This window comes from Parafrankia colletiae (genome assembly GCF_001854655.1).
Lineage (GTDB): Bacteria > Actinomycetota > Actinomycetes > Frankiales > Frankiaceae > Parafrankia > Parafrankia colletiae.
Map to the genome: position 1 here is coordinate 57672 of NZ_MBLM01000108.1, position 115343 is coordinate 173014.

Annotated in this window: 98 protein-coding genes, 3 tRNA genes and 4 pseudogenes (2 of these 105 cut by a window edge); 61 read left to right on the top strand and 44 right to left on the bottom strand. The window is 70.3% G+C overall.

The window, feature by feature from the left end; genetic code table 11:
• The 5 genes from CC117_RS11320 to CC117_RS11340 form a co-directional block, all read left to right on the top strand.
• Window positions 1-976 carry the 3' portion of an ABC transporter substrate-binding protein gene (locus tag CC117_RS11320; protein ID WP_071083694.1) on the top strand. It extends 596 nt beyond the left edge of the window, so 976 of the gene's 1572 nt are visible here — the last part of the coding sequence; the start codon falls outside the window, past its left edge; the stop codon is at window positions 974-976.
• A 235-nt stretch (window positions 977-1211) separates the two neighbouring features.
• Window positions 1212-3581 carry an MMPL family transporter gene (locus tag CC117_RS11325; protein WP_071083695.1) on the top strand — a complete coding sequence of 790 codons (2370 nt, stop codon included), beginning with the start codon at window positions 1212-1214 and terminating at the stop codon, window positions 3579-3581.
• Between the two features lie 179 nt (window positions 3582-3760).
• Window positions 3761-4507, top strand: a complete 747-nt coding sequence (locus CC117_RS11330; protein WP_131803058.1) for a hypothetical protein — start codon at window positions 3761-3763, stop codon at window positions 4505-4507.
• Between the two features lie 748 nt (window positions 4508-5255).
• Complete coding sequence (locus tag CC117_RS11335) at window positions 5256-6128, top strand: hypothetical protein (protein WP_071083969.1); 873 nt, start codon at window positions 5256-5258, stop codon at window positions 6126-6128.
• 1063 nt (window positions 6129-7191) lie between these two features.
• Entirely contained in the window at window positions 7192-7863 is a 672-nt protein-coding gene (locus CC117_RS11340; RefSeq protein WP_071083696.1) for a TetR/AcrR family transcriptional regulator, read from the top strand.
• Between the two features lie 75 nt (window positions 7864-7938).
• Here the strand turns inward: CC117_RS11340 and CC117_RS11345 are convergent, their stop codons facing one another.
• A complete protein-coding gene (locus CC117_RS11345; RefSeq protein WP_071083697.1) occupies window positions 7939-9198 on the bottom strand; it encodes an MFS transporter in 1260 nt (419 codons plus the stop codon).
• A gap of 109 nt (window positions 9199-9307) precedes the next feature.
• Between CC117_RS11345 and CC117_RS11350 the strand changes: the two genes are divergently transcribed.
• Window positions 9308-10216: an NADP-dependent oxidoreductase gene (locus CC117_RS11350; RefSeq protein ID WP_071083698.1), complete on the top strand. Its 909-nt coding sequence runs from the start codon at window positions 9308-9310 to the stop codon at window positions 10214-10216.
• Between the two features lie 187 nt (window positions 10217-10403).
• Window positions 10404-10904 (top strand): tyrosine-type recombinase/integrase, encoded by a 501-nt coding sequence (locus tag CC117_RS11355; protein ID WP_241830022.1) that lies wholly within the window; start codon window positions 10404-10406, stop codon window positions 10902-10904.
• A gap of 415 nt (window positions 10905-11319) precedes the next feature.
• Here the strand turns inward: CC117_RS11355 and CC117_RS34570 are convergent, their stop codons facing one another.
• The 3 genes from CC117_RS34570 to CC117_RS11365 all read right to left on the bottom strand — a co-directional run bounded on the left by CC117_RS34570 (window position 11320) and on the right by CC117_RS11365 (window position 15779).
• Window positions 11320-13482, bottom strand: coding sequence for a restriction endonuclease (locus tag CC117_RS34570; RefSeq protein WP_157905398.1), 2163 nt, complete (start codon window positions 13480-13482; stop codon window positions 11320-11322).
• Window positions 13483-13715: 233 nt separating this feature from the next.
• The gene (locus tag CC117_RS11360; RefSeq protein WP_241830023.1) at window positions 13716-14414 is read right to left on the bottom strand and encodes a 2'-5' RNA ligase family protein; all 699 of its coding nucleotides are present in this window, start codon (window positions 14412-14414) and stop codon (window positions 13716-13718) included.
• Between the two features lie 33 nt (window positions 14415-14447).
• Window positions 14448-15779, bottom strand: a complete 1332-nt coding sequence (locus CC117_RS11365; protein ID WP_071083700.1) for a helix-turn-helix domain-containing protein — start codon at window positions 15777-15779, stop codon at window positions 14448-14450.
• Window positions 15780-15978: 199 nt separating this feature from the next.
• Here CC117_RS11365 and CC117_RS11370 point away from each other — a divergent pair, with 199 nt between their 5' ends.
• Window positions 15979-16263 carry a hypothetical protein gene (locus tag CC117_RS11370; protein ID WP_071083701.1) on the top strand — a complete coding sequence of 95 codons (285 nt, stop codon included), beginning with the start codon at window positions 15979-15981 and terminating at the stop codon, window positions 16261-16263.
• Window positions 16260-16715, top strand: a complete 456-nt coding sequence (locus CC117_RS11375) for a hypothetical protein (protein WP_071083702.1) — start codon at window positions 16260-16262, stop codon at window positions 16713-16715. The genes CC117_RS11370 and CC117_RS11375 overlap by 4 nt, the downstream gene beginning before the upstream one ends.
• 33 nt (window positions 16716-16748) lie before the next feature.
• Here CC117_RS11375 and CC117_RS11380 read toward each other — a convergent pair whose 3' ends face one another.
• On the bottom strand, window positions 16749-17162 hold the full coding sequence (locus CC117_RS11380) for a helix-turn-helix domain-containing protein (RefSeq protein WP_071083703.1): 414 nt from the start codon (window positions 17160-17162) through the stop codon (window positions 16749-16751).
• 223 nt (window positions 17163-17385) lie between these two features.
• On the opposite strand from CC117_RS11380, the gene CC117_RS11385 reads away from it, so the two are divergent.
• The 8 genes from CC117_RS11385 to CC117_RS11420 all read left to right on the top strand — a co-directional run bounded on the left by CC117_RS11385 (window position 17386) and on the right by CC117_RS11420 (window position 23874).
• Window positions 17386-17790 (top strand): plasmid replication, integration and excision activator, encoded by a 405-nt coding sequence (locus CC117_RS11385; protein WP_071083704.1) that lies wholly within the window; start codon window positions 17386-17388, stop codon window positions 17788-17790.
• Window positions 17787-18074, top strand: a complete 288-nt coding sequence (locus CC117_RS11390; RefSeq protein WP_071083705.1) for a hypothetical protein — start codon at window positions 17787-17789, stop codon at window positions 18072-18074. The genes CC117_RS11385 and CC117_RS11390 overlap by 4 nt, the downstream gene beginning before the upstream one ends.
• Window positions 18075-18164: 90 nt before the next feature.
• The gene (locus CC117_RS11395; protein ID WP_071083706.1) at window positions 18165-19712 is read left to right on the top strand and encodes an FtsK/SpoIIIE domain-containing protein; all 1548 of its coding nucleotides are present in this window, start codon (window positions 18165-18167) and stop codon (window positions 19710-19712) included.
• Window positions 19709-19924 carry a hypothetical protein gene (locus CC117_RS11400; RefSeq protein WP_071083707.1) on the top strand — a complete coding sequence of 72 codons (216 nt, stop codon included), beginning with the start codon at window positions 19709-19711 and terminating at the stop codon, window positions 19922-19924. The genes CC117_RS11395 and CC117_RS11400 overlap by 4 nt, the downstream gene beginning before the upstream one ends.
• Window positions 19921-21639, top strand: a complete 1719-nt coding sequence (locus tag CC117_RS11405) for a replication initiator (RefSeq protein ID WP_071083708.1) — start codon at window positions 19921-19923, stop codon at window positions 21637-21639. Before CC117_RS11400 ends, CC117_RS11405 begins: the two co-directional genes overlap by 4 nt.
• Before the next feature lie 30 nt (window positions 21640-21669).
• A complete protein-coding gene (locus CC117_RS11410) occupies window positions 21670-21864 on the top strand; it encodes a helix-turn-helix domain-containing protein (protein ID WP_071083709.1) in 195 nt (64 codons plus the stop codon).
• A 125-nt stretch (window positions 21865-21989) separates the two neighbouring features.
• Window positions 21990-22289 carry a hypothetical protein gene (locus tag CC117_RS11415; protein WP_071083710.1) on the top strand — a complete coding sequence of 100 codons (300 nt, stop codon included), beginning with the start codon at window positions 21990-21992 and terminating at the stop codon, window positions 22287-22289.
• Window positions 22290-22539: 250 nt separating this feature from the next.
• Window positions 22540-23874 (top strand): tyrosine-type recombinase/integrase, encoded by a 1335-nt coding sequence (locus CC117_RS11420; protein ID WP_241830025.1) that lies wholly within the window; start codon window positions 22540-22542, stop codon window positions 23872-23874.
• Window positions 23875-23963: 89 nt separating this feature from the next.
• On the opposite strand, the gene CC117_RS11425 is transcribed toward CC117_RS11420, so the two are convergent.
• The 3 genes from CC117_RS11425 to CC117_RS11435 form a co-directional block, all read right to left on the bottom strand.
• A tRNA-Arg gene (locus tag CC117_RS11425) sits at window positions 23964-24036 on the bottom strand.
• 259 nt (window positions 24037-24295) lie between these two features.
• A complete protein-coding gene (locus tag CC117_RS11430) occupies window positions 24296-24829 on the bottom strand; it encodes a metallophosphoesterase family protein (protein WP_071083711.1) in 534 nt (177 codons plus the stop codon).
• Between the two features lie 74 nt (window positions 24830-24903).
• Complete coding sequence (locus CC117_RS11435) at window positions 24904-29820, bottom strand: BTAD domain-containing putative transcriptional regulator (protein ID WP_071083712.1); 4917 nt, start codon at window positions 29818-29820, stop codon at window positions 24904-24906.
• A gap of 356 nt (window positions 29821-30176) precedes the next feature.
• Between CC117_RS11435 and CC117_RS37415 the strand changes: the two genes are divergently transcribed.
• Window positions 30177-30914 (top strand): hypothetical protein, encoded by a 738-nt coding sequence (locus CC117_RS37415; protein ID WP_071083713.1) that lies wholly within the window; start codon window positions 30177-30179, stop codon window positions 30912-30914.
• Between the two features lie 60 nt (window positions 30915-30974).
• Here CC117_RS37415 and rpsD read toward each other — a convergent pair whose 3' ends face one another.
• Window positions 30975-31580 (bottom strand): 30S ribosomal protein S4, encoded by a 606-nt coding sequence (gene rpsD, locus CC117_RS11445; protein WP_071083714.1) that lies wholly within the window; start codon window positions 31578-31580, stop codon window positions 30975-30977.
• Between the two features lie 62 nt (window positions 31581-31642).
• On the opposite strand from rpsD, the gene CC117_RS11450 reads away from it, so the two are divergent.
• Complete coding sequence (locus tag CC117_RS11450; protein WP_071083715.1) at window positions 31643-32440, top strand: hypothetical protein; 798 nt, start codon at window positions 31643-31645, stop codon at window positions 32438-32440.
• Between the two features lie 25 nt (window positions 32441-32465).
• On the opposite strand, the gene CC117_RS11455 is transcribed toward CC117_RS11450, so the two are convergent.
• The 4 genes from CC117_RS11455 to CC117_RS11470 form a co-directional block, all read right to left on the bottom strand.
• The gene (locus CC117_RS11455; RefSeq protein WP_071083716.1) at window positions 32466-32753 is read right to left on the bottom strand and encodes a hypothetical protein; all 288 of its coding nucleotides are present in this window, start codon (window positions 32751-32753) and stop codon (window positions 32466-32468) included.
• Window positions 32754-32857: 104 nt separating this feature from the next.
• A complete protein-coding gene (locus tag CC117_RS11460) occupies window positions 32858-33127 on the bottom strand; it encodes a pyrophosphorylase (protein WP_071083717.1) in 270 nt (89 codons plus the stop codon).
• Between the two features lie 160 nt (window positions 33128-33287).
• Window positions 33288-38147, bottom strand: a complete 4860-nt coding sequence (locus CC117_RS11465) for an FtsK/SpoIIIE domain-containing protein (protein ID WP_241830026.1) — start codon at window positions 38145-38147, stop codon at window positions 33288-33290.
• Window positions 38148-38213: 66 nt separating this feature from the next.
• On the bottom strand, window positions 38214-39218 hold the full coding sequence (locus tag CC117_RS11470; RefSeq protein ID WP_071083719.1) for a sensor domain-containing diguanylate cyclase: 1005 nt from the start codon (window positions 39216-39218) through the stop codon (window positions 38214-38216).
• Window positions 39219-39738: 520 nt separating this feature from the next.
• Here CC117_RS11470 and CC117_RS11475 point away from each other — a divergent pair.
• Window positions 39739-41307 (top strand): ABC transporter substrate-binding protein, encoded by a 1569-nt coding sequence (locus tag CC117_RS11475; RefSeq protein WP_198541815.1) that lies wholly within the window; start codon window positions 39739-39741, stop codon window positions 41305-41307.
• A 102-nt stretch (window positions 41308-41409) separates the two neighbouring features.
• On the opposite strand, the gene CC117_RS11480 is transcribed toward CC117_RS11475, so the two are convergent.
• On the bottom strand, window positions 41410-42636 hold the full coding sequence (locus CC117_RS11480) for an ABC transporter substrate-binding protein (RefSeq protein WP_071083721.1): 1227 nt from the start codon (window positions 42634-42636) through the stop codon (window positions 41410-41412).
• A 264-nt stretch (window positions 42637-42900) separates the two neighbouring features.
• On the opposite strand from CC117_RS11480, the gene CC117_RS11485 reads away from it, so the two are divergent.
• Window positions 42901-43311 carry a hypothetical protein gene (locus tag CC117_RS11485; protein WP_071083722.1) on the top strand — a complete coding sequence of 137 codons (411 nt, stop codon included), beginning with the start codon at window positions 42901-42903 and terminating at the stop codon, window positions 43309-43311.
• Window positions 43312-44466: 1155 nt separating this feature from the next.
• On the opposite strand, the gene CC117_RS11490 is transcribed toward CC117_RS11485, so the two are convergent.
• The 4 genes from CC117_RS11490 to CC117_RS11500 all read right to left on the bottom strand — a co-directional run bounded on the left by CC117_RS11490 (window position 44467) and on the right by CC117_RS11500 (window position 46321).
• Window positions 44467-44904: a VOC family protein gene (locus CC117_RS11490; RefSeq protein ID WP_071083723.1), complete on the bottom strand. Its 438-nt coding sequence runs from the start codon at window positions 44902-44904 to the stop codon at window positions 44467-44469.
• 2 nt (window positions 44905-44906) lie between these two features.
• Window positions 44907-45503, bottom strand: coding sequence for a DinB family protein (locus tag CC117_RS11495; RefSeq protein ID WP_071083724.1), 597 nt, complete (start codon window positions 45501-45503; stop codon window positions 44907-44909).
• A gap of 66 nt (window positions 45504-45569) precedes the next feature.
• On the bottom strand, window positions 45570-45728 hold the full coding sequence (locus CC117_RS37420; RefSeq protein ID WP_157905400.1) for a hypothetical protein: 159 nt from the start codon (window positions 45726-45728) through the stop codon (window positions 45570-45572).
• A 32-nt stretch (window positions 45729-45760) separates the two neighbouring features.
• Entirely contained in the window at window positions 45761-46321 is a 561-nt protein-coding gene (locus CC117_RS11500) for a TetR/AcrR family transcriptional regulator (protein WP_084131949.1), read from the bottom strand.
• A gap of 623 nt (window positions 46322-46944) precedes the next feature.
• Here CC117_RS11500 and CC117_RS11505 point away from each other — a divergent pair.
• Complete coding sequence (locus CC117_RS11505; protein WP_071083725.1) at window positions 46945-48183, top strand: S1 family peptidase; 1239 nt, start codon at window positions 46945-46947, stop codon at window positions 48181-48183.
• Between the two features lie 153 nt (window positions 48184-48336).
• Window positions 48337-48918, top strand: coding sequence for a hypothetical protein (locus CC117_RS11510; RefSeq protein WP_131803059.1), 582 nt, complete (start codon window positions 48337-48339; stop codon window positions 48916-48918).
• A gap of 68 nt (window positions 48919-48986) precedes the next feature.
• Here CC117_RS11510 and CC117_RS11515 read toward each other — a convergent pair whose 3' ends face one another.
• The gene (locus CC117_RS11515) at window positions 48987-50447 is read right to left on the bottom strand and encodes a DUF2252 domain-containing protein (protein WP_071083727.1); all 1461 of its coding nucleotides are present in this window, start codon (window positions 50445-50447) and stop codon (window positions 48987-48989) included.
• A gap of 25 nt (window positions 50448-50472) precedes the next feature.
• A complete protein-coding gene (locus tag CC117_RS11520) occupies window positions 50473-51849 on the bottom strand; it encodes a diacylglycerol/lipid kinase family protein (protein WP_084131953.1) in 1377 nt (458 codons plus the stop codon).
• A 292-nt stretch (window positions 51850-52141) separates the two neighbouring features.
• Here CC117_RS11520 and CC117_RS34580 point away from each other — a divergent pair.
• The 6 genes and pseudogenes from CC117_RS34580 to CC117_RS11540 all read left to right on the top strand — a co-directional run bounded on the left by CC117_RS34580 (window position 52142) and on the right by CC117_RS11540 (window position 58383).
• Window positions 52142-52530: pseudogene (locus tag CC117_RS34580) on the top strand (DUF1990 family protein).
• Window positions 52531-52774: 244 nt separating this feature from the next.
• Window positions 52775-53680 (top strand): HalD/BesD family halogenase, encoded by a 906-nt coding sequence (locus tag CC117_RS11525; RefSeq protein ID WP_407673512.1) that lies wholly within the window; start codon window positions 52775-52777, stop codon window positions 53678-53680.
• 28 nt (window positions 53681-53708) lie between these two features.
• On the top strand, window positions 53709-54689 hold the full coding sequence (locus CC117_RS11530) for a methyltransferase type 12 (protein WP_084131957.1): 981 nt from the start codon (window positions 53709-53711) through the stop codon (window positions 54687-54689).
• A 46-nt stretch (window positions 54690-54735) separates the two neighbouring features.
• Window positions 54736-56652 carry a choline/carnitine O-acyltransferase gene (locus CC117_RS11535; protein ID WP_198541816.1) on the top strand — a complete coding sequence of 639 codons (1917 nt, stop codon included), beginning with the start codon at window positions 54736-54738 and terminating at the stop codon, window positions 56650-56652.
• Between the two features lie 70 nt (window positions 56653-56722).
• Window positions 56723-57150 (top strand): annotated as a pseudogene (locus CC117_RS40495) (Fic family protein); the annotation flags it as partial.
• 159 nt (window positions 57151-57309) lie between these two features.
• Complete coding sequence (locus tag CC117_RS11540; RefSeq protein WP_071083976.1) at window positions 57310-58383, top strand: class I SAM-dependent methyltransferase; 1074 nt, start codon at window positions 57310-57312, stop codon at window positions 58381-58383.
• Here CC117_RS11540 and CC117_RS11545 read toward each other — a convergent pair.
• Window positions 58352-59341 (bottom strand): SDR family oxidoreductase, encoded by a 990-nt coding sequence (locus tag CC117_RS11545; protein WP_071083728.1) that lies wholly within the window; start codon window positions 59339-59341, stop codon window positions 58352-58354. The genes CC117_RS11540 and CC117_RS11545 overlap by 32 nt on opposite strands.
• A 272-nt stretch (window positions 59342-59613) precedes the next feature.
• Between CC117_RS11545 and CC117_RS11550 the strand changes: the two genes are divergently transcribed.
• The gene (locus CC117_RS11550) at window positions 59614-60453 is read left to right on the top strand and encodes a helix-turn-helix transcriptional regulator (RefSeq protein ID WP_071083729.1); all 840 of its coding nucleotides are present in this window, start codon (window positions 59614-59616) and stop codon (window positions 60451-60453) included.
• 241 nt (window positions 60454-60694) lie between these two features.
• Here CC117_RS11550 and CC117_RS11555 read toward each other — a convergent pair whose 3' ends face one another.
• The 5 genes from CC117_RS11555 to CC117_RS11580 form a co-directional block, all read right to left on the bottom strand.
• Window positions 60695-62350, bottom strand: a complete 1656-nt coding sequence (locus CC117_RS11555) for a GMC oxidoreductase (protein WP_071083730.1) — start codon at window positions 62348-62350, stop codon at window positions 60695-60697.
• A gap of 69 nt (window positions 62351-62419) precedes the next feature.
• The gene (locus CC117_RS11560; RefSeq protein WP_071083731.1) at window positions 62420-63616 is read right to left on the bottom strand and encodes a glycosyltransferase; all 1197 of its coding nucleotides are present in this window, start codon (window positions 63614-63616) and stop codon (window positions 62420-62422) included.
• A complete protein-coding gene (locus CC117_RS11565; protein WP_071083732.1) occupies window positions 63604-64557 on the bottom strand; it encodes an alpha/beta fold hydrolase in 954 nt (317 codons plus the stop codon). Before CC117_RS11565 ends, CC117_RS11560 begins: the two co-directional genes overlap by 13 nt.
• A 207-nt stretch (window positions 64558-64764) precedes the next feature.
• The gene (locus CC117_RS11575) at window positions 64765-66183 is read right to left on the bottom strand and encodes a sensor histidine kinase (protein WP_071083734.1); all 1419 of its coding nucleotides are present in this window, start codon (window positions 66181-66183) and stop codon (window positions 64765-64767) included.
• 6 nt (window positions 66184-66189) lie between these two features.
• A complete protein-coding gene (locus tag CC117_RS11580; protein ID WP_071083735.1) occupies window positions 66190-66873 on the bottom strand; it encodes a response regulator transcription factor in 684 nt (227 codons plus the stop codon).
• A gap of 414 nt (window positions 66874-67287) precedes the next feature.
• Here CC117_RS11580 and CC117_RS11585 point away from each other — a divergent pair, with 414 nt between their 5' ends.
• The 4 genes and pseudogenes from CC117_RS11585 to CC117_RS11600 all read left to right on the top strand — a co-directional run bounded on the left by CC117_RS11585 (window position 67288) and on the right by CC117_RS11600 (window position 72125).
• Window positions 67288-67689: a hypothetical protein gene (locus CC117_RS11585; RefSeq protein ID WP_071083736.1), complete on the top strand. Its 402-nt coding sequence runs from the start codon at window positions 67288-67290 to the stop codon at window positions 67687-67689.
• Window positions 67690-67981: 292 nt separating this feature from the next.
• Window positions 67982-70174, top strand: coding sequence for an MMPL family transporter (locus CC117_RS11590; protein ID WP_256385375.1), 2193 nt, complete (start codon window positions 67982-67984; stop codon window positions 70172-70174).
• Window positions 70175-70756: 582 nt separating this feature from the next.
• Window positions 70757-71353, top strand: a pseudogene (locus CC117_RS11595) (Fic family protein); the annotation flags it as partial.
• A 406-nt stretch (window positions 71354-71759) separates the two neighbouring features.
• On the top strand, window positions 71760-72125 hold the full coding sequence (locus CC117_RS11600) for a hypothetical protein (RefSeq protein ID WP_071083738.1): 366 nt from the start codon (window positions 71760-71762) through the stop codon (window positions 72123-72125).
• Between the two features lie 739 nt (window positions 72126-72864).
• Here the strand turns inward: CC117_RS11600 and CC117_RS11605 are convergent.
• Together CC117_RS11605 and CC117_RS11610 are read right to left on the bottom strand one after the other, a co-directional pair.
• Complete coding sequence (locus CC117_RS11605) at window positions 72865-73206, bottom strand: hypothetical protein (protein ID WP_071083739.1); 342 nt, start codon at window positions 73204-73206, stop codon at window positions 72865-72867.
• Between the two features lie 51 nt (window positions 73207-73257).
• On the bottom strand, window positions 73258-73878 hold the full coding sequence (locus CC117_RS11610; protein WP_321572599.1) for an ATP-dependent Clp protease proteolytic subunit: 621 nt from the start codon (window positions 73876-73878) through the stop codon (window positions 73258-73260).
• Between the two features lie 293 nt (window positions 73879-74171).
• On the opposite strand from CC117_RS11610, the gene CC117_RS11615 reads away from it, so the two are divergent.
• From CC117_RS11615 to CC117_RS11640, 6 genes are all read left to right on the top strand, one after another.
• Window positions 74172-74495 (top strand): type II toxin-antitoxin system Phd/YefM family antitoxin, encoded by a 324-nt coding sequence (locus CC117_RS11615; protein WP_071083741.1) that lies wholly within the window; start codon window positions 74172-74174, stop codon window positions 74493-74495.
• 463 nt (window positions 74496-74958) lie between these two features.
• Entirely contained in the window at window positions 74959-75156 is a 198-nt protein-coding gene (locus CC117_RS11620) for a ribbon-helix-helix protein, CopG family (protein WP_071083977.1), read from the top strand.
• Complete coding sequence (locus CC117_RS11625; protein WP_071083742.1) at window positions 75153-75533, top strand: type II toxin-antitoxin system death-on-curing family toxin; 381 nt, start codon at window positions 75153-75155, stop codon at window positions 75531-75533. The genes CC117_RS11620 and CC117_RS11625 overlap by 4 nt, the downstream gene beginning before the upstream one ends.
• A 534-nt stretch (window positions 75534-76067) precedes the next feature.
• On the top strand, window positions 76068-76385 hold the full coding sequence (locus tag CC117_RS11630) for a type II toxin-antitoxin system Phd/YefM family antitoxin (RefSeq protein ID WP_071083978.1): 318 nt from the start codon (window positions 76068-76070) through the stop codon (window positions 76383-76385).
• Window positions 76375-76848 (top strand): type II toxin-antitoxin system VapC family toxin, encoded by a 474-nt coding sequence (locus CC117_RS11635; RefSeq protein ID WP_071083743.1) that lies wholly within the window; start codon window positions 76375-76377, stop codon window positions 76846-76848. The genes CC117_RS11630 and CC117_RS11635 overlap by 11 nt, the downstream gene beginning before the upstream one ends.
• 347 nt (window positions 76849-77195) lie before the next feature.
• Window positions 77196-78332, top strand: a complete 1137-nt coding sequence (locus tag CC117_RS11640; RefSeq protein ID WP_071083744.1) for a Fic family protein — start codon at window positions 77196-77198, stop codon at window positions 78330-78332.
• Between the two features lie 162 nt (window positions 78333-78494).
• Here CC117_RS11640 and CC117_RS11645 read toward each other — a convergent pair.
• Together CC117_RS11645 and CC117_RS11650 are read right to left on the bottom strand one after the other, a co-directional pair.
• Window positions 78495-78567: transfer RNA gene (locus CC117_RS11645), tRNA-Arg, on the bottom strand.
• 266 nt (window positions 78568-78833) lie between these two features.
• Window positions 78834-79058: a DUF3039 domain-containing protein gene (locus CC117_RS11650; RefSeq protein WP_071083745.1), complete on the bottom strand. Its 225-nt coding sequence runs from the start codon at window positions 79056-79058 to the stop codon at window positions 78834-78836.
• A gap of 430 nt (window positions 79059-79488) precedes the next feature.
• Between CC117_RS11650 and CC117_RS11655 the strand changes: the two genes are divergently transcribed.
• Entirely contained in the window at window positions 79489-80172 is a 684-nt protein-coding gene (locus CC117_RS11655) for a metal-dependent transcriptional regulator (RefSeq protein WP_071083746.1), read from the top strand.
• A 351-nt stretch (window positions 80173-80523) separates the two neighbouring features.
• On the opposite strand, the gene CC117_RS11660 is transcribed toward CC117_RS11655, so the two are convergent.
• Complete coding sequence (locus CC117_RS11660) at window positions 80524-81765, bottom strand: C40 family peptidase (protein ID WP_071083747.1); 1242 nt, start codon at window positions 81763-81765, stop codon at window positions 80524-80526.
• Between the two features lie 471 nt (window positions 81766-82236).
• On the opposite strand from CC117_RS11660, the gene CC117_RS11665 reads away from it, so the two are divergent.
• The 6 genes from CC117_RS11665 to CC117_RS11690 all read left to right on the top strand — a co-directional run bounded on the left by CC117_RS11665 (window position 82237) and on the right by CC117_RS11690 (window position 87820).
• A complete protein-coding gene (locus CC117_RS11665; protein ID WP_071083748.1) occupies window positions 82237-83523 on the top strand; it encodes an ammonium transporter in 1287 nt (428 codons plus the stop codon).
• Entirely contained in the window at window positions 83520-83858 is a 339-nt protein-coding gene (locus CC117_RS11670; protein ID WP_071083749.1) for a P-II family nitrogen regulator, read from the top strand. Before CC117_RS11665 ends, CC117_RS11670 begins: the two co-directional genes overlap by 4 nt.
• A gap of 248 nt (window positions 83859-84106) precedes the next feature.
• Window positions 84107-86500 (top strand): [protein-PII] uridylyltransferase, encoded by a 2394-nt coding sequence (locus CC117_RS11675; protein ID WP_071083750.1) that lies wholly within the window; start codon window positions 84107-84109, stop codon window positions 86498-86500.
• 204 nt (window positions 86501-86704) lie between these two features.
• Window positions 86705-86794: transfer RNA gene (locus CC117_RS11680), tRNA-Ser, on the top strand.
• 152 nt (window positions 86795-86946) lie between these two features.
• On the top strand, window positions 86947-87150 hold the full coding sequence (locus tag CC117_RS11685) for an ImmA/IrrE family metallo-endopeptidase (RefSeq protein ID WP_071083751.1): 204 nt from the start codon (window positions 86947-86949) through the stop codon (window positions 87148-87150).
• 121 nt (window positions 87151-87271) lie between these two features.
• Complete coding sequence (locus CC117_RS11690) at window positions 87272-87820, top strand: NUDIX hydrolase (RefSeq protein WP_071083752.1); 549 nt, start codon at window positions 87272-87274, stop codon at window positions 87818-87820.
• Window positions 87821-87848: 28 nt separating this feature from the next.
• On the opposite strand, the gene CC117_RS11695 is transcribed toward CC117_RS11690, so the two are convergent.
• Window positions 87849-88964 carry an NADH:flavin oxidoreductase gene (locus CC117_RS11695; protein ID WP_071083979.1) on the bottom strand — a complete coding sequence of 372 codons (1116 nt, stop codon included), beginning with the start codon at window positions 88962-88964 and terminating at the stop codon, window positions 87849-87851.
• Window positions 88965-89147: 183 nt separating this feature from the next.
• The gene (locus tag CC117_RS11700; protein WP_071083753.1) at window positions 89148-89825 is read right to left on the bottom strand and encodes a nucleotidyltransferase family protein; all 678 of its coding nucleotides are present in this window, start codon (window positions 89823-89825) and stop codon (window positions 89148-89150) included.
• Between the two features lie 129 nt (window positions 89826-89954).
• Between CC117_RS11700 and CC117_RS11705 the strand changes: the two genes are divergently transcribed.
• Window positions 89955-91064 carry an XdhC family protein gene (locus tag CC117_RS11705; protein WP_071083754.1) on the top strand — a complete coding sequence of 370 codons (1110 nt, stop codon included), beginning with the start codon at window positions 89955-89957 and terminating at the stop codon, window positions 91062-91064.
• A gap of 61 nt (window positions 91065-91125) precedes the next feature.
• A complete protein-coding gene (locus CC117_RS11710) occupies window positions 91126-92097 on the top strand; it encodes an LLM class flavin-dependent oxidoreductase (protein WP_071083755.1) in 972 nt (323 codons plus the stop codon).
• A gap of 188 nt (window positions 92098-92285) precedes the next feature.
• Here the strand turns inward: CC117_RS11710 and CC117_RS11715 are convergent, their stop codons facing one another.
• Together CC117_RS11715 and CC117_RS37030 are read right to left on the bottom strand one after the other, a co-directional pair.
• A complete protein-coding gene (locus CC117_RS11715; RefSeq protein ID WP_071083756.1) occupies window positions 92286-92504 on the bottom strand; it encodes a hypothetical protein in 219 nt (72 codons plus the stop codon).
• Window positions 92505-92623: 119 nt separating this feature from the next.
• Entirely contained in the window at window positions 92624-92863 is a 240-nt protein-coding gene (locus tag CC117_RS37030) for a hypothetical protein (protein ID WP_071083757.1), read from the bottom strand.
• A 431-nt stretch (window positions 92864-93294) separates the two neighbouring features.
• Here CC117_RS37030 and CC117_RS11725 point away from each other — a divergent pair, with 431 nt between their 5' ends.
• Entirely contained in the window at window positions 93295-94125 is an 831-nt protein-coding gene (locus CC117_RS11725) for a helix-turn-helix domain-containing protein (RefSeq protein WP_071083758.1), read from the top strand.
• Between the two features lie 137 nt (window positions 94126-94262).
• On the opposite strand, the gene hpnH is transcribed toward CC117_RS11725, so the two are convergent.
• The 4 genes and pseudogenes from hpnH to CC117_RS11745 form a co-directional block, all read right to left on the bottom strand.
• Complete coding sequence (gene hpnH / locus CC117_RS11730) at window positions 94263-95261, bottom strand: adenosyl-hopene transferase HpnH (protein WP_071083759.1); 999 nt, start codon at window positions 95259-95261, stop codon at window positions 94263-94265.
• A gap of 744 nt (window positions 95262-96005) precedes the next feature.
• Entirely contained in the window at window positions 96006-96377 is a 372-nt protein-coding gene (locus tag CC117_RS11735) for a hypothetical protein (RefSeq protein WP_071083760.1), read from the bottom strand.
• Between the two features lie 537 nt (window positions 96378-96914).
• Window positions 96915-97385 (bottom strand): annotated as a pseudogene (locus tag CC117_RS11740) (peroxiredoxin family protein).
• A 795-nt stretch (window positions 97386-98180) separates the two neighbouring features.
• On the bottom strand, window positions 98181-99830 hold the full coding sequence (locus tag CC117_RS11745; RefSeq protein WP_071083761.1) for an NAD(P)/FAD-dependent oxidoreductase: 1650 nt from the start codon (window positions 99828-99830) through the stop codon (window positions 98181-98183).
• Window positions 99831-100165: 335 nt separating this feature from the next.
• Between CC117_RS11745 and CC117_RS11750 the strand changes: the two genes are divergently transcribed.
• Both CC117_RS11750 and CC117_RS11755 read left to right on the top strand, forming a co-directional pair.
• A complete protein-coding gene (locus CC117_RS11750; protein WP_071083762.1) occupies window positions 100166-101893 on the top strand; it encodes a hydantoinase B/oxoprolinase family protein in 1728 nt (575 codons plus the stop codon).
• A gap of 109 nt (window positions 101894-102002) precedes the next feature.
• The gene (locus CC117_RS11755) at window positions 102003-102701 is read left to right on the top strand and encodes an HD domain-containing protein (protein WP_071083763.1); all 699 of its coding nucleotides are present in this window, start codon (window positions 102003-102005) and stop codon (window positions 102699-102701) included.
• On the opposite strand, the gene CC117_RS11760 is transcribed toward CC117_RS11755, so the two are convergent.
• Both CC117_RS11760 and selA read right to left on the bottom strand, forming a co-directional pair.
• Window positions 102667-103323, bottom strand: coding sequence for a hypothetical protein (locus CC117_RS11760; protein ID WP_071083764.1), 657 nt, complete (start codon window positions 103321-103323; stop codon window positions 102667-102669). The genes CC117_RS11755 and CC117_RS11760 overlap by 35 nt on opposite strands.
• A 34-nt stretch (window positions 103324-103357) precedes the next feature.
• Window positions 103358-105019 carry an L-seryl-tRNA(Sec) selenium transferase gene (gene selA / locus CC117_RS11765; RefSeq protein WP_071083765.1) on the bottom strand — a complete coding sequence of 554 codons (1662 nt, stop codon included), beginning with the start codon at window positions 105017-105019 and terminating at the stop codon, window positions 103358-103360.
• A 399-nt stretch (window positions 105020-105418) separates the two neighbouring features.
• Here selA and CC117_RS11770 point away from each other — a divergent pair, with 399 nt between their 5' ends.
• The 3 genes from CC117_RS11770 (at window position 105419) to CC117_RS11780 (ending at window position 107682) form a co-directional block, all read left to right on the top strand.
• A complete protein-coding gene (locus CC117_RS11770) occupies window positions 105419-106228 on the top strand; it encodes a TMEM165/GDT1 family protein (RefSeq protein WP_071083766.1) in 810 nt (269 codons plus the stop codon).
• 129 nt (window positions 106229-106357) lie between these two features.
• Window positions 106358-107011 carry a pentapeptide repeat-containing protein gene (locus tag CC117_RS11775; RefSeq protein WP_241830033.1) on the top strand — a complete coding sequence of 218 codons (654 nt, stop codon included), beginning with the start codon at window positions 106358-106360 and terminating at the stop codon, window positions 107009-107011.
• Between the two features lie 296 nt (window positions 107012-107307).
• Window positions 107308-107682: a hypothetical protein gene (locus CC117_RS11780; RefSeq protein WP_071083767.1), complete on the top strand. Its 375-nt coding sequence runs from the start codon at window positions 107308-107310 to the stop codon at window positions 107680-107682.
• A 33-nt stretch (window positions 107683-107715) separates the two neighbouring features.
• On the opposite strand, the gene CC117_RS11785 is transcribed toward CC117_RS11780, so the two are convergent.
• Window positions 107716-108513, bottom strand: a complete 798-nt coding sequence (locus CC117_RS11785) for a hypothetical protein (RefSeq protein WP_241830034.1) — start codon at window positions 108511-108513, stop codon at window positions 107716-107718.
• Window positions 108514-109050: 537 nt separating this feature from the next.
• On the opposite strand from CC117_RS11785, the gene CC117_RS11790 reads away from it, so the two are divergent.
• Entirely contained in the window at window positions 109051-109440 is a 390-nt protein-coding gene (locus CC117_RS11790; RefSeq protein WP_071083769.1) for an STAS domain-containing protein, read from the top strand.
• Here the strand turns inward: CC117_RS11790 and mshD are convergent.
• Window positions 109404-110411 (bottom strand): mycothiol synthase, encoded by a 1008-nt coding sequence (mshD, locus tag CC117_RS11795; RefSeq protein WP_071083770.1) that lies wholly within the window; start codon window positions 110409-110411, stop codon window positions 109404-109406. The two genes, CC117_RS11790 and mshD, sit on opposite strands and share 37 nt — an antisense overlap.
• A gap of 480 nt (window positions 110412-110891) precedes the next feature.
• Complete coding sequence (locus CC117_RS11800) at window positions 110892-111632, bottom strand: response regulator transcription factor (RefSeq protein ID WP_071083771.1); 741 nt, start codon at window positions 111630-111632, stop codon at window positions 110892-110894.
• Window positions 111633-111723: 91 nt separating this feature from the next.
• On the opposite strand from CC117_RS11800, the gene CC117_RS11805 reads away from it, so the two are divergent.
• The 5 genes from CC117_RS11805 to CC117_RS11825 form a co-directional block, all read left to right on the top strand.
• Entirely contained in the window at window positions 111724-112689 is a 966-nt protein-coding gene (locus CC117_RS11805) for an alpha/beta hydrolase (RefSeq protein WP_241830035.1), read from the top strand.
• A 9-nt stretch (window positions 112690-112698) separates the two neighbouring features.
• On the top strand, window positions 112699-112953 hold the full coding sequence (locus CC117_RS11810; protein ID WP_018638593.1) for a MoaD/ThiS family protein: 255 nt from the start codon (window positions 112699-112701) through the stop codon (window positions 112951-112953).
• 105 nt (window positions 112954-113058) lie between these two features.
• Window positions 113059-114327 carry a hypothetical protein gene (locus CC117_RS11815; RefSeq protein ID WP_071083772.1) on the top strand — a complete coding sequence of 423 codons (1269 nt, stop codon included), beginning with the start codon at window positions 113059-113061 and terminating at the stop codon, window positions 114325-114327.
• Window positions 114324-115091, top strand: coding sequence for an LmeA family phospholipid-binding protein (locus CC117_RS11820; RefSeq protein WP_071083773.1), 768 nt, complete (start codon window positions 114324-114326; stop codon window positions 115089-115091). Before CC117_RS11815 ends, CC117_RS11820 begins: the two co-directional genes overlap by 4 nt.
• A gap of 123 nt (window positions 115092-115214) precedes the next feature.
• Window positions 115215-115343 carry the start of a TlpA family protein disulfide reductase gene (locus CC117_RS11825; RefSeq protein ID WP_368958613.1) on the top strand. 447 nt of this gene lie beyond the right edge of the window, so 129 of the gene's 576 nt are visible here — the first part of the coding sequence; its start codon is at window positions 115215-115217; the stop codon falls past the right edge of the window.

Below are 115343 nucleotides of genomic sequence, written 5' to 3' on the forward strand. Positions count from 1 at the left end.
CGATGCGAACCCGATCGGCGCGGGGCCCTTCACCCTGCGGAGCTGGACCCGTCAGGCCGCCATGGAACTGGTCAGGAACCCCCGCTACTGGGACGCCCCCAAGCCCTACCTCGACCGCCTCACCCTCCGCGCGGCCCTCGACAGCAGCCAGCGCCTGAACACAGTGCTCACGGGGGGCGCGGACGTGGCCGTCGAGTCGAACTGGATCAACCTCGACAAGGCCGAGCAGTCCGGCCTGCCGACGAATGTCATACCGTCCGGCGGCGGCATCTTCCTGGCGCTGAACACCCGCCGGGCACCGTTCGACGACGTCCGCGCCCGCCAGGCCATCGCCGCGGCAATCGATATGGACGCCCTGAACCAGGCCGTCTACAACGGCACTGGTCAGCCCGTCGACACACTTTTCAGCAAGGCCTCGCCCTACCACTCGGACAGGCCTTTGGCGACAACGGACCGCACACGGGCGCAGAGGCTCCTCGACGAGATTGCCGCCGACGGCAAGCCGCTGTCCTTCGTCTTCTCGAGCGTGCCGACGACAGACGGCAAGGCGATCGCGGAGAACATCCAGGCCCAGCTCAGCAGCTTCACCAACGTCACCGTCAGGATCAGGACAATCGAGGTCACGGAGCTGGCCGCACTGCGCACCACCCACGACTTCGATGTGCTCATCTCGTCCGCCTTCTTCCAGGACCCCGAACCGCGGCTGTGGACGACCTTCCACGGGAGCTCGGCGGCGAACCTGTCCGGCCTCGACGACCCGGCACTCAACGAAAGCCTCGTGACCGCCCGCACCGCGACATCGGACGACGAACGCAAAGCCGCCTACGACACACTGCAGGAAAGGCTGGCCGAGCTGACCCCGGTGGTCTTCCTTGCGCAGGCGGCACCCAGTGCCGTCTCGACCAGGAACGTCGGCGGACTCGTGCAGTACGGCCTCGGCTCACTGCAGCCAGAGGAACTCTGGGTCCAGAACTGAACGGTCAGATCGAGGGCGTGGGTGGCCCGGGCCTCGTCACCTGATGCGACCAAAGGTCGTGGTTCCGAGGCGTCGGCAGGCCTGCCGCCCCGGCCCAACCCGACACCTTGTTTCCGTGACTCGGGGGTGGGTGCTGGTTGAGACAGGACGCGGCGCGGCCCGCGCGATACGTCGCAGGTAACTGTCGCAGTGGCGATCCATTGACATACGGAACGCACCCAATATTTTGTCTAGAATGACCGAAAAGTCCCATCCGGCAGCCGGTGGAGCCAGAGCTCTCGCGACGGTGTGCGGGCGTTACCGCTGGGCAGTTCTCGCGCTGTGGCTTGTCGGAGTCATCGGCATCGCCCTCTACGCGCGTGCGGAGGGCCCACGGACCAGCGCCGACGTAGCGGTCCCGGGCTCGGACTCCGCACGGGCGCTGGATCTGGCCGGCGAGGTGGTTCCCGGCGGGAAGCTGAACGACACCGCCTCGGTGGTGCTGCACAGCCGCCGGGGAACGCTCGATGACCCGCCGGCCCATGACCAGGTCACCGCGATGACAGCCGAGCTGACGAAGCTGCCCGGCCTCGTGATCGTGGCCGATCCGTTCAGCCCGGTCGGCCCACTCGTCCTCGGCACCCAGCCGATCAGCGCCGACCGCCGGACCGGGATCACCTCCGTCGTCCTGAAAAGCTCGGCGCTAGAACCGGACCGCGACGCGGCCCGGCGGATCATCGACATCGCCCGTGCCTACGACGGGCCCGACCTGCAGGTGGAGGTAGCCGGCCCCGGGGCGACCGCGCTGAACGCCACGACGGTCTCGCCGGGGCCGCTGCTCATCGCGGGCCTCGGCGCCGTACTGTTCCTCGGCATCACGCTGCGCTCCCGGTTCGCCGTCGCGCTGTGCGCGGCCGCCGTGGGCGCCGGCACGATCAGCGCGGTCGGGGTCACCGTGGTGCTTTCCCACATGCTGACGACGACGCCCCTGGCGCTGCTGCTCGCAGGCCTCATCGCGGCCGGGACCAGCCTCGGCGGCGCGGTCGTCGTCGTCCACCGCGCGCAGGAGAGCCTGCGCGCCGGCGCCCGTCCGGTCGACGCGGCCAGCGAGGCCATCGGGCGGTCCGGCACGGCCGTCGCGGTCGGCAGTCTCGCCGTCGCGGTGGCCATGGCGGCGGTCGTGCAGCTGGATCTGAGCTCCTTCGACGCCATCGCCGTCGGCGCCGCCGCTGCCGGCGTCGTGACCGCCCTCATCATGATCACACTGCTGCCGGCGCTGCTGTCCCTCGGCGGGCCGCACCTGCTCGGCTGGGTCGAACGACACCATGTGGAGACGACCGGAGCCGGGCTGCGTCAGCGCCCGGGGGTACGCGCCTGGTGGGCGCGCTGGATGGAACGCCGGCCGGCCCACGCCGCGGTCATCGGCTCACTGGTCCTCGTCACCTTCGCGGCCATGGCGGTTCCGATCGATCTCGGCGGTGCCGACGACGGCGTCGATCCGACGTCGATGAGCACCCGCCGGGCCTACGATCTGCTCAGCGCGGAGTTCTTCCCAGGGCTCAACGGGCCGATGCTCGCCCTCCTGGACCGTCGTGGCTCCCAGGTCACCGCCGCCGAAGCAGTCGCCGTCCTCGCGAAGACACCGGGTGTCGAGAACGCGGCCCTGGGCGCCGAGAACCCGGAGCGCGGCCTCRCCATGATCCGCATCCTGCCGGAAGCCGCCCCCCGTACTCCCGAAGCCGTCGACCTGCTGCACAGGCTGCGCGACCAGGTCACTCCCACCCTCGTCGGCGACACGACGGCGCGGATCCACATCGGTGGCGCCACCGCGATATCAACCGACATCGCCGCCGACTTCCAGGGCGCGACGACGAAGTTGTTCGCCGTGGTGCTGGTGGTGTTCGCCCTGTTCGGCTTCCTGCTGCTGGGCTCGGCGCTGCCTGCCGCGGCCCTCGCGGCCACCGCCGTCCTGTCCGCGCTCGCGGCGGYAGGACAGATCGCGTTGCTGTTCCAGACCGATGCGTTCGCCCGCTCCATCGGGCTGACGAGCGGGCCGGTCGAACCGTCGTTCCTGGCACTCATCCTGATCGCGGTGATCAGCCTGTCTCCCGGGCTCAACCTGAACCTGCTGGTCGGGCTCAGCGAACACCGTGACCGGCCAGCCCTGACCACCCGGCGCGCGCGGCGGGTCGACAAGGGCCCGATCGCCACCGGCCACGCCGAGATCGGCCACGTCGTGCTCACCATGAACCTGGTGATGCTGTTCATCTTCGCCGCGGTCGCCGCCCAGCCGTCACGCCTCATGAAGGTGATCGGGGTCGGGCTGGCGACCGGTGTCACCCTGGACGCCTTCGTACTCCGTGCCACGGTGCTGCCCGCGCTGCTCCACCTGCTGCGACGGCGTGGCCGCCGGCACGGAGCCGTCCGCCGTGTCCCCGCGACAACGACCGTGGCACCCTCCGCCCCTACGACGGTGACCGTGACGCCTTCGGCCCCCACGACGGCGACCGCGGCGCACACCGCCCCCGTCAGGGCGGCCAGGGGGCCGTCCTCGCGCCCCAGGGCCATGGGTACGGCCCACGCTGCCCCACCGCCGCGCGGTGTGCCGGAGACCGAGCGCGGCTGACTGGAGCGCACGGCCGACCCGGCGGTCGACCGAGCGTTACCAAGCATGGCTAGACGTGGCTGGGCGTGGCTGGGCGTGATCGAACTCCCGGCTTGGGCGGGACCTCCTGCCCGACCCGGGAGCGCCGCAGCGTCACACTCACGAATCCGTAGTCGGAGTTGGATCTGAGGGTGAAGGGTGTGTCGTCACTGAACTGGCTTGAGCGTTATCGCGAAGGACGTCGGGCCGAGGTATGGCATGAACTACGCCAGCTCGGCGCGGGTAGCCGTGACGGCGGTCTCGAGGAGGAGGCCCAGTCGGTGTGCGACGAGATGGCCGGGAGGGCGCGGAGGAACGTCGAGGTCATCATCGAGCGGCTGTCCGATGCGGGCTACCGCTTTCACACCAACGACGATGACCAGGAGACAGTCGTCCCCCATGTACCGCCGACCGCGGAAGCTCCGGCGTTGGCCGACTGGCTGGAGGAATGGTTCGGTGCGGTGCCGATGACACTGTTGTCCTGGCTGCGGATCGTCGGCGACGTCTGGCTCGTCGGCACCCACCCGGAGTGGCCGACCACGGCCGCGGCCGACCCGCTCGTCATCGAGGTCGAAGGCTCGCGCTACCCCGGCCCGTCGCCAAGCGGCTCCATCAACGAGGAGTTCGCAGCCTGGCAGGACTGGGCCGCGACCGACCCGGACGCCGGCCCGTTCATGCTGCCGCTGGCTCCCGACCGGTTTCACAAGGCGAATGTGAGCGGTGGCGACCCGTACGGGATGTTCCTCCCGGATGGCTGCGCCGATGGCCTGTTCGTCGGTGATGGAACAACGCCGTTCGTCAGCTACCTCAACTCCGTGTTCCGCAACGGAGGCTTCCCGCGGCAGACGGGCAGCGCCGCCGAGTGGCGGCTGCGAAACTCTCTCGCCGCCGATCTACTGCCCCTCTGAGCTTGCTGACGCCCGGCTACCTCGTTCCTGACGGTGCGATGAACCCGACTCCCAGCCGCGTCCGGCGGGCGGCCCTCGAGCCCGGTCCGGCAAGGGCCCGATCGCCACCGGCCACGCCGAGATCGGCCACGTCGTGCTCACCATGAACCTGGTGATGCTGTTCATCTTCGCCGCGGTCGCCGCCCAGCCGTCACGCCTCATGAAGGTGATCGGGGTCGGGCTGGCGACCGGTGTCACCCTGGACGCCTTCGTACTCCGTGCCACGGTGCTGCCCGCGCTGCTCCACCTGCTGCGACGGCGTGGCCGCCGGCACGGAGCCGTCCGCCGTGTCCCCGCGACAACGACCGTGGCACCCTCCGCCCCCACGATGGCGACCGCGGCGCAAACCGCCCCCGTCAGGGCCCCGAGGGGTCCGTCCATGGGCGCCAGGGCCATGGGTACGGCCCACGCGCTGCCCCACCGCCGCGCGGTGTGCCGGAGACCGAACGCGGCTGACCGGAACGCACCGCTGACCGGAACGCACCGCCGACCCCGACGGCTGCCCACAGGCGTTCCGTCCACGGTGTCCGCCGACGTCTACCCGCGTCCAGCGGCCTGGCCGTCAAAGTGGCCGTCATGGTGGACTTCGCGGAACCCCTCATCGCCGTCGCGGGAGCCGTCGGTTTCGATGGGCAGGCGGGGCATACTGGCCCCAGTATGGGGATGTTCCACCACCCTCATTGCCGCGGACGGGATCGAGGTTTCCGAGATGCAGCCAATGGAGGGAGATGCTGCGGAGTGGGCGGCGGCTCAGGTCGCCGCGGTGCGCAACGACCCCCGCAGGCGGATGGCGCTTCTGTCGCATACGTATCACGGACCGGTCGGGCGGGCGCCGCGGCACCTGCCTTTCCGGAGAGCGGCGATGTCGTTCATGCGCTGGCWGGTCGGGCGCGGGGTGCTGAACCCTCCGGACGCAGACCCTCCGGGGAGCCGGTGGTGGCGGGAGGTCAATGACCGGCTTCTCCTCGACGGCTGTGAGGCGATGGCGCGTTCGGGTGGCCTGCGGGGTGAGAAGTCGTCGCCGGYGATCGACCTTTGGTCGACGTTCATCAGTGCCCCTACTTCCTGGAGTTGGTATCGCGCTCACAACGCGAGCATCGTCTCCGCCTACCTGGACAAGCGTGATCTGGCCGAGCTGGAGCCGATGACCGAACGGTTCTTTCTCAACGTTGTACTGCTCCGTGTTCTGTATGCGCACGCGCTGGTCGCGGAGCCGCGGCTGTCGCTGGGCCGGTTCGCAGTCCTGGGCCGGCCTCTCGGGGATCCGCGGCTCGGCATGGCGGGAATATTTCTGTCGCTCGGCCGCGTTCTTCCCGACCGCTATCCACCGGACGAGGATCTGCGGGTCTACCTCGCAGGGGAGCATCGTCTCGGGCGGATGCTCGACTACGGCGTGATCCAGCCGCGGCTCCAGCAGTTGTACGAGTGGTCCGCACTGGAACTCGGTCTTCCTGGGCTACGCAGTCTGGTAGATGACGGCAGCCCGACCTACGCATGGTCCGACGTGGATCGACACGTCTGGGCAGCCGGCAGTGCATCGATGCCGGTGCGCCTACTACGACGCGCGACGTTGCCGCGGTGAACGAGGCCCGGACACGCGGCGATGATCCTCGCAGCCAGGGTCACCACGGCGGGTCGACCGGATGCTGGCTGGCACTCCACACTCCAGTACTGGAGCCCCGGAAAGCCCAGAGCCCCGCGCCGTTTTATCGGCTGCGGGGCTCTGGGCTGCCTCAACCAGCATGCGCTCGGCACGGCACGTCAAGCATCCCCAACCACCGTGGCCGTTGTCGCTACGCATTGCGTCGGCATTCGTACTTGACGTGTCTGGTGGATGAGTAGAGCAGATCGCGAAGATCTTGATTGCCGCACCTGGTTCGAGCCGCTGCGTCAGCCGGGGCCAGGTAGGGGTCGTCCACCACCGGCTAGATCATGGTTATGCCCATGCGTTGACCCGGTCCTGAATCCGGCCGGTTCCGGCAGACGGCATGACGCGGACAGCGCAAGATGACGAATGACGGCGTCAACAGGTAGGTGGTCCAGACGTCCGGCGCCTCGGCCGCCTGCTTCGGGATGCAGTACTGGAGGCTGGTCGGCCGTGAGCTCGGGGACGGCCGCGCCGTCGACGGCTGCTGTCAGCGGCGTCGGCGGATTTTCCGGCCAACCTGGACTTCCGAGCCTCGCGGCTCCCGGCCGCCGGCCCTCCCGGCGGATGAGGCGGCCGCTCCGCACCAAGAGCAGACAATCCGGCCACTCCGAACAGGCACCACCTTGCGACGCTGCGGGGCAGAGCCCGCCTACCAGAGGTGCCCCCGTCAACCCCAACCCGATCATGAGGGCATGAACACAGCGGATCTGCGGCGGCGCTTTGCCGGTTCGCGGTCCCGGCCTCTGCGAGGTGGTGGTGGCTGGCCTGCTTGCGGCTCCCGGAACCGGGCTACTGGCTCTGGCGGTTTGATCCGGCAGCGGCGACCATTCTCGCAGCAGTGATCATCTTCGTACGGGGCTCGCCTGGACTGGCGAGTGACGCGACCACCGGTCCCGCCCGGAGCTGCCCGGAATGGGAACGTGCGTTCGATTCGGTGCGGAACACGTGCTTGCCATACCTCCCGGAGTGTTTGACTCCGCACATTTAGATTGGGAGCGTGGATATCTCCAGGCAGCGGCGGGCGCGGCAGGCCGAGGTCGCGCGCAACGATGCCGCGTTGCTGGCCGCCGCGCGCCTCGTGTTCGCCCGTGAGGGGGGGCGCGCGTCGGTGGCGGCGATCGCCGAGGSCGCGGGCGTCGGGGTGGGCACCCTGTACCGGCGCTACACGAGCAAGACCGCGCTGTTCGAGCGACTGTTGGTGCTGGCGAATGAGCAGTGGGCCGCCGCGGTGGAAAGGGCGGTCGCGAACCCCGATCCGTGGGGCGGCCTCCGCGCGCTTGTGGTCGAGAGCGTCGAGTACGGTCAGGGTACGCTCGCGCCGCTCGGGCGACTAGGCTTGGCGCCGCGTGGACTGGGAGACGTCGCGGTCCGCGCGGACGCGGCGTTCGAGGCGCTCGTCGTGAGCGCCCATCGTTCCGGCGGGCTGCGCGATGATGCGACGGCCACTGACATCCTGCTGCTCATCGAGCAACTTGGGCGATCACCGCTCGTCGAGCAGATTCGCGACTTCGGCGACGAGGCTCTCGCCGCCGAGGCCTACAGTGCGCGGCGGCGCCTGATCGCGATCGCGCTGGATGGCCTCGCCGCGGGTTCGCGCGCCGGCCTTCCGAGTTCGCCGCCCAGCGAGCGCATGCTCACCGTTCGGTGGCCCGAGGAGGGAAGCGGGTAGGAGCACGCGTCCCGCGCGCTCTCCTGGGGGCGTCCGGCCCGGTCCCGAACCCGAGCGTCCAGCGGCGCTGGGCCCCTATCGTAGGGGGTGGGCCAGCTCGTCGCGGCGCAGTCCGCCGAGCGTGAGGGCGAGAACCGCCACGGTAAGCGGAGCGATACCGGCGACGAGATACACGGCGGGAATGCCCCAGGCCTCGGCGGCGGGTACGACGAGGGCTGCTGAGACCGGTGCCGCGCTGAGGGACACGAAGAAGTCCAGGCTTGAGACCCGGCCGAGCATCTCGTGCGGGACGCGCCGCTGGAGCAGCGTTCCCCACAGCGCCCCCGCGCAGGCGACGAGTGCCCCGCAGATCGACAACGCGAGTGCCATCAGCCACACGTGATCGGAGAGACCCATCACGGCCAGAGGGACGCACGCGACGCCCCACATGAGTAGCATCGCGGTGAGATAGCGCCGAGGCATGAGCGTCGAGGCCATCACGAGCGAGCCGCCGATCGCTCCGGCGCCGTAGCCGGCCGTGACAAGGGCGAGGTCTTCCGGTCCGCCGTGCGCATGGTCGCGCACGACCGCCGGAAGCAGCACCTGGATCGGTCCGGCGTAGGCGAGGACCACGGCGACCGCGAAGACCAGGGTTGCCACGAGCCACCGTGTCGTCGCTACGTAGACGACCGCCGACCTCAGGTCAGTCACACTCTGTCGCAGCGCCAACCCTCCGCCGGGTGGGTTCACCCGTGCTGGATCACGCCGCATACCGGCCGCGCACGCGGCTGAGCCCGCGAACGCTACCGCGGTGCCGGCCCAGGCGACAACTGGTGAGGCAAGGCCGATCAGTGCACTGGCGACCAGCGGTCCGGCGGCCTGCAGCATGACGGGACGCAGCAGCGACTCGATCGAGTTCACCGCCAGCAGCTCGGCCTCCGGGATAACCGAGGGGACTGAGGCCGAGTACGCCGGAAAGAAGATCCCATCGGCGCCGCCCAGCACCGCGGCCACCACGATGAGCTGCGGCAGGCCAGGCTCTCCCGTGACGTCCGCCGCGACGACCGTCGCCACCGAGGCAGCTTTGACCGCTCCGATCCTGGCGATCAGGTTCCGCCGGGACAGCCGATCAGCCAGCACGCCGCCAGCGAGCGCGGTGACCACGAGCGCGGCAGTGGTGGTTGACGCGACCATCGCGAGCCCGGCGGGCCCGTGGCCGAGGTCGAGAAGCCGCCACGCCACCGTCACGGTCCAGATCCCGCTGCCGACGAGGCTGAGCACGAACGATCCCGCCAGAAGCCGGTACTGATCTGACCGGAAGGGGACCAGCGCCCGCGGCCATGGGGACGTAGCCATGCCTCCACCCGCCTCTTGTGAGGAGCGAAACGTTCCGCACAACGGTAGCATGTGCGGAATAAGTCGCTCCGCACACATGTGAGAAGCCCGGCGAAGGAGAGCACGAGCCATGCGAGCAGCGGTTGTTCACCGTTTCGGACCACCGGGCGTGCTGGGCGTGGCACCTCTCCCGGCCCCGCACGCTGGGCCGGGAGAGGTGCGGGTGCGCGTCAGAGTTGCCGGCGTGCAGCACTTCGACCTCGGCGTGCGGGCAGGCGAGTTCCCGCGCGAGTTCGTCGGAGACCCGCCGATCGTGCCCGGCAACGAGTTCGCCGGCGTCATCGACGAGGTCGGTGCGGACGTCACAGGGCCGCGTGTCGGCGACGAGGTGCTCGGGTTCAGCACCCTGGGCGCGTATGCCGAGCACATCGTCGTGCCCGCGGGCCACGTGGTCCGAAAGCCGCCGGCAGTGCCATGGGATGTCGCGGGCGGATTCCCGGGCCATGCGCAAGGCGCGCGCAACGTGCTGAACCGAATGCGGGTCACCGGGGGTGAGACCGTGCTCATCAACGCTGCGGCTGGTGGCCTCGGCGCCATAGCCGCACAGCTCGCGCGCATCCGTGGCGCGGCGACGGTGATCGGCACCGCCTCGCCAGCGAATCACGAGTATGTCCGGTCGCTCGGCGCGATCCCCGTCGCCTACGGACCAGGGCTCACCGACCGCGTGAGAAACATCGCGCCCGCCGGAATCGACGCCGCGCTCGGCTTCGAGGTGGAGGGGCTGAGTACAGCCGTCGAACTCGCCTGTGATGTCGGTAGAGTGGTAACGTTGATCTTCAACGACGAGATCGCCGCCCTCGGTGTCAGCGACTGGGCCGGCACGCGCAGCACCAAGGGGCTGCGCGAGATGGTCGAGTATGTCGAGCGCGGAGACCTTTCCGTCGCGATCCGGTCACGCTACCGACTTGAGGACGCGGCCTCCGCCCACCGTGACCTGGAATCCGGTCATGGACGCGGCAAGATCGTGATTGAGATCTGAGTTCAGGGCATGTCCTGGATGGTCACGGTGACTGCGAGCCGGTCGTAGAACGCACCGTCTGGTCCGCCGAGGACACCATCACCGGTGATCACAGTGACGGTTGGGTGGGCCGGTGGCCGCGAGCACGTCGCGGGCGCAGGTCGTGACCTCGGGATCGTTGTTGAGGCCATAGCGGGGGGTGCGCAAGGTGGCCACGCGGTGGGAACTCGTCGAGGACGAGCAACTGAAGACCGCGGGCTCGAAGGCTCGGCTCGCGCTGCTCACGATGGTCGTGACGGTGCTTCGCGAGCATCGGCGGCGTCAGGAAAAGGCCAGAGAGGAAGCGGATGAGTGGGCGGATCCCGGGCTGGTGTTCACCACGGCGACCGGAAACCGGATCGATCCGCGCAACGTCAATCGGTGGTGGGACAAGGTGTGTGAGCGGGCGGAGATCCCGCGCACCCGCGTTCACGACCTGCGCCACACCGCGGCGTCGCTGCTGTTCTCGGCCGGCGTCGACCTGAACGAGATCCGGGCCCTGCTGCGGCACACACGGCTGGCCACCACGGCGGACATCTACGTGGACATCCTGGACGAAGTCCGGCGCTCGACCGCCCGGAGCATGGACGACATCCTCACCCGGCTGCACCGCCCGTCAGCTACGGACAGTGACGAAAATGGCGAAGGCGATCAAGCCATGAAATCATGATCGTTTCCAACTGCAGTACGAACTGCAGTACTTGAGCCCCGGAAAGCCCAAAGCCCCGCGCCGTTTTATCGGCTGCGGGGCTCTGGTCTGCCTCAACCAGCGTGCGCTCGGAGGGACTCGAACCCCCAACCTTCTGATCCGTAGTTAGATCTGGATCTTCCGCTGGCGTCCGTGGAGGTCTGCTGCGTCCGCCGGCTTGGCGCGCTCCGTCCACGGGCATCCGCCAACGTCCGTGCTCGTCCGTCGGCTCGGCTGTCAACTTGGCTGTCATCATCCGGTGGCAAGCTGGCCCGTACCGCAGGTGCGTCAGCACTGAGCGTCCGCGGGCTTGGCTGTACCACCGCCGGTGCCCGATCGGCCCGCTGCTGGCCGTCGATCACGGAGTGTCGACAAGTACGACAACCGCAGCGCAYCGTCAGGCGCCAGAACCCTCGACGTCAATTTTATCGAGGCCGACGCCGAGGCCGCAAAGCCGACGTCGTATATTTGAAGGGGAGTCCACAAGCTTGTATCTTTCGCCGTTCGAGGCCACCGCCTTCACGAGACTGCTCGCAAGGAATGTCAGAGCCTCGTTCACAATCTTTTGYGAGGGGCGCGGGGAAAGTTCCTTCCGAATGGCGTAATGCAAATTTTCAAGGCTCATGTAGCCTTCGCCGATAGGATCTTCGTCGTTGGCCTCCTGGTAGAGAAGTGCAACAATCTTCGCTATGAGTGCGACGGAATTATGGGCGGCGTCGTAAAGTTCATCTATTTCGGCCAGGCTAATCCCGGGATGTTCAAATAGACCCTTCATGTCGAGCAGGGTCAGGGGAGTGAGTTGGTGCCTTTCAAGGATTCCTATCAACTCTTCAACCGTGAGCAGTGCAATTCCATTGTTGGCTGCCCACTCCTTAACTCGACCTTCAAAATCGGGGCCAACAACCATTCCAAAGTCTGCCTTGTGGCGCTTCTTGTGATCCTTGATTGCGTCGAACTTTACGGCATTATCGCCGATGACGCCGGTGGCGGAGGCCTTTGCGTCGATGATCGAACGATACTTGTGCATCGGCGGAAGTTCGGCTGTAACAAGTACATCTGTCTTTCCGCTGCCGCCGTGATGCTCGGCCCGGAAACCTAGCAGTTCGAAGGCTCGTGCGATGGTCTGTTCGAACTCAAGGCTGTGATCGCGCGATCTAGAGAATTGACGAAGCTCGGACCGCACGATTGAAAAAGCAGATGCGCGGTCCTCCTCAGAAGGTGGATCCACGGACGCGCGCGAGTCGCTAGGGTCGGAGCCCTCGGGAGCTTCCTCTAGAGGAAGCTCAGCTGCTAGCATCCTGCCAAGTGCAGTTATCCTATACCTGGTCCAGTCGATTCGTTCGACCAGACCGGCATCCGCCATAAAACCGAGACGGGTCCGGACCTCGGCATTCTCGATTTGCGTCAGTCCATAGGTCTCGATCGCAACGCGTACGATTTCTGTGACCGAGGTACTCGACTCAAGCAGAGGAAGTATCTCCCCCACGTAGCGGTAGCGGGAGTGGATGTATCTAACAAGATTAACCTCGCTCCCGGGTTCGAGCAGGTTCAGTGCTACCGGCGTCGCTGCGAACCTATTATAGGAGATGAGGTCAACCATCTTCATATGACGAAATGTATGCATGCTCTGAGTAAAGGAACTCTTCTTCTGGRCAAGCTGCTCCTGCGCCCGGGTGAATATTTCGTTGGTCGAGGCGCCTTCGCCAACCAGATCGACAAAAGTCCGTACGGCTTCGAGGACACTTGTCAGGCCGTCATCGGCCGCTGGGCGTCCGCGTACCTTTCTGCCGCGAGGAATGTAACCAATTAGCGTCTTGCGGGCTCGTAGTTCTTTATTTTCTAGCCCGTCGAGTGCGTCGGCTGTCATTTCATCGGCGGGTGGTAGATCGACAGGTTCGTCGGACGTCGGGGATGACTGGCCTAGGGCAACCTCCGGTCGACATAGCTCTATCTGACCCAAAAGCTCGCGCCCGCGATCTGTGAGAACAAGTCGGTTGAAACCCCATCTTTCGACGAGGCCTAGGCTCTGCATCCAATTCAGGCGGCGTTGGATCTGGTCTGGACTTGTCCAATGAAGTCCAAAACTGCGTGCCACGTCTCGAAGGTCGGCCGGCTGGACCTCCGCCTGAATATGTGGCAAGAGTTCGCCAAATAGCTTAACGTTTGCGTGAATGTATCTTGCGAGATAGAGGTCGTCGGCTGTTCTATACCAGTAGGCAGTCGGGTCGGACGGRCGCCAGCATCCCTTTTCGTCTCGATAGACGAGCGAGCTAGCGTTCAACTGTCGCGCACAGATATCATCGCACGGGTATCGTTTAGCTGAACCGTCGCCCGATATAAGGTCGAAATATTCTGTCGGCCGTTTCGGAAGCTGTCCTACTATACTTCGAAGCGCTTCGATTTGAAGATTGCTCTTTCCTGGAATATAGGCAAAAGCGTTGGACCGGTCACGCCACTTCTTGACAGTGATGAGCGGAGGAGCGGTCGCCTTCGATCCTTCAGGCTGGCTTGCGGCCTCATCGAAGGTCAGAGCTGTGACTCCGTCTGACTGATCTGCCATGGTGCCCCCGAGCATGATCTTGGAAAGATGACGAAAGGCTACCAAGAGGGTCCGACAGAGCTGGGATGGCATGCCGAGACGGCTCGGATAGCCGCGACGCGCCGGCGAGCATGGCGCGCCAGCGCCACGCGCAGCCGTCGCGCGGCGCGGTCTTGCGTCGGCGGTGACTTGATCTCAAAACGAAGATTTCGGCAACTGTGCGGTTGTCGCTCGCGTGACCCTGTCGGCGCTGGTCAGCCGGTGAGGTCGGTGTGGTGGTGGATGTCCCATCGGTAGGCGTGGCCGTCGCGGCGTAGTTCGAGCAGGTCGACGCTGGCGACGGGCAGGCTGATCGATGGCTGTTGGCGGAGTTCGGAGAGTCTGCGGATGACCTCGTCGGCGGGTGGGGTGRCATTGCAGTAGGTGACGCTGATGTGGGGTTTGAATCGGGCGGGCTCGTCGGGCACGGCCTCGGGGCCCAGGACGTCACCGATGGCGGCTCGTAGTCGCTCGCGTAGCTCGGCAATCGGCTGCCATGGGGCTGCGCGGAGGAAGGTGCCTCCGGGGTAGGCGGCGATGGGGCCCACCGTGAGGGTGAACGGTTCGATGTCGGCGCACCGCTCGTCGGCCGCTTTCCCGATCGCGGCGACGGTCTCGGCCGGTAGCTCGTCGGCGAACGCGACTCCCTGCACGGTCATGTGCAGTCCGTCGACCGGCACCGGGTCGAGGTACTCCAGGTCGGCCAGTGCGCGTTGGAAACCGGCCACGTGGTCGGTGAGGGCCTGGTGGTGGAAGACGAGATACCAGGTGAGGTAGTGCCGGTCTGGTCGCCATCCGGGGCGCCACCACCAGTGGTCGGCCATCCGCTCGGTGTGGCGGAAGGCTTCCCAGTCCTCGGCGTCTACCTGGGCTTCATGGGTGGGCGGCACGACCACTGAGGGTAGACGGATCACCCACCGTTCAGGCTGGCCGGTGGCGGTTCGCGGTCACGCGGTGGGCAGTCTCCACGCTTTGACGGCGTCGTTGACCTGGGCGATCTCGGGGACGGTTCGCCACTGCGCGGCGGTGAGCAGGAAGTCCCGGGCCCGGCGGGCGACCACTTCCGAGCGTAGATCGGCACCGACGTCGAGTGCTTCGGCAACGAGAGCCCCGGCGCGGTCAGGCTGAGGGCTGGGGCCGGCGAGATAGGTCATGCTCGCGTCGACCAGGGTGAGTGCGTGGCTGGCGGTGGAGTCGGCGGCGGCGAAGATCGGGATGGCCTGGTCGGTGAACTCGCGGGCGCGCTCGTGGGCACCGGCGGCGAGGTAGGCGGAGGCGGCGTTGCCGGCGATGCGGGACGCGGTGAACGGGTCGAACGAGAGGAAGTAGCCGACGGGGTCGGTGTCCTCGATGCGGGCGTGGGCGGTCAGGGCGCGGCTGACGGCGTCGTCGACTCCGGCGATGTCGCCGAGTTTGCCGAGGGTGCGGGCTTCGCCGCTGATGGCGAGTCGGATGCTGGCGGGGCCGCCGCGGGCGTAGCGCTGTCCGTCGCGGGCGAGGTCCAGGGCCTCGCGGTACCGGCCGCCGTAGTAGGCGATGAAGCTCTGCGTTCCGCGGACCCATGCGGCAAGGTCGTGGTGTCCGGCGGTCTTGGCAAGGCTCATGGCCTCGTTGCAGTAGGCGCGGGCGACCAGTTCGTTGCCGAGGTCGAACGCGAGATAGCCGAGTAGGCCGGAGAGTTTCCCGCCGATGGCGTACAGCTCGCGGCGCTGGTCGGGGTGCTGGTGTCCGGTCATGAGGTCGGCGACCCACCGGCGCTGTTTCAACGCGACGGGGTAGACGGTGGCGGCGTCGCTGTTCTCGTAGCGGCGGCCGACGACTTCGATGCTGGTGTCCAGCTGGTGCAGGGCGTCGTCATCGACGTTGGACGCGGCGAACTGCTGCATCCGGCGGGTGACCTCGTCCAGCTCGGCGTCGAGCGCGAGCATTGCTCCGGCGGCGAGCACGGTGYGCCGGTCCGGACTCGTCGCGCTGGCGGCGGCTTCGGGCGCGGTGGTCTCCGGGGTGGCGAGTCCGAGACGGTCGCGGGGGATGCCGAGTCCGTCGGCGAACTTCTCGTAGTTCTCGATGCTGCTGACCTGGCGCTTCCCGCGGACAATCAGGCTGATCGACGGCTGCGGGATGCCGGTCATGGCCGCTATCTGCGACTGGGACGCGCCGGTCCACTTCCGGTAGATCGTCAGCACGGATGCCATGTCGCGTGCGGTGAGGGCCTGGGCCATCTCGGGGCGGTCCCACAAGCCGGTCGGTGCGGTGGGTAGCGGGCGGCGTCGGGTCATGGCAGCTCCCATCCACGAAAGGGATGTGTGGCGTGGTGGACCGTGTACCGTCCGCCAGTCTATCCACGCTGAGTATCCATTCACATATCTATTCCGAACTGCCTGGGCGCGTCAGCGTACGTCCCGGCTGTCCCAACTCCGTGGGCTCACACCGGGTCGGGGGTGGTCGTCGGTGAGCAGGCAGGAAGGGAGAGATGGCATGACGGATGTGGCTGCAGGGCCAACAGCGGTGGTGGCGGAACCGGTGTTGTTCGGGGTGGTCCGCTTCGAGGAGGACGGTTCCGGCCGGGTGCGGGACACGGTGATCACGTTCCGGTCGGCGGAGGATGCGGAGGCGTTCGCGCGGGATCGGTGCTGGACGCGGTACCAGGTGTCTGCGCTGCGGTTCTTCGTGGAGGAGAAGCCGGCGGAGCTGGGTGACTGGATGGTGCTCGGCAACCAGTTGGATCATCTGGTGACGCGGCGGGCCCGGCGCCACCGGTGAGCGCGGACCAGGCCCGGCCGCACGGGGTGGACGTGGTCCGGGATCGGTCGCGTCCGGCGGTGGTGATGCTGCCGTGGGGTGCGGGCACGTGGGCGGTGGTGATCCAGCCGGGGTCGGATCTGGCGGATCTGCACCGGGCGTTGGCGGAGATGCCGGCGGGTCTGGAGTTCCACTCGGTGCACGGCGACGGGGACGTCATCCTCGTCTACCAGGTGCCCGCCGGGCAGGTGTCGCGGCGGGATCTGCTGCGGTTGACCGGTTCGGCGCTCGACATCCCGACGGGGTTCCCGGACCGGTCGCGGTGGATCACCCGTGAGGAGCAGCAGGCGTACCGGGCGGGGCACGCGGATGCGTTCGAGGCGATCCGGGTCTTCCTGAGCCGTCCCACCGGCGGCACCCCGGACGAAGCAGGGCCAGGCTCGGCCGATTCTCGGGGGGTCAACCGAGCCTGAACCCTCGGGCCTGTGACGGGCCGGATCTGATGGCTACCTGGCCACCGGGTCCGGCCCTTTCGCGTGCCCGGCCGGCATAGCCGAAGCCTCGGCGAGTGGGCGGAGCTGGGCGCCGATGGCGGCAACGCCGCGTTCGATGCGGAGCAGGACGTCCAGGATCTGCTGATCCACCGGCAACGGCCGTAGCGGCACCTCGTCGGGCTGCCTGCCGAGAAGGACGATCAACAGGTGGTCGTCGGCCCATCCCAACGCGCGGGAGATGGCGGCGAGCGTGGAGTCCTGGGCGCGGCGGCGGCTCGTTCCCCGTGCCAGCTCCCGCAGGGTCGCCACCGACACTCCGGACGCGGCGGCCAACGCCTGCTGGCTCGTGCGGCGTTCCCGCATCCGCGCGGTGATCTCGGCGCCGACAGCCCGCCAGTCTTCCCCTGCCGTCGTCTCACGCACCATCGTGGATCAACACCCCCGGATCGTTTGCTTACAGTCAAAGAGTAGTTCGTGCGGTGAGCTGCCCGGAAGATTGCCATGGCCGTCGGGGCGTTTTCATATCGAGGCGTTATCCCTAGGCGTATAGAAGCTTGGCGAGCGCTCGGTGAGCGGTGCATGGTGGGTGGTGCCCGACATACCCCGGATGTCCCCGGGGTGGGGCTGGCCCTTCGGAGGTTGACCATCCATGGCGGTTCCCCGGCGTATTCCCGTGCGCTTTGAGGACGTGTTCCCGGCGGGTGCTTTCGTGCTCGGTGTGGAACCGGCGAACGACTACGAGAAGGTGAAGGCGAACGCCCCCGACCCGCAGGAACGGGACCTGAACACCGGTGAGCGGGTCTGGGTGGTGCGGGTCCTCGACCCGGACCCGACGGCCCGGCAGGCGGAGCTGAAGGTGAAGGTGCCCGGTGAGGTGCAGCCGGTCCTGCCTGAGGCGATGCCGGGCACGCCGTTCCGGCCGGTGCTGTTCGAGGGGCTGACGGTCACGCCGTGGGTGGACACCAACGGCAAGTACCCCAAGCAGGGCTACGCCCTACGCGCCCTGCGGCTCCAGCAGGTCGGCGCGGCGCGGCGGACGGGGGCGGCGGCGTGACCAGCCACGACAGCAACCCGCGGCGGTCCTCCACGCACCTTGCGCTGCACATCGGCGCGGACTGGCACGCGACGTGCCACACCTACCCGAACCGGACGCCGATCCTGTCGGTCGACGCGAGTCTGTCGATGTTCAGCCTGTCCCCGGCCGGTGGCACCGTGACGGCGGATCATCTCCAGTTTGCCCGGACGCTGCGCGACGCGGTGAACACCTACCTCGTCGAATGCGAGCGCATCGCACGCGCCCAGCAGAACGAAAACCCGCCGGCAGAGAACGCGGCTTAACAACTCTTCCGCTTTCCCGTAAACCCCGAATTCCCTTTCCCGCTTTCCTCTTTCCGTGGTTTCGTGCGCTCGAAAACAGGTGGTATTGCCATGTCCAGAATCTACGGTGATCAGCGGATGCCGCGGATTCCGTCCCGGCCGGACAAGGTCCGGGTCCCGCTGTGGATGCTGCTCCTCGCGGTGGCCGGTAAGGGTCTGGTGCTGGGGGTGCGCTGGTGCTGGCGGCACCGGATCGCCGTCCCGGCCGGCCTCGGCGTGCTGGTGTTCGTCCACCGGTTCGGCCTGCCGGGCCTGGTCGGCCTGCTGGTCGGCATGGTGCTGGTGGCGGTGCTGTGGCGGCGGGTGCACCCGTTGTCGTTCGGGTGGCTGGCGCGGTGGGTGTGGGGACGGGTCCGGCTGACGGTCGTCTACCGGCGGCGGTGGCGGGCGGCGATGGTGCACACCGACCTCGCGATCCGGGTCCCCACCTCCAACGCAGACCAGGTCACCTTCGACGACTACTACCCCCGGATCCGTGCGATCCGCTCGACGCGGGCGGTGGACGTCCTGCGGGTGGAACTGCTGCCCGGTCAGACACCGGAACAGTGGGCGGAGCAGGCCGAAGCGCTGCGGCACGTGTTCCGGGCCCGCCGCTGCCAGGTCCACGCCGAAGCACACCGGTTCGTACGGCTGCACTTCCACCACCGCGACACCCTCGTCCGCCCCGTCACCCCCGGGGATCTCGACGGGTCGCGTCCCGGCGGTGCGGATCCGGACCACGGAGCCGCATCAGGTGTGCTCGTGGCGGAGCTGGGCGCGGTCCCGGTGGGCCGCTGTGAGGACGGCTCCCCGTGGACCCTGCCCATCCGCGGAACACACCTCCTCGTCGCCGGTGCGACCGGCGCGGGGAAGGGCTCGGTGCTGTGGGCGATCATCCGCGGCCTCGGCCCCGCCGTGCGTGCCGGGCTGGTGGAGCTGTGGGTCTGCGACCCCAAGGGCGGGATGGAACTGGCGTTCGGGGAACCGCTGTTCGCCCGGTTCGCGACCACCACCGGCGAGATCGCCGATCTCCTCGACGACGCCGTGGCGGTCATGCAACGGCGCACGGCCCGGCTACGGGGACGGACCCGGCTACACACCCCGACCGTCGGCGATCCGCTGATCGTGGTGGTCGTCGACGAAATCGCCTCGCTGACCGCCTACGTCACCGACCGGGAGGTGAAGAAGCGGATCGGTGCGGCGCTGCCGCTGCTGCTCTCACAGGGACGTGCCCCCGGCGTCGTGGTCCTGGCCGCGGTCCAGGACCCCCGTAAGGAGGTGCTGCCGTTTCGGGACCTGTTCCCGGTCCGGGTCGCGCTGCGCATGACCGAAACCGACCAGGCCGATCTCGTGCTCGGCTCGGGTGCCCGGGACCGGGGCGCGCGGGCGGAGGAGATCCCGCTGTCGCTGCCCGGCGTCGGCTACGTGCTGGCGGAGGGACAGCCCGAACCGGTCCGGGTCCGCGCGGCCCACATCGACGACACCGAGATCAGCCGCACCGTCTGGGCCTACCGCCCGGTGTCCGCGGCCGGCGGTGGCTGGACCCCGGACCTCGACGCCTACGCCGATGACGTTCCTGCGGACGGCGGCGATCCGACGGGATGGGGTGAGGTCGCGTGACCAGCCCAGACGGCGCCCCGGACCCGACCGGGCCGCTGCCGGCTCTGCCGGTGTGCGCCACCTGCTCCCACCTCTATGTCACCCACCGGCGGGGCCGCTGCCGTGCCACCACCGACACCCACGCCCGGTGCGGCTGGATCCGCTTCGCCGAACCCGCCCCTGCCGGCCCCGCCCGTCCGGACCTCGACGTCACGGAGGACCAGCCCGCGTGACACTCCCTCCCCCTGCCGGCCCTGACCCGGCCGTCCCTCTCGACCCCACCGCCCGTGACGATCGTGACGATCGGCCCGGCTCGCGGTTGGCACGGATGCGGATGCCGCTTGCCCGTGCGGTCGTCGAGGCGGTCGCCGTGGAGAACGGTGTGTGCGTCCGGCCCATGGCGATGCGGCGGACGAACCTCGACACCGGCGAAACCGAGATCATCCCCGTGCCGTGCGGCGCCACCCTGGCCAGCAAATGCCCGACCTGCGCGGAGAAGGCCCGGCGGCTGCGGATGGCGCAGTGCAAGGCAGGGTGGCACCTCGACGACGAACCGCTTCCCGACCCGGACCCCCCGTCCGACGACGCGAAGGTTCTTGCCGGGTTCCGCGCGGACCTCGAAGTCGCCCGGCGGGACGCTGAGCAGGACAGCGACCCGGCCGGCGTCGCCGAGATCGACGCGCTTATCGGCCAGGTGGACGACGAACTCAACGCCCTGGGCGTCCGCGGCAAAGCCGCCCCCGACAGTCGGGATCGTCCTCGTCGGGCTCGGTCGACCCGCCGGCGCCAGGACGCCCCCGGCCTGCCCCGGCTCCCCGTGGACAAGCGGACGGTCGGCCGGACGTACGAAGCTCCGGACGGCACGGCCTGGCGGCCCTCGATGTTCCTGACCCTGACCTGCGACACCTACGGACGGGTGACCTCCGACGGCACGCCCGTGGATCCGGGCTCGTACGACTACCGGCGCGCGGCCCGCGACGCGATCCACTTCCCCAAGCTCATCGACCGCTTCTGGCAGAACCTCCGCCGGGCCGTCGGCTGGGACGTCCAGTACTTCGCCGCACTCGAACCCCAACGGCGTCTCGCGCCACATCTGCACGCGGCCATCCGCGGCACCGTTCCCCGGGCCCTGCTGCGCCAGGTGGCGGCGGCGACCTACCACCAGGTCTGGTGGCCACCCTGCGACCACCCGATCTACCCGGACACCGCGCTCCCGGCCTGGTCGGACGACGCGGGCGGGTACGTCGATCYGGGCGCCGGCCTGCCGCTGCCGACCTGGGATGAGGCACTTGACGCGATCGGGGATGAGGACGAACCGTCCCACGTGGTGCGCTTCGGCCCGCAACTGAAGGCGGACGGCTTCACCGCGAGCTCGGCGCACACCGGCCGGATGATCGGCTACCTGTGCAAGTACCTGACCAAGAGCCTCGACGCCTGCCACACCGCCACCACCGACCGGCAACGGCGCCACGTCGACCGGCTCGCCGAAGCCCTGCGCTACGAACCCTGCGCACCGACCTGCGCGAACTGGCTGCGCTACGGCGTCCAGCCGAAGAACCCGAAACCGGGCCTCGTCCCTGGCCGCTGCCGGGGTAAGGCGCACCGGCGGGAGACCCTCGGCTTCGGCGGACGGCGCGTCCTGGTCAGTCGCAAGTGGTCTGGCAAGACCCTGACCGACCACAAGCACGACCGGGTGGCGTTCATCCGGGCACAGCTCGAAGCCCTCGGCCACACCGCCACCGGCCCGGCCGCACCCGACACCGACCCGGCGCGCACCGCGTGGACGCTCCTCCGGCCTGGCGACCCGGCCGCACCCCGCCGTGAACACCTGCTGTTGCAGGCCGTCGCGCAACGCCACGCCTGGCGCGCACAGCTCGACGCGGCCCGGCGCGCCGCACCCGACGAACTTCCGGCAATCGGCCCACCGGGCAGGGCACAAGCCGCCTGATCGTCCGTCCTGACCCCGTGGGAGAGAACCGTGACCAAGCTTCTCCTGACTCCGGCTGAGGCGGCCGAACTCCTCGGTGTCGGCCGGACAACGATCTACGAACTCATGAACAGCGGAGACATCCCGTCCGTGCGGATCGGACGGGCACGCCGTATTCCGTCCGCTGACCTGGTCGCCTTCGTCGACCGGCTGCGCGGCGTCGTCGAGCAGGGAGAAGCGGCATGACCCGCAAGCGGTGCCGAGCACCACCACCGCGAACCGGCCCGCAAGCAAGACGGTCCCGGCGAGTGCGCCAACACCCGACCGGGACCTGAGACCCCACCCCTGCCTACAACAGGAGCGAAGCCCTGATGAGCATCTTCTCTTCCGGCAACTTCGGCGCATGGCGCACCCCCGGCGGAGACTCTCCGCTCGTCGCGACCTACACGACCGACAGCGGCGACCACACCCTGACCATCCGGCCCGGTGCGGACGTCGGCGACCTGGCCGCGATCCTGGGCACCATGCCCGCGGACGCCGTGTTCTCGGAGCACTTCGGAGACGTCGACCTCGTCCTGATCTTCCGGCAGGACCCCGGAGTTTCGGTAGTTGTCCCGGCCGGCGCGAACCCCTCCGCGGGACCGGCGGCGGCGAGTATCCCGCGCCCGTAGCGGCTGCCCTGCCTGCCCCACCCCCATTTTTCTTCCGTTCTCTGGTGGCGTTTCAAGCTGTCGGGGTGTCGGACGTGTCCAGGGTCGGCCGTAGGCCGATCGCGTAGCGACGCGAAGCGCCCTGGACGCGGCCGGCGCCCCGACAGACCATCCCAACGCCAGAGAACGGAACCCCACTGGCACCGGGCAACGCCACCTGCGGCCCGCGCGCGCTTCCCCGTTCTTCTCTCGGCAAGGAGCCCTCTTCGCGATGCCCACCGACCACGACGAACACCTGACCATGAGCCTGCAACAGGCGCTCCGGGAACACCTCGACCGTGCCCGAGCCGGGCAGGATCCTCGCGGAGACGAGGAGATCACGGGCGAACCGATCGGCAGGAAGAGGAAGCAGAACCGCCGGGCGCAGGGTGAGGGCTCGGTCTACTGGCGGGAGGACCGTCAGCGCTGGGTGATCGAGATCGACTACGGCGTGGTGAACGGCCGGCGTAAGCGGGTGCCTCGCTACTTCAAGACGCAGGACGAGGCGATCGAGGAGCAGCGGAAGGCGCGGCAGAGCAAGGCGGACGGGCTGACGACTCTCGACCGGCGGTCGCGGTTCGCGGACTTCCTGACGTACTGGCTGGACGAGGTCGTCGACCCGTCGGAGCGGGCGGAGTCCACGAAGTCGAGCTACCGCGACATGGTCAACAACCACATCCGTCCCGCACTCGGTTCGCGTCGCCTCGTGGAGCTGAAGCATGAGGATCTTCAGCGGTTCCTGAACCGTAAGGCGGTGGACGGGTACAGCGCGTCGACGATGCGGACGCTGCGGTCGGTCCTGCGCCAGGCGCTCAACGAGGCGGTCATCACGGAGAAGATCGCCCGCAACGTCGCCGAGACGCTCCGGGTCCCGAAAGCGCGCAAGCCGAAGCGCACTGTGGCGGCACTGAGCAAGGATGACGGGCTTCGGCTGCTCGACGAAGCGAAATCCACCCGGCATTACGCGCTGTACGTGCTGCTGGCGATGGTCGGTCTACGCCGCGGGGAGGCACTGGCGCTGCGCTGGTCGGACTTCGACGAATCGGCGTCCACGCTGCGGGTGGCCCGCCAGGTGACCCGGGTGCGGGGCGTGAAGGGGCTGATCGTCGGCCCGACGAAGAGTCAGGCCGGGCAACGCACCCTCACGCTGCCTGGCCGGTGCGTCGAGGTGCTCCTGTCGCATCGGACCGCCCAGCATGCGCACCGGCAGGCCGCGGGGGAGCGGTGGAGGGAACACGGGCTGATCTTCCCGAGCACCGTCGGCACGCACCTGGAGCCGCGGGGGTTGAACACCCACCTGTCCAAGGTGTGTCAGCGTGCCGGGCTGCCGCACCTCGGTCCGCATGCGCTGCGGCACACGGCGGCGACGATGGCCTACGCGCTCGGTGTCGACTGGAAGCAGATACAGGGGATGCTCGGCCACACGATGCTGTCGACGACGATGGACATCTACGTGGACATGGTCGACACCGTGCACGGTGACGCGGCGTCCAAGCTGGACGGCTGGTTCCCGGCGGAGAAGAACGAAGATCCGGAGGACGGGACGACCGAGGCGGAGGGAGCCTGACAGGCCGTTGGCTGTCAACTAGGCTGTCAAAAGCCCAAAGCCCCGCGCCGTGTTATCGGCTGCGGGGCTCTGGTCTGCCTCAACCAGCGTGCGCTCGGAGGGACTCGAACCCCCAACCTTCTGATCCGTAGTCAGATGCTCTATCCGTTGAGCTACGAGCGCCTGCCGGTCACTCTCGCGGCCGGCTTGGCCAGCTTACAGCACACGGCACGGGACCCTCGAACCGCACCCCCGGCTTGGAGTCGTCCTGCGTCGCACCGTCCGGTGGGCTCCCGTCGCAGCCTCCAGCGCCCCGGCCGGCCGGCGCTCGGTGCGGCGATCAGACCGGAGCGCGTCCGTCCCGAGCGCGGGTGACCGGCGACCGGCGACCGGCGACCGGTCAGCGGGAGCGGGCCGGTGCGGTCAGGAGAAGGTCGGATGATCAGCGGGCGCGGGCTTTGGCCGGGCTGGGGAGCTGGTGTAGCTCGACGTCGGCCAGGGCGCCGTCCTGGATGATCGCCGTCATGAAGGTGGGATGGGGCTGCTGGCGGCGGTCGGTGGGGGAGCCGGGGTTCAGGAGGCGGAGCGGGCGGCCGCTGTCAGGGCGTGGCGTCGTGGTGTCCCAGGGGATGTGGGAGTGGCCGAAGATGATCACATCGGCGTCAGGGTGGGCGGTGGCCAGGCGGCGTTCGCGGCCGGTGGCGGGCCCGGTCTCGTGGACGACCACGAGGTGCAGTCTGTCGAGGGTGGCCCGGGCGACCTCGGGGAGGGCTGCCCGGAGGTCAGGTCCGTCGTTGTTGCCGTAGCAGCCGATGAGCCTGCGGGAGCGTTCCGTGAGTTGGTGCAGCAGGTCCGTACCGATCCAGTCGCCGGCGTGCAGGACGACGTCCGCCTCCTCGACCGCGGACCAGACTGCTTCGGGCAGGTCGCGGGCGCGCGCTGGGATGTGGGTGTCGGCCACGATGACGAGACGCATTCCACCAGTGTCGGCCGGGTGCGGCCGGCGGTCAGTCCTCAGGGTCGGTGGGGCCGGTGGCCCGGTGTCGGTCGTCAGTGGCGGCGGCGACGAAAGCCGGGCAGCAGTTCCTGGACGAGTGCGTCTGTTTCCGGTTCGAAGCCCCGAGCCCGCCGGCCCTGCTGACCGGCCTGACCAGGCTGGGCCGGCTGACCCGGCTGGGCCGGAGTGGCTGGCTGGGCCGCGACGGTGCGATAGAGCTCGGCGGCGACGGCTTCAAGGGTTCGGCGGTCGCCTCGGGCGGCGACGGTGCGCAGCAGGTCACGCCACAGCGCCTCTGCGTCCGGGATGGCGCGCAGGCCGGTGCGGCACGCGGCCATCGCCGTGATCGTGTCGCCGTAGTCCAGGGTGCGGGCGGCGAGCTGGTGCGCCGCGTCGACGACGGCTTCCCGCATGGTGCGTTCGACGGGCGTCGACCAGACCCACGGGTACCGGCCGTCGGGCAGGTCTGACCACAGGGGTCCGCTGATGAGGTTCAGCGCGTCGCGCAGGTCGGACTGCGGGTCGCTGGCGTCGTCAGGCCGGGCGGCGCGGTGGACGTAGGCCACAAAGAGTTCCCAGTCGCAGCGGACGTCGGCGCTGAGCACCCAGAGCCCGTCGGGGCCGGGCTGCAGACGGGGCCGGCCGTCGGCGTCGACGCCCAGCCAGCTTCGGGCGGCGATGAGTAGCGCCTGCGCGCCCGCGGCCGGTCCGCCCGCCGGGTCGGCCGGGTCCGACAGGTCAAGATCGAGGATCGTGGCCAGTTCTTCGGGGTACACGCCGTCCCGGTGCAGGGAGAGGAAGACGACCACCTCGGTGAGAAGGTCGGCCTGCTCAGACGCCAGCGGACCGGACGCGCTGACGGAGGGATGGCCGAGTACCCGCACCTCCGCCTCGGTGGGGCCGGCCGGGTGCGGCTCGAGTCGCGGCAGAGTCGCCAGGACGTCCTCCGCCGGACGGCCGGTTGCTGGATGGTCGTACCCGGGGTGCGCGTCGCCTGGATGGTCCGGCGATGGTCCCGCCGCGGGGGTGGGTGCCGGCGCGTAGGCCTGGTCCGGCGCATAGACCTGGTCGGTTCCGTAGTCCTGTCCGTAGTCCTGTTCGGGGGCGTAGCGCCGTTCGGGCTCGTAGGACGGGTCTGGTTCGTAGCTCGCCTCGGAGCCGTAAGCCTGGTCATGCTCGTATGCCGGGTCGGGTTGGTGGGTCTGCGCGGGCTGGTAGGCCTCGGGTCCGTAGCCCTGGTCGGGAGCGTAGGCGGGTGCCTGCGTCGGCGGCTGGTGGTGCGGCGGGATCTCGTTCGGCGGTGGCAGTGGTGGTGGTGGTGGGTAACTGCCACCCCAGGCGACGTAGTCGTCCGTGCGGGACTCCGTGACGTCCTGGTACTCCTCCGGCCAGTGCGCCGCCCTCTCCTGCTGGACGGGTTCGGCCGGCTGGTTCCACCCGCCCGGTGCCTGGCCGCCCGGTGCCTGGCCGCCCGGCGGTTGGCCGGTCGGCGGTTGGTCCGTTTGGTCTTCGCTGGGCGAAACAGGGTTCTGACTGTGGGAGGGCGGGACCAGCAGAGTCCGCGGGACTCTGGGAACGTCCGTCGGGCGCAGGGGCGGTCCGTCCGGACGAGCCAGGTAGGCGGGCGGCGGATTCGGAGCGGCTGGTCGCGAGGCAGGATCTGGCCGGGCGGGCGATCCGGGCGGCGGCGTCCACGGCACGACGCCGGGTATCGACCCGGAAACCCGGGGCGGACGGGTGCCCTCCGGGCTGCCTGCTTCCACCGGCGTCGGTTGCCCCGGTGGCGGGGTCTCGTGGGGGGAGGCAGGGGCGCCGTCCGCCTCGCGCGGGGAGACAGATCCGGGGGAGACAGGTCCGGTTGACGGGGCCGGTGGTGCGGTTGGCCGAGTGGCGTGGGCCGGACTGGCGGCACCGGACAACGGCGGCGCCGGGGGCCGCGGGGGCGGTGGGGGTGGCAACGCGGACGGTGTGGGCTGGCGCAGGGGACCAGTGGCGTGCCGGGGATCGGCAGGTCCGGCCGCTGTCTGCCCCGGCACGGGCTGCTCGGACGTCTGTGGGTAGATGCCCGTGCGGACCATCGGGCCGGTCTGGTCCGGGGGAGTGGTCCTGGCCCAGGGCTGGTGCTGTGGCGTCGGCCGGGCGCCGGTCTCGATGCGGAACATCGCGAGTACCGCCGCGTACTCGGCTGCGGCGAGGGTCTGGGCGTTGACCTCGACGCCGAGGACGCCGAGCGACATCCGGGCGTCAGGGCTGACGGCGAAGCGCCAGCGGGCCGCCGGACTGTCACCGACCAGCAGGACACCGACCGTGCCGTCGCGGCCGCCGGCGAGTCCAGCCAGCCGTTCGGCGTCGGCGGACGCGGGCGGGCCGGCCAGGACCAGCAGGTCAGGTGACCACAGGGCCTGCGCGTGCGCGGCCTGACGCCCTCGCAGCGCGGCGCCCGGCTCGTTGCCCCAGGCGGTGTCCCGGGGCTCGCGGGCCTCCAGTTCGTCCAGGACGTCGGCGAGGCTCGGCGACGTCCGCAGTCGCCCGGGGGCGATGGGGCTGGGATCGTCCGCGAAGCCGACGAGGCAGACACGCAGGTCGTCGGACCAGATGTTGGTCGCCAGCTCCACCGCGACGGAGATGGCCACCTCGCTGGCCACAGCCGGATCTCCGGTGAGTGCGATCATGCCAGGTGCGCCCTCGAGATCGACGAGGATGCGGCAGCCGGTGTCGTCCCGTCCGACGGTGACCAGGCCGGGGTAGGGGGCGGGGACGTCCGCCGACAGGCTGGCGCTGGCTTCGAACGGGAGCCCGTCCGGCGCGTCCGGGTTCCGCTCGATACGCCACGAACCGGGGTTGTTGCCGACCCGCCAGGGCGCCGGTGGCGGCTCGCTGACAGCCGGCGCCATGTGCAGGACGAGGGCGGAGTCGGTGAGGATCGCGGCGTACACGGGCGGCAGCGCCCGGCCGCGTGCGGTGAGGCCGGCGGACAGCAGCCGCAGCGAACGGTCGACGAAGCGGGCCGACGGCAGATCCGCAGCGAGTCGCAGGGCGTGCTCGATCTCAGCGGAGAACGGGTCCGCGTTGGACTCGCCGGATCTGCGCCTGGTCAGCGCGGTGAGGACGCCGGCGGCGAGCAGCGCTGCCCCGGCGATTCCTCGCCCGCCGCCGATCCGGCCCGCCCCGTGGCCCGGTGCCGCGTGAGGCCCGCCGTCGTAGCCGGGGGGAGCCCCGGCCGTGCTGGCCGCGTGGCCTGCCCTGACGCCGCCGGGCATGTCCGGAGCGCCACTGCCGGTGGTCGGCCCGGAACCGGGCCAGCCGCCGGCACCCGGCGCGCCCGGCTGGCCGCCCGCCGGCCCCTGCCAGCCTGCCGCTTCTCCCCACGCCGCATCCGCGACACCTGTGTTGCCCGCCCTCGCTCCGGTCGCGCTCGCCCCGCTCGCCCCGGTCGTGCCCGTCGTGCCCGTCGTTCCGGCGCCCCAGGCACCGGGTGCGCTCGGTCCGGCCGGTTTACCGGCGGTGCCCGGCGCCGTGGCGCCGGCGGGGTACCCGTGGCCGGGTGGGCCCGGACGCTGGTTGGCGAAGTGTGCGTGGACCTCCTGGACCCACGACCCCTCGCGGTGCGGCACCCGGATCGTGCGGACCTCCTCGCCCGCCGCGTCCGGGGGCAACAACAGCACCCAGCCCGGGGCGACGAGCGACGGCCGGGTGAGGACCTGTCCGTCCGGCTGGACCCGGCCCTCGTTCAGGGCGAAGATCTCGCGGTAACGGAGGCTGTCGCCGAGCAGACGCTGCGCGATCGCCCACAGGGTGTCGTGCTGACGGCCGTCTGCCGGCCTGACCTCGCAGAACCTGACGTCCACACCGTCGGGGAAGAGATCGGCCGGGCTCTCCTCACCGGCGGTCAGCTCACGAAGCGCGGAAGCCTGTTCGTCCCAGCGGTAGCGCCGCACCCGGGCGGTCGCCGGATCCCCGGCGTCGTCCGCGGCGGAACCCGCCCCCGCAGCAGGCGCCGCCGTCGCCGCGGATCCTGCTCCTGCGGGTGAACCCGCTCTCACCGCGGGAACCGGAAGCCCGGACGCGCCCGACCGCGCGATGGTCTGGCCGGTCTGACTGGTCTGGCCGGTCTGGCCGGCTTCCGCGGTCTGGCCGCGGCTCGTCTGCGCGGCGGTGAGCCCGCGGGCGAGGCGTGAGATCGCGGCGGGGTCTGATCGGCGCAGCGGCCCGGTGACCGACCCGGCGGGCGACGGGCGGGGGGGACGGCCGTCTCCGGCCAGCGGTGCGCCCCGCCCGGCGCCGGGACCAGGTGTCCCGGCGGGGGGCAGGGCGGGAGCCGCCCGCCCTGCTGTCCGGCCGCTCCGGTGGGTGGTGCCACCGCCGGCCCGCCCGGCGCCGTGGGTGCGCTGGCCGGCGGGGGTGCGGCCCGCAGGCAGCTGCCCGGTGCCCGGCCGGACCACTGCGCCGCCACGGCCGGACGGATCGGGCGCACCCGACGAGCCGGGTGAGCGCGACGAACCGGTACGCCGGGACGGCGGGGCGCTGCCCCGGCTCCGGGCCGAAGGCGAGGCGGCGGACGAGGGGGACTGCACCGAGGTGAACTGCAGCGTGTCGCCGACCAGCCGGCGGGCCAGGAGCTGGCTGCCGCCGCCGAAGGGGATACGCGGCGCGAGCCCCGTCTCCCGGCGCTCGGCCCGCCATTCGGCGATGACACACACCACGAAATGGGCCCAGAGCAGCCAGGCCGCCAGCACCATGATCCGCAGGATCTTGGGTGCGCCGAAGTCGCCGGTGAACGCGCCCGAGTCGCCGAAGGCGGCGGACAGCGGGGTACCGCTGAGAACGAGTAGGAGGACGGGAACGCCGACTCCGAGTGCCAGCAACAGCACGACACCCGAACCGCCGCCCCGGCGCGCACCGTTGCCCGCGGTCGGTCGTGAATTGCCCGTCTGGCTCACACTGTCACAGTCCACCACGAGTGGGCTCACTACAGGTCATTTTTCGATCTGTCGGTCGAGGGGTTCACACGAATGACACACGCTTGCTGACTGTCACGACCAGGACAGGGCGACCGTTTGCTGGCCGCCGGCATGTCGGGGCGTCTCCCGGGTGCGCAGGGGCGGCGCGCACGTCAGCTGCGGCTTCCGGTCTCGCCTCGCGACCCCGCGTCCGCTTTGCGCCTGTTTAGGACGGTTGTGCATACCTTTGCCAGCTGGGTCGTTTGAAGCGTGGAGCCGACCACGACGTGCTGAAGTGCCAATCAGTACAGGTGCGTGTTCGGGGCGTCATGCCCGAGCGCCCATCGGGCCAGCGCGAGTCAGACCGGAGCAGAGGACGACCAGGGGTGCAGAGGCATGCAGGGGGGCGGCAGCGCAGACCTCACCGGTTCACCATCACGGTGCCGGACAGCTGGTTCGTACTGGACACCCAGACCGCCCGCAGCGCGAGCGCCATCGCCCGCATGGTGACCGCCCGAGCGCATGATCATCCCGTTCTGGCCGGCCAGGAGCCGTCGATCGCCCGGATCCTGCGGGACGTCGCCGCCCGCGCCGACCGGCACGGAGCCGCCTACTGCGCGGTCATGGTCGAGGACGTCCGCGGCGACGSCCTGTCCGCCTGGGTCATGGTGTGCCTGCGTCCGACGAGTCAGCACATACCCGACCTGCCTCGGCAGGAACGCCCCGCGGCGGCCGATCGGCCGGCTCAGGCCGCCAGGACCGCCCGGGAGGCCCGGGAGGCCCGGGAGGCCCTGGCCACGCAGGATGGCCGGGCGCGCCGGGCGGGCCCGGCAGATCGGCCGGACCATCCGGACCATCCGGATCTGCGCCGCTGGCGCCGTGTGGGCGCCGTCCACCTCCCTGCGGCCGGACTCGCGACGCGGACTGTCCGGGTCGAGCCGCAGCGGTCGACGGACGGCGAGGAGACCTTCCAACTGGTGATGCGCACGACCGTGCCGGTGCCCGGAGTCGACCGCGTCGCGGTGATCGCCTGCACCAGCCCCAACACCGCGCTGGCGGTGGCGCTGCACGATCTGTTCGACGCGGTGACCGCGACCTTCGGTTTCGTCCACGAACAGCCCTGACCGTTCAGCCTGCCTCGTTCAGCCGGTCCCTTTCGGCGGGCAGTTCTCCGGCGGGCCCTGTCAGCGGGCGTAGTACTCGACGACGAGCTGCTCGTCGCAGACCACCGGAATCTCCGGCCGGGTCGGTCGCCGGTTGAGGACCGCGACCAGTGTGCCGCGATCGACGTCGAGGTAGGTGGGCGGTGGAGCCCCGCCCGGCTGGCTCTCGGCGACGATCCGGAACGGCGCCATGGTGCGGCTGCGGATGGTGACGGAGACGACATCGCCGGGCTRCACGCGGTAGCCGGGCCGGTCCACCCGGCCGCCGTTCACCAGGATGTGGCGGTGGCTGACGAACTGGCGGGCCTGATAGATCGTCTTGGCGAAGCCGGCGCGCAGAACGACGGCGTCCAGGCGGGTCTCGAGGTCCTCGATCAGCAGGTGGCCGGTCCGCCCGTTCCCGCGGTCTGCCTGGTCGAACGCCCGCCGCAGCTGCTTCTCGCTGATGTGGTACTGGAAGYGCAACCGCTGCTTCTCCCGCAGCCGCTCCTTGTAGGGCGACATGGTCTTGCGGCCCCGGCCATGCGGGCCCGGCGGGTACGGACGGTTCTCGAAGTAGCGGGCCGCCTTGTCGGTGAGCGGCAGGCCGATGCTGCGGCTCAGTTTTGCTACCGGCTTGTGGCGCACACGTTCCTCCTTTAGGTTAGGTGTCCTTAAATAAGGCGAACCTAACCATAGTGGATCGAGCGGTGGAGGAGCAGGTGGCCGACGGCACGATCGATGGGCCCGGGGCGACGGACGCGGCGTGGGCGCCCGACGTCCCGGACGTCCGGGCGGCAATCAGACAGGCGGCCCGCGAGCTGCTCCGCGCGGCTCCGTACGGAAGCCTCGTCCTGTGGGGCGGGCGACTCGTCCATGGCCTGCGCTTCGCCTCCATAGCCCCGGCGCCGACCGGGCCCGCGCCGGCCGGCTGCACCCCGGTGGTGCCGGGCCTGTTCGAGCAGCTGGACGTCGGTGCGTCCGCCCGGCTCGTGATGCTGGCTCCGTTCCCGGTCGGGCGGCTTCTCGGTACCGAGGACCAGGCCTGCCGGTTCCAGGTCTGCGGCGCCGTGGCGGCCGACGGCTGCGAGTGGGTGTCGGTCGCCCTGGCCGGCTGGGTGGCGCGGGTTCCCGACGAGTCCGTCTCCGAGCTGGCGCTTGCCTTCACCGAGCGGCACCCCACTCCCGATCTGCTCGATCTGGGGAGCGCCTGGATGCTGCTGGAGATCGACCTCGCGGAGGCCACAGTCCGGACGCGTTCCGGCTGCATCCGGCTGGACACCGACGACGCGCTGGACCTCCTTCATGATCGCCGTCAGGGTCCGGGTCGCGGCCTCGACCGCGAACGAGACTCCGAGGCCGGCGGCCGCCGCCATGCCGACCGCAGCGACCTCCGCGCTCGGGAAGACAGCCGCGGAGGTTTCCGGGCTCAGGACTCGGAGCGGGACCCCAAGCCCGTGGCCGGCCCGGGGGGCACACCCGAGCCCGGCAACGAGGCGCGGTGGTGACGGCGACCGGCGCCGCCGGCGACTACTAACCGGCCGCCTGGATGTCCGCCTGGATCTCCGCCAGACGGACCCGCAGTCGGTCGAGCTGGCTGTGCAGATCCGTCAGGGTGCGCTCGTAGGTAGGCCACACCGAGCTTCGGAACTCGGAYGCGGTCCGGCCGTCCCAGTTATCCGCGTCCAGCAGGGTCCGGGCGGTCGCACGCAGCCCGTCGAAGTGGGTCACCAGCGGACCGTTGATGATGCCCGCGAGCTCGTCGACCGCGGTCGACGCCTGGGGCGTCGCGCGCACGGTCACACCTGAACCTGTCGTCATCGCATCCTCCGGGGCAGGGGGGATTCGCCGCAGGACACGGATGCGCCCTGCGGCTGGGAGAGAAGTGGCGCCGGGTGCGGCGTCGGGACGAAACGGCTGGCGGGTCAGCTGCCGGCGAGGGCGGTCCGCTGGTTGACCTCGGTGACGACGCGGGAGAGCTCGGCCAGGTTCGTCTGGAGCGCGGACAGCGTGTTCTGCACCTCGGGCCAGATCTGGGTGCGGAACAGGTGGGCCTTCGGCCCCTCCCAGTTCGTCGGATCGGCGAGGGCGTTGCCGCGGGCGACGAGGTTGGCCGTCGTCGTCTGGAGATCGCTGAGCTGATGGCTCATCTGGCCGGCGGCGCTCTGGGCCGCGGGTGTGGTGACCGTGCGCATGGTGTGTTCCGTCCGTCCGGGTTCATGGGTCGGAGGCACGAGCGGTGGAGGGCCGCTCACCAGGGAGCAGAGGATGTGACCCATCCGATAGGTCAATGCTACCGTCTGTGCTGGTTCTGTCTATATGTGCTGTCGTTTCCTGGGGCTGGCACTGTTTCCGTCACGGCTGTGGATCAATGACCTGGATGGGCAGGATGCCGCCGCGGCGCAGGAGGAGCCCGCGCCCCGGCGGATCCGGGCCGGCGCACAGGGCCCGAGGCAGTCRCACGCCGAACAGGTCGCCGTCGGCGGGYCCGGCCGGGCCGAGGAGAAGCCCGCATCGCGAGCGCCGGGCGTCCGTGACGAGCCCCCGGAACTGGTTCACCAGATCATCGGTGGTGCCCGCGACGACGAGCAGGTTCCCGCTGCCGCGGGTGTCGCGCCAGAAGGCCGCGAGGTCCTCACCGAGCGGGGCTGCCGCGAGAAGCTCGACGTCGTCGACGAGCAGCGCGATGCGTACGCCCGGCCGCAGCAGGTGGGCGAGGCGTTGCGGCCCTCCGCCGGAGACCTCTTCGATCATCTCGGCCCCGGTCTCGGCGGCGCAGGCGCGCAGCGGCGACGGCCGGGGGCTGACGATCATCATGCGATGCCCGTGCGCGTGGAGCCCGCGGGCGACAGCGATCAGTGCCGAGCTGCGCCCGGACCGGGCCGGGCCGGCGATGACGAATCCCGGGCCGTCGGCCACCAGATCGACGCTGACTGATGCCAGGTCGTCCCCGCCGGCGCCGAGCGTGACCGGCAGACGGTCGTTCGACCGCTGCGCCGCCCCGGGCAGATCAGGCGAGCCGGGCACCCCGAGAGCATCGATGTCCGCGATGCCTGCCAGCGCGGCGAGGTCGTGACGGCTGACGCGCGTGGGCAGGACGTCGACCCGGAACGGCCGCGGGCCGGGCGGGGGATGTCGGCCGGCCGCCGTGCCCGACCGGGAGGCGGACGGGTGGCAGCGGGTGGCCAGCTGGCGCAGCGCGGCAGCCTGCGCGGCCCCTGAAGGGTCATCGTCCAGCAACGCCAGCTGTACTTCGACTGGTCCGTCGGCACCATCCCGGGATGGGCCGAGCCCTCGGCCGGCCCCGCCGGTCAGGAAACCGCGCCCGGGCGGAAGCACCTCGGGTATCCGGGTGCCGGCGAGCCCGGCGAGGCTGTAGTCGGTGCGTTCCGCCATCCTCAGCACCAGCCGTTGCTCGATGGTTGCCGCGAGGTGCCCGGTGAGCGCGCGGCGGTCCGCCGTCATCATGATCCGCAGGCCGACGGCGAGGCCGTCACGGGCGAGCGCCAGCAGCCGGTCGACGGCCACCATGCCCTCCAGGTCCTCGAACGAGGCGAGGAAGCCCTCGTACCCGTCGAGGAGGAGCAGGAGGTAGGGCGGCAGGGCGGCCCCCTGCGCGGACCGCGAGGCTCGGGCTTCGGCGAGGTCCGCGAAACCGCCCCGGGCGAGCAGAGCCTGGCGGCGAGAGACCTCCTTGGCCAGCCGCGCCAGCAGTCGGTGCACCCGTTCGGTCTCGCTYCCGGTGACGACAGCGCCGGTATGCGGGAGACCGGCCACGGGGCTCAGGCTGTTGTTGCCGCAGTCGAGGCAGTACAGGTGGACATCCGCGGGCGAGGCCGTACGGGCCACCGACCCGGCGAGGGTGCGCAGCACTGTGGACCGCCCGGAGCGGGGTCCGCCGACGATCAGCAGGTGCGAGCCGTGCTCCAGATCCACGGCGAAGGTTGGCTGGGACTGTGCCCGGCACAGGTCCGCGAGTCCCAGCGGCACGGGGGCGAGGCCGCGGGGCGTCAGGCGCGTGAGGGGCGTGAGGGGTGTGTCGACCGGCGGTAGCACGTCGATCCTCATCCGTTCCGGCAGCGGCGGCAGCCAGGGTCGGCGGGGGTCCGTGATCCGGCATGCCCGGGCGGTCTCCCGCAGGGCGTCGGCCAGCCTGCGCAGGTCCGTCGGCTCGTCGGCCGCGGGGGCGCCCGTGACCGGAGGGAGCTGTGCGGCCGCGCCGGCGGCCGTGTGGGCGAGGGCGGTGACGGCACGAAGGACCTCGTCCTGCGGCGGCGGCCAGGGAAGGTCGACGACGAGCGGGCCGAGTGGTGCGCTGCCGGAACGTTCGCGGGCTCGCGGAGGAAGCCCGCCGACACGGGCGGTCTGAAAGACCTGTGGCGCGTTCTGCCCGACCCGCAGGATCGCGCGGCCGGGCGTCGCCACGGGCAGGAAGGCGGCGTCCGGAAGGCCCAGGACGTCAGAGCTCTCCGCCTGGTCGGTGACCCGGAGCGCGATCCGCAGGTTCGTGTTCGCGAGGATCTCCGGCGAGACGACGCCCGCCGGCCGCTGCGTGGCAAGAACGAGGTGAATGCCGAGCGACCGGCCGCGGCCGGCGAGCCCGACCAGACCGGTGACGAAGGCGGGCAGCTCACGGGCGAGCGCGGCGAACTCGTCGACGACGACGACGAGCCTCGGCAGCGGCCGCGGTTCGGTGAGGTCATCGCGGCTGGTGCGGCCGAGGCCGGGGGGAGCCAGGTGGCGCCGGTGGTAGTCGTCGATGTCCTTGGCGCCGGCGGCGGCGAACAGGGACTCGCGTCGGCGCAGCTCGGCTCCGAGCGAATCGAGTGCCCGCTCGACCAGGTGCGGATCCAGATCGGTCACCAGCCCGACCGTGTGCGGCAGCCGGGCGCAGTCGCCGAAGGCGCTGCCGCCCTTGTAGTCGACCAGAACGAAGGTCATCTCGTCGGGCCGGTTGCGCACCGCGAGCGCGGCGACCATCGACTGGAGCAGCTCGGACTTGCCGGCACCGGTCGTCCCCGCGACGAGGACGTGCGGCCCGTCGCTGCTCAGGTCGACACTGACCGTTCCGGCAGTGCCGGCTCCGAGCGGGAACGTGGTGGTGGCCCCGTGGATGATCCAGCGCGGGGCGAGGGCACGGGACGACGGCGGGTCGACTCCCAGCAGGTCCAGCAACCTGACGTCCGTCGGCAGGCCGCCGCCGGCGGCTCGCGGGCCGGCGTCGCGGAGCGGTGCGAGCCCGCGGGCCAGCGTCTCGCACCAGCGGGCGGCCGCGGCCGCGGTTCCCCCGGCAATGCTCTCCGCCGCGACCGTTCCGACGGGAGAGATCGTTTCGGCGGGAGAGACCCCTCCAGTGGTGGCGGGGATGCCCACGAGGTCCGGACGTATGCGGTCGACGTCCTCGCGGCCCTGCTGTCTGATCCGTGCGCCGCTCCCGGCTGGCTCGACCACAGCCTGGCACTCGGGTGGGAGCAGTCGCGGATCCCGCTCGACGCAGATGACGTGGACACCGACGCGCGGACCCGAGAGCAGTACCGGGAGCAGGGATGCCCGCAGGCTTGCGGCCCCTTCGACGACGACGAGGACGGCAGGGCCCGGCCGGTCCTGGCCGGAGGTGCCCGGACCGCTGCCGCGCAGGCGGGTCTCTGTCAGGCGGGCCAGCTCCTCGGCACGCCCGGCCCGGCCCGGCTCCTCGGCGCCGATCTGCACGGCGCCCGGCGGACCTTCCGGCGGCCGGCAGTGCGGCAGCCACCGCGCCCACTCCCAACCGCGGGCCGAACCGGGCGTGACGATGAGGTGGATCGACAGGTCCCGCGGACTGTGCAGCGCCGCGGCCTGCGTGATCAGCCAGGAGCCGATCGCCTGGGCGAAGCCGTACGGGCCGGCCACGCCGAGCACACCGACCTCGGGCAGTGCGACGGTGACCGGCGCGTCCCGCAGCAGCCATCGGGTGGTCCTGCGATGGTCCGGCGCGGCCGGGTCGGTGAGTGAGACCCCGCTGGGCACGTCACCCGTACCGACCCGCAGGTGCAGGAAGTCGGGATCGTGGGGACGACGCTCCCAGAGACCACGCCGGGGACCCACCGCCCGCAGCAACACGGCCGCCGGGTCGGGATGGTTCGTGTATCGGGCGGCGGCCTCGCGGTCGAGCGCGGCGGTCATCTCCCGGTCGATCTCGGCGCGGGCGCGCTGGTACCCGGCAAGCTCCCGCCGGTACTCCCGCCTGCTGGCGCGCCTGCCGGCCAGGTAGGAGCCAAGGAGCGACAACGGGGCCAGCGCGGCGAACAGCAGCAGGTGGGCGGCCTGGAAAGCCAGCGCCATGCCGCCGGCGGCTGCGGCCGGCAGGAACGCCGCCAACACAGGAAGAGGAGGCGCCGGACGGGCTGCGGGGAGAACCGGGAGGCTGTACCGGACGTCGCCCGGCCAGCGGGCGAGGCGCGGCTCGCGGCTGATCTCGAGGCCCCAGGCCCGCGGAGCTGGCCGGAGCATCGCGTCCGGCCGGTCGGGGGTGGTCAGCACGAGCGCCGTGGCTCCGGCCCGCATGGCCACGTTCACGGACGTGCCCTCGGGCCCGCGCGCCGCGAAGGCGACGGGCCCGGGCCGGTGGCAGCCGTCGATCCACACGTCGGCCCCGGCGGCAGGGGTGACCGATCCCGAGCCGTCCGCGTCGATCCGCAGGGTCACGGCCCGGCGGGGCGCCGTGCGGTCGGGTAGGACGATGCCGCCGAGCGGATCCGTCCCTACGCCGTACTCGCCCGGGGAAAGCCGGCGCACCATGCCGGCGCCGGGCCCACCGGTGACCCGGAGCTCGACCAGGCCGGTGTGTTCCCGTCGCGTGGCGCCAGGCGGGGAGCCGAGACGCACCTGGGCCCCGTCACGCAGGGGCGAGGTGTCCAGGCGGAGCTCCGGGGGCACGGCGATGCCGTCGATGTGCATCGAGGGTGGGGAGTCGTGACCGTGTGGGCGGCCTGGCGGATGGCGTGGGCCGGGCCCCGGTGGATGCCGGCGCGGGCCCACGGCTGCTGGCGGCGGCGCCATCAGCGCCGTGGCGATTGCTCCCAGCGGTGTCGCGCCGTCCGCGCGAATGAGGACGGTGCGCACGCCGGTCGCGGATGCCGGCCGCCCCGCGGTGTCGATATCGGCCTCCGAGCGGCGGGTGCCGGCGGAGCGGGAGCCGGAGGGCTGGGCATCGGCTACGCGGAAGGGGGCCGTCACAGTGCAGGTGATCCACATGGCCGGCACGATACAACCCGAAACGGATCTGCTGCTCTCTGTAACTTTTTATGTGGAGCTGTCGGATTCAGGCGGCTGTGGTGGGCTGGAGCGCATGGTGAGCGGGCCCTGGCTGCGCGCCCGCGCCCGCACGATCTCCTCGCTGGCCATCCTCACCAGGGCCATCGCGTCCGGCGGGGGAGGCTCTGACGGGTACTGCGGCGTCGCCGCCGCGGGGGTGCCCTCGCCGGGCGGTGGTGCGGTGTCCGGCCCGGAACGGAGCGTGCTCCCGAACGCGAGCCCGACGCTGACCGTGATCCGTACGTCCTGGTCGTCGGCCTCAAGCGGTTCGGCCAGGCAGGAGCTCAGCTGGTCCGCCAGGACCATCGCCGCCGGCCGGGACGTCCTGGTCGTCACGACGACGAACTGGTCACCGCCCCAGTGGCCGAGTACGCCCTCGGAACCGACGGCCTCCTGGAAGCGGCGGGCTGCGGCCTGCAGCGCCGCGTCGCCGACCGCGTAGCCGAACCTGTGGTTGACCAGGTGGAACTCGTCGAGATCGAGGAACAACAGGCCGACGTCGTCGCCGTCTGCCGGTCGTGTGCCCAGGGCGGCGTCGATCAGATCACGGAGAGCTGAGCGGTTCAGGAGCCCGGTCACCGGATCGTGGGTGGCGCGATGCCGCAGGGCCTTCTCATGGTCGTGCCGTTCGGTGACGTCGTCGACCACCACGACCAGGCCGTCCCCCCTGCTGAGCGGCCGGATCCGGACGTCGACCCAGCGTTCCCCGCGAGGTGTCGTCACGGGCAGTTCGATGTGGCCATGGTCGCGGCGGGAGTTCAGCATCCGCCGGGTCAGCGCGCCGAGTGCACGCAGCGGCGAGCTTCCCTGCGCGCCGGCCTCGCAGGCCGCGAGCCAGCTGGTACCGGGTCGGACAGGGACCACCACGAGACCCGCCGCGGCGCTGCGGCGCCAGGCGTCGTTGAGGCGGATGACCGTGCCGTCGGGCCCGAGTACGGCAATGCGGGACGGCAACGAGTCGAGGACCGCGGCAGCCACGTCGTCGGTGATCACCGATTCTCTTGCTCCTTCCGGAGACTGCGGGGCGGCGGCGCGGCATCTCGCTCGCCTGGTGACCGTCCGTGGCATCACGCCAGCGGCCACCGGGCGATGCTCGCGATCCTTGACGTCGCACTGACGCCCTGCCCGACAAAGACCCATCCGGAGTGTGACCAATGCGTTCCGGTTGTGTGCTCTGCGTGATGGGATTGGGTTGTGTCGCAATCAGCGGATGCAATCGAGGGCCGCGAGGGAGGGGCGACGGCCCGCCGGCTCCCGCTGGCGCCCGACACGGCGCCCGGCACGGCATCGGGATGGGAGCCCACCCTGCCGTCGACGAGTTCTTCGTGATCTGAGCAAATTGGCACCTCCCACGCTGCGGGCAGGCGAAAATAATCCCTGCGGGAGGCCCGCCGGGCGTAGATAGCACCGCTGCCAGGAGATCGTCCGTTCCGGCATGGCGCGGATCCATGGCGACGCCCAGCAACCGAGTGGTTCCCGCAGCTGATGGATGATGTCACGAAAGGGCTTGAGGATGATCCGTGGAACGCGATTACTTGTAACCGCTGCGGCGAGTTCCGTGCTGCTCCTTCTGGGAGCCTGCGGCGGTGGCGGCGATGATCCGACAGGCGGTGCGGGGGGCGCGACGGGAGCCCCGGTGCCAGGCGGGGAGGGGCGGGTCCTCCTGCTGAATGATCCGCGTACGTTGGATCCAGCCGCGCTAGGCAACGCCTATGCCTCCGGCGCGCTGCTGGGGAACGCATTGTACGGCACACTGCTGGTCAATGACGAAAAAGGCGCGCTCCACCCCTCGATGGCCGAGTCGTTCGAGTCCGCCGACGGCGGCGCCACCTTCGAACTGAAACTGCGACCGGGGCTGGTCTTCTCGGACGGATCCCCGCTGGACGCCGCGGCCGTGAAGTTCAACTGGGACCGGATCAAGGACCCGGCGCTCGGTTCCGTCAACCGGGCGGAGGCATCGATGATCGCCTCCTCGGAGGTGGTCGACGCCGTGACGCTCCGGGCGACCCTGGCCAGCCCGATCCCGAAGTACTCCGAAGCGGTCGTGACCACGGCGCTGAACTGGATCGCCTCACCGGCGGCGTTGCGAGCGGGTAGCCGGGCCTTCGACGAGAGACCGATCGGCGCAGGACCGTTCACGTTGCGTTCCTGGACCCGCCAGGCCGATATCCGGCTGGCCCGCAACCCGCGCTACTGGGACGCGCCGAAGCCGTACCTCGACAGCCTCGTGCTGCGGGCGGCCCTGGACAACAACCAGCGCTACAACACGTTGATCACCGGTGGGGCGGACATCGCGATCGACTCGAGTTGGGTGAATCTGGACAAGGCGGACAAGGCTGGGCTGGCGACGAACTTCCTCGAGGCGAGCGGCGGCCTCTTCGCGGCACTCAACATGCGCAGGGCCCCGTTCGACGACATCCGCGCGCGGCAGGCCTTCGTGAAGGCAATTGACCTGGAGGCGCTCAATCTAGCCGTCTACAACGGCACCGCCCGGATTACGGACTCCCTGTTCTCCGAGGCATCACCATTCCATGCGGACAAGCCGCTCCACCAGTTTGACCGCGAGGGTGCCCAGCGTCTCCTCAACGAACTCGCCGCCGATGGAAAGCCGCTGTCGTTCACCTTCACCACCACGCCCAACTCCGAGAACCGGAAGATGGCAGAGAACCTCCAGGCGCAGCTCGCCAGCTACCAGAACGTCAGGTTCCAGCCACGGATCATCGAAATTGCCGAGTTCGCCGCGCTGCGGACATCCCATGACTATGACGCGGTGATTACCTCGGCGTTGTTCCAGGATCCGGACCCGCGGCTTCCGACGGCCTTTCTCGGCAGTTCTCCGGCCAATCTTCCGGGCATCAACGACCCGGAGCTGAACACGGCCCTGCTGGCCGGCCGCACCGCGACGTCCGACGGGGAACGGGCCCGGGCCTACGACACGGTGCAGGACCGGCTGATCGAGCTGGCGCCCGCGTTGTTCCTCGCCCGCGGGCCACTCGGCGCGATCGGATCCAAGGACGTCGGCGGTTTCMAGCAGTACGGGCTCGGTTCACTCCTCCCGGAGGAGATCTGGATCAGCAAGTAACGGCGGGACCTGAGTACGGCGGGACCTGAGTACGGCGGTCCCGGGCGGCACGGCGCCGGCCCGGGACCGCTGTTGCAGAGCTGGCTCCCTGCCCGGTTCTGGTCAGTCCTCGATCGGTGAGGTGCCGATCGGCCTGTACCCGGTGGGCTGGCCCTCGTCGTCCAGGATGGTGAGCAGGCCGCCGCGGACGCACACTGCCGGCGTCGACGGATAGGCCTTGCCGTTGCACCGGAAGCGCAGCCCGGTCGCGCCGGGAAGGTCCTTCTCCGGCATGGATCTGACGGTGGTGGTGACCGTGGCCGGGGTGATCTCCCCGGAGATCCCCTCAAGCGCGGTCTGCAGACCCGTGACCGCCAGGAACATGATCATTCCTGATGTCCTGCTGGTGTCGATGCCGGAGCCGTAGGAGCTCGCGACCGCGTCGTACAGCCGGGTGGACGGACTGTCGGCCCCGACGGGGACCGAGGCCGCGACGGCCATGCCGTCGAGCATGTCCCCGGGCACGGCCGTCCGGGTCGCGTCGCTGATGCACTGGGAGATGCCGCTGACATGGCCGGTGAACCCGACCGCACGCAGGCCGTTCAGTGCACTGATACAGARCGCGTCCGGGCCCACGATGTGAACGATTCCAGGGTCATCGGACGCGAGGCGCTGCATCTGAGGCGTCATGTCGGCGGTGCCCGGAGGAATCRCCACGCTGTCGAACTCGATACCGGCCTGTTCGAACAGCGGGGGTGCGAGCACCTTCGACACACTCACGGCGGACGGGACGTCAACGACGACCATTGTCACCTTCGAGACCCGGTTGTCCTTCGCCAGCTGGATGGGAAGAGTGACGTACGGGAATATCAGGTCGGTCATGACGAAGGTCGAGTCGCTGTCACCCAGCAGCGCCGAGCCCGTCGCCACTGGAAAGATCACGGGCACCTGTGCGTCGTGCAGCGGTTTCCAGACGCCTTCCGGCGCGGCCAGCGACCCGGCGATGACCGCGACGACATTCTCCTCGATCATGCGGTTCGCRCAGTCCGCGCTCTTCCCCGGGTCCGCCAGCGACTCGCAGGCGATCAGCCTGATCGGGCGGCCCGCGATCCCGGAACGATGCTCGTTGAGATATCTGACGGTCGCCTCCGCCACGCGCCCTTCGATCGAGGTGTCGCTGACCGGGCTCCTGCCGTCCGAGATCAGCCCGACCCGGACGGGCTCACCCGTTGCCGCGGCGGCCGGGCCGAGCACCTCGGCGGCCGTGCCGGCGCCACCGGTCGAAGGGTTCTCCCGCTCATTCGTGTCATCGCCGCCGCAGGCACCGGCGAGGAGCAGAAGGGCCGCCAACCCGGCGACGACAGGTAAGGCGGATAAGGCGGGTGAGGAAGGTAAGGCAGAACGGCCGGACAGGAATCGGGAGCGTGGGCGGGGCGTTCGCTTTTGCGCCGGGCCGCCGCCGGGGGCAGGGGGCGAGATTCTGGATTTCCGCACGTGGTGTCCCATCTCGTGGTAGCGCAGCCGTGTTGCCACCAAAGCGGTGTGCCGCGCCGCGCCGCGGGTATCAGGCGGCCGGGCCGGGCTGCGATTCATCGAGTAACCAGGTGAGCTTGGATGTTCGCAACCTTCGACGTCCACGTCAACATCTGGTGTTTGGACCTGGCCGCGGTGGCGGAAATCACCGACCGTTTCTGCCAGGCGCGCTGCTGCCGGACTGTCGCTTCCCGGCGGCATCGACGGACGGGGCGGGCGGGCCCGCGTCCAGCTCGCTGCCCCGTTGCCGGGAACCGTGATCGGTGGATTCCCGGCGGCCGCGGGTGTCTCGCTGTCTGGCGGGCTGGCGGAGCTGGCCGCACTCGCGGAATCCGACGGCTCGCTGCCACGGGCTGGTCCGCGACGTCAGGCTGGTCGGCTCCGTCGACGCCGGACGGGGACGCGATCAGCAACGACTATGCGATCGTCGTCCCGTTCGTCCCGTTCGGGACGTACAGCGCCACCCTCGACTACATCGTCGCGACCCGCTGACACCCGTAGCGGGCGGGGCCCGGGCGGGGATTCTGGCGACGGCCGGGATAGCGGCTGGTCAATATCGCGCTGGTGTGGCATCTTGCCCGGTGCGAGCGGGGCGGATATCCACTGGTGGCGACCGGTGTCGACGACGTCAGCCTGGTCGGTGTGTTCTCTCCGCGCGACCGTGTGACATCCGCCTGAACCTTCCGGGTTGTGGGTGGACCGGCCCGAGATCTAGCAATGTTGCTAGTAGCAACGATGATAGTCCTAACGTCGAAGTCGTGGCGGGGATCGTGAATCTTCGAGAGATCGCTGAGTGGCTGGGTGTCTCTCGGGCGCGGGCTGATCAACTGTCGCGTCGACCCTCGTTCCCGGCCCCGCTCACGGCGTCGCGCCCGATGAGAGTCTGGGACCGCGACGAGGTTGCGGCCTGGGTCACGCGGTACCGGCCGGAAGCGCTGGGTGGCTCTGGAGGCGAGTACTGACGCCTCGGCAGGGTTCGCCGAGGATGGGCGGCAGCGAGGGGGCCACTCGCTGGCGAAGACCTCCAGGAAAGTCGGAAGTCTCCTTTGTTACCAGGTAGTCGTGCCCACGGGGAGGCGGTCTGGTCGTGGCTTCCCGCGGCACGTGGCGGGCCCGGGGCCCCGTCCAGCCTGTCGAGCGTCCTGCCGCGGGGCCGCCCTGCGGTAGGACGAAGGGATCCTCGAGAGGATGCCGCTGTTTCCCTTTGGCCAGGGTGCGAGGGCTCGCCCTTCAGTGCTTTGTCAGGTATGGTCCGGAACTTGCAAATTCTGGATGGTAATCCGGCAATCCGTCTAAAGTATATGTCTCATCAATATAATGGGCACTTATGTGGGTGTTCCGGTGGTCCGGCCCGTCGTTTCGCCGTTCGTCCATGGTGTGGTGGTGCTCACCGTCGGTATGGACGCAGGCCGAGTAGGAGCGGACCGCGTGTTCGCGTCCCATCGGTCACGTCTCGCGCAGTCCCTCGTCGCGGCCGAGATCCCGCGCGGCAGCCAGTGCTGGCCGACGCACGTCGACGGCGACTTTCCCCTGCTGCCGGTTACCGGAGGCACTGCCACCGTGCGGCGGGATCCGACGCGGTCCCGCCGCACGGAGGTCAGCAGGCAGTCGCGCGGTGCGTCGCGGCTGCGGTGGTGTTCACGTCTGTCAGTCCAGACAGAACTCGTTGCCCTCGGGATCGGCCATCACAATGTGACCGGCGCTGAGCGGGGGAGCAGGCTCGTGGCGTCGGAGCCGGGTGGCGCCGTGGGAGACAAGCAGTTCGGCTGCCGCCTCCAGTGCCGCCATCCGCGCCTCCCCGTCGAGCCCGGGGGCGGCCCGTACATCGAGATGCACGCGGTTCTTGGCCCGCTTGGGCTCCGGTACCCGCTGGAAGAACAGCCGTGGCCCGGAACCCGCGGGATCGACCACCGCCGAGGCGTCGTTACGGCTCCCGGGCGGCACGCCCATGGCTTCCAAGGCCTGTTCCCATGACTCGAAGCCGGCCGGCGGGTCCTGCAGCCGGTAGCCGAGCGCCTCGGCCCAGAAGGCCGCCAGCCCGGCCGGGTCGGCGCAGTCGAACGTGATCTGCACGTCGCGGGCCATCATCAGCTCGCCTCCTGCCGGGTCGGGGTCGGGGTCGGTTGTCCGGTGAACTGGTAAAGGTCACGGATCAGGCACACCTCGGCCAGATGATGGATCAGCTCACGGTGGATGTGAAGCACCAGGGCAGCCAGCGGATACTCCGCATACGGCCCCTCCGCCTCGCCACATGGCCGTGCGAGGCCCGCCTCCTCCAGCGACTCGACTCCGGCCAGCCACCGGGCGTACTCCGCGTCGAGCTGGGCGAGCGCCGCAGCCGCCGTCGGGGCGTACTCGAACGAGAAGTAGTCGGTGGGCGGGCCTCCGAAGTGCGCCGCGTTGCGTATCGCGAGCACCCCGACGATGACATGCCCGAGCCGCCAGGCGATCGTCGTGAACGGAGACGGGTCGGGCGCTGGCACCGCGAAGTCGATGGTCATCGCGCCGGACCCGCCCTGTACCGGCGCGGAGCCGGTGCCGCGCGGGCGCACGTTCCAGCAGCCCGGCCCGGGCTCCCAGAAGTACTCGTCGTCGGTGAGCCCATCGAGGCGATCGCGCAGCTGGTCGTCCCAGTGCGTGGCGATCTGGTCGCGTAGCAGGGGATTCCAGGTCTGGTAGATCATGACTTCACTATCCCCGGGACTGCGGACAGCTTCGGTCCTCGATGCGCCTGGCGCATTTCCACGCCGCTACCCGCGGCCGTCGGCGCAGCCTTGACGGCCCGCAACAGTGCCGCAGCCGAGAGCGCCGCAGCCGAGAGCGCCGCAGCCGAGAGCGCCGCGGTCGACGGTGCCGCGGTCGACGGTGCCGCCACCGTCAGTGAGCGCGAACAGATACGTGTTGCTCATCGGTGACCATCCTCCGGTCAGGGGCGGGCCCCTTACGTGTTCAGCACGCCGCGCACCAGCGCGGTCATCGTGTGAGTGGTCTCCGGGCGACTCAGGCCCAGGTCGCGGCGCAGCAGCTTCCACGTGTAGACGTCCGTCGCCGCGTGCAGCGCGTTGAGGCTGCGGCGGCGGTCCGCCGGCGCGGAGGGCAGGTAGGGCTCGAAGACCTCCTCCAGCCAGGTCCGGTGGGCCGCGCGGGCATGATCGAGGAGGGCGGCCAGCCGCCCGAGCCGTTCGGCGGACATCGCCCAGCGGACGTTGAGGTCACCGAACCGTTCGTACTGCTCGGCCAGAACCTCGACGGCGTGCGTCGGGTCGCCGCGCCGGGCTGACGTCCGCAGCCCCTCGGTCTCGGATCTGAGGAGTTCGATCGCGGCGGACGCGGCGCCCTCCTTGGACGCGTAGTGGTTGAGAACGGTCTGGTGGGAGACCTCGGCGCCGGTCGCGATGTCGGCGAGGGTGACCTCCTCGTACGGCTGCGCGAGCAGCAGCCGCAGCGTGGTGCGGGCGATCCGCTCCCTGGTCGCCGCCACCGCGTCCGCTCTGGTCCCCATCAGACGAGCCCTCCCCGGATCCGTTCGCTTGAGTGTCAGTCAACCGTACCGCTTGAGTGTCGCTCAAACTTTGTCCGTGGGGTGACAGCGGGCGGGGTCGGCGGGGCGGGCAGGCGCGGTCCACGCGCGGTCCACGCGTGGACCACCTCCGTCGACCGACGGTGACACGCGTCGGACGGGACGGCGTGCGCCGGTGACGAGCACTCGGCACCTCCGGCACGGGGCCGAGTAGCGCACCCGGCAAAAGGTCCTTTTCAATGCGCTCGCCGAGATCGGAAAAAGRCTCACTGATATGACTGGAAACTGTCCGCGATCCGACTGGATAGCTCCAGCTCGGCCTCCCATTCTGTTTCGTCCACCGCGGATACGCTGCGTCCCGCGACTACCGGGACTACCGCGGCGTCGACGTCGTTTCCCGCAAAACGGAGAACCACGGGTGGCCGACTCGCGAAACCTGCCATGTAGCCACCTCGGACAGAAGCCATACGGCGATCACTGTAGTCGCGGAACCACGTGGATGAAAAATCCGCAGAAGCGATGAGAGGAAGGGCATGGAAAAAACCCGTAAAAGGACTTCCTGGTCACGTATCGGTGCCGCGACCGCGGTCACGGTATGCGCCGCGGTGTCGTGGACAGCGGTTGCCCTGCCGGCGCAGGCCGCGCCGGAGCGCGCCGCCTCGCCGTCCGCCGCGGCCCGCTCGGGTGACCGGGGAGCCGGCGGACTGGCGGCCGAGGTGGTCGCCGCCCTCCAGCGTGATCTGGGGCTGACCGAGCCGCAGGCCAAGGCCCGTGTGGACCAGCAGGCGAAGGCCATCGAGATCAACGGCCAGGTGCGTGGCAGGCTCGGATCGAGCTTCGGCGGAACCTGGTTCGACGCCCAGTCCGGCCGGCTGGTCGTGGGCGTCACGTCCGAAGCCAGCGCGGCGCAGGTGACCGAGCTGGGCGCACAGCCCAAGGTCGTCGCGCGCAGCTATGCCGCGCTGGAGTCCATCGCGACGGAGCTCGACGCACTGGCCGGCAAGGCACCCGAGAAGGCCGGCACCAGGACGGCGGCCGGAAAGCCGCAGGCTGCTGTCCAGGGCCTGGCGGGCTGGCACATCGATCCGACGACCAACAGCGTCGTCGTCTCCGTGGTCAGGGACAGGCTCAGCCGCCGCGCCCAGGAGAACCTGACCAGGTACGGCGACGCCGTGCGCACCGAGTACCTGCCGGCGGCACCGACCACGACGGCCGACTACATGGACGGAGGCGACCAGATCAACGGCGGCTCCTGCTCCGCCGGATTCAACCTGCGCAACCCCACGACCGGAAAGGGCTACCTCCTGACCGCCGGCCACTGCGTGAGYCTGAACCAGACGGTGACAGGGCAGGGCGGCTCCACTTTCGGGAAGGTGGTGTCACGCTGGTTCCCGACGTATGACGACGCTCTCATCGAGGCCACCAACCCGGCCTACTGGATCCAGGGCCCCTGGGTCGACACCAACCCGTCCAACGGCGGATTCATCAACATCACCGGCTACACCGACGCCCCTGTCGGCACCTACGTCTGCAAGTCCGGTGTCAAGACGAAGCTGACCTGTGGCTACATCACCGGCAAGGACGAGACGGTCACCTTCGACGGTGTCAACACGGTCTACGGTCTGACCCGGCACTCGGYCTGTGTCGAGAAGGGTGACTCGGGTGGCGCCAACTACACGCCCGGCACCCCGAACCGGGCCGAGGGTGTCACAAGCGGTGCTGTGCTCTACGGGACGGGCCTGCGTTGTGGCTCGGCGGTCGGCCAGTCGACCATCTCGTGGTACTTTCCGATCGCCGACAGCATCGCCTACTACAGCGCTGCCTACGGCGCCAATCTCTGGTAGAAGAAAAGCGAGGTGACGGGTTCCCCGGCCGTGTCATCACGGCCGGGGAACCCGTTTTCGTGGGCCGAGGTCGCTACCACCGCAGCCACCAGAGCGAGTCGTAAAGAATGTGTAATACGTAGCTGTTTCCCGCGGTCGAGAGGGGTCGCTGGCATGGCCGGTCGGCAGCGAGTGCTGGTGTCGGTGGCGGCCGTTCTGGTGCTGGCCGCCGCGGCCTGCGCGCAGCGGCCGCCCCCCGCCCCGGGGGCATCGGGAGACCCGGCGCAGAACAGCCCTCCGCCCGGCCACCAGCCGGCTGGACAGACACCGGCCGTGCAGGCAGATGCCGCTGTCGCCGCTCTCGTGGAAGAGGTCGGCTCACGGCACCCCGAGCAGTACGCGGGGATCGAGGCGTCCGGCGCGACGCTGGTTGTCTACCGCCGCCCTGGCGGAGACCTGGACGACGCCGTGCGAGCCGTGGCGGGCGACACCCCCGTCGTGTTCCGGGACGCGCCGCACACCCGCAGCGAACTTGTCGCTCTCGCGGCGCGAATCCGGACCGATTCGGCGTACTGGGAGAACCGTGGCATGCCGATCTGGACCGTGCTTTCCCGTCATGACGGCGCCGGAGTCGAGGTCGGTACACCCGCCGGTGACCGGCTGAGGACCGCGATGCGGGATCGGTACGGCGACGCGCCGATCATCATTCTGCGGATGAACGAGCCACCGGCAACCGTGCCCACGAGAACCGGGTAGCAGCGGGTGAACCGCCGGTGGCCCCTTCCCGCCAGGGCGTGCGTCCGCCCCGTTCCTGGCGATGACGATCAGCGAGCGGCGGCGATGACCCGCCCGGTGCGGACCGCCGCCGCCAGCGCGGCGTGGTCGGCCTCGTTCTGGTCGGCGTAGGCCTCGGCGAACTGCGCCACCGCTCGGTCGAACGCCCCGCCGGTGCCGAGGTAGGCCGCGATGGCGATGCGGTCGCCCGACCGCGCGTGGGCGCGGGCGAGGGTGCCGGCGCACAGCCGCCCGAACAGGGTCATGCCCTCCGGGACCATGTTCTCCGTCACCGCGACGCCCTTCCAGTCCTGCAGCTGCCGCAGGTAGAAGTCGCGCCGCCGCCCGTCGAGGCCGTCCACGCGTTGCCAGCCGAGGAAGATGTCGCTGGTCGCCTGCATGAGCCGTTGCCCGGCGACCACCCGCTCACCCTGGTTGTCGTATGCGCTCCCGGGCAGATGCTCGGCGAGGACCGACGTCCCGGCCTCCTTGACCTGCAGTAGGAGGGGGTCGCCGTCGTCCCGGCCGAGCAGCAGGGCGACCCAGCAACGGGTGCCCACGCTGCCGACGCCGACGACCTTGCGCGCGACGTCGACGAGCCGGTACTGGGCGAGCAGCGAGCGCCGATCGGTCGACAGGGTGGAGGAGTACCGGTCGACTACGGAGCCGAGCCATCCCATCATCAGGTCACGCTCGCCCCCGTCGAGCATCTCGCCGACCGGGACGAGGAGCGGCGGATCGGAGACGAAGCGCCGTGCGCCGTCAACCACCTCGGTCAGCTTGGCGAAGGCCTTCAGCTGGTCACGCGACCGGGCACGCGTCGTCGCCCGGGACAGGCGCCTGGATTCCCGCCGGCCGAGGACGTCCGCGAACCGGGTGGTCAGCTCGTCGACGTCCGCATGCGCGTACCAGACGTCGAGATTGGTCATCGCCGCGAACCGGTGCATCCACATGCGGTACGTCCCGACCGCCGCGGTGACGATCCCGCGTCGTGCGGCCGGGCGGAACCCGTTGGCGCGGCCGGCGATGACCAGGCTGGTGGCGAGCCGTTTCACGTCCCACTCCCAGGGGCCGGGCAGGKTCTCGTCGAAGTCGTTGATGTCGAACACCAGGCGCCGTTCGGGGGACGCCAGCAGCCGGAAGTTCAGCATGTGCGCGTCGCCGCAGAGCTGGACGTCGATCCCGGACGTCGGTGTCGCGGCGAGGTCCGCAGCCATGATCGCGGCGGCGCCCCGGTAGAACCTGAACGGCGATTCCAGCATCCGCTGGTAGCGGAGGGGAACGAGCTCGGGCAGGCGGCTCCGTGACTGCCGCTCGATCACGTCGATCGGGTCGGCTCGGTCCCGTGCCTGGTCGTACCGTGCATGGCCCCCGCGCGGGCCCCGGCCCCGGGCATCCTTTCCCCGGGCCGCGCGCTCGGCCGGTGTCGGCGCGGCCGTGCCGAGGGCCCGTCCGGCTGCCCGCGGCGGCGGGGAACCGTTCCTGGTGGGATGGGAGAGAACCGCGGTCATCGTCGACCTTTCGTGGCAGTCGGGCTCAGGTTCCGGGTCGGCCGGCGGCGATGTGCAGCAGGGCGGACGGGGTCGCGCAGACCCTCGGCCGCAGGGGAGGAACGCCAGGAGCCTGCGGCGGGAGGCGGACGCGCAGGGCCGCGGGCAGGCAGCTGAACACGAGGGGTGGCGTCAGCCGCAGGGCCTCCCCGTCCACACCGACGCTGGTGGGGCTGGCCGCGTCGACCCGCAGCACCTGCGACGTCCACTGGTGGAAACCGTGGAACCGATCGAGGGCGCCGACCGATTCCAGCGCGACCAGGGTGGGCACGTCCTGCGCACGGTCCACCCGCAGCGCCGTGACACCGAGATTCCCCCCGTCGAGCCGTGGCCGGGTGCCCAGACCACCGAGGCTGTGCAGCTGGTAGGCGTTGTTCGAGACGAGCAGGACGTCGGCGGTCGGCTCCGGCTGGCCGTCCGGGCCGGTGAAGCGCAGATCGGGCGGGGCGCGGCCGGGGCCGAGCAGATCCGGCAGCATGGCGGCCGCCGTTCCCGCCTTGGCATTCCGGTAGCTGTCGGACTGGACGATCTCCGCGTAGACGCCAAGCGAGACGTTGTTGACGAACACCCGGCCGCCGACCTGGCCCAGATCGACCCGTCGCTCGACGGCCTCGCCGAACGCGTCGAGTGCGCCGGCGACATTCCTGCGGTCGAGTCCGAGGTCGAGCGCGAAATGATTGCGGGTGCCGGCCGGCACGCAGACGAACGCGATGTCGTGGCGGCGGGCGACGTCGGCGACCAGCGCCTGCGAGCCGTCGCCGCCCGCGATACCGATGACGTCGGCTCCGTCCGCGACGGCTTTCTCGGCCAGGCTGCGCAGGTCGGTGTTCGGGGTGAGGGGAACCACCGCGACGCCCCGGCGGCCCGCCTCCTCCGCCAGATTGTGGCGGCCGGCCGCCCCGCCGCCCGAGCGGGTGTTCACGAACAGGACGCCATGCCGGGCCGGGCCGACCCGGGTTCCGCTGGGCCGATGCCGGCCGAAGGCACCGCGTGCCGCGACACCGGATGCGGCCAGCAGCGCTGCTGTGACGAACACGGTCACCAGACCGGCTGCGCCCGCGAAGGCGATCAGCCCGCCGAACGCGACAGCCGCGACCAGGGTCGCCATCGCCCGGCGACTGCCCCGCCCGACCAGCGCCGCCCAGCCGGCGAGCAGCGTCACGGCCACCGCGACGATCGAGACCGGCAGCGCGATCGGCCGGTCCGCCAGCGCCTCGAGGACGACCGCGAGCGCCGCGGCGGCACACAACAACGCGACCGCGGCAGCCAGCCGTCGTGACGGCGACGGCCGGCTGCCGCCCGCGACTCGGGCGCCCGGAACTGTGCCCGGAACCCGGGAACGGTGCCATCGCTGGTGGGGCATATCCGTGCATCACCTCGCAGGCTCGGTCACAAGGCTCGTAGGGAGCCATGCCGTGCTTTCTCGCGGTCACCGGAACCTCGGCAATGTTTATTGCCCAAATGATTACCCGGAGAGGGGCCGGTGAAACTGGCCTTGGGAAAGGCCGGTCGTGAGGGGAATGCCGCCCGACCGACAGATGTCGGGAATCTCGCGCCTTTGTGAACTATCGCGCCCGGCGCGTCGATCGGCCGGGTGTCACCTCACCCACGAGTGTCACCTCACCCAGCAGCGCCGCGACGGGCGTTCTGGCGGGATGCGTCTGGTTGTCGCCAGGTCGCTGGAGCGGGAGTCGGCGCGCTACCGGCGAGCGGAACTGACCTACCCCGAGCATGGGGCGACCGCGGGCGGCAGCCTGCCCGCGGGCTACCGGCATCTGTGGCGCCGCGTGCTGCTGGGGCACGGCGAGCTCGTACTGGACACCGCCGCCGCGATCGGCGCGGTTTTGCCTACGGGACACTGCCGGATCACCCGGAGGTCGGCGAGGAGGCCTTCGTCGTCGAGCGGGACGCCGCCGGCGCCGTCTGGCTGGCCGTGACGGCCTTCAGCCGGCTCCGGATGGCAGGGCCGCCGCGTTCCTGCATTCACCCGCCCGCGATCGTGCCTTCGCCGCCGGGAACAAGCGATCCGTGCCTGCCGGCCTGATCGCCTTCCACCGACTCAACGGCCGTGCTCCGAGGTTGGCCAATGACGATGTCGAGAAGGAATCGTGATTGCGGGCCCTGATTACAGAGGAAGGGAATAAAGTGTCGGATCTCACAGGTGTGTTCATGGGCTGGTAACCGGGGTGAGAATGTCGGAAACCCAGTCAGGCGCGCCATGACGAGGTGCGCACGCCCGGCATAGGGAGGATCTCGTGAGCCGCTCGGGAACTGCTGCAGMGGGCGGCGTGGCCTGCTCTGCTCCGTCCGACGGCCTGGACGGCCCGGATGACCTGGACGACCTGGATGACCTGGTCGACACCGACCGTTATCCTCTCGCRCACCCTGCGGGCGGAGCCTGGCTCGACCTGGTGGCCAGAATCCGTCGAGAGCTGGAGACGACGGGTTGCAGCGTACTCACCGACTTCGTTCGCCCCGCTGCCCGTGAGGCCCTGCGGGCCGAATGCGCGGCACTTGCTCCGTCGGCGTACTACCAGCCCGAGACGGTCAACGCCTACAACATCGACGTGCGCACGTCGCTACCCGAAGATCACCCCGGGCGTATCGTCCTGCAGCGCGGAAACGCTTTCGTCGCAGCCGATCTCGTCCCCGACGATGTGGGCATACGGCGGTTGTATTCCAGTGGGTCGTTCCAACGGTTCGTGGCTGCCTGCTGCGGGCTCGACCGTCTGTACGAGCTGGCGGACCCACTGGCACAGCTGTGTCTCAACGTGATCCGACCCGGAGACGAGCACCCCTGGCATTTCGACACCAACGAGTTCTCGCTGAGCCTGCTGACCCAGGAGTCCGAGGCCGGCGGGGTCTTCGAGTACTGTCCCGACATCCGGTCCGCCGAAGCCGAGAACCTCGAAGCCGTGCGTGACGTCCTTACCGGTCGAGATGACCGGCGGGTGCAGCGCCTCGTGCTTCGTCCCGGCGATCTCCAGCTGTTCCGGGGCCGCTTCTCCCTGCACCGGGTCAGCCCGRTCCAGGGGGGCAGCGCCCGCCATTCGGCGATCTTCGCCTACTGCGAGCGCCCCGGCGTCATCGGGAGCGTCGCGCGCACGAAACAGCTGTTCGGCCGGGTGCTGCCCGAACATCTCGAGGCCGCCCGGCAGGCGGCCCGCGTCCGGGGCGACTGCCTGCTGGACTGAGCCGGCGATCCGATCAGGAGCCTGACCTGTGCATTTCGATGCCACTGGCAAAGTCTCGCTGGACCACATCTACGATCAGCCCGATCCACGGGCGTACTTCACGACGCTGCGCACGCTCGACTACCGGATCCCCGAGCTCGCCCGGCCGTATTTCGTCGAGGCCATGGCCGACTACCGCGCGGCGAGGCGCCCCAGGCCCGAAGATTCGCATGGGCGTCACCCGTCGCCGTTGAAGGTCCTCGACATCGGTTCGTCCTACGGGATCAATCCAGCGCTGCTGCGCTGCGGGGTGACCCTGGAGCGCCTGTACGAACGGTACGGGGAGGCCGCGGCCCAAGGCTGTTCCCGCGAAGAGCTGCTGGCCCGCGACCGCGAGCTGGTCCGTTCCACCAGCGTGGTCCCCTTACCCACTTCCGGGCACCAGAGCGCCGACGGATCCTCGGCCGGCTCCCGGTCACCCGAGGCGGTGTTCGTGGGCCTCGACGTGTCGGACGAAGCCCTCTCCTACGCTCTCGCCGCAGGCTTCCTCGACGACGCCGTGCACGCCGATCTGGAGACGGGGGAGCTCACCGAACGGCAGCGTCAGCAGCTCGCTGGCACCGACCTTGTCATCTCGACCGGCTGCCTCGGCTATGTTGGCGAACGAACCATCTCGCGGGTTCTCGACGCCGTCGCGGCGGCTGACGGAAAGCTACCGTGGATGGCCCATTTCGTACTGCGGATGTTCCCGTTCGACGCCATCGGGGCGAGCCTGCGCGAGAGGGGATACGAGACGGTCACGCTCGACCGCACGTTCCGCCAACGCAGGTTCGCCTCCGCGCAGGAACAGCAGCTCGTGCTGGACAGCCTCACCACGGGGGGCATCGACCCGCACGGTCTGGAGAGCGACGGCTGGATGTACGCCCAGCTGTACGTGTCCCGCCCGCGCAGCACCTCCGCCGCGCGCACCGCGCCAGCGCCGGCGCTCCGGAACCGGCATCCCTGGCGTCAGCTCAGCCATCAGCAGTAGCCCGACGGCCGTCGGGCTACCCGTCCCACGTCCACCGAGGTCAAGTATGAYGCCGAACGCCCTGCCATCGAGCAGCGACGCGCCCGGGGCCGCGGCAGCGGGCCCCCGGCAGCCGAGCCCCGCGGTAAGCGACCCCGGGCCGCAATGGTCGTCCACCAGCACGTTCGTCAACGACGACCAGCTTCCACGGGTGCCGCTGCCCAGCCTGGACGACACCTGCGCCCGGTTCCTGCAGTGGTGCTCCCCGTTGCTGACCCCGGACGAGCTCGCGGCCACCGAGGCGGCGGTGGCCGCGTTCGCGCGCCCGGGCGGCCCGGGCCGGGCCCTGCACGCCGAGCTGGAGCGTTACGACGCCACCCCCGGCGTGCACAGCTGGCTCGACGCGTTCTGGGCCTCCCGCTACCTGGGGCGGCGTGACCGCATCGCGCTGAACGCGAACTTCATCTTCCTCTTCGAGGAGTCCGACGCCGGTCAGGCCGCCCGGGCCGCGGGGCTGATCGCCTCGGCGCTGGACTACAAGGTTCGCCTCGACGCGGAGGCGATCGAGCCGATCATGCAGCGCGGCCAGCCGCTGTCGATGGACCAGAACCGCTTCCTGTTCTCCACGACCCGCATCCCCGGGCAGGTGCAGGACACCGTCCGCACCCCTTACAACGAGCCGTCACCAGGCCCCTCCAGCGCACGCCACATCGTGGTCTTCCACCGCGGCCACATGTTCCGGATGGACGTGGTGGGCCCCGAGGGGCAGCCGCACACCCTCGACGATCTCGAGAGCGGTCTGGACGCGATCCTGAAGGCGGGCGCGGACCGCGCCGCCCCGGAGACGTCCGTCGGCCGGCTCACCACCAAGGCCCGCGCCGCCTGGGCGACGAGCCGGGATGCGCTGCTCGCCTGTGATCCGGGTAACGCGACCGCCCTCGACACCGTCGAGACCGCGCTGTTCTGCGTCTGCCTCGACGACCTCACGGCCGCCGACGTCAAGGAGGCGTGCGACAACCTTCTCCACGGCGACAGCGGCAACCGCTGGTTCGACAAGTCGGTGTCCCTCATCGTCTTCGCCGACGGCAGTGCCGGCATCAACATCGAGCACTGCGGCCTCGACGGGACGACGGTGCTGAGCCTGGTCGACGACATGCTCGGCGCTCCGGCGGCCGAGCACTCGGCCCGGTCCGGCGCGCGCTCCCAGGGCGTGCCCGCCGTCCGCCCGATCACGTTCACGCTGGACGACGACCTGCGTGCGGACGTCCTTGCCGCCGGCGACGAGTTCAGCGCGTACGCCGCCGCCACGGCCACCGCCCCCCTGTCGTTCAGCGACTTCGGGTCCAACCGGGCGAAGAGCCTGCGGATCTCGCCGGACGCGTTCGTCCAGCTCGCCTACCAGCTCGCGCACAACCGCTCGAAGGGCCTGGTCGGCGCCACCTACGAGTCGATCGCGACCCGGCAGTACCGGCGTGGCCGCACCGAGGCGATGCGGGTCATCACACCGGAGATCCAGGCGTTCGTCCAGGTGATGGACGACCCGGCCGCCGACCCGGCCGCCCGGCTGGCAGCGCTGCGGGCCGCGGCCGACAGGCACGTCGCGCGGGCGCGGGACTGCCAGGCGGGGCGGGCTCCGGAGCAGCACCTCTGGGAGCTCCAGTTCATCCAGGCCCGCCGCGGCGAGGAACTGGGGATCACCGAGCACCTCGACCTGTTCGACACCCCCGGCTGGCTGATCACCCGGGACGACTACCTGAGCACGAGCTCGGCGCCGTCCACCCACATCCAGTACTTCGGATTCGGGTCGACCAGCAACAAGTGCATCGGGATCGCCTACGTGCTGTTGCCGGACCGCTTCAACGTCTACCTGAGCACCCCGAGCGTCGTGGCGGACGAGATGCACTCCTTCGCCGGGCATCTGCGGACGGCTCTCACCGAGCTCCAGGATCTCCTCGCGGCCGACGGGAGTCTCGCCGCACGCTGAGGGGCACGTACGGTTCCAAGGCCGGGAGCCAGACTCCCGGCCTTGGAACCGGGGTGACGGAGCCGCCGTCGGAAGCAGAGCGCCTGGGTTCGGCGGCCCGTCCATCGAGGCGTGGCACGGCCGCCCCGGCAACACCTGGGAGTACTACCGCGAACTCGCCGACCGGGGCCCGACGTACCTTCCCGACCAGGACGTCTCCAGCTGGATCCGGTTCAACCTGACCGCCTACCACCAGCAGGCCCAGACCGTTGCGGGTCGGCTCGACCGCTCCGGGCGGGTCGGGGCGCGCTCACGGCCTTCGCACAGAGCGCTGGTCTGGACGAGCGGGTGGTAACGGCCCTGCACGACGTGGCCGTGGCCGGACGCGTCCGCCGCTCACGCTACGAGCACGCCGAGAGCCTGAGCCTGCAGCAGGCGCAGCGCGACCTTCGTGACCTCACCACCGCACAGGTCCTGGAACCGGTCGGCCGGACCCGGGCCCGCTACCGATCGTCCGGCCGAGGGGTGCTGCCGCCGGTACCGGCGGAAGGCCGTCGCCCGTTCGCGCTGCCCGGAGTGACCGGAAGCATGCCGGGGATGGCGCGGACGAGGTTCGCGGCACCGCCGAACGGGACAGGCCCTCAGTCAGGCCCTCAGCAAAAGAAGGAGCACTGCCTGATGCAGCCGTCCCCGGTCAGCGATCGCCGCACGCCCGTCGTCGACCCCACCGTTCCGCCTCCGGGCCGCCGGTCGGCGTCCGGCACCGAGCTTCGGGAGCCGCAGGTCGGTGGGCCGCCGAACGAGGCGTCGGCGCGGGTCGCCGGCCACCGGCCGGAGTCGCGGCACGGGGAGCAGGCCGCCTACGGGGGCCGGGTGCTCGCCGTCGTCGACGGCCCGGACACGGCGGACTACACGGACGCGGCCGACTATGTGGCGCACACGGTGACGCTGCGGGGAGTCGTCCGGCAGCGGCTGGTCACCCGCGCGCTGGTCGGGCATCTGCCGCCCGCCCCAGCGCGGCTGCTGGACATCGGCGGCGGGAACGGTGTGCAGGCGTTGGAGTTCGCCCGACGGGGATACGACGTGACCGTCTGCGAGCCCGACCCGGGGATGTTGGCCGAGGCGCGCCATGGGCTGGCCGACGCCCCCGAATCGGTCCGGCGGCGCGTCGAACTGGTCCAGGGGGACGGGCGGGACGCCGCCCGCCTGGTGGGGGCCGGCTGGGACGCCACCTTCTGCCACGGCGTCATCATGTTCGTCCCCGAGCCGGCGCCCCTGTTGAACGTCCTCGTCGAGCTCACCCGGCCCGGCGGGATCATCTCCGTGGTCGGCAAGAACGGCCCGGCGCTCGCGCTGCGTGCGGGACTGCAGGGTCGCTGGCGGGACACCGCAGCGCTGCTCGGCGAGCCCGGAGCCGCTGGGACTGCCGGAGCCGCTGGAGCCGCTGTAACCGCTGGGACTGCTGGGACTGCTGGGACCGCCGGAGTCGCTGGAGTCGCTGGGCCGGGCTGGCAGCCGGCGGTGCAGCTGCCACCCGGCGACGATCCGGCGAACGTCGCCGCGATCCTCACCGCCGCCGGGTCCCGGTCGCTCGCCTGGTACGGGATCAGGACCTTCACCGATCATCTCGGTGACCTCCCGCCGGGGCCGGACGTGGACGCCGTCGTCGACGCCGAGTGGGCAGCCGGGGCGCGGGACCCCTATCGCGGGATCGCCCGCCTCATCCATCACGTTCATCGCCGGACCGCGTAGCGCGGTGGGGCGCCGCGCGGCAGGGCCAGGCGGCGAACCGCACGCCGACCAGCCGCTCGGATACCTCCTGGAGCCGGCGCGCGTCGTCCATGCTCCGCATCGTGGGCCACAGCTGCTTCTGCAGAACGGGCGGGCCGCCGAGCGTACGCTTCGGACCGTAGAACTGATCCCCGCGTGACGCGGGATCGGTCGCGGCCATCACCGCCGGGAGCGCGGCGCCGGCGACCGTGCCGGTGACGCCGAGGCGTGACAGGACGCGGATCAGGCGACGCCCGCCCGTCTCCCTCTCCCGGCCCATGCCCGGCTGCGCGGCGAGCAGATTCGTGGGTGAGATGCCAGGGTGGGCGAGGTTGCTGGAGATGCCCCACCCGGCAGCCCTGCTGCGCGCGTCGAGTTCGCGGGCGAACAGAGCCACGGCGATCTTGGACTGGGCATAGGCCTTCATTACGTCGTAGTCGGTCTTCCAGCCGAGGTCCGCCCAGTTGATCTCGCCGCTTCTCGCGGCGATGCTCGTCTGATGCGTGACCCGGGCTCCGCCTTCCCTGAGTAGCGGCAGCAGGCCCAGAACGAGCGCAAAGTGGCCGAGATGGTTGATACCGAACTGCAGTTCGAACCCATCCTTCGTCACCTGGCGGTGAGGCGGCGTCATGACGCCTGCGTTGTTGATGAGGATGTTGATCGCACGCCCCTCTCCCTTGAGCTGGTCCGCCAGGGCGGCCACGGAGTCCAGCGAGGACAGGTCGAGGGCGCGAGTCGAGATCTTCGCGCCTGCCACCTGAGTGCGGATACGGGCTGCGRCTCTCTCACCCTTCGCGGCCGATCGCACGGGCATGACCACCTCGGCGCCAGCCTGGGCGAGGTGGGYGGCGATCACCTGCCCGATTCCGTCGCTCGCGCCCGTGACAACGGCGAGTTTGCCGGTCAGGTCGGGGATGGGCCGGTCGGTGTTGCGTGCCATGAGGTCTCCTTCGTTCTGTGGCGATCGGCCGCGGGGCGACGTGTGCAACCAGGCTGAGGCCTGGCCGTCAGTGGATTCAGGGCTGGCATATCCACTGGTTGCCGATCCCTCACTCGGCCGTGATCGCCTGAGCTCGATCACCGGGAACCCGCGGTGGTGAGGGGTGGACCGACAGGTCGTGGCTGTCGAGCCCTCCCGATGGCAGAAACGAATCAGCCCGATCGCCGGGCGGCGCGGATGAAGAGGGGACCACTGTTGAAGAGGGCACCACTGTGATCGATCGCGCTGGACTGGCGACGTTCCTCCGACGCAGACGGGAGTCCCTCCAGCCCGAAGACGTCGGACTGCCACGCGGGCCGCGAAGGAGGACCGACGGCCTGCGACGCGAAGAGGTCGCCGCGCTCTGCCACATGTCGACCGACTACTACGCTCGTCTGGAACGAGGGACCGGGCCCCAGCCCTCGGAGCAGATGATCGCGTCGATCGCGCAGGGCCTGCATCTCTCGCTGGATGAGCGCGATCATGTGTTCCGCCTGTCGGGTAACAACCCACCTGCCCGTGGAGCGACCAGCGATCACATCGGTCCGGGTCTCCTGCGCGTCCTCGACCGCCTCCAGGACACGCCCGCTGAGATCGTCACCGAGCTCGGTGAGACCCTCCGGCAGACTCCGATGGGGATCGCGCTCACTGGTGACGCCGGTCGGTTCACCGGTTCGCGGCGCAGCCTCGGGTACCGGTGGTTCACCGATCCCGCTGTCCGCGAGGTGTATCCACCAGAGGAGCGCGCACTGCTTTCACGGGTGTACGTCGCCGGGCTGCGAGAGGTCGCGACACTGCGTGGTCCAGGATCGAAGGCGGAACACCTCGCTGACCTCCTTCGTGAGCAGAGCGAGCAGTTCCGCGAACTCTGGGACAGCCACGAGGTCGGCATCCGCCCCACTCAGGTCAAGCGTTTCGCGCATCCGGAGGTCGGGATGCTGGAACTCAACTGTCAGACACTCCTGGACCCGGACCAGTCTCACCGCCTCCTCGTCTACACCGCCGAGCCCGGCAGCGAAAGCTACGAGAAGCTGCAACTACTCGTCGTCATCAGCACACAGACCATTCCCTGACCACGACCTCGCTCGTCCGCCCGCGAAAAAGCAGATCACCGCCGAACGGCGGACCAAAAGTTTGATACGTGCAGGGGCGGCTGCCCTCGAAGCTGCCGGTGGTCGGCGTGCGCCACAGCGTTGACGACCGCCGCGCGCACCAGTCGAGCGCCGGCGCTGCCGCAGCCGGAGACACCGGCCCGCCCGAGCTTCGTGATGTTAGTGCCGTGACCGGCCGGGGCGAACCTTGCCGGTCACGGCACTAGAAAACCTGTCCGACGTCCTGGCGGACGATCGTGGCCATGCTGTGTTCGGCCAGGGCGGCGATTGTCATGGACGGGTTGCAGGCGCCGGTGGAGCCGGGGATCCGTGCGCCGTCGAGTACGTAGAGGCCGCGGTGGCCGAGCATCCGGCCGTACTGGTCGACGGCGGCCCCCATGGGAACGCCGCCCAGCGGATGCCAGGTCGACGGTGCGGCCTGGTCGGTGTCGATCATTGTCCCGCCGCCCGCGGCGGCAATCCGCTGCATGCGTTCGGCGATCAGCTTCTGCAGGTCGGCCTCGGCGGACGCCGGCCAGGTCAGTCTGGCGTCGTCCTTGTCCGGATCGTAGGCCCAGGTGCCGGCCGCCTGGACGACCCCGAAGCCGACGACGGTCATCATCTTGGTCCCGGGGATCTGCATGGGCGATCCGGCGTGAATGAAGGTGAACGGGATGGGGCTGAGCGGGTCGCGGCCCCCCACACAGGCCGGGCCGCCCTGCTGGGTTCCGATGTCGCCGTTCATCCCGGTCCAGGCGTAGATGCGGTCGCCGTTGTTGCCCCACTGGGTGCCAACGGCGTCCGGCAGATTCGGCACGAGGTTCTTGGCGCGCGCTTTGACCAGGAGTCGTGTCGTGCCGGCGGAGCCGGCGTTGAGGAACACCGCGTCCGCGACGATCCTTTTCCGTTCCTGGACTGTGCCGTCGGTAGCGATCCGGTCGACGGCCAGGACCCAGCGCTTCTTCCCGTCGAGTGAGATGTCGCGGACGACGTGCAGCGGCTCCACCCGCACCCGGCCGGTCTTCTCCGCGGCGGCCAGATAGGTGACATCGATGGAGTGCTTGCCGCCGTTGTTGGCACCGAAGGCCAGATCGCTGGTGGTGTAGGTCGGCTGGTACTCGCCCTTGAGCTCACCCCGGACGAAGTTCCAGTCGACGGGCAGGGGAACCCGGAACGGCTGGAGGCCGGCGTCCGGTGCGGTTTTCAGGAACAGCCGGGACGAGCGGTAGGGTTCGGTGTTCAGGATGTCGTCGGGGATCGTGGAGATGCCCAGCATCCTGGCAACGGTCGGGTAGGCCCAGTGGTTCAGCTCGTCGTAGAGGCCCGCTGCCGTCGGCATGGACGCGGCAAAGCTTTCCTTGGTCGGCTGCAGCGTCATGCCGTGGTAGGTCAGGGAGCCGCCCCCGACCCCGGTTCCGCAGTTGATGTCCATACCGTCGCCCACCACGGTCTCGATGACCCCGGTGAACGGCCTCCAGGTCTTGTCGACACCTCGGATCATGCTGTGGTCGGTCAGCCAGGAGGATCGGTTGTCGACGGTGGCGAAACGGCTGAAGATTGTCGCATCAGGCCCGCTCGGCCACCGGATGCCGCGTTCCAGGACCAGCGTCGGGACGCCGGCCTCGGCCAGCCGCAGCGCTGTCACACCCCCACCGAAGCCGGTGCCGACGACGACGGCCCGTTCCCGCACCTCGGTCCCGGCGGCCCCGGCACCGCCGGAGCTCTGCGGTTGTATGTCGTCGGAGCAGGCAGCCAGCCCGCCGGCCGCGGCCGCGCCGAAAGCGGCCGTCCCGAGAGCCGCTCCGAGCATCTTCCGACGGGTGAGGCCCACCATGGTTTCCCGACTCAGGGGAGCTTTGCTGGAAACTTTGTCCGACATCCTGACTCCAGTTCTGCCCACTGCCGGACGCCTGCTCTCCGCTCTCGCGGGCACAAGGCCGGATCCGGTTCAGCTGGTGAGTTTCTCGATGTGTGCGGCCGCCGCGGCCGCACCGCCGGCGGCGGTGAACTGCCCGCGCAGCCGCGTGGCGGCTGTCCGGTAGGTCGGGTCGTCCAACACCGTCCGCAGGGCATCGGCGATCGTTGCCGCGCCGGCACGGCCAAACCGGATGCGGGTACCGGCCCCGGCCTGTACCACCTGCCTCGCGATGATCGGCTGGTCGTCACGGACCGGTGCGACGACCAGCGGGACTCCGTGTGCCAGCGACTCGCACACCGTGTTGTTGCCGGCATGGCAAACCACCGCGGCCAGGTGTGGCAGCAACGCGAGCTGCGGCACGCGGGGCGTGACGAGCAGCTCGACGGGCGCCTCCCGGGCCAGGTCGTCGGCGGTCCCCGGCGGTGCGACCACGACCGCCTGCACGTCGGTGGCCATCGACCGGACCGCCTCGGCGGCGGCCCGCAGGAAACGGCGACCGGCGTCGCGGGTGACCGTGCCCAGCGACACCAGGACGGTGGCCCGGGATTCGTCCAGCCACGTCCACGGGAAGTCCGGGTCGCCGTGGCGTCGACCGGCCGCGCAGCCGACGAAGACCACCGACTCCGCGAAACGGCTGGCTTCGAGTAAGCCCGGCACGGAGCAGACGATGGTGAGCTGGTCGGAGAAGCGCGGGTCCGTGGCCGCGGCCTGTTCCGTGGAGATCCCGTGGGCGAGCTGGAAGTCTGCGAGCAGTTCGGCGATCCAGGAGCCCACGCGGTCGAACCCGGCGTAGGGATCGTCGAACTCGGCGGGAGTGGTGGCGAGGACGGCCAGCGGCGTGCCTCGACGGCGGGCCACGACCGACGCACCGACGGCCTGCTGGTCGGCGACCACGACGTCCGGACGGAATTCGCTGATCAGAGCATCGATCTGGGGGATCATCGCCGCGCCGAGCGGGAGGAGAAAGTCCTGCCAGAGGAACTTCAGCGCGGCCACGCCACGAAGCCGCTGGGACGCGGCCTCCAGCCTGATCCGTTCCGCGGCGTCGTCGGCCCGTCTCCCGGGCAACGCGAGCAGTTCGACGTCCGCCGGCATCATCGGCGCGACGACGTCGGCATGACCGGCGACCGCGACCTGGTGTCCGCGCGCGGCGAGTTCCCCCGCGACCGCGACGGCCGGGTGGACATGGCCGGCGAGCGGCGGCACCACGAACATCACCCTCGCCATGTCGCACCAGCGTCCCGGGCCGTTCGCGGGAGTCGGTCGTCATGATCGCGGCCCGGGGCTCCGAGACCCGGCGGCGGTACCTTCTCGCGTACCCAGTCGGGCATGACGTGGCCGGGGCCGGGCGGCGGGGTGTAGGTCGGCAGAGGCGCCGTCGCGCGTTCGAACAGCCACCAGCGGGTGAGTGTGCGCAGGTAGCCGGTGGCCTCACGGAGCACCCCGTGGGTGTGGTTGCGCAGGACGACCAGAGTGCAGTCGGGCACCAGCGCCGACAGGCTGGCCGCCTGGTCGATGATGTCCGAGTTGGCGCCGTACACGGCGAGCACCGGCGCGGTGAACGCGGCCAAGCGCGCCAGGTCGAAGGGTGGGGTGGCGAGCATGTCCCGCCGCAGCGTGGTGTCGCGCAGCAGCCGTCGCGCGGTGCGCATGGTCCGCACCGCCGCGCGCCTGGCGTCGTTGGCCAGCCACCGCTCGACGTCCTCATGCGAGGTCGCCGCGAGCACCCGGCTGAGCGAGTGTTCCAGCTGGGTGCCGAGACTGTCGACGAGGAAAGGCGGCTCGATCAGCGTCAGACTCGCCACCCGCTCCGGATGCGTGAGGCTGTGGGCCAGGGCCAACGTCGCCCCGTAGCTGTTGCCGAGCAGGTGTACCGGCCGGTCGACACCAAGCGCGGCCAGCAGCCCGGACAGGTCGGCGAGGGCGCTGGCCATGTCGTACCTGTCGGGCGTCTGCTCGCTGCGCCCGTGCCCACGCAGGTCGTAGCRGATGACCTCGCAGCCCGCGTTGGCCAGGTAGGTACCGAGGCTGAGGTACAGGCTGGACAGGTTGTCGATCACCATGCCGTGCAGCATCACGACGATCGGCGCGTCAGGATCGCCGGCCCCGTATCTCGGGGTGAGGCGCTGGACGTTCAGGCGGATCCCGTTCGCGATGATGTCAGCCACAGCTGGCTCCGGACGGGCTGTCGGCGATCCGGTGGACGGCGTCACCGACGCCCGCGCTGATCACGTCGTCCAGGCGCGTCGTGGCCGGGATGCCGACGCGCGCCGCAGGGCGAGAGCAGGCAGGCGGCGGCAGCGGGGTTCGCGTGGTGGCTGGGATGCTCCGCACGATCGCCATGCTCCCGTGCCAGGCTTGCCCAGACTTGAGCGTTAGATGCGGGTTTGCTGGAGATCTTCCATTGTGGGCAGTTCGACGCGGACGGTTGTCCCGCGCTCCGGCGACGTGTCGAAGACGATCTTCCCCCCGTGGGTGGTGACGATGGCCGCCACGATCGGCAGGCCGAGTCCCGAGCCGGGCCGGGAGCGGCTCGCATCGGCCCGCCAGAACCGGTCGAACGCCCGCTCGGCATCCCGCGGGCTCATCCCCGGCCCGGTGTCGCTCACCTGGAGAACCGCCGTGCCGCGGGCTTCCTCTGCCCGCACCGACACCGAGGCGGTGGGCGGGGTGTGCACAAGCGCGTTCTCCAGGAGGTTGGTGAGCACCTGCCGCACCGCCACCTCATCCCCCTGCACGATGACCGGGCCGCACACGCGGCATCGCAGCTCGCGGGACGGATACCGCTCCGACACCTCAAGCTCGACGTCGCGGACCACCGCGGCGAGGTCGACGCGTCCGTGCTGCCCGGCTGCGTTCTCGTCCAGCCGCGCGAGGAGCAACAGGTCCTCCACAAGGTCTGCCATCCGGCGGCTCTCCCGCCCGATCCGGCGCATCGTCTCGTCGAGGTCCTCACGTTCACGCAGGTGCCCCTGCCCCCACAACTCGGCGAGCCCCCGTATCACCGAGACAGGCGTGCGTAGTTCGTGCGAGGCGTCGGCGACGAAGCGCTGGAGCCGATCCCGGCTCTCCTGCTGCTCGTCCAACATGACGTWGAAAGCGCGAGCCAGGTGACCGGCCTCCGACCGGGGCGATCCCATCGCGTCCACCCGCCGAGAACGATCACCAATGGAAATCGCGTCGGAGACCTGCGTCACGCGGGCGATGGGGCGCAGGCCCAGCCGATCCACCCAGTAGCCGGCGGCTACCAGAACGGTCRGCACAAACGCGCTGACGGCGAACATCGCTGACCGGATCCGTCCCGTCGCGGCCTCCACTCCCGCCAACGACTGGGCCAGCAGCACATCCCGGTCACCCGTGCCCGCGACGAAGACCACCCGCCACCGTTGCGATCCGGACGACGAGTTCACAGTCACCGCGCGCAGCGAGGTCAAGGGCCGCGCTCCCGCCGCCGGCGTCTGGGGCGCCTGCCCCGCAGCGACAGCCGGCTCGAGGATCACCGTGCGCCGGTCGCCTGACAGCACCGCCACGTAGAAGTAGTTCAGACCGTTCTGCGCGCTCCGGATGGCCGAGACGGCACCGGGAAGGGCCTCGGCCGGCCCGACAGGTGAGGGCAGGTCGGGCAACGGCCCCGCCTCGCCGAGGGACACCGCCGCCGCCGCACCGGTGGTGAGCTGCTGGTCGATCTGGGCGATCTGGGCCGTCCACACCGACTGGATCATGAGAAAGCCGGCGATCGCGAGAACCCCGAGCACCACCCCGCCGACGACCGCCAACCGTAGCCTGAGCGTCATGCCACATCATTCATCGCTGAGCCRGTAACCCACGCCGCGCACGGTGTGAACAAGACGCGGGGAAAAAACTTCGACCTTCTTCCGCAGCGACGAGACGAAGGTTTCGACGACGGTGGACTCACCGTCGAAGGCAAAGTCCCAGACATGGTCAAGAATCTGCGCCCTGGTCATCACCCGCCCGGCGTTCCGCAGCAGGAAACGCAGCAGCTTGTACTCGGTCGGCGACAACACGACAGGTCGGCCCCCGACGGTGACCCGGTGGGCGTCCTCATCGAGGCTCAGCTCGCCGCAGGTCAGTACGGATGTCTTCGCGACCGCGCCGCGGCGGCGCAGGATCGCCCGGCTCCGGGCGACAAGCTCCTCGACGCTGAACGGCTTGGGCAGGTAGTCGTCGCCGCCGAGTGTGAGCCCCCGCACCCGGTCGTCGAGGCCACCACGAGCCGACAGGAAGATGACGGGCACCTCCACCCCGGCGGCACGCATCCGCTGGCAGACCTCGAAACCGTCGAGGTCGGGCAACATCACATCCATGATGACGAGTCCGATCGGCGTGTCGCCACTGGCAAGGCGTAGCGCCTCGCRCCCGGTGGAGACCTCGATCACCTCGAAGTCCGCCAGCCGCAGCGCCATGGCGACAACGTAGGAGACGTTCTCCTCGTCTTCGACCACCATCACAGGAACGGGCACCATGCGCCCATCATGGCGACGGGCCCACCGGGCGGCGGAGACCGGCCCGCCCACTGTGACCTGGCGTGATAGGTCGGTACGACGCGGCGGCATGATGGCCGGCCGCGCCTGCACGCCCGCAGCAGCCGATCTTCCGGCTAAGAGTGTGCGGGGCGGCCGCCCCCCCACGGCCCCGTCTCGGATGGTTCCGTGGCGATCAGCCGGAGCTGCCCGCCACAACGGCACCTCCAGCAAACCCGCAACTAACGTTCAAGTAACGGCAAGCTTGGCGCGTAAGCATGCTGATCGTGTGGAGCATCCCGATCACCACGCGCAGCCCGCGACCCGCCCCGCGGCGGGCATCCCCCTGCCGACAGCGCTACCCGGTGAGCGGCGCGGGAGCAGATTTCCCGAGACGGAAGGTGGCAGACGACCAGAATGAGCACTGATTTTGAGGAACGTATCAGGGCGCGGTTCCAGGAGGGTTTCGACCAGTGGAACCACGGCTACGAGGCATGGCTGAAGTGGTGCGACACGCTGTACGAGTCGGACGCCCACTACAACGTCTACAGCAAGCGACTGACCCTGCAGGAATACAAGGACATGATGGGGCAGCTGTTCGCGGTGTACGACATCGAGCTGGGGCAGCTGGACAACATCCTGATCGAGGGCGACTGGGGAGCCATTCGGTACTCGGTCTACATCCTGGACAAGAAGACCGGCGTGCGGTCGGAGCTGAAGACTATGGAGTTCGTRCAGTTCAAGGAAAACCCGGCGCCGACGGGTGCGCGGGTGGTCGAGGGCTGGGCCCTGTCGGACAACCCCCTCTCGGCGGGATGACCGCGAAAACCCGTCAGCAACTGCTCACTGTCCGACCTGTGTCACGGCGCGCCGCGGCCGGCGAGATGATGTGTGAGAGACGTCCACGGAGGTTCCTGTAGGCGTTTTCTATGAGACCTTTGGCCGCCGGAGCCCTCGTATACATGATGGGCATGGCGGAGTTTTCGGTGCTGCGCGACCCCCCGCGCGCGTCCTCGTACGCTGCCGCTGGYTCGTTCTGACGGGCTGGATCGCTGTCGTCCTGGCATCGGCCCTTTTCATCCGCRATTCCCATCCTCGGTACACCCAGGAGGTGGCCCCGGCTACCTCGGATTCCGCACAGGCGATGGACAGGGTCGCGGCCGCCACCGGGGGCAAGCTCCCGGACACCGAGACGCTGGTACTCAGGGCGCGGCGCGGGACCCTCGACGAACCTCCGGTGCGCGACCAGACGGCCGCGCTCGTTGCCGAACTGGCCAAGCTGCCAGGTGTGGCTCTGGTCGCCGACCCCGCGGGGCCGCTGGGTCGGGCGATGCTGGGCGTCGATCCCGTCACCGCCGATCGGCGCACCGCTCTGATCGCGGTGATGATGAAAGCGGATGCACTCGCGCCCGATCTGGACGCGGTGCATCGTCTGCTCGATGTGGCCCGCGCCTATGACGATCCGCAGCTGCAGATCGAGATGTCGGGACCAGGCACCACGATGATCGAGTCGGCGGATGTCTCGTCGGTGCCCCTGGTCCTCGCGGTGCTTGCCTCGATTCTCCTGGTAGGCGTGACGTTGCGTTCCCGGGTGGGAGTCCTGGTCTGCCTGGCGCCGGCGGCGACGTCGGCCGTCCTGGCGGTCGCCGTCGTGTCCTGGCTGGCCCGCTCGGCGGCGCTGACGTCCTTCGCTCCCATCATCGCCGCGGTGCTCGCCTTCGGCACCTGCCTGGGCGGCGCGGTCGTCATCGTCTACCGGACGCAGTCCGCGTTGCTGCGCGGCGAGGACCGCGTCGAGGCGGTCCTGTCCGTCATGGCGACGTCGGGTGGCGCCGTGATCGTCGGTGGCCTCGGGCTGAGCATCGCTATGATCATCGTCGACGGCCTCGGGCTGGACGGCTTCGAGCAGGTCGCGTCTGCCGCAGCGGCCGCGGCCATGACGACCGTCCTGGTGATCGTGACGATGCTGCCGGCGCTACTCGTGGTGGGTGGCCCGCGGCTGCTGGGCTGGGCCGAGCGTCACCATCTCGCGACCGCCGGCACCGGGCTCGGACGCCGTCCAGGGCTACGGTCGTGGTGGGCCGCCCAGGTCGGACGGTATCCCGCCATCATCACCGCCGGGGCCGGCGTGCTCCTGGTGGGGCTGGCCGCCCAGAGCCTGGGGCTTCGCATCGGTGGCGGTGACGCGGGCAGCGAGACGACGTCGCTGACGTCTCGACGTGCCTATGACCTGATCAGTCAGAACTTCGGCGCGGGGGTGAACGGGCCGGTCCTGGTGACCGTCGACGGGATCCGTGGCACGGCCCCGGCGGCCGGGGGCGCCGTCACACCTTCGATGATCACTGCCATGATCGCGGGCGTACCAGGCGTGAAGAGGGCGGAAGTATCGCTTGCGGACGACACCCGGGGAACCGCGATCATCCGGGTACTGCCCACARCTGGCCCACGCACCTCCCAGGCCAGCGAACTCATCAGCAGACTGCGCGACGACACCCTCCCCCCACTGCTGCACGGAACGGCGACAACCGCCCACATCGGTGGCCCCACCGCCCTGTTCGACGACGGCGCCGCCACCTTCCGTGCCAGCCTCCCGACATTCCTGGCGATCGTGCTGGCCACCAGTGCCCTGGTGACGTTTCTGCTGGCACGTTCGATCGTCCTGGCCATTGTTCTCGGCGCCTCCAGCACGCTGTCCGTCCTGGCCGCCGCGGGCACGCTACGGATTCTCTTCCAGGATCAGCAGTTCGCGGACATGCTCGGGGTCACCACCAGCCCGGTCGAACCTTTCGTTCTCGTGCCCGTCATGGTCTCGGCCTTCGGGTTGTCCCTCGGAATGAACCTCGCCCTGCTCGGCCGCCTCCGCGAGGCCGGTCCCGCCGGTCCCGGCCGCCTCCGCGGGAGCCGTGACCCCCTGCGAAACCGCGGCGCCCTACGCGACTTGTCCAAAACCGACCGTGGCCACGGCAGTGACCACATCCGACGTGGGCACGCCGACCTCGGCCACGTCATCCTCACCATGAACATGATCATGATATTCGCGTTCGCCGCCATTGCCGCCCAATCACCTCGAACCCTCAAGATGATCGGGTTCGGGGTGGCCGCCGGCCTGGCCGTCGACGCACTTGTGCTCCGCATGGCGGTCCTGCCGGCGGCCACACACCTCGTTCACCGCCGCCAGAAGCATCATCCGATGCGACCCAGAGCAGTCGTGACCATGGAAATGCTGGATCCCGAAACCACCATGCCCCTGTTCATCGATCACACACCAGGACGACACCRCAGCCGAACGCGGTACACCTCGTGAGTGCGCCCGCACTTCTCCACACGGGCGCCGACACCATGAACAACGACTGCGGCGGCTGTCGCCCCGCCGGGCGCAATTCGAAGTGCCGTCTCGAATATCTGAAGATATCGGTCCTTCGTCGCACCCGACAGGTCGCTCGGGATGCTAACCGTCAGTCACTACCGGATATGCGCCGGAGCCGGTATTCGGACACTCCCGTCCACCGACCTCCGCCCCAGCCTCAGATCGGTGGACCTCCGCTATTATCCGAGTACATCTGTTTACGACGCTGCCGGCGACTGCTCGGGATGCTTACGCTTCGGCGACTATATGCTGACGGATAGGGGGTGATCGATCAGGGTCGGCATGGGATCGAGCATCTCGCTCATGATCGTCCCTTCGCGCCGAGTCGGCCTCGGCGGCACGGGCCAGACCACATCCGTTGATCAGACACTCCCGCGCAGGGTCAGGCCGCGGTGACGACTTGCTCGCCTGCGCCTGCGCCTGCGGCTCTGGCTCCATGAACACGGAGGGTCTCCGATCGCGCCCCCTGTAGCCAACCCGCACCGGGCGGGTGTCTCACCCGGGACTGACACAGAGGGGGCGGCTATGGCACATCTGCACCTGGTGTCCATCCACCCCTGGGCCGACGGAAACGGCCGGATGTCTCGTTCGCTGCAGACGCTCATGATTGCCCGTGAAGGTGTCCTGGCGCCGGAGTTCTCGTCCATCGAGGCGTGGCTCGGCCGCCCTGGCAACACCTGGGAGTACTACCGCGAACTCGCCGCCCGCGGGGGTCTACCTACCTTCCCGACCAGGACGTCTCTGGCTGGATCCGGTTCAACCTGACCGCCTACCACGAGCAGGCCCAGACCGTTGCGGGTCGGCTCGACCGCTCCGGGCGGGTCTGGCGCGCACTCTCGGAGTTCGCCGAGACCACCGGTCTGGACGAGCGCGTGGTCACGGCCCTGCACGATGTGGCCGTGGCTGGGCGCGTCCGCCGCTCACGCTACGAGCATGCCGAGAGCCTGAGCCTGCAGCAGGCGCAGCGCGACCTTCGTGACCTCACCACCGCACAGGTCCTGGAACCGGTCGGCCGAACCCGCGCCCGGCTACTACACGGCCGGCCCCCGATTCCCACAGCCGGCGCTCGACATCGCACGCACCCCCATGACTTTGAGGAAGCCGTACACCAGCTGACAACCAACCTGCGGGCCCACCCCTGATCGGTGGCGTCCGCCTTCAGCGTTTGAAGATCCCCGGCTGTCGCTGCCCTCGCTGTCGAAGGCGCGTCCGGAGCCRCTGGCACGGCGGGGAAGCTCTGTCCGCGCAATACGCGGATCGGTGCCCCCGGTAGGAATCGAACCCACGACCTACCGCTTAGGAGATAATTCGAGTCTTGCGCTGTTCTGACCTGCGAAAATGCAGGTCGCGTGTGAACGCCGTCACAAAAGTTAGTACGTGCAGCGATTCGACCCGCGGAGCGCCGTGGAGGCCACCTGGACCACCAGGGGCGGGTGAGACAGGGAAGACCCGTCATCCTTGATCCGCGCATAGGTTGGTCGAATCCATCGCCGGACCTGACCTTGACCCCAGGGAGTCACCAATGGCCGCCGGAGTGCTGATCGCGGAGAGCCTGCGCGTCGGGGCGGTGTTAGACAACCTGTCGCTCATCGTCCGGAGGATCCAGCGGTCGGCGCCGACGAACGTCACCGCCGATCAGGCTCCAGTCTGGACGCTGGTCTTCTTCGAGATCGCCGACATCGAAGCCGCCGCCCTGGCCGATCAACTGAGCGAAGTCCTGGATGCGCCTGGGTGGTATGTGGACCTGCACACCGCCCAGGACAGCTTCATCGTGTTCCCGGGCCGCGTGGCGCGTTACCGGCGAGGGGACCCACAGGGGCGCGCTGAGGCTCAGAAGTACGGYCGAGCCCACGGCATCCCTGACTCACAACTCGACTGGCCGGCCTGACCCGACCGGCCAGCAGTGGCTGTCCTGCGAGCGGTCCGAGGCCATGCCCCCACCTTCTCGCATCGCGAGACGGCGCTATTCGCTACCTTCGATAGYCGTCCTCGCGGAGGCTATCCGATCGCCTGGTCCGGCCAGCGGCCCGGCGAGGGAGAGGCCGCAAGGCGGGTTCTCGCTGGTTCCCGCGATCCGGCGGCCAAGGCACCTACGCGCATACCAGCAGCTCGGAGCAGGTTTTGCCCGCTTTACGCGAGTGCTTACGCAAGCACCCGTGCCGCTTGCGGCAGGCACCAGCAGACCTGCCCCGCTGTTGCCTCATTCGTCACTGTCTGCCAGGCGGCAGCCGGTGTGTGACACTGTCGACATAACAGCGATCTCGGCGAGGCAGCGGGAATCCTGGCGACGGTTGACAACGAACCTCCGCTGTCGCTGGACAGCTGGACATGCTCGACGAACTGACCGGCTGGGGCGTGCCCGCCGTGACCGGTGCTTGCCGACGCCGGTTGCGGGGACCCGCCGAGTTCCCTCTGTGGCCTGACGGAGCGTGGCTTGGCCGATGTGCTCGGCGTGACCCGGCCGTCGTCACCGTCCCCGTGCCGCACTCTGGCAGCGGCTGTCCGCCCGCGCCCACCGATCTGGACTTCGTTGTTGACTCTGAAGTGTCCGGCGCGCCGGCTATGGGTGTTCTCCGGCGAGGTGGCGTGGGCGTTGAGCATCGCCGAGCGGTGATCGCAGGCGGTGATCATGGTGGTTCGATGTTGCCGTGTGGGGCGGCTGGGGTTGCGGGCAGGCGTACGCGCTGGCAGCGGCGTTCGCCGTCGAGGGCCTGTAGTGCTTGGGCGAGTGTGCTGGCGTGGATCTCCCGTTCACCGCGCTCAAACATGAGTTCGGCGGCTGTGCGCAGTCTGACGGCCTCGCTGACAAGGGCTTGGGCTCCGAGGAGGAGGGAGTAGGTGGGTCTCGGTCCGCTGGCCGGGCACACCGCGGCAACCCTGTCGATCAGGGCGAGATAGTGGTCGACGAGGTCGTGCTCGGCGTCCGTGAGCGCCGGTATCCCGGGCGTGGACGCTCCGGTCGCTGTCACCTGTCTTCCTTCCTTCGGCCGGCGGCGGCCGGTGCCGGCCGGCCTGCCTGGTCAGGGCCGGCCGGGTCGTGGCGCCTTGCGGCTGGGGATTACCTCGTCAACGAGGCCGTAGGCGACCGCGTCCGCGGCGGTGAAGATCTTGTCTCGTTCGATGTCGGCGCGGATCCGCTCGATCGGGTGACCGGTGTGGTGCGTCAGGATTTCCTCCATCAGGGCTCGGATGCGGTGGATCTCCTTGGCTTGGATTTCCAGGTCGCTGGACGAGCCTTCGCCCTGYCCGGACGGCTGGTGCAGCAGAATCCTGCTGTTCGGCAGGGCCAGCCGTTTTCGCGGCGTGCCGGCGGCAAGCAGGATCGCCGCCGCGGATGCGGCCTGCCCCAGGCAGGTGGTAGCCACGTCGCAGCGGACGTACTGCATGGTGTCGTATACCGCGGCCAGTGCTGTGAAGGATCCGCCGGGCGAGTTGATGTACAGGTTGATGTCGCGGTCGGGTGCGTCACCTTCGAGGTACAGCAGTTGGGCCATGACGTCGTTCGCCGTGGTGTCGTCGATCGGCGCGCCCAGGAAGATGATCCGGTCCTTGAGCAGCCTGGAGTACGGGTCCAGGCCGTGCTCGCCGCGGGCCGTCCTTTCGATGATGTTCGGTAGGACGTAACGGCTGGCGGGAGGCATCATCGCGACCCTCTCTACTGGCGGGACGAAACAGGACACACGTGCGCAGGGCGCTGGCACCGGCCCGCGATGCAGCGCCCGCGCGCGGCCGGCTCGGGGCGGGCGGCACCCAGTGACGCGGGGAGGCTCTCCGTCGACGTACAGACTGTACAACTTTTACGTTCTGTACGTGCGGCGGGTCTCGGTGGGAGTCTGCGGTCGGCGGGTCGGTGGGTGCGAGAGCGGTACGGTCTATGCGGGTCGAGAACCGGCAACCTGGAGTTCAGACTCCTCGGAGCAGACCGGAGGGCGCCGTGCACGAGTACGTCCCCGTCACGCAGGCCAGGGCAGAGCTTTCCGACCTGGTGAGCCGAGTCGCCTTCACCGGACAGCGGATCATCCTCACCCGGAACGGCAAGCCACTGGCCGCGCTCGTACCAGTCGCCGACCTGGCCGCCACCGAGGCCGAGGCCACCACGGAATCGGCGCACGAGACCATGGGCGGCGCGCCCCGCCGGTTCGGCATCGCCCACCACGATCCGGTCACACCCGGCCCGCCACTCGACCAGCCGCATGAGATCGCCGCCGAGCACCGGACACCGCCTGGCGGGCCGCCAGGAACCCTGCGGCACCCGTAACCGAAGCGGCCGTGCGCCGCTGGCCGTTCTCGCGCCGCTCGACCGGCGGTAAAACGAGACCCGCCCCGAGCTGCCGCACCCGCCGCCGGACTGGGTGATCGGGGACCGGGCGCTGACCACGCTGCGACCGGCTGCCAGCAGGGATGTCAAACCGTGGTTGGGCCGCGGACGAGTGCCGTGAACGCGGGTCTGTGGGGCGGCCATCCCGATCCCGACGTCCATGATCGCGATTAGTCGGGTCCAGCGCAGGTCAACGGTGGTTTGTGCACCCAGCCAGCATTAATACGAACCTGAACCTGCAGGTTAACGGTCCGACCGTGTCCATCGAACCTGCCCACGCGAAGATCCGCCGAGCGGGCTACGTCGGCAATGTCAACGCCAGGAAGATCGGATAGGGGTCGGTTGGCGTGACCGCGGCGCTGGCCCCCCACGGTATCAGTGATGATACCGTGGGGGTGTGGCGATGACACTGCGCTTGACGGATGGTGAGGCCGAGGCTTTGCGTCTGCGTTCGGAGCTTGAACAGCGTTCGATGCAGGAGATCGCCCGGGAGGCGATCCGGGAGTACATCGAGGCACACAGCCGGGCGGAGCTGCTGGATCAGGTGTTGGAGGAGGAGCTTCCTCAGTACGCCGAGGCGCTCCGACGACTCGGCGAATGATCTATCTGAGGCTTCGTGAACTGCTGTACATCGCCGAGCGGGCCATCGGCTTCGAGCCTGTGGTCAGGGATCACGGCCTCCTCGGATCCGCTCTCGCCCGGCCGCGGGTGACAGTGTTCGGGCGTGACGCCTATTCCACTCTCGATGGCAAGGCTGCCGCGCTCCTGCATTCGCTCGCCCGCAACCACGCCCTCGTCGACGGGAACAGGCGACTCGCTCTCGCGGGCCTGATCGCCTTCTACGGCCTCAACGGGTGTCGTCTGACGCTGACCAACGATGAGGCCTACGACCTCGTGGTGAGCATCGCGACCGGTGTCTGCGACTCCGTCGAGGACATCACCAAGATCCTTGAGGGAGCGACCCGAGCGCGTCGGTGAAGATCCGGGCGCGTCCCGCCTTATCCGACTCTGCTCCTGCTCGAGTCGACGGGGGCCGCGCCCAGGATGCGACCGGCACCGACCATGGCTGTGGACGGACACTGTGCCCGCCCTGGACGTTCCTCGGTGCTGTCCAGCGGAGGCGTCGCGCATGGACAGCAGCGTCGACTCTTGTAGCTGACAGAAATGGCTGCTGTGACCAATGGTGCGGTGTAGGCCCTCGTCGGCCCTCGGGATCGCGCAAGCAACTCGTTCTTGCAGCTCGCGACCTTAATCATGATCTTGGGTGCCCCCGGTAGGAATCGAACCTACGGCCTACCGCTTAGGAGATAATTCAGGCTTTGCGCTGTTCTGACCTGCGGAAGCACAGGTCGCCTGTGAACGTCACCACAAAAGTCAGTACGTACAGCGAATCGGCCCGCGGAGCGTCGTGGAAGCCCCCTGGACCACCAAGGGCAGGTGGCCAGGGGRGACCCCCGAGGCGCAGGAATATGGCCGAGCCCACGGCAAACGGTGCCGACCGCACGCAACCTGATGAACCACAAGGCCGGGTCACGGCGTGCTACAGGGTGCTACGGTCAAGGGGTGGGCATTCCTGAGATCACGCAGCGGGACCTGCGGTCACGATCGCGGGAGATCATGGACGCGGTCGAGCGCGGGCAGTCGTTCACGGTCACCCGGGACGGYCGGGAGATCGGGCAGCTGGTCCCGATCCGGCGCCGGCGCAGGTTCGTCCCACGCGAGGAGTTCGCCGCGATGTCCCGCAACGCCCCGACGATCGACTTGGATGCATTCCGCGCCGACCAGGATGCGGYGATCGACCATGAAGCCGGCGGGGCCTATGACCAGTGAGACCCCCCGCCAGGGCCTGCTCGACACGAACATCGTGATCCTGCGCCCGTGGATCGACCCGGCGGAACTCCCCGCCGAGGTCGCGATCAGCGCCGTGACGCTCGCCGAGCTGTCCTCCGGCCCGCACGAGGTCCGCCGCAACGACGAACAGGGCCTCTACGACGAGCACGAGGAACGCGCCCGGCGGATGGAGATGCTCCAGCGCGTCGAGAACGAGTTCGACCCGATCCCGTTCGGTGTCGAGGCCGCGCGCGCCTACGGCCGGCTGTCGGCGGCTGTCATCGCCGCTGGCCGCAAGCCGCGCCGCCGCGTCGCCGATCTGATGATCGCGTCCACCGCGATCGCCGAGGGGCTGCCGCTGTTCACCGCGAATCCCGGCGACTACACGGGCCTGGAAAAGTATCTCCGTGTGGTACCTGTTACGCGGCCACCCATCCCGCACGAGAGGCGGCCGGGCGCCTGATCGCGATCACGCCCAGGCCCAGGCGCCGGAATCTGAACGGCACCTCAAGATCCTGCGCGGTAGGGCGGTACAACGAGACCAGGGCTGAGACCAGGGCAGCCGCCGGGACTCCGGCGGCTGTTCCTTACCTGGTCAGAAAGTGCACCCAACCAGCACTAATGCGAACCTGAACCTGCAGGTCATCGGCCCGACCGTGTCCATCGAACGTGCCCACGCGAAGATCCGCCGGACAGGCTACGCCGGCAACACGAACGCAGGTCGTTCCTGAGCCTTCTGTCGACGTCGATGCGGGACGCCCGTGGGCAGCCTAGATTGACGTGGTGACTACGTCAATCTATCGTCGATGCATGCTCTATCCCACCCCCGCCCTCAAGCCTGCCGACGATCAGGTGCTCGGCGAGATCGACGGCATGCGGGACGCGCTGCGGCACCAGATCGGGACCACGCCGGCGAAATGGACTGAGGGACTCCGGAAGTTCCTGACCGCGGACGCCGTCGCGGCCTCGAACTCCATCGAGGGCTTCAAAGTGGCCACGATCGACGTCGAGGATCTGATGGATGGCGAGCGAGATGTCGAAGTCTCGGACGAGAACCGCGAGGAGACCCTCGCCTATCAGCGGATGATGACGTATGTCCAGACCCTCCACGATGCCGAGGACTTCAGCTACAGCAAAGGCCTGCTCAACGCTCTGCACTGGATGTTGCAGGGCCACCGTCACACCGTGCGTAAGCCGGCCGGGCGGTGGCGCCGGGGCCCCGTCTACGTCACCGACGCCCGCGACCCCAGCATCGCCGCCTACACGGCCCCGGACGCCGATACCGTCCCTGCGCTGACGCGGGAACTCGTCGACTGGCTCAACGCAGACGATGGCGCCCACTTGCTGGTGCGGGCAGCGATGGCACATCTTCACCTGGTGTCCATCCACCCCTGGGCTGACGGGAACGGGCGGATGTCCCGTTCGCTGCAGACGCTCATGATCGCCCGTGAAGGCGTTCTGGCCCCGGAGTTCTCGTCCATTGAGGCGTGGCTCGGCCGCCCCGGCAACACCTGGGAGTACTACCGCGAACTCGCCGACCGGGGTCCGACGTACCYTCCCGACCAGGACGTCTCCAGCTGGATCCGGTTCAACCTGACCGCCTACCACCAGCAGGCCCAGACCGTTGCGGGCCGACTCGAACGCTCCGGGCGAGTATGGCGCGCACTCTCCGAATTCGCCGAGACCACCGGTCTGGACGAGCGCGTGGTCACGGCCCTGCACGATGTGGCCATGGCCGGACGCGTCCGCCGCTCACGCTACGAGCATGCCGAGAGCCTGAGCCTGCAACAGGCGCAACGCGACCTCCGYGACCTCACCACCGCACAGGTCCTGGAACCGGTCGGCCGAACCAGAGCCCGTTACTACACGGCAGGCCCCCGCTTCCCTCAACCGGCGCTTGACATCGCACGCATGCCCATGACCTTGAGGAATCCGTACACCAGCTGACAGACAACCCACGGACCCGCCGCGGCCCGATCGGTGGTCACGCCGGACGGCGTCCGCCTCCAGCGCTTGAAGACCCCTCGACCTTCGTCAACCCTCGTTGCCGAAGGCGCGTCAGAGCCGCTGGCACAGGCCGGTTCCCCATCCGCGCAATACGCGGATCGGTGCCCCCGGTAGGAATCGAACCTACGACCTACCGCTTAGGAGGCGGTCGCTCTATCCACTGAGCTACGGGGGCGTCGCCCGGCGATGTTACAAGGGCGCGGGATGGGGTCTGACGCCAGGTGGGCGAGCCCCGACGGGCGCACGAGATCGCTCCGTGGGCCCCGGGGCCGCCCAGGAGCGGATCACGGAACCACGCAAGCCTACGCATCGGGACGCCCCGGCGGAAGTGCCGTCGGCCCCCAAGGCCGGCGGGGCTGCCGGTCGGTGGCCCGGACGAGGTGAGGTGTACCAGCTGACCGGCCCGGGCGCTGCGGCTCGGGGTGGTGCGGCGGGGGGTGTTCAGCCGATCTGCTCGGCCATCTCCACGAGCTCCTTGCAGCGGGGGCAGATCGGGTAGCGCTGTGGGTCCCGCACCGGCTCGAACTTGTACCCGCACAGGGCAGTCACGCGGCCGCCTTCGATGGAGGCGCGGACGATCTCCTCGCGGCGCGCGTAATGGGAGTGGTCGTCCCCCTCGTCACTGCGGGTGTCCGACGTCTCCGGCGCGATCTGAGTGGTGCTCATACTCTTGAGTGTAGGTACTCGCTCCGGTCTCRCCGACACACCCGTGCGGTGGGGGCCGGGCGCCGCGGGAGCGCGCGGCGCCCCGTATCGACTGGTGCCGCGGTAGTGGCCCCGGGTGGCGATGCGGTGATGATGTCGGCGGTGCCTGATGATGCTCGCTGTACCCCGCAGGGGGCTGGTCGTGTGCTGCTTCGGGACGGATGTCGGGCGCATCACTGGTAGGTGTTGCCCGGTTACGACACGAAGGGCCAGGTCAGAGCCTTGGTCAACAGTAGGTGCCCGAGCGGGTACCCTGGGTCGATGGGGAGTGGTTGGGTCCGTTGGTGACGGCGGGGATCGGCCATACCACACACCGGCACCAGGACGCAGAGGAATGTGGCTCCTCCTGTAGGGCGTTACAGCGTACTCTGGTTGCGGACGAAGGAGACCGGTGACTGGACTGATCGACAGTACCGAGATGTACCTCCGGACCCTGTACGAGCTACGGGAGGAGGGCATCACCCCGCTGCGCGCGCGCCTGGTCGAGCGCCTTCATGTGRGTGCGCCGGCGGCCAGTGAATCGACCGCGCGGCTGGCGAACGAGGGGCTCGTGGCCCTCGCAGATGACCGGACCGTGCAGTTCACGGAGAAGGGTCTGGTCAGGGCGACCGCCGTCATGCGTAAGCACCGCCTCGCGGAGCTGCTGCTGACGAAGATCATTGGTCTTGACTGGGCGCTGGTACACAACGAGGCGTGCCGCTGGGAGCATGTGATCTCGGATGAGGTCGAGGCCCGGCTGACCGTCCTTCTGGGTGATCCGAAGCGGTGCCCGTTCGGCAACGAGATCCCCGCCCCGCTGGAGACGGCGGAGCCGCCCGGCGCGGCCCCGGTGAGCATGCTCACCTCCGCCGAGCGGAACGGGGGCGGTCGTAAGGCCGTCAAGGTGAGCTGGATCTCCGAGCGTCTTCAGACCGACGAGAACGCGATGCGCACGCTTCGCGACGCGTCGGTTGTTCCCGGCGCCGAGCTCTCGCTGGACGCCCGAGGCGACCGGCTGTACATCGCCAAGCCGGGCGGTGAGGCGGAGGCGGAGATCACGCGGAACACCGCGGCCCTCGTCTACGTCGACCGCTGACCTGACGGCAGGGTCCTGGCGCGGCGTCTCCTCACGGCGGCCGCGCCAGGCGGCAAGTGATGTGATCACTGATTCTGCGCCGCCGCTGAGGCGGCCACAGCGTCGTCGATCGCCAGTCGTCCTCTCAGTCTTCGCAGCCATCTCCACCATCGGGCCGGGCCTTCGGGCTCGGCCCGATGGTTTTTCCGCAGAGGATCGTGAGATGCAGGATCGGCCTACGGAGCCCCCAGGCCATCGGGGCTCCCGGCACGCCGGGCCCTGACCACGGGGGTCTCCTGGGCCCGGCAGCCGGCAGCCGGCAGCACCACGCTCGCGCGCCCGGACCGGCGTGCCGGGGCTCTGCGGAGGGGATCAGGCTCCGGGGCGTACGCCGCCCTGGAAGGACGACCACCAGACGTCCTCGATGCGGATGACTTCGCCGGTCCGGGGCGCGTGGATCATCTGGTCGCCGCCGATGTAGAGGCCTACGTGGTACAGGTCCGCGCCGAAGAAGACCAGATCGCCGGGGATCAGCTCAGCGCGGGAGACGTGGCGGCCGGCCGTCCACTGGTCGCCGGTGTAGTGCGGGATCCCGACGCCGGCCTTGCCCCAGACCCACTGGGTGAGGCCGGAGCAGTCGAAGCTGTTCGGGCCTTCGCCGCCCCAGACGTAGGGCTTCCCGAGCTGGGCGTGCGCTTCCTGGACTGCGCGGGCGGCGCCGCCACTGCCCCCGGTGGGGGGTGGAGGGGCGGGCAGGACGGGGGCCGCGGCGAAGGTGGAACCTGCTGTCGCGACGAGGCCGGCCTCGCGGGTGAGACGTTCCCGTTCGGCGGCCGCCTCGCGGGCGGCCTGGGCGGCGGCCGCGGCTTCGGCGGCCTGGCGGGCCCGCAGCGCGGCCGCCTCCCGTTCGCGGGCCTCGCGCTCCAGTTCGGCCTGCCGGTCGATCAGCGTGTCCAGCAGGCCGTGCTGCTCGGCGGCGGAGGCCTCGAGGGCCCGGCGCTGTCCGGCCAGTGAGTCGACGAGGCGCTGGCGGCTGGCGCGGGTCTCGTCGGCGGTGTCCTTCGCCTCGGTCTGGTCGTGGCGGGCGAGGCGCAGATCGGCTTGGGCTGCCCGCTGCCGCCGGGACAGCGCGTCGACGGCGCCGGCGCGGTCGAGTGCCGTGCGGGGGTCGCCGGTGAGCAGGATGGAGAGCTGATCGAGGCCGCGTGAGCGGTAGGCGGAGGTTGCGAGCCCGCGGTGCCGGGCGGCCGCGGTGCGGACGGCCGTGTCGGCGGCTTCGAGGCGTTCGCGGGCCGCGGCGGCGGCGCGGTCAGCCTCGGCGAGGCGGATGCGTTCGGCGTTGTAGTGCTCGGCGGCCACGGACATCTGGTGGCCGAGTTCGTCGATGCGCTCCCGTGTCGCCGCGATCTGCTCGGCGACGGCTCCGAGGTCGTCGTTCTGGTCACCGCCACCGCCACCGCCGTTACCGCTGTCGCCGCCGTCGTCGCGGGGCTGCGGGCCGGGCTCGGCCCGGGCGATGCCCGCCCCGAGCCCGGCGGCGGGACCGGGGCCGATCCCAGTCAGAGCGGGCCCGACGGCCAGGACGCCGACCAGAGCGACGAGAGCCGGGCGCACGCTCCGTGAACCCCCGGCCGGTGTTACGGGCGCGCCGCGCGGATTCCTGACGGGCGCAGGGTTGTGCGCACTTCCGTCCTCAACATCCGATATACCACCTGACGTGGATGAATCGGGTGTAGATATGCCCGATTGGGGGATAGCGCTGGTCTCGTGGGGCGAGCTGCCGGCGCTATGCCAGCCCTCCGCCGGAACACCCGTCACGACGCCGCACCGTAACTCTGTGCAGTTGTACAGTCACGGAAGCACGCCGAACGACACGGAGGGTCTCGGAACGCCCACTGCGAGCCCATGCCTTGCGCGCACGAACCGCCCAATTAATCGATTTCACACGTCGGAAACAGGATAGACACTAGGACGGAACAGATCTTATCGACTCTTCGGCCGGAGGGTCCGGGACGAGCGCAGCGTGGCCGGGGACCGGGTAGCGCAGGTCCGCGCGGTGGGCGCGGGGGGAATGACAGGAGAGACATGGACGAATTGAGCTCGGGCGATACCGCGTGGGTGCTGATCAGTGCCGCGATCGTGCTCTTCATGACGCCCGGCCTGGCGTTCTTCTACGGCGGCATGGTCCGTGCGAAGAATGTGCTCGGCATGCTGATGCAGAACTTCTTCACCATCGGCATCATCAGCCTGGTCTGGTCGGTCATCGGCTTCAGCCTCGCCTTCGGCGAGGGTAACGGCTTCTGGGGCGGTTTCGACTTCTTCGCGCTCCAGGACCTGTCGGCCGGTGACGGCGCGATCCCCTACGTCGCGTTCGTCGCCTTCCAGATGATGTTCGCGATCATCACCCCGGCGCTGATCACCGGGTCGAGCGCGGACCGGATGAAGTTCAGCGCCTTCGCCGCCTTCGTGACGCTGTGGTCGATCTTCGTCTACTCGCCGATCGCGCACTGGGTGTGGGCCGGCTCCGGCTGGCTGTTCGAGCGGGGCGCGCTCGACTACGCCGGCGGCACCGTCGTCCACGCGAACGCCGGTATCGCCGCGATCGTGCTCGCGCTGTTCCTCGGTAAGCGGCGCGGCTGGCCGGGCGGCGACTTCCGCCCGCACAACGTGCCGTTCGTACTGCTGGGCACCGCCATCCTGTGGGTCGGCTGGTTCGGCTTCAACGCCGGCTCGGCGCTGGGCGCGAACAAGGTCGCGGCCTACGCGCTGATCAACACCCAGATCGCGGCGGGCGTGGCCATTCTCGGCTGGATCGCGATCGAGGTGCTGCGGGACGGCAAGGCCACCACCCTCGGCGCCGCCTCCGGCGCCGTCGCCGGCCTCGTCGCCATCACCCCTGCCTGCGGTTTCGTCTCGCCGATGGGCGCCATCGCCATCGGTCTGATCGCCGGTGCGGTCTGTGCGCTGGCCACGTCGATCAAGGGCAAGGTCGGCATCGACGACTCGCTCGACGTCGGTGCTGTCCACCTCGTCGGCGGTGTGCTCGGCGCGCTGCTCACCGGGTTCTTCGCCACCATCGACACCAACCCGGGGGCCAAGGACGGCGTGTTCTACGGCGGTCCCTGGAGCGTCGTCGGCGAGCAGGCGCTGGCCATCGGCGCGACCCTCGGCTACTCCGCGGTCGTGACCGCGCTGATCGCCCTGGCCATCAAGTACACGATCGGCCTGYGGATCTCCGAAGAAGAGGAAGAGCAGGGCCTCGACGAGGCGCTGCACGGCGAGACGGCCTACCGGCTCACCTCCATCGGCGGCAGCAGCAGCGGCCACAAGACCGTCGCCGCGGCCCGGGTCCCTGAGGAGGTCCAGGCATGAAACTCGTCACCGCAGTGATCAAGCCGTTCAAGGTCGACGACGTGAAGACCGCGCTGGAGGGTCTCGGCGTCCATGGCCTGACCATCTCCGAGGTGCAGGGATACGGGCGGCAGAAGGGCCACACCGAGGTCTACCGCGGTGCGGAGTACAAGGTCGATTTCGTCCCGAAAATCAAGATCGAGGTCGTCGTGGACGACGAGGCCGTGGACGACCTCGTCAGCGCGATCACGACGTCCGCACAGACCGGCAAGATCGGTGACGGAAAAGTCTGGGTGGTACCCGTCGAGGCAGTTGTCCGTGTACGGACCGGTGAACGGGGCTCGGACGCTCTGTAAACCGTGGAAAACAATCTGGGGGCGCGCCTGTCACGGCGCGCCCCCTTTTGTTTCGGCGCAGTCACCAGAGGCCGCGTCCGGCCGGTCGCTGGTCGTGGTGACGGTCCTGTCATCAGGATCGGCTTCGACCGGTCGCGGCCGGGAGCTCTCGGCTGCCTATCTGCGGACAGCGCGCCGGAAAGCGTGCGGGGAGTGCCAGGCTGGGGGGCTGGGGGCGACCAGAGGACCAGAACGGACAGGGGTGGCCGGTGGACGCGAGACTCCAGGCCCTGCGGGGCCGCGCGGATGCCTTTCCCGGAGTGACCGGGCCGGCGCTGCGGGCCGGCCTGACCGACCTCGCCGACGCCGCGCTCGCCGAGCTCGTCGGTGAACCAGGTCCCGGAACCGCCCTGCTCGCCGTCGGCGGCTACGGGAGGCGCGAGCCCGCGTTCGGCAGCGACCTCGACCTCGTGCTCCTCCACGACGGCCGCCGTCGGGACATCTCGGCGCTCGCCGACGCCATCTGGTACCCCCTGTGGGACGCCGGAGTCGGCCTGGACCACAGCGTCCGCACCGTCGACGAGGCGGTGTCCGTCGCCGACTCCGATCTGAAGGCGGCGATGGGTCTGCTCGACGCCCGCCTGGTCCGCGGCGACGCGTCCCTTGCCGAGAAGCTTGTCGAACGGGTCCGGTCCCGCTGGCGGGCCCGGGCACCGCGCCGGCTGCCCGAGCTGGCCGCCTCGGTCGCGGAACGCGCCCGCCGCAACGGGGAGGTCGCCTTCCTTCTCGAGCCGGACCTGAAGGACTCCCGGGGCGGCATGCGCGACGTCCACGCGCTGCACGCGCTCGCCGCCGCCTGGGTAGCCGAGGAACCGCCGGAGCGGGTCCGGGAGGCCTACCGGGTGCTGCTCGACGTCCGGGGGGAGGTGCGCCGGCTCGGCCAGGGCCGTGGGCAGGACCGGCTCCTCCTCCAGGACGGCGAGACGATCGCCGCCGCACTCGGCTACCCGGACTCCGTCGCGCTCTCCCGGGCCGTCGCCGAGGCGGGCCGCGCGATCTCCTGGACCTGGGACACGACGTGGTACCGGGTGGCGTCGGCGCAGCGGTCGAAGATCGGGGTGCGGCTGCGCAGACCGGTCCGCCGCCCACTGGACGAGGGCGTCGTCGAGCAGGACGGGGAGATCCAGCTGGCCCGGGACGCCGACCCCGCCAGTGACCCCGGCCTCGTGCTGCGGGCGGCGGCCGCCGCGGCGCGCACCGGCATCCCGTTCGGGCGCTACGCCATCGACCGGCTCGGCCAGGAGGCGCCGGAGATGCCGGCGCCGTGGCCGGAGGCGGCGCGGGACGACCTGGTCAGCCTGCTGGCGACCGGGGACGCGGCGATCGGGGTGCTGGAGTCCCTCGACCAGGTCGGGCTGCTCGTCCGGCTGATCCCCGAGTGGGCGGCGGTGCGCAGCCGGCCGCAGCGCAACCCCTACCACCGCTACACCGTCGACCGGCACCTGATCGAGGCCGCCGCGCGGGCCGCCACCCACACCCGGGACGTCGACCGCCCGGACCTCCTGCTTCTCGGCGCCCTCCTGCACGACATCGGCAAGGGATACCCGGGAGACCACACCGACGCCGGCATCGTGGTCGTGCGGGAGCTGGCCCCCCGGCTGGGCCTCCCTCCGGAGGACACCGAGGTCCTCCTCGCGATGATCCGCCACCACCTGCTGCTCACCGAGGCCGCCACCCGGCGGGACATCGACGACCCCGTCACTATCGAATCAGTCGCCACGGCGGCGGGCAGTGTCCGCGTCCTCACGCTGCTGCACCGGCTCACCGAAGCCGACGCGCAGGCCACCGGCCCGACCGCCTGGAACGCCTGGAAGGCGCGCCTCGTCTCCGACCTCGTGCACCGCGCCACCGCCGTGCTCGACGGTCGGGAACCGCCCTGCCCGCCGGCGCTCAGCGAGCGCCAGGCCGCCCTGCTCGCCCTCCCGGCGGACCTCACGGTGCAGGTCAACCCACTCCCGGACGACGCCATGTTCGAGATCGTGGTCGTCACCGCCGACGACCGGGTCGGTCTCCTGGCCACCACCGCCGGCGTGCTCGCGCTCAGCCGGCTGGACGTCCGCCGCGCCTCGGCCCGCAGCTCCGGCGGGCGTTCCCTGCTCCAGGCGGCCGTCGCCGCGCCGCACGGGGAGCGCCCGGACCAGCGGCGTCTCCAGGAGGACCTGCGTGGCGCTCTCACCGGCGACTTCGACGTCACGGCGCGCCTCGCGGGACGGGAACAGGACTACGCCGCGACACGCCGGAGGAACACACCCGGGCCACCGCAGGTCATCTTCGACGACTCGGGCTCGGTGACCGTCGTCGAGGTGCGGGCCCCTGACCGCGCGGGCGTGCTGCACCGGATCGCCCGCGCGCTCGCGGAGGTCGGCCTGGACGTCCGCACCGCCATCGTCGCCACCCTCGGCCTGGACGTCGTCGACGCCTTCTACATCGAGGACCCGGCCGCCACGGCAGGCCAACCATCCGGGCCGGAACCCGCCGCCGGAACGGGCTCCATCACCCGAACGGGCCAGTCGGCGTCGATGCTGAGCATCGAGCGGCGGGCTGAGGTGTCGTCCGCGATCCTGGCCGCTCTCACGGCGAACGAGGCCAGCGTGGCCTCGTAGCGGCCACGGCATGTGGTGGAGGCCGGAACGGTCGTCGGCCGACGACCGCAGACCACCGTTGGCCAGCCAGGATGGCCGGCGTGCCCCGAGGTGAGCGGGTGGACGGCCGCCCTTGGCTGCCCTCGGTCAGACGTGTCGCGCTCGGCACGGGAGGGCTGGGGTCAGGTCCGCCGACCGGGGCGCTATGATTGGGACGCACCTTCAGGAGGCTTCGCCTAGTCCGGTCTATGGCGCCGCACTGCTAATGCGGTTTGGGTCTACAGCCCATCCGGGGTTCAAATCCCCGAGCCTCCGCCCTTCGCGGTCGGGCCCGTCCACGCTGGACGGGTCTTCGACCAGGCACATCGCCATTGGTCTCTGGAAGCCCCGAGTTCTCACCACTGCTGGTGAGGACAGTGCGGGCGTCGCGTCGGACAGGGCTCGCAGCGGCCACCGTCTCCTGCCGCATGCTGACAGCGTCCACTCGCCGACCGGCAGGGGAGAACTGGTCGATCGCCCACGAGTCAGGCCACCTCGTCCGAGGCCACCATGACCAAGGGATCTCCCGTGCTGAGCGGGATCAGCATGAGGCAGTGGCGAACGCGTTCGCCGCGGACACTCTGCTTCCCCGCGAGATCCTCGACGTGGTCGACTGGGATCGGATCGCTTGAACGCTGCCGGGCTGGCTGATCTGCAGCACGCCACGGCTTCGACATGCCCGGGTCCGCGTTGCTCTCGTGCGCATGTTTGGGTGCAGGCATGACCACGTTCCGTATGGAGAGGTGACGGCGGATGCCCATCACGGCAGGACACATCCGGGCAGCCCTCATCGGCTACCTCAGTAGCCATCCCGGGGAGGTAAGCACCCTCACCCCGGTGCTCGGGCAGCTCGACGCGGGTGCTGACCTGGCCTCCCGTGCCGAGGCCCGCGGCCACGCCACCGCCGGCGCGATCCTGCTGGGCCCCGGCGGGGACGTCCTGCAGATTCACCACCGGGCCCTCGGCCGGTGGCTCCTGCCGGGAGGCCACCTTGAGGACACGGATGACTCCCTGCAGGAGGCCGCCGCCCGGGAGCTCTGCGAGGAGACCGGCATTCCCCGGGCCGCGGTGCGTTCCGTGGCCGGCGGGCCGGTGCACATCGACGTCCATCCCATTCCCGTGAACGTCGCCAGAGGCGAGCCCGCCCACCAGCACATCGATTTCCGGTTCCTCTTCCGGACCGCGGCCGACGTGGGCGACATCCAGGCCGAGGAGGTCACGGCGGCAGCCTGGAGGCCGGTCGACAGCATCACCGACGAGGTGCTGCGCCGACGCATCGCCACGGCAGGCCGCCGATCGTGACGGAACAGGGGTGGTCAGGCCTCAGGTCTCAGGTGAGGCGGGTGTCGTCCGCCCTGGTGTAGGGGCGGATCTCGGTGAGGCGCCGGTCGCGCAGCTTGGTCGTCCAGGCGGGTTCGGAGAGCAGGGCGCGACCGAGCCCGACGAGATCGAACTCGCCGCGGTCGAACAGGTCGAGCAGGGGAGCGAGGCTCAGCGACGGCGCGGCCGCCTCGTCGTCGCCGCGGAAGGCCGTCGGCACCCCGACGGAGCCGAGCGCGATGGTGGGAAGGCCGGTGAGGTGCCGGGTCCAGCCGGCGAGCGTGCGCGGTGAGCCGTCGAATGCGGGCAGCCAGTAACGGCGGGTCGAGACGTGCAGCGCGGTGACGCCGGCGTCGACGAGTGGAGTGAGCAGCGCGTCGAGGTCCGCGGGGGTCTCGGCGACCCGGGCGTCGTAGTGGCCGCCCTTCCACTGCGAGAAGCGGTAGATCACGGGGAGATCCGGACCGACCTCGGCCCGGACCGCCGCGACGACCTCCGCCCCGAGCCGGGCCCGGTTCGCCAGGGAGCCGCCGTACCCGTCGGAGCGGCGGTTCGTCTGCGGCCAGAAGAACTGGTCCAGCAGGTAGCCGTGCGCGCCGTGCAGTTCGACGCCGTCGAACCCGACCCGTCGGGCGTCGRCTGCCGCGCGGGCGAACGCGGCGATGATCGCGTCGATGTCCGCCGCGATGGCGGCCTCGCCGACCACCGTGCCGTCAGCCCGCAGGCCCGACGGGCTCACGACCGGCGCCTCCGGGTACGGCGGGGCGCCCGGGTCGCGGACGGCACCGAGATGCCACAACTGGGGCACGATTCGCCCGCCCACGTCGTGGACGGCGGTGACGACACGGCGCCAGCCTTCCAGCGCGTCGTCGCCGTGGAACCGCGGCACGCGGTCACTGCTCCCGGCGGACGGGTGGCCGACATAGGTGCCCTCGGTCACGATCAGGCCGAGGTGGGCGGCTCGCCGGGCGTAGTAGGCGGCGACGTCCTCGCCCGGTACTCCGCCCGGGGAGAACTGGCGCGTCATGGGCGCCATGACGAACCGGTTCGCGACCTCTACGTCTCCCAGGCGGAACGGCGTGAACAACGGTGCCGCATCTGCTCCGTCCAGGAGGTGGACGGGCAGCTGGGCGGTAATCGCCGAGGGCGCCGCGGCCGGTCCCGACGAGCTCGAAGCTCCGGACGAGCTGGCCGGTCCGGATGAGCCGGCGGTTCCGGGTGGGCTGGAGGTCACTGTCACATCAGGGTGCAATTCAGACGTCCACGCCGCTGTTCCGAACTGCCCTCGGTGCTGGAGTGACATCCCTCGCTACCTGGACGTCCAGCGGGCAAGATCGTCGGGGGTGTCCAGGTCAGCGGGGTCACCCGGGACGGGCACGGCGTCGACGAGGTCGGCGTGGGCCGCGAGGAAGCGCCGGGCGCCCTCGTCGGGACCGGCGAGGGCGATGGCCGCGCGCCACAGGTCCGGTGCCATGACGATCGGGTGGCCGCGGCGGTCGCCGTACCGGCCCATGGCGACCCGGCCGGGGCGCCAGGCGGCGACGACGGCGCGGATCGCGTCGCCGCTGATGCCGGGCATGTCGACCAGGAGCAGAACGATCGCGTCACACGAGGACGAGCGTGGGTGTGGGTGTGGGTGTGGGAGTGGGTCGGCGGCGAGCTCCAGCGCCAGGGCGAGGGAGCTGCGCAGCCCACGCTCGGGGGCCGGGTTCGCGACGCGCTCGGCGCCCGGCACCGCCGTCCCGGCGCGGACGACCGCGATGATCCGCGCGCAGCCTGCGTCCCGAGCTGCCTCGACGACCCGGTCCACCAGCCGCGCGCCGCCGATCCGCAGCTCCGCCTTGGGCGTGCCCATCCGGCTGCCGCTGCCCGCCGCGAGCACGGCCGCGACGACCCGGGCGCCGGTGCGTGGGCCGGGACGGGGCCCGGCGCCTGGGCCGGGACGGGGCGGCCCGGATCCGGTGGTGCCGGGAAGGTGGCCGGTCATGCCGGCAGGGTAGCGCCGTGACGCTGGCCGGCGGCTGGGACGGTCCCGCGCCTACCGGCGGCCCGCCGGCCAGGCCGGGTATCTCGCCTGTGGCCGACCCGCGACGGGAACGGGGCGAGGTGATCTCCGATGCGCGACGTGCTCATGGATCTTCATGCCTGGTGGCTGGCCGGGGAGACCGCCGGTCTGGCGACTGTCGTCGGCGCCTGGCAGTCCGCTCCCCGGCAGCCGGGTGCGGCGATGGTGGTCGGCCCGGGGGGCACGGCGGTGGGCAGTGTGTCCGGCGGCTGCGTGGAGGGAGCGGTGTACGAGCTCGCCGAGCAGTGCCGGGCGAACTCCCGCCCGGTTCTCGAACGTTTCGGGGTCAGTGACGACGAGGCCTTCGCGGTGGGCCTGACCTGCGGCGGCGTCATCGACATCTTCGTCGAGCCGGTGAGCCGGCAGTCGTTCCCGGAGCTCGGTGAGGTGCTCGCGGACGTCGAGGCCGGACGTCCTGTGGCGCTCGGGACGCTCGTGGCCGGGACGGCGGATGCCTCGGTCGGGGCCCACCTCATCGTGCGGCCGGGCGGGACCGCGGGCACCCTCGGCAGTGCGTGCTTCGACGCCGCGGTGCGGGACGACGCGCAGGGAATGCTGGAGCAGGGCAGCAGCGGAATGCTGCATTACGGACCGCACGGTGAGCGCCGTGGTGATGACAACTCCGTGTTCGTTGCGTCCTTCGCGCCGAAGCCGAGGATGCTCGTGTTCGGGGCGATCGACTTCGTCGCGGCGCTGGCGAGGGTCGGGTCGTTCCTCGGCTACCGGGTGACCGTCTGCGACGCGCGCGCCACTTTCGCCACGCACCGGCGCTTCCCGGACGCCGACGAGGTGGTCGTCGACTGGCCGCACCGCTATCTCACCGCGACGGCGGTGGACCCCCGCACGGTCGTCTGCGTCCTCACCCATGACCCGAAGTTCGACGTGCCGCTGCTGGACGTCGCGCTGCGGCTGCCGCTGGCCTATCTGGGCGTCATGGGGTCGCGCCGGACCCACGCCGACCGGGAACGACGGCTCCGTGAGCTTGGTTTCACCGACGGTGATCTGGCGCGGCTGCACGCGCCCATCGGCCTCGACATCGGTGGACGGACGCCGCAGGAGACGGCGATCTCGATCGCGGCAGAGATCGTCGCGGTGCGTCGTGGCGGGACGGGCGGTCAGCTGCGGGCGCTGGTGGGGCCGATCCACCATGGACGCGGTTGAGCTGCTGTTGCGGCCCGGTGATCTCCAATCCTGTGGACCTGATTCCTGTTAGTCTCCGGCCGTGCTGTTCGCCTTACGCTTTGACTTCCGTAATCCGGATCTAGCCGGTACATCCATGGCCGACCGTTACGCGGCGGCCCTTGACATGGCCGAGTGGGCAGACCAGCTCGGCTGCGTGACCATCGCGGTCTCGGAGCACCACTCCTCGCCGGACGGCTATCTCCCGAGCCCGATCCCGATGCTCGCCGCGATGGCCGCCCGCACGAAGAACGTCCGCTTCCTCGTCGCGGCACTGATCGCGCCGTTCTACGACCCGCTGCGGCTCGCCGAGGACCTGATTGTTCTCGACAACATCAGCAAGGGCCGTGTGGACCTCATTGTCGGAGCGGGGTACGTCCGCGAGGAGTTCGCGATGTACGACGTTCCGATGAACGAGCGCGCGAAGCGCGTGACAGATACGATCAAAACGCTGAAGGCCGCCTTCAGCGGAGAGCCGTTCGAGTACCGCGGCCGGACCGTCCACGTCACACCCTCGCCGCACCGCCCCGGCGGCCCGTCCCTCCTGCTCGGCGGCAGCAGCGAGGCGGCGGCCCGGCGTGCCGCGCGTATCGCCGACGGTTTCATCCCGGCGCTTCCGGAGATCTGGGAATTCTACCGCGACGAGGTCCAGAAACTCGGCCGGCCGGATCCCGGTACGTCTCCGGTCGGAATGAACAAGGTGGTGGCGCTGGCCGAGGACCCGGAGGACGGCTGGCAGCAGATGGCGCCTTACTTCTTCCATGAGACGAACGCGTACGGCGCCTGGCAGGCCGAGAACAACGTCGCCTCCCCGTTCCACTCGAAGTCCGGGCTGGAGCAGCTGCGTGCCGACGGGCAGTACCGGGTACTCACTCCTGACCAGCTGGTAGCCGAGCAGAAGGAGGCGCCGTTCCCCTTCGTGCAGTTCCATCCGCTCTGCGGCGGTATACCGCCGGAAGCCGCATGGTCAAGCCTGCGTCTTTTCGAGCGTGAGGTTCTGCCGAAGTTCTCCTAGAAGTTCTCCCGGCGTCGCCGCGCCGGGTTTCGTGACCCGAAACCCGGCGGCCGGTCGTGACAACGTCGGGTGCCGTCGCGTCGCGTGCCATCGCGCGGGGCACACCCGCGGCTGGCGCCGGTCGCGGTCATGACGGCCGGGGCCGTGGCCGGGCCGTGGGCGCGGTACCCGGCCCGCTCGGCGTCGCGTCACTCGGTGTCGTGCTTCCTGGCGTCGGGCCGGTCGCTGTCGCTCGTCCCGGTGCCGTCTCTCTCGGCATCGGCATCGGTGTCGGTGTCGGCACCCAGGTGAGTGGCCGCGTCGATGTCCGAGCGGTGGCCGTGGTTGTGGCCTCTGGCGTGGCCCGAGGGGTCGGGCATGACGTCAGGCCCCGTCCGGGCGCAGCGCACCTCGCCGGGGTGGGTCACCCGGCTCCTCGCCCGGTTCCGCCGGGCCGGGCCCCGCCCGACCTCACTCCGGGTGACGCGCGGGTCAGGCAGGCCGCGTAGCCGTCCTGCCTGGTAGGAGTGGCACAGGTCGCGGCGGCTCACAGCGGCGCGCCCGCCGGTGTCACGCGGACGACCCGGAAATCGGTTCCGACGATCCGCCCGTACATCTCCGCCGACATCGGCCCAGGAAAGGTTCCCACCACAGATGTGGGAGCGCCCGCCTCGTCGACCAGAACGACCGCGTAGGCGGCCGGCGTCGACCATCTCACCCGTAGGGCCTGCCGGGTCTCGTGCCAGCTTTCCTCGGACGGCGGATGAAGTGGGCTCGATGTGGTCACTTCCGCCTCGTCAGGACGAGAAATGATTCAGCTTTTTTGAAGGAATCAAACCGTTTCTTGTCGACGTTGCCGGCGGGGCCGGCGACCTGCCTGTTCCCTGTCATGTCCTGTGCTCCGGTTCGGCGCGGTGACTGCTGGACGACGTCCTCCCTCCCTGCGTTGACGGTCCCTGAAGACCGACCGAAAAGGGAGGGTGTGAGAGGCGTCATACTGCGGAGGGAAGATGCGACACAGAGCCACAGGAAGGCCGAATGCGGCTCAGGCGACAGAACCGGGTCGCATGGCACCATCAAAGCAGGAGATCAGCGGACGAACGGCGGCGGAGCGGGGGCTCGGTGTTGCGGATGCAGGGGTGTGACAGCAGTCAGACCGGTTGGAYACAGTCGGCGGCGAACCAGAACCGGGGATCCCGGGTGGACGATGTGAGGGACATGCAACCCCGTCTCGCCAGCCTGCTGGACGCCATCGTCCAGTACAGGAAGGCCGCTGGGCTCAGTCAGGCCCAGCTCGCCAACCGGGTGCGTTACCAACCGAGTTACCTCTCGAAGGCCGAGCGTGGCCTGCTGGGTGTGCCGTCTCAGTCGCTCGTGAGCGCGATTGACGCGGAGCTGAAGGCGGGCGGCACGCTCGTCGAGCTGCGGCGGCACGCCTGGCTGGAGGACAAGGGAGGTCAGGCGGGCGTGACCTGGATGGAGGTCTCGAAGGAGGTGGACATCACGGATCGCCGACAACTCATCGTCGGGGGCAGCGCCGCGGCGGTGGCGCCCGTCGCCGTCGCGTCCGCGACGCTGTCGAGCGCGTCGRCCGCGCCCGCCCCCCAGCCCGCGGCCCCGGTGGCTCCCGGAGTCCCGGCGCGGGTGCGCAACGAGCTGTCCGGGCGGTGGTGGACGTCCTGGCAGACCTTCCGGGACGGCGAGGAGATCCACTCCTCGCAGGAGGTCGCGGTGAGCCACACCGGCGACCATCTCACCATCGAGGCGGTCTCCCGCGGGCTGACCCTTGAGGCCGGCGGATATCTGTGGTCGGGGGAGCTGCGGCTCTTCGACAACGAGATCGTCATGGGCTGGTACGCCGCCGCTGACGGGCCGGTGCGGTCGAAGGGCACGCTGTTCCTGTCGCTGCACCCGCACGGCGACCGACTGACCGGGCGCTGGGTGGGGCTCAGCTACGACGGGCTGTTCATCGAGGGCTGGGGAACGATGGCGCGCTCGGAGGAGGTCTCGATCTCCCTGCTCGAACGTCTGCGGAAGCAGCACTCATGACTGCCCCGGAGCGGTCGCACCGGGGGCGGCCGCACCGGGGTGCGGACGGGCCTCGGTGCGGCGGCTGCCGGTCTCCGGGCGAGGAACCGGGCCGCCGTCACCGAGGTCGTCCGGCCACAGCTTGTCCGCCGGGCGGCTCAGCGTGACGCGCGAATCGACTCCCGCAGCGAGCTCAGTGTCGCCGCAATCGCCGTGGGCTCGTAGCCACAATGCGCCATGCAGTTGTCGCAGCGCGGGTCACGGCCCCGCCCGTACGAATCCCAGTCGGTCGTGTCCAGCAGTTCCTGATAGGACTTGGCGTAGCCGTCACCCATCAGATAGCACGGCTTCTGCCAGCCGTACAGGGAGTACGAGGGAATTCCCCAGGCAGTGCAGGCGAAGTCGACCTTGCCCTCGAGGAAGTCCAGGAACAGCGGCGAGTGGCTGATGTTCCAGCGCTCGCGCCGCCCGTCCGCGAACGCCTTGCGGAAAAGCTCCTGGGTCTCCTTGACCCCGAGGAACCTGTCCTGCTCAGGCGCCTTCTCGTAGGCGTAGGCGGGCGAGAGCATCATCCCGTCGACGTTGAGGTCGTTGTTCAGGAAGTCCAGCACCTCGATAACGGTCTGCGGGGTGTCGGTGTTGAAGAAGGTGGTGTTGGTGGTCACCCGGAAGCCGCGGCGCTGCGCATCCTTGATGGCGTCCACCGCCTGGGCGAACACACCCTTCTTCGCCACGGACTCGTCGTGCCGCTCCTCGAGACCGTCGATGTGGACGGCGAGCGACAGGTACGGCGACGGGGTCAGCTTGTCGATCTTGCGTGGCAGCAGCAGCGCGTTGGTGCAGAGGTAGATGAACTTCTTGCGCTTGACCAGGCCTTCCACGATCTTTTCGATCTCCGGGTGCATGAGCGGCTCGCCGCCCGCCAGACAGACGACGGGGGCTCCGCACTCGTCGGCGGCGGCGAGTGCCTGCTCGACCGGCATCCGCTGCCGGAGGACATCCGCGGGGTGCTGGATCTTGCCGCAACCCTCGCAGGAGAGGTTGCACGCGAAGAGCGGTTCCAGCTCCAGAGAAATCGGGAACTTGTCCCGACGTGCGATTTTCTRCTTCAGCAGATACATGCCGACCTTGATCGCCTGACGCCGCGGAATGCTCATGTTCACCCTTCCGGTGTTGATCTACGTTCGCCTTGTGGGTGGAGTCGCGATGCCGTGCCGCTCCCTGTCAGTGTAAGTAGCCGACTTATCTGATCCAGGAAAAATCCTTCGATGAGACTTACTTAACCGGCCGGCGAAGGATCTTCTTTCCGTCCTGTTATCCCGCAAGCCGCTCGGTCATCGGTTCGAGGCATCACGTACATCCACCCGGCAGGCGTCACGGCTGTATTTAGTCTCGGGCCGCGGCCCGTCGGAAGTCGGTCAGGAGCGTCGAGCCCGTCGAATCGGCGGACGTCCGACCTGYCTGCGTGCGGACCGGTGGAAGACCGTTTCCCGGCCGACCGGGCCGCCCGAAGCATGTCGCCTGCAACGACCGTAACAAGGCGATGGAGAAGCGGCGGCGCTCGATGGTGCCGGGTCATCGGGCCGATGAGGCACCGTGCCATCCGGCGGCGGGCCGCGGGCGGGCGATCGTCCGGTGCCGCTGGTCTGAAGTGCCCGGTCACAAGGCGCGTGGGTCACCGTCGGGGCAGAGGCGTCCGGCTGCGGACCGGCGCTGTCCGGCCAGCCAGCGCGGCCGTCGTCGATACCCCTACAGGGGGGCCCGACAGAGCAGGCTCAGACGACGGCGAGGGGTCTGCGGGGTGTATGCACGTTCGGCCCCGCAAATGCGACGGCTGCCGTCGGGGCGGGCCCTCGTGGGCCGTCCCGACGGCAGCCGGCCGTCACAGGGATGCAGTGGCGTCACATGTCGAGGCGGGACTCGATGGAACGCAGGCGGTGGCGAGCCATCGCGAGGTTCGCGCGGCCCTTGTCGAGCACCAGGTAGATGAACAGGCCGCGGCCGGTGTGGCTGCTGAGCAGCCTGATCAGGTGGTACTGCCGGCCGAGCGTGATGAGGATGTCCTCGATGGTGTCCTGCAGGCCCAGGTTCTCCATGGTGCGGATCTTCGACCGGATGACCTCGGTGTTGCCCGCGGCCGCGATCTCCAGGTCGAAGTTGTGGATGTTGCTGAGCTTGCCGAGGGTCATCCCGCTGGTGAAGTCGWCGAGCGCGACTCCGGTCGCCCCCTCGATCTCCAGTGATTCCTTCAGCGCGATGTCAACGCTGTTCATGTCGCCTCCTGCTTGGTTGCTGGCTTCGTCCTTGGCGGTCTTTTCGCTGTCCCCGTTGTCTTCGGCAGGTCGGTCCTCTCGTGCGAACCACCAGGTCCCGAGCTTTCTTCGCATTTCGCCCCACTTGAAAATGGGAGCACTCTCCGGGTCCTCGAGCGCCATGACGTGACGGCCCTCTCTCCCGGCAATGCCAACGCGCTGGTACCTGTCAGTACCATCTCACCAGAATTCGGGCGGATCCGACCTGTGCAGTTATGGAGCACTTCGCACAGTAGTCGTTGGCTGGGCTGACCAGGTAACACGAGTGTGCATATTGAGAGCTCGGTGGGATTGCTGTCCGAGATTCATAAGTGCAGGTCAGAGCAGTACCCGGATGTCGCTCGCCCTCCCGGTGAACCGCTGCCCCGGGCCTGCTCCAGGCCGGCGGGTCCTTCCGTGTGACGCCCGGCGGGGCGGGTTCGGTGACGTCGTGCCACGGCCTGTCGGGCGGTATGAGTCGTGGGCGGCCGAAGAGGACCACTCATGGCCCACATCGTTCTAGAACGCGGCGAGCTGTGCGGCGATCGTGTCGACGTCGGAATAGGTGACGCCGATGAGTCCGACCTGTTTCCAGCGCAGCACGTCCGCCCCGCCGCCGCCGACCGATAGCCGGAGCCCCGGTCCGGGCATGGAGATGCCGTACTACCGGACGACCCTGCGTTCCGTGTCCGCGAGGAGAGGAAAGCCGAGTGAGTGCGACCGGGCGAAGCCCTCACGACTGTCCAGACCCTGCGGGCTGATTCCCCACACCGGTACAGCGAGGCCGCGAAACACCTCGATACCGGCGGCATAGGAGCACATCTGCTTCGCGCACACCGGAGTGTTGTCACCGGGGTGGAACGCCAGGACCACCGGGTGGCCCCGCTCCTGGGAGAGGGTGAAGTCGGCGAGGGCTGCCGTTCCGTCGGCCAGGGTCAGGCCGGGGCGCGTGAGGTCGGGGGCCGGCTGTCCGACGGTGGGAGTGGCCATCTTCGGCGGACCTTCCGGGCGTGGCCCGCGCTGGCCGGGTGGGGGCCTGTCGAGCGGGCGCCGGCCGGGCAGGCGGCAGCCGGGCGAATCAGATCGGCCCGGGATCTGGGAGGTCTGGCGGAGGCCGCCCACAGCCATGACATCTTGCTCCTTACAGGTTGCGCGCTGCGCCCGGATCCGCCGTGCTGCGGCCGTGGACATTCTGCCGGGGGGCGGGTCGGGATACCCGTCGCGGGGCCGACATCGTCCTCCAGTTGGGGGACCAAAGGCCCGGTGGTCGCGGCGAATGTCCCCGGCCTGACCGGCGGGGATGCGGTCCGGTGCATGTTTCTGAAAGAATCTCCGGTCGGCCTTCAGCCGGCCCGCTCGGGGGCTCTGAAACCGGCGCGAGTCGGCACCTACGGGAAGGCAGGGGCGCCGGCACCGGAGAACAGCGGCCGGTTCATCGTATTCAGGCCACGTTTCCGGGCTGACCTGTGTCGCCGCGACCTTCGGTCGCCGCCGTTCTGGTTCTCAGCTTTCCCGGAGGCGGGATCTCAGCCGGCTGCGATGGCGCACGGGTGTCCGTCACGACGCGCCCGCGTGTGTCGGCAGAGGCCTCGGGTTTCGGTACTCCGGCCCCGGTCGAGTGTGGCCTCCGGGGCCGGAGAGATCTGTCGCGTTCCTGGAGTCGCGGCGATGCGGGCGATATCCCCCGCAGGGGCCGAAGCCGCTGGCGGCGCCAGCGGCACGCCGAGCCGGGCACCCGCTGGCGCTACTTTCCGTGACAGAAGGTGGCGGTGGTTCCCGCCCGACTCAGAGCGCGGCCGGCTCCGGCACGCCGCCGGTGCGGCTCAGGAGAGCGTCGAGATCGTAGTCGTACCAGCGGCGCAGCGGCGCCGGTGAGGTCGAGCGGCCCCATTCGTACATCCGGCGCTGCGCCTCGAACGAACCGTCGTGCCACCGGCGCAGGACGTCGCCGAGCCGCAGCGGCGCGGGTAGGAAGGCCGCCGAGCCGAGGAGTTGCGCCAGCTGGTCCACAGCCTGGCCGGGCGCCGTCCGGCCGCCGTCGACCTGCTCCATGATGGTGCCGAGCTGACGGAAGAGGTCCTGGAACTCGGGCAGGTCCGGGCAGAAGGTCCCCGGGAAGGGCGCGTCCGACAGTTGCTCGAACAGCGAGGGGTCGCCGCTCTCCTCGAAGGTGAAGTAGGTGCCGACGATGCGCGCGATCCCCAGGTTCCAGGCCATGAACCACACTTTCGACCAGGCCCGCCACAGGTCGAAGTCCCGGAACGAGACGTAGGAGCCGRCCACCAGCTGGTCGTTGACGTCCAGGATGGTCTGGTTGAGCTGCTCGATGGGCGCGAAGYGCTCGGCGGAGAGGTCGCCGTCGGCGAGCGCCTCCATGAGCAGCGGCGCGAAGGCGTAGATGACCTGCATCGTGTTGGCCATGCCGCGGGAGAACAGCGCGTCGACGGCGCCGGCGGCATGGCTCATCATCGCCCAGCGGTCGCCCACCGTCCGGGTGCTGGAGTACTGGGTGCGCCCAGTGGAGACCCACTCCCAGGTCGGCCGCGCGCCCTCGAACTGGCGGGCCACGCTGGGGAACCGGTCGAGGAACGCCTGCCACTCCTCGTCCGCGCGGGCCCCGGGCTGCTTCGGGAACCGGCGGGTGTCGAGGTTGAGCCCCACACTGCACAGCGGGTTGGTGGCGCGCTGGTGGTTGTCGAAGGGAATCACCCACAGCCAGCCGCCGTCGAACAGGTGGTGCAGGGTGCCCTGGTACCAGGGTGACGGCTGCCCGCTGGGCCGGGTGACCTCGTCGAACGGGGTGACGCCGACCATGTGGGTGAACAGTGTCCGCGAGTGCGTCCGGAACCGGCAGGGGTCGTCGCGCAGGCCGTACTGGTTCGCCAGCACGGAGTTCCGCCCGGACGCGTCGACGACGTAGCGGACGCGGATCCGTTCGTTGCTCTTCGTCACCAGGGTGGCCGCGGTGTCGGTGAACTCGACGTGGTCCACGAAGGTCCGCTGCCGCGGGTGCGCGCCGTGGCGGACGGCGGAGTAGAAGAGGTACGAGTCGATGTCCTGGCGGTGCATGTGCATCTCGGGCCCGTTCGGGAACTCCGAGACGCTACACTGAGTCACCTCGTCAGGGTTCTGGATCTCGCCCTCGTGGTGGTAGACGAAGCCGAAGTTGCGTTTCACGCCACAGGCCGAGGAGACGTGCTGGCGCACTCCGTCGAAGCTGCTCACATGGCCGAGCTCCGGTACGTCGAAGCGTTTGGACAGTAGTTTGAGAAGATAGGTCGTCTCCCCGATCGTCGATTCCCCCAGGGCGAATCTCGGGTGGGTTCCGCTGTCGATGAGTACCACGCTGTGGCCATGGCGGGCGAGGATGTTCGCCAGCGTCGAGYCGGCGATACCGCTGCCAAGAATGGCGACCGAAAAGTCGTACTCGCTCATTGCGCTACTCCCTGGACGCAGCCATTCGGAGATGATCAGGCATCTCGTTCCGTCTGCGGTGGAACGAGGGCCCGATCCCTTCATGATTGCGTACTGAACCACTCATCCGTCTGTTGGTCTAGATAAATGGGACATCAACGCCAGGTTGTCGGATGCCTTGCGGCTTTCGTGTAAAAATATGACGATTTGTACTTGAAGGGTAAATTATCGTGCTCTGTCAGGACAGTGTCCTTTTCCTGTCTGGACCCTGTCTGTTTGGCGCCGGCTGGCTGCGGCGTTGCCTGCCTCGCTGTGCAGGGCCCCGCCCGGGAGGGGGCGAGTGGGAAAGTGGAGGGATGGATCCGGTGACCCTTGCGGTGCTGTCGAGCGCGATCGGTGGCGTGGCCGAGGAGATGGGGACCCTGCTGGTCCGCAGTGCCTACTCGTCCAACATCAAGGAACGTCGGGACTGCTCCGCGGCGCTGTTCGACCTCGACGGCCTGATGATCGCCCAGGCGGCCCATGTGCCTGTACACCTCGGCGCGATGTACGAGTCGGTGCGGGTCGTCGCCGCTCGCGGCCCGGTACCCGGCGACGTGTGGGTGCTCAACGACCCCTTCTCCGGCGGGAACCACCTGCCGGACGTCACCCTGATCTCCCCGCTCGCTCTCGACGGTGAGGTGATCGGCTACGCGGCGACCCGTGCACACCACTCCGACATGGGTGGGATGCGCCCGGGCTCGATGCCGGCGGACTCGACCGAGATCTTCGCCGAAGGTCTGATCATTCCCCCGATCCGTCTGGTCCGCGCCGGGGAGTGGCARGCGGACGTCCTCGACCTCATCTGCGCCAACTCGCGGACGCCGGATCTGCGCCGCGGGGATCTGCGTGCGCAGGCGGCCGCGGGCGGCCTGGCCGCCACCCGGCTGACCGAACTCGCCCGCCGGCACGGGGCGTCGGTGGTGCTGGAATCGTTCGCCGAGGTGCTCCGCTACGGCGAGCGGCGCAGCCGTGCGGTGATCGCGAGCCTTCCCGACGGCGTGTACCGGGTGGACAGCGAGCTGGAGGGGGACGGCATCGATGATCGGGACATCCCCCTGCGGGTCGCGGTCGTCATCGCCGGCGACAGCATGACCGTGGACTTCACGGGCACCTCCCCGGCGGTGCGCGGCAACATCAACTGCCCGCGTGCCGTGACCCGCTCGGCCTGCTGCTTCGCGCTGCGGGTGCTGCTGCCCGACGACGTCCCGAGCGGGGACGGCACCTATGCGCCGCTGTCCGTGGTGACCGAGCCCGGGTCGCTGGTGGACGCCCGCCGCCCCTCCGCCGTGGTGGCGGGCAACGTCGAGACGTCCCAACGGATCGCCGACACCGTCCTCGCCGCCCTGCGCCTGGCCGTCGGTGCCGGCCGGGAGGGCCCGCCCCGCATCGGGGAGCAGCCGGGTGCCGTGGCGGAGATGATCCTGCCGGCGCCCGGGCAGGGGACCATGAACAACCTGATCATCGGCGGGGCCACCTGGACCTACTACGAGACGCTGGGGGGCGGCCAGGGCGCGTCAGCCCGCGGACCCGGCTCCTCCGGGGTGCACGTGGGGATGACGAACACGCTGAACACCCCGATCGAGGCGCTGGAACTGGAGTACCCGATGCGGGTCGAGCGGTACGAGCTCGCCGACGGCACGGGTGGGCCTGGCAGGAACCCGGGCGGCGCGGGCCTCGTGCGTTCGGTGCGGGTTCTGGAAGCGGCGACACTGTCCGTCCTGACGGACCGGCGGCGGCATGCGCCCGGCGGGATCGAGGGAGGAGAGGCAGGCGCGGTCGGCCACAACGACGTCGACGGGGCCCCGCTCCCACCGAAGGCGAGCCGAGACCTGCCCGCCGGTGCGGTGGTCACTCTCCGTACCCCCGGTGGTGGGGGGTGGGGATCGCCACCGGCGCCGTCATCGCCCGGCGCCGGAGATGCTGTCCGCAGTGGAACCGGTGCCTTCCGTGACGCTGACGGTGTCCGAAGTGGTGGCACTCACCTGGACGAAACGGACGGCTCGCCAGTTGGCGAGGGGCTGCTGCCTGCCCGCGAGACGTAGCTGTTCGACTACAGCAACGTGCTACCTGCCAAACGATCAGCCAAAGGTGTGATCGATAAATCCGTGCAATCGGCTGCGAAAGAGGCACACAGCGTTCACGATCGAGAGTGTGACCGACCCCGTCGCGGCCGGCGCCATCGCGGGTGGGATGGCGTCCGTACGCTCGCCACTCGCCCGGGCGTTCGACGGCGCGCTGGTCGCTGCCGGCGCCACGGCCGACGCCGGGGATCGGGTGGCGGCCTTCGTGGACCTCGTCCGGCGCTACCGGGAACCCGGCCGCCACTACCACACGCTCCGTCACGTGGCGGAGACGACCGCCGCCTTCCATCTGCTGATCGCCGCCGACCGGGYGCCGGCCGCCGGCGTGAACGTGCCGGTCTGCCTGCTCGCGGTGCACTTCCATGATGCGGTGTACGACTCACGTGCGCGCGACAACGAGAGCAGATCCGCAGACCTGGCCGGTGATGTTCTCGGTGGTCTCGGCTGCCCGGTGGCTGTGATCGCCGACGTGCGCCGGCTGGTGGAGGCCACAGCCGGGCACCACTCCCAGGCAGCAGACGAGACCTTCGTGAACGATGCCGACCTGCGGGTGCTGGCCCGCCCGGCGCCGTCCTACGACAGGTACGTCCGCAGGGTGCGGCTCGAGTACGCCTGGGTCGGCGGCGGCACCTGGGCCGCCGGGCGGGGCGCCGTCCTCCGGAACCTTCTGGACGGGCCGATCTACGCGACGGCCTGGGCCCGCAGGCTCTGGGAGCCGGCCGCCCGGGCCAATCTCAACCGTGAGCTGTCGGCCCTGTCGCTGGCCTGAACAGTGTCTCTGACCAGCACAGTGTCTCTGACCTGAACGGCGTTGTCTCTGACCTGAACGGCGTTCCTGAGCTGGACGGACTCCCCGACCGAACGATGTCCCCGGCCTGACGGTGGTCCTGGTGGTCCTGGCCTGATGGAGCTGCGCCCCCCGGTCCGGCGGGGTCGCCCGGACCCACCGGGGAGCTGGAACGGCGCCTCCACCTGCGCGCCAGCAGGGTGAGACAGACCCCGGCGAGCAGCGCCGCGCTCAGGACCGCCCCGGCGGCGAACTCGGCGGGGTCCGGTTCGAGCCCCGGCCAGATCAGTGCGAACAGCAGCAGTGAGCAGACGGCGCCAGCGCCGGCGGCCGACAGCGGGAGCCGGCGTGCCACCGGCAGCCCGAGCAGGGCGAGACCACCGAAGAGGCAACCGAGAACGGTCGCGGCGAGCAGCGTCCCGCCCACGGCGCTGACCGCCGCGGGTGGCATCCAGTCCGGTACCCAGGACCAGGACGTGCCGTTCCAGCGCAGCCGGGTGGTGCCGCCGGACGTCCTGAGGGGCGCACCCGGCCAGATCAGCAGGTGCACCAGACCGTGGGTGATGAGGACGAACCCACCGGCCCAACGCAGGCCGCGGGTCACCGCGACGGCTGCACGGCCGGCCTCGCTGCCGACCTCACTGCAGCGTCACCTCGTCGACGTCCGCCGGTGTCCAGCCTGCGGACGGGGAGCGGTCGGTGGGCCGCGCCCAGCCCGGCGCATGCGCCCAACCTGTCGGTTCCGTGCCGGTGGCTCCGGGACCGTCGGGGCCGTCGGGGTCGTCGGGCGTGCCGGTGGGTTCGGGCGGTGCGGCCGGGCTGTCGCCGGCGCCGGATCCTGCTCCGGTGGCGGCTGCGAGGACCGTCGCGGCGAGAACCGGATCCAGATCTGGCGGCACCGATCGCAGATCCAGCAGGCAGCAACCCTGCTCGACCCGTCCCAGCACGGACGGGCGACCCTGGCGCAGCAGCGCGGCGAGGCCGGCGTCGAGTGCGACGGCGGCGCTGGGCAGGCCAGCGCCGTGACCGCCGAGGCCTGTCCCCGTCCCGGCCGTGGCCCGGCGGGCGGCGCTGGGGGATCGGCTGGCGTCGTCGACGCCGTCCGAGCTGACCACCGCCCGGCTGCTCACCGCCGACGCGGGGACCCCGGAACCGCGCAGCCAGGACGCCAGGCGCTCGGCGCGGCTCCGCAGTGCCGCGGCGTCCGCGTGCAGGAAGTGGCGCACGGGACTGTCGCCGAAGCGCAGGGTTGCTTCCAGCGCAGCCAGCGTCAGCTTGTCGACCCGCAGGGCCCGGGCCATCGGATGGCGGCGCATCCGGTCGACGAGGTCGGCCCGGCCGAGAACGAGACCGCACTGCGGACCGCCGAGCAGCTTGTCGCCGCAGGTGGTCACGAGGCTGACGCCGTCGCGCAGCCAGGTCGAGGCGTCCGGTTCGCCGGGGAGTGCCTGGTCCGGGGTCAGCAGCCCCGAGCCGGGATCCCCGATCAGGGGCACGCCCCGGCGGGCACACAACTCGGCGAGGTCGGTCAGCACCGGTGCGGCGGTGAGCCCGACCATCTGGAAACTGGGCGGGTGCATCCGGAGCACGAAGCCGGTACGTGGTCCGATGGCGTCCGCATAGTCGCCCAGGGTCGTCCGGTTGGTGGTGCCTACCTCCCGCAGCCGGGCGCCGGTGGACATCAGCAGCTCGGGCAGCCGGAACCCGTCGGCGGTCTCGACGATCTCGCCGCGGCTGACGACGATCTCCCGGCCGCCGGCAAGGGCCAGGGCCGCGAGCATGAGGGCGCCGGCGTTGTTGTTGACGACATGGACGGAGCGGGCGGCCGGCACTGTCGCGGCGAGTGCCGTCAGCGCGGCGCTTCCGCGGCGACCGCGGCGGCCGGTCGCCAGGTCGAGTTCGAGGTCGCAGGTCGCGGCGGCCGCGTCGACCGCCGCCCGTGCCGCGGGCGAGAGTGGTGCCCGGCCCAGCCCGTCATGCAGCAGGATCCCCGTCGCGTTGATCACCGGGCGCAGACGGGCCGGGATCTGGCCCGCTGTGGCGAGAGCAGCGCCGGGGACGGACCCGCTCGGGTGTGCCGGCGCGGTGCCGGGGAGCACGCTGGACCGCCCGGCAGGCCGCCCGGTGAGCCCGGTCTGCTCGGTGGGTCTCGGGCGGTTCGGGGTTGGTTCGCTCGRGGCGAGGCGGCCAGCGGTCGGGTCACCTGGGACCGCGCGCGCCGTGATCACCCTGCTCGGTGTTGCGGGAAGGGTGAGGAACCGCGTGGGTTCGACGGACGGTCGGCCAGGATCGGCGATCACCTTGAGGGATGCTAGTCGTATCTGTGTGTGAATGAATGATGGCACTCCGTGGAGTGTGGGCCGGATGTGGCCTGGTTGTTGTCCTCTGCGCGGTTGCGAATCCGACGTCACGGACGGGTGCGGGGTACTGTGCGAAGAGAAGGGGAGTAGCCCCGCCGTGGCAACCCGGGTGTTCCCTGGCCGATGTGCACCGCCGCCCAGCGATGGGCGGGCGGGCCTGGGCCGGTGATGATCCCGGGTCGTGCGCGGTCCGGCGTGTCGACATACTGGCCCGTTTTTCGGGCCCGGCCGTCGGGCCTGACCTCTGTCAGGTGGGCGAGACCTTCGATCTGGCTGTCATGCCGGGTCGAAGGCGGTTCCCGTCACCGGCCCGGCCTCTGAAGAGAGGGATCCGAGCCCGTGAGTCTCACCGCCGTCCTCGTCACCTTCGCAGTGATCTTCCTTGCAGAGCTCCCGGACAAGACGATGGTGGCAAGTCTCGTCCTGGGCAGCCGCTTCCGTCCGCTGTATGTCTGGGCCGGTGTCGCCGCGGCCTTCGTCGTGCAGGTGACGCTGGCCGTGGCGGCGGGAAGCGCGCTGTCGCTGCTGCCGTCCCGAGCCGTCGACGGGGTCGCGGCGCTGCTCTTCGCCCTCGGTGCCGTGCTCGTCCTGCGGGAGGGCCGGGAGAGCGGAGGAGACGGCCCCGGCGTGGAGCCGGACCAGTCGGAGGCGTCCCGAGGGCCCGGCGCCGGCGCCGGCGCGGTCAGGCCCGTACCCGGAGCCGGTAACGAGGCCGGAGCTGGAGACGCCGGAACTGGAGACACAGCTGGGACCGCGACGGGGACCGGGCACAGGGCAGGTGCGCGGGCCGAGGCCGGCGTCGGCACGGCGGTCGTGGGCTCGAAGGGGAAGGGCGTCGCCGGATCCGCGGGCGGCGGCGCTGACCGCTCGGGGTTCCTGCGCGTGGCCGCGACGTCGTTCGCGGTGGTGTTCATCGCGGAACTCGGGGACCTCACCCAGTTCTCGACCGCGAACCTCGCTGCCCGCTATTCCGCGCCGGTGGCGGTGTGGCTTGGCGCCGTCCTCGCGCTGTGGACCGTCGCGGCAATGGCCATCGCCGGCGGGCGTGGGCTCCTTCGTGTCCTGTCGGTGCGTCTGATCACGCGGATCGCGGCGGTCGCCTTCACTGTGCTGGCGTTGATCTCGCTGGTTGATGCCATCCGAGGCTGACCGGGCTGACCGGGCTGACCGGGCTGGCCCGGCGCCGCCCTGAGCCGGCTGAGGGCCTGCCGGCAGAATCGGGCCATGACCCCGCGCAGGCGAGTCGGCCCGTGGCAGCCGGCAGCACCGGATCTCGACATGTCGGCTCTGGCGATCGACCAGCCCAGCCGGGGCACCGGCGGCCGGCGGTCGGAGGGCCGGCAGCCGCGGGTCGTACGCGGAACCGTCGAGAACCTGAGTGCGGCCCTCGCCGCCGGCGACCCGGATGGAGGCGGCCTGGCCGGTGCGACGATCGATTCCACCGTTCTCGCCGGCACGCGCGTCCTGGGGGGTGAGGTCGCGGGCCTGCGCCTGCGGGACGTCCTTGTCGATCAGGGGGTTCTGGCCGGTGTCGTGATCGACGGCGGCGGTGGCACCCGCATCCAGATCAGGGGCGGCCGGGTGTCCGGCACAGTGTGGATCCGGGGCGAGTTCCACGACCTCGTCCTGGAGCAGGTCCGCGCGGACGGGGTCACCCTCCGGTCGTGCCGGCTGCACCGTGCCCGCTTCACCGGCTGCGATCTGTCCGGTCTCGACCTGACCGGGACACGGCTGGATCACGTCCGGTTCGAGGACTGCAACCTCGACGGGGCGGTGTTCACGGAGGTCACGATCACAGCGGCCGCCTTCCACAGATGTCGCTTCGACGGCGCTGTAGGAGTGGACGGGCTCGCCGGCGCGGAGGTCGATGCGGACAGTGTGATGACACTCGTCGGGCCGATGGCTGCCGCCCTCGCAATTTCCGTGGTCTGACTGTCACCGGCCATACCTGGGCGGGTGGCGTCGGATGCCCGCCTCCGCCGCGGCGCCGCCAGGGTGGCAGCACGGAAAACGGGCGGTGCACCAGGAAAGCGGAGCGGCGCAACGGTGCGTCTCCATAGAAAAAGGATGATTCCGCCCTGCTGGGAGGCCTCCCGACGGTCCGTGCTTATATCGGTGCGTCGATCGCGCATGTGACGATGCGGACACGAAGAGTGTCAAACTTGCCCTGTTTCGGGGCGAGTGGTGACGGGTCCGCCGGTGGAGACAGCGGAGGGAACGGCGACGGGATGATCATGGAGGAGGGCGGCTGCGGGGCCTGGCAGCGCGTGCCCGAGGACATTGTCATGCGGCTCGACGATGTGCCGGGAGCCGCGTACGAGGTGCCCAGTGAGGTGACCTGCGGGCTGCAGGAGGGTCACCCCGACAGCCACATGGCCGTCCTGCAGGGCTGGGGGAACGAGGAGGTGTGGCTGTCCTGGTCCGCCCCGAGGACCGTCACGGCCCCCGGATGCCGGGCGGAGGGGATGACCTGCCTCCTGCCCACCGGGCACCAGGGACATCATCACGTGATCATGGCGGACATGGTGGAGGACGAGGGGCCCTACTGGGTCGCCGACCGGGCCGATCTGGAGGCTCGGCGGGCCGGTGTGGCGAAGGGCTGACCGGCCGGGCCCGCCTCCGGGGCAGTCGCTGCGCTACGAAGGCTCGTCGAACACCAGGACGACCTCTGTGTCGCTGGTGAAGTCCCGCAGGCGGGCTTCGGCCGGCACGGAGGCGAGGGCATGCCGCAGGCCACCCGCCGTGGTCCCCTCGGCGGTGATGACCGTGATCCGCGTCCCGTCCGCGCCCCCGGGCCGGGCTGCCGGCCTGAACGGGCCGGCCTCGTCGCCGGGGCCGGCCGGGTCGGCCTGCCCGGCGAAGCTGGCTTCGGCGTCGAGGAGCGCTGATCGCCGGGCGGAGTCGAGCGCGAGCAGGTGTTCGATGATCCGGTGGACCTCGTCCGCGCCGAGATCGGTGGCGGCGGAGATCCCGGGCCCGGCCGGGGCGATCCGGAGCCGCACCACCGGCCCTTCCTCCCACTCCTCCCACTCACCCGGCTCGGCTGGCTCGGCTGGCTCGTCCGGACCGTAGGTGGCGAAAGCGCGGTAAGGACTGTTCTCCGGCTCGCTGCGCAGCAGGTCGTCCTTGGTGTGGATGTCGTGTGCGTTGCGGGTGGCGCCGCCGTACGCGTCGGGTCGTCCGGCGCGGTACCACTCTGCGTCGGGCTGTCGTCCGGTCGGTGCCTCGCGCGCGTGGGGCTGCCCGGTCGAGGCGGCGTGCATGGCCGCGCGCCGCTCGTGGCCCGGGGGACGGGGAGTGGCGGCAACGGTGACGGCAGCGCCATCCACGCGACCGACGAAGATCGTCACCTCGCGGGGCATGGGCGCCGGGTGACGCAGGGGCAGGTCGGCAAGATCGTCACTCGGTGTGGTGTCTGGGGTCGGTCGGGACATCGCGTGGTCCTCCTCCGCGGCGGGGAGATTGCTCGATCGCCGTTTGCGGGATGACGGTCTCACGGTGATTCCGGAGGTAACACCCCGCGCGGCGGGGAGTTTCTCGTCGAAGAGCTCCTTCATTCCTCCGGGTATGTCGCGGTGATCCGGCGCGATGGTGGAGAAGAAGCCGGACAGAATTCGACCCGGGCGCGGTTCCGACCACCCTGGTTCGRCTATCCCGTCGCCCCATGTAAACCAGGCTGCTGCAGGTGGCGGGTCCGCGCCATTGCGTCGGCCACGGAGCCCGATTGCGTCGGAGCGGCCCGCCGCCGACGCGCCGCATGACGCGCGCCGCGTGAGACGGCATGATCGGAGAACGGGCCGGCGAGCGGGCGGAAAGCCCGATGCCGGAAAAACCGTGACCTGGGTTCGGTGTGAGCTCGATACCCCCTGGGTAGAGGCTGCATTACCGCGCTTGTCCGGAGCGCGTGGCGCCGCGGGAGGCAGGCCGGCCGGGCTTCCCGCCTCGCACCGTCGTCGCGGCCGACCGGAGCCATGGTCCCCAGCGTGCGTGTGGAAGTGACAGGTCGAGACGCCGTCGTCGTGCACCCGGAAGGCGAGATCGACTACTCGTCCCTGGAGCCGCTGCGGGAGGCGTTGCTTGATGCGCGGATCGCCGGAGTCCGCGAGATCATCGTCGATCTCCGGCAGGTCAGCTTCCTCGACTCGCAGGGGCTGGCCGTGATCCTTTACGCGCATCAGCGGCAGCGGTCCGCCGGCGGGCGGCTGGTGCTGCGCAACCTCAACGAGAACGCCTACCGCCTGCTCGACGTGACGAACCTGACCACCGTGATCGATATCGACCACGGTTCGGTCACGCCCGTCCAGACCCGTGGGGGGCTCGCGGGTCAGGCCGGCCCGCGGCCCGGGGTCGCCCGCCGGTAGGAGACATCGGTGATGTACCGGTGGAAGCCCAGGCCGGTGTACAGGCGCACGGCGGGCACGTTGTCCTCGTCCACGAAGAGCATCACCGTGCCGAGGCCGCGCCCGCGCAGGTGTCGCAGGCCGGCGACGGTGAGAAGCCGGCCCAGGCCCGTTCCCGCCGCGCCCGGGGCCACTCCGACCACGTAGACCTCGCCGATCGGGCCGGCGGATCCCTGCCCGGCCCCGGGCGGCTGGTCGCCGGGCGCCGGCGTCGGGTCGTCCGGGTGCACCTTCGTCCAGTGGAACCCGACCAGGTCTCCGTCCCGCTCCGCGAGGAAGAAGCCGGCTGGGTCGAACCACGGCTCCGCCTCGCGCGCACGCAGATCATCGGACGTCCAGCGGCCCTGCTCGGGGTGGTCGGCGAACGCCGCGGTGTTGACCGCCAGCCAGGCCGCCTCGTCCCGGCCCACCTCGAACGTGCGAAGCGTCACCCCGGCCGGCAGCACCGGTTCGGGGAGATCATCTCCGCTGGCCGGGGGCTGGTGCCCCGCTCCCGGGGCGGCGGTCGGGAGCAGGGGCCGGCGCAGCTGGAGGAGTACCCGTGCCCGCTCGAAACCGGTGCGTCCTGCCAGCGCGGCGGCGGCGGGTGAGTCCCCGTGCGCCCAGATGTTCAGGTGGGACGGGCGATCCGTCGCCCGGGAAAGCTCGCGGACGAGCGCCGTCCCGACTCCGGCACGCCGGTGATCCGGGTGGACCACCACTTCGGCCTGGCGCTCAGCCGCATCACCGCCCACGGCGGCGAACCCCACCACGGACGATCCCTCCCACGCGACCAGGTGCCCCGCGCCACCGTTCGCCGCCCCCGGGCGGAGGGTGAGCCGGACATCCTCGGAGACGCCGTTCCCGTCCGCGCGCTCGGCGGCGGCCAGCAGGTCGTTGATGGCGGCCACATCGTTCGCGTCGAGTGCGCGGAGCCAGCTCAGCGAGGTCATCCGTCGACGTTAGTGCGTCCGGTGGGGTCGTTCGGCGCGGTTCGGGGACGTCCGCGTGCGCTCATCTGACGCGGCGGGCATCCGGGCGCGGCTCCGGGGCCGCGCCAGCCATCAGCCCCCGGCCCGCGGAGCCCTGTGGGCGGACGTCAAGGTGATGAGCGTGGGCGAGGGGCCACCCCGGAGGTGCCGTGGGACCTGCGTGCCCAGGGCCGGATCGATCTCGCCAGGTGACCGGCAGGTTTCGCGGCGGGCGACGCCCCGGAGCGTATCGCTGTGCGTGGCGGAAACGTGGGTCTGGGACGGCCCGTCCGGGCCCCGGACGGGCCCGGACATGCCGGGAGGGCCCGGCAACCGTGCTCGACGGCCACCGGACCCTCCAGGTACGCGCATCCGGGGGAAAACCTCGGATACGCCGCCGTGCTGTCCGTGCGGGGTGCGCGCCGCGTGTGATGGGAACCGCGACGCGACGTGCGGAACCGGTCAGACGCGCTCGGGGGAGCGGATGTCGTCGCGGTCCATGCGGTTGGCGGACTCGGGCAGCGGCGAGATCGGCGGAGCCACGAACTTGTAGCCGACGTGGCGGACGGTTCCGATCATCGCCTCGTGCTCGGGGCCCAGCTTCGCGCGCAGCCGGCGGACATGCACGTCCACCGTCCGCGTGCCTCCGTAGTAGTCGTAGCCCCAGACCTCCTGCAGGAGCTGCGCCCGGGTGAAGACCCGCCCCGGGTGCTGCGCGAGGTACTTGAGCAGCTCGAACTCCTTGAAGGTGAGCTCGAGGGGGCGCCCCCGCAGCTTGGCGGAGTAGGTGGTCTCGTCGACGGAGAGGTCACCCGATCGGATCACTCCGGCCTCGGCGGTGYCGCCCGCCGCCGCGACCCGGCCGATGGCCAGCCGCAGCCGGGCCTCGACCTCGGCCGGCCCGGCGCTGTCGAGCACCACATCGTCGACGCCCCAGTCCGCGGAGACCGCGGCGAGGCCGCCCTCGGTGACGAGGGCGAGCAGCGGCGTGGTGAGGCCGGTGGTGCGCAGCAGGCGGCACAGGCCTCGCGCGATGACGAGCTCGCGCCGGCCGTCGACGACGATCACATCGACCGGGGGTGCGTCGAGCAGTGCACTTGCCTCCAGCGGYGCGACACGGACCGTGTGTGTGAGGAGGCCAAGGGACGGGAAGGACTCGGCCGACGGACCGGGGGCGTTGGTGAGCAAAAGGACGACGCTCAAGACGGCTCCTCCAGGTGCGGTGTGTGTTGGGGCAGCGTCGACCCAGGCGATCCTTGTCTCCGGTGTCCCACGTTCCACGACCGTCATGGGCATGAAACGAGTACCGGTCTGTGGGGAGGATAGCGGAGTGCCCTACTCCGCTCCTACTGTCTATCGACTTCTTCCCACCGCAGACGCTGAGATCCTGGCCACGGAGCTGCGGAATCGTGTTCCCGTGGTGACAGACCCGGACGCCGTCTGCGTCGTCGTCGCCCACGGCTTCTCCGGATCGATCGGGCGGCCGGCGCCGCGTGCTGTAACAGAGGAATTGCGTCGGCACGTGAGTGTGCTGTCGATGGACCTGCGTGGTCACGGTCGATCGACCGGCAGTTGCACTTTCGGGGACCGCGAGGTCCTCGACGTGGATGCTGCGGTGGGTGAGGCACGTCGCGTCGGCTACCGGAAGGTGGTCACTCTCGGGTGGTCCATGGGTGGTGCCGCGGTGGTCCGGCATGCCGGATTGGCCTCATCCGGGGTGGCGGTGCACGGGCATCGGCTCCGGCATCGTCCTGACGCGGTTGTCTCGGTCAGCGCGGCCAGCCGGTGGTTCGTCCGCGACACGGCGCCGATGCGGCGGGTGCACTGGTTCGCCGAGACGGCGTCCGGACGGGTCGCCGCCCGCCTCGCCCTCGGGGTCCGCATCGCGGCGCAGGCGTGGCCGGCCGTCCCGCCCTCGCCCGTCGAGGTGATCGGGCGGATCGCACCGACCCCTCTCCTCATCGTGCACGGCGACCGGGATACGTACTTCACTGAGGAACATCCGCGTGCGCTCGCCGCGGCGGCGGGCCCGTCCGCGCAGCTGTGGCTGGTTCCCGGCTTCGGGCACGCCGAGGCCGGGGTCGTCCCGGGCCTGGTCGACCGGATCGGGGCGCACCTGCCCGATCTGCTCGCCGGACGTCCGGAGTGGGCCGACTGCGCGCGGCGGTGGGCGGGGGAGACCGGGCTCCCGCCGGCCGGGCGAGGCAGGCCGGCGCCGGGCCGGGTGTTCCAGGTGGGGCACGACGAACGCGAGGAGTGAGGTCGGGCCGTGGCACGCGTGGTGGTCAGGTACTGGGCCGGGGCCCGTGAGGCGGCCGGTGTCGAACAGGAGCCGGTGGACGCCGCCACCCTCGCCGGCGCGCTGGACGAGGTCACCCACCGGCGTGGCGAGAGGCTCGCCACGGTGCTGCGGAGGTGCGCGTTCCTGCTGGACGACGAGCCGGTGGGCCGCCGTGACCCGGCCACCGTGCCGCTGCGGGAGGGCGCGGTGGTCGAGGTCTTACCCCCCTTCGCGGGGGGATGAGCGTGAGGTGCCGGCGGACGCCTGCGCGAAGCGGTCGACGACGGGACACGTGCGGGTACACCGGGCCCTGGTTCCGCGGACGATCGCCCGTGGCAGCATGGTGCCGTGCCTAGACCCGAGCCCGGTTCGCCCGGAGTGTCCGGCTCGCCGGACGCGGCCCGGCCGGCCGGCACGGCCACGCCCCCGGTCCCTGGTGGGCCCGGTCCCGCGTTGCTGGGCTCGGCGGCGGTGGGCGCGGCGATCGCCGCGCTCGTCACCGGTGCTTCGTTCGCCGCGGTCGCGGGCCCGTGGGCGCTTGCGGGTGTGCTGCTCGCGGCCCAGTCCTCGCTCGCCTGGGCCTGGGCGCGGGCGCTCGGGGCCTCGGCGGGCACCGTGGCACTCGTGGCGGCGAGCGCGCTCGCGGGCGATCTCGCGGTGCTCTGGCCCGGCGGCGATGACGACGGGCGCGGCGGCCACGGCTACGACGACAACGGCATCGGCACGGTGGCCGGGGTCGTCGGGGTGTCCCTCGCGGTCACCGTGCTCTACCAGCTGGCCCGGCGTCAGCGCCCGGGCGGGGCTGGTCCGCCCGGTGGGAGTGCCGCCGCGGTTCCGGCGCATCGTGGCGCGGTTCCGGCGCATCCGACCCTCGTGCCTCCGCATCCGGCCGCGCAGGTGGTCATCCGGCCCCTGCGGGCGGCTGACCGGGTGAGCGGCGACATGGCGGCCGCCCTGGGCGGGGTCACCATCGCCGCGTTCCTCACCGGCTTCCTCGTGCTGCGGGCCGAGGCGGGTGCCGAGCATCCGCCCGACAGCATGGTGATCGCGGGTCTGCTCGGCGCCGGCACCGCTGTCCTGGTCGGCCGCGCGGTGATCGCCCTCCTCGGACCCGCCGCCTCCGAACCTGCCGCCCACGACACCGTTGTCTCCGACGGCACCGGTGTCTTCGTCGATCGCGCCGGCTCAGGTGAGCAGGCGCCGACCGGGCCTGCCGCGTCCGCGGGCCGGTTCCGGTTCCGCGCTCTGGCGGGCGCGATGCTCGGGGCGGCGGCCGGCACCGGCGCGGGCGCCGTCTTCGGCGACCTGACAGATCTCGGCGTCCCCGCCGCCGCCGCGCTCGCCGCGGCCGGAGCGGTGGCGGCCGCCTGCGCGATCCCGGTCGGGCCGGCGTTGCCGACCGGGTCCCCGCCCGTCGTGCCGGCGGCCGTTCCGCTGGCCGTGTCCGCATCGGGTACGTCGGCGTCGGCAACCGGTCTGCCGGCCGGCTCCGGGGCGGTCGGTGTCCCTGCCGGGCGCTGGTCGGGCGCCGGGGCGGGGCTGCTGCTCGGCGTCCTGATCCCGCTCGCGTTGGCCGCGCCGATGGTGTATCTCGTCGGTCGGCAGCTCCCCGGATGAGCCGGGGTGCACGGCGCGGCCTCGTCATCTTCCTCGTGACGATCCTCCTGGCGCTGATCGTGCTCGGGGTCCTCGACCGGGTGGCGGCCCGGGTGGTCGCCGACCAGATCGCGACCCGGGCGCAGACCTCGCAGAACCCGGCCGAGCGGCCGGATGTGTCCCTTGGGGGTTTCCCGTTCCTGACCCAGGTCGCCGCCGGCCGGTACCGCGACGTCGACATCGAGGTCCGTGGCTACGAGCAGGACGGCGTCCGCATCGACCGTGTCGGCGCCCAGCTCGCCGGCGTGCGGCTGCCGCTGTCGGACGTCCTGCGTGACCAGGTGGATCAGGTGCCGGTCGACCGGGTCGACGCCCAGGTCGACCTGACCTTCGCCGACCTGAACGCCTACCTGGCGACCCAGGAGCCCCAGGTGCAGGTCAGCCCGGCCGACCAGGGGATCCAGGTCGCCGGGACGGCGGAGGTGCTGGGCACCAGGTACCCGGTGTCCGGCACCGCCGACATCGGCGTCTCGGCGGACTCGGTCACCTTCACCCCGCGGGACCTCACCGCGAGCATCGGGGCGGTGATCCCACCGCAGCTACTGGAGCCGGTCCGCGCCCTGCTGACCATTCGCGTGCCGATCACCGGGCTGCCGTTCAACATGGCGCTGCAGTCCGCCGTGGTCGGGCCCGACCGGCTCACCTTCACGGCGGGCGGCCGTGACGTCCTGCTCGACCCCAATCTGGCGACGGGCGTGACGACCGGCGGGTCCGTCGCACCCTGACGTCGTCGCACCCTGATGTCCCGGCGGGCGATCCGCTGTCACGGTGGGTGCCTGCTTCGGGCGTCTTCGGTGGATTTCCGTGGGGCGGGAAGCTCCGGGTGCTGTCGCGGCGCTGCACCTGGCATGACCGGGCTGTGGGTTCTGCTGGCGGCGCTTCTCGCGGCGACGGCGATCGGTCTGGTGACCACGCGCCGGGGCGGCGGGTTCCGCGCTGCGCCGGGCGGGCGCGGAGATCGGCACGGAGGTCCCAGT

What these genes read in the sequence shown, in the direction of transcription:
- CC117_RS11560 (WP_071083731.1), bottom strand. Translation starts at nt 63,616, where the DNA reads ATGGCGAGGGTGATGTTCGTGGTGCCGCCGCTCGCCGGCCATGTCCAC.
- CC117_RS11650 (WP_071083745.1), bottom strand. Translation starts at nt 79,058, where the DNA reads ATGAGCACCACTCAGATCGCGCCGGAGACGTCGGACACCCGCAGTGAC.
- CC117_RS11780 (WP_071083767.1), top strand. Translation starts at nt 107,308, where the DNA reads ATGATCATGGAGGAGGGCGGCTGCGGGGCCTGGCAGCGCGTGCCCGAG.
- CC117_RS11785 (WP_241830034.1), bottom strand. Translation starts at nt 108,513, where the DNA reads ATGTCCCGACCGACCCCAGACACCACACCGAGTGACGATCTTGCCGAC.
- CC117_RS11415 (WP_071083710.1), top strand. Translation starts at nt 21,990, where the DNA reads ATGAGCATCTTCTCTTCCGGCAACTTCGGCGCATGGCGCACCCCCGGC.
- CC117_RS11540 (WP_071083976.1), top strand. Translation starts at nt 57,310, where the DNA reads ATGCAGCCGTCCCCGGTCAGCGATCGCCGCACGCCCGTCGTCGACCCC.
- CC117_RS11420 (WP_241830025.1), top strand. Translation starts at nt 22,540, where the DNA reads ATGCCCACCGACCACGACGAACACCTGACCATGAGCCTGCAACAGGCG.
- CC117_RS11430 (WP_071083711.1), bottom strand. Translation starts at nt 24,829, where the DNA reads ATGCGTCTCGTCATCGTGGCCGACACCCACATCCCAGCGCGCGCCCGC.
- CC117_RS11380 (WP_071083703.1), bottom strand. Translation starts at nt 17,162, where the DNA reads ATGGTGCGTGAGACGACGGCAGGGGAAGACTGGCGGGCTGTCGGCGCC.
- CC117_RS11670 (WP_071083749.1), top strand. Translation starts at nt 83,520, where the DNA reads ATGAAACTCGTCACCGCAGTGATCAAGCCGTTCAAGGTCGACGACGTG.
- CC117_RS11395 (WP_071083706.1), top strand. Translation starts at nt 18,165, where the DNA reads ATGTCCAGAATCTACGGTGATCAGCGGATGCCGCGGATTCCGTCCCGG.
- CC117_RS11490 (WP_071083723.1), bottom strand. Translation starts at nt 44,904, where the DNA reads ATGGCCCGCGACGTGCAGATCACGTTCGACTGCGCCGACCCGGCCGGG.
- CC117_RS11705 (WP_071083754.1), top strand. Translation starts at nt 89,955, where the DNA reads ATGCGCGACGTGCTCATGGATCTTCATGCCTGGTGGCTGGCCGGGGAG.
- CC117_RS37420 (WP_157905400.1), bottom strand. Translation starts at nt 45,728, where the DNA reads ATGAGCAACACGTATCTGTTCGCGCTCACTGACGGTGGCGGCACCGTC.
- CC117_RS11685 (WP_071083751.1), top strand. Translation starts at nt 86,947, where the DNA reads ATGCTGACAGCGTCCACTCGCCGACCGGCAGGGGAGAACTGGTCGATC.
- CC117_RS11370 (WP_071083701.1), top strand. Translation starts at nt 15,979, where the DNA reads ATGACGGATGTGGCTGCAGGGCCAACAGCGGTGGTGGCGGAACCGGTG.
- CC117_RS11700 (WP_071083753.1), bottom strand. Translation starts at nt 89,825, where the DNA reads ATGACCGGCCACCTTCCCGGCACCACCGGATCCGGGCCGCCCCGTCCC.
- CC117_RS11500 (WP_084131949.1), bottom strand. Translation starts at nt 46,321, where the DNA reads ATGGGGACCAGAGCGGACGCGGTGGCGGCGACCAGGGAGCGGATCGCC.
- CC117_RS11385 (WP_071083704.1), top strand. Translation starts at nt 17,386, where the DNA reads ATGGCGGTTCCCCGGCGTATTCCCGTGCGCTTTGAGGACGTGTTCCCG.
- CC117_RS11820 (WP_071083773.1), top strand. Translation starts at nt 114,324, where the DNA reads ATGAGCCGGGGTGCACGGCGCGGCCTCGTCATCTTCCTCGTGACGATC.
- CC117_RS11620 (WP_071083977.1), top strand. Translation starts at nt 74,959, where the DNA reads ATGACACTGCGCTTGACGGATGGTGAGGCCGAGGCTTTGCGTCTGCGT.
- CC117_RS11690 (WP_071083752.1), top strand. Translation starts at nt 87,272, where the DNA reads ATGCCCATCACGGCAGGACACATCCGGGCAGCCCTCATCGGCTACCTC.
- CC117_RS11805 (WP_241830035.1), top strand. Translation starts at nt 111,724, where the DNA reads ATGAAACGAGTACCGGTCTGTGGGGAGGATAGCGGAGTGCCCTACTCC.
- CC117_RS11520 (WP_084131953.1), bottom strand. Translation starts at nt 51,849, where the DNA reads ATGCCCCACCAGCGATGGCACCGTTCCCGGGTTCCGGGCACAGTTCCG.
- CC117_RS11555 (WP_071083730.1), bottom strand. Translation starts at nt 62,350, where the DNA reads ATGTCGGACAAAGTTTCCAGCAAAGCTCCCCTGAGTCGGGAAACCATG.
- CC117_RS11635 (WP_071083743.1), top strand. Translation starts at nt 76,375, where the DNA reads ATGACCAGTGAGACCCCCCGCCAGGGCCTGCTCGACACGAACATCGTG.
- CC117_RS11350 (WP_071083698.1), top strand. Translation starts at nt 9,308, where the DNA reads ATGCGAGCAGCGGTTGTTCACCGTTTCGGACCACCGGGCGTGCTGGGC.
- CC117_RS11775 (WP_241830033.1), top strand. Translation starts at nt 106,358, where the DNA reads ATGTCGGCTCTGGCGATCGACCAGCCCAGCCGGGGCACCGGCGGCCGG.
- CC117_RS11460 (WP_071083717.1), bottom strand. Translation starts at nt 33,127, where the DNA reads ATGCGCACGGTCACCACACCCGCGGCCCAGAGCGCCGCCGGCCAGATG.
- CC117_RS11485 (WP_071083722.1), top strand. Translation starts at nt 42,901, where the DNA reads ATGTTCGCAACCTTCGACGTCCACGTCAACATCTGGTGTTTGGACCTG.
- mshD (WP_071083770.1), bottom strand. Translation starts at nt 110,411, where the DNA reads ATGACCTCGCTGAGCTGGCTCCGCGCACTCGACGCGAACGATGTGGCC.
- CC117_RS11790 (WP_071083769.1), top strand. Translation starts at nt 109,051, where the DNA reads ATGGTCCCCAGCGTGCGTGTGGAAGTGACAGGTCGAGACGCCGTCGTC.
- CC117_RS11625 (WP_071083742.1), top strand. Translation starts at nt 75,153, where the DNA reads ATGATCTATCTGAGGCTTCGTGAACTGCTGTACATCGCCGAGCGGGCC.
- CC117_RS11510 (WP_131803059.1), top strand. Translation starts at nt 48,337, where the DNA reads ATGGCCGGTCGGCAGCGAGTGCTGGTGTCGGTGGCGGCCGTTCTGGTG.
- CC117_RS11345 (WP_071083697.1), bottom strand. Translation starts at nt 9,198, where the DNA reads ATGGCTACGTCCCCATGGCCGCGGGCGCTGGTCCCCTTCCGGTCAGAT.
- CC117_RS11495 (WP_071083724.1), bottom strand. Translation starts at nt 45,503, where the DNA reads ATGATCTACCAGACCTGGAATCCCCTGCTACGCGACCAGATCGCCACG.